We start from the raw sequence: 114,524 nt of genomic DNA on the forward strand, positions 1-114,524 counted from the left end.
GGCGCGCAGGCTGCGCGGGGCCGAGTTCTTGAGCGCCTTGTCCAGCTTGACCTTGAGGTCGGCGTCCATGGCCTTGGCCTGGGCCTCGGTGACCTCGTTCGGCTCGGCCGCGTGGTGGTCGTCCTTGGGCTTGGCCACACGGGCGTTGGCCGGGGCGCCGGCGACCTCGTCGGCGCAGACCTCGGCGGGGGTCTTGGCGGCGGCGGCGACCGTGGTGCCGGCCGAAAGCGGCGTAAGGGCAAGGGATCCGGCCAGAACCGCGGTTCCGAGCATACGGCGGCGGCGGAGGGGGGATATGCGGGCAAGAGCGCGCACGTGAACTCCTCGCAAAAAGTGGGGGTGGCGGAGAAAGACTCCTCAACTGGCGCGAAGCTTACGTGTGCATGTCATCAGGGCGTCAAGATCCTTGCGTAAAAGATTTGTTGCGGAAAACGCACGGGGGCGCCCGGATCGGCTCCGGACGCCCCCGTGGGACGCAAATTTGACGGTCTATCAGTTAAATGACCGCAAGTCTCAGCGCACCGGCTGGTACACCCGCTCCACCTTCTGGGTGCCGTTGAGCGTCCGGTACGAGCGGGACCAGGACGAGGTCGCCCCCGGCTTCCGCTTGTCCGAGATGACGTAGTAGTCCATCTGGGAGCGCTCGGCCGTCACGTCCAGTACGCCGTAGCCGTGGGAGTCCATGTCCAGCCACTTGACGTGCCAGTTGGCGGCCCGGACGGCCGACTCGGCGGCGAGCGAGGCCGTGTTCGCCGGCACGTGCAGGATGTCGTCGATGTTGTCGGAGGTCACCGAGGTCACCACGAACTCCGTCGCCGCCGTTCCGGATCCCGGGTAGGTGGCCATGTTGTGGGGGACCTCGTTCGCCCAGGCCATGTGGATGTCGCCGGTCAGGAACACGGTGTTCCGGACGTTGCGCTCCTTCAGGTGGGCGAGCAGCTCCTTGCGGTCGTCCGTGTAACCGTCCCACTGGTCCACGTTGGCCGCTATCCCGCCCTGCGGCAGGCCGAGCAGATCGGCGAGCGGACCCATCAGGTGCGCGGGCAGCGAGGCGAAGGCCACCGGCGAGATCATCACCGAGGTGCCGACCAGCTTCCAGGTGGCGGCCGAGCCGGCCAGGCCCGCCTTGAGCCAGTCCAGCTGGGCCCGCCCGGTGATGGTGCGCTCCGGGTCGTCCACCGAACCGCTGCCGGTCTTCACCTGCTGCGAGCGGAAGGAACGCAGGTCCAGCAGGTGCAGGTCGGCCAGGGTGCCGAAGCGCAGGCGCCGGTAGACCGTGCCGGCGATGGAGGCGCGCACCGGCATCCACTCGAAGTAGGCCTGCTTGGCGGCGGCCGCGCGGGCCGCCCACTCGCCCTCGGTGCCGGGGGTGTGGTTGTCGGCGCCGCCCGCCCAGGTGTCGTCGGCGAACTCGTGGTCGTCCCAGATGGCGACGACCGCGTGGGCCGCGTGCAGCGCCTGGAGGTCCGCGTCCGTCTTGTAGTTGCCGTGCCGGACCCGGTAGTCGGCGAGGGTGGTGATCTCGTGCCGGGGCTCGTGCTGCCGCACGACGTACTTCGCCTCCGGATAACCCCCCGTCTGGTACTCGTAGATGTAGTCGCCCAGGTGCAGGACCGCGTCCAAGTCGGTGCGGGCGGCCAGGTGGCGGTAGGCCGAGAAGTAGCCCGACTCCCAGTTGGCGCAGGAGACCACGCCGAACCGGATGCCGGGTGCGGTGGCCTCGTGGGCCGGGGTGGTGCGCGTGCGGCCGACCGGCGACACCGCGGTGCCCGCCGTGAACCGGTAGTAGTACGCCGTCTGCGGCCGGAGTCCCCGTACGTCGGCCTTGACGGTGTGGTCGGAGGAGGCGGAGGCGGTCACCGTGCCGGCGGCGACGATCCGGGAGAAGGCCTTGTCCTCGGCCACCTCCCAGCCGACGGCGGTGTCCTCGCCGAGACCCGAGCCGGGCACGGCCTCGGGGGAGGGGGTGACGCGGGTCCAGAGCAGGACCCCGTCGGGCAGCGGGTCGCCGGAGGCGACGCCGTGCAGGAACGCCGGAGCGCCCGTGGCCGCGTGGGCCGTCCCGCCGGTGAGCGCCAGCGGGGCGAGGGCGGCGGTGGCAGCGGCCGCGAGCACCACGGTGCGGCGGCGCGGCGAAGCCGCTGTGGAAAGGGGGAGTTGACTGGTCACGGATGATCATATTACTGACCGGTACGGCCACTCGAACACCCCTGGAACGGCAACGGCCGGACGAACTCCTGGAGTCCGTCCGGCCGTTGGCCGAGACCTTTCGGTGGGAAGCCGGATGAGCCGGCTCAGCCCTTCAGGGCCGCGTCGATCGCCGCGGTGAACGCCTCGGCCGTCTGCGGGGTCTCGATCTTCTTCCCGTCCATCCGCAGCGCGGGCGTCCCCTTCATGCCCGACTTGTCGAAGGTCTTCGACATCTCGATGGCCCACCGGTCGAAGGTGCCCTTCTCGACCGCGTCCTTGAACGCCGCGTTGCCCTTCAGGGCGGGCACCTGGTCGGCGATCTTGATCAGGTACGAGTCCTCGGCGAACTTGTCGTCCCGCTCCTCCGGGTGGTTCGCCTTCGCGTACAGCGCCGCCTTGTACTCCATGAACGCCTCGGGGCTGACGTCCAGCGCCGCGCCCAGCGCGCTCAGGGCGTTCTTCGAGCCCGAGCCGGGGACGGCGTTGTCGATGAAGGTGGCGCCGACGTACTGGAGCTTGAACTTGCCCGCGTCGACGTCCTTCTTGATCTGCTCGCCGACGGCCTGCTCGAACCCGGCGCAGGCCGGGCAGCGGGAGTCCTCGAACAGCTCCAGGGTCTTCTTCGCCTCCGGCTTGCCGATGACGACGGTGGTGCCGTTCTCGCCACTGCTGTTCTTCGGCTTGACCAGCTCGGCGGTCGCGGCCTTCTCCCAGGCGTCGGGCTTGGTCATCTGCATCACCGCGTAGCCGACACCGCCGGTCAGGGCCAGGCCCGCCAGCACCGCGCCGGCCACGACCGCCTGCCGGCGCGCCTTGGCCTTCTTCTCCTGGCGCTCGCGCTCCTGGCGCAGACGCTCGCGGGCCGCCGCCTTGTTGGCCTGGCTGTTGCGTGCACTCATGGTGGATCTCCGTGGATGTGAAAAGAGAGGGGTCCCCGGACCCGGTCCGGGGGGATGGGCTTCGTCAACCGGTTCAGGCGTGCGCGCCGAGCGGCACGCGGCCGGTTGCGGGAGGCCCGCGCCGTCCCACGGAATGCACGGGGAACCGCGTACGGGACCGGGCGCGCGGCGCACCCGCCCGTACGGTCCGCCCCACCGGAGCCGCGGCCCGCGCCCCCGCGGCCGCCGCCAGCCGGAGCGGCCGGAAGGCCACCGCCGCCACGCTGCGCAGCAGCCGGCCCAGTGCCCGCTCGCCCTGCCACAGCCACAGCGCGGCCAGCAGGCCCACCGTGACGTGGGCTCCGAGCAGCAGCCAGGGGGTCCACGGGCCGGGCGAGGCCAGGAGCACCGCCCAGGCGGTGGCGGGCCCGGCCGCCGCCCCGGCCAGCGGGCCGCCCACCGGGGTTCCGCCGCACAGCTCCTCCAGGCCCAGCGCGCGCAGCGGCCCGGCCACCGGCCCGCCGGCCGCTCCGTAGCAGAGGTGCTGGCCGGCGGTGAAGACGGTGTCGGCCGCCAGCTCCAGCGGCACCAGCAGCCCGGCGATCGGCCCGAGGCCCCGCTCGCGGCCGGCCAGCGCGTAGGCGATCGCGAACACGGCGGCGAAGGAGCCGAGCACCAGGGCGGGCGGCAGCGGGACCCGGGACATCAGGACGTGCGAGCCGGACGAGAGCAGCACGACGAGCGCGCTGAACAGCGCCGCCCGCAGCCCCCTGAGCCCCACACCCGAGATGTCCATCTCCGCGAGTCTGCCACGACTCCCTGTGAAACCCGCCCCCAGGTCCCAGCCGTCCCGGGCTGCCCCCCTCTTTCCGGTCAGGACGCGCGCGGCGCCAGCCGGCCGTTGCGGAAGAGGTCGACGAAGATCTGGTGGTCGGCCCGGGCCCGGGCCCCGTAGGCGTGCGCGAACTCGACCAGCAGCTCGCCGAAGCCCTCCTCGTCGGCGGCGATGGCCGCGTCGATGGCCCGCTCCGTGGAGAAGGGGACCAGCGACTGGCCGCTCTCGTCCGCGTCCGCCGCGGCGTGCATGGTGGCCGTCGCCCGGCCCAGGTCGGCGACCACGGCGGCGATCTCCTCCGGGTCGTCCAGGTCGGACCAGTCCAGGTCCACCGCGTACGGCGAGACCTCGGCGACCAGCTGCCCCGCCCCGTCGAGCTCCGTCCAGCCGAGCCAGGGGTCCGCGTGGGCCTGCAGCGCCCTCTGGGAGATCACCGTGCGGTGCCCCTCGTGCCGGAAGTACTCGCGGACCGCCCGGTCGGTCACGTGCCGGGACACCGCCGGCACCTGCGCCTGCTTGAGGTAGATCACGACGTCGTTCTCCAGGGCGTCGCTGTGGCCCTCCAGCAGGATGTTGTACGAGGGCAGCCCCGCCGAACCGATGCCGACGCCCCGGCGGCCGACGACGTCCTTGACGCGGTAGGAGTCGGGGCGGACCAGCGACTCCTCGGGCAGCGTCTCCAGGTAGCCGTCGAACGCGGCGAGCACCTTGTAGCGGGTGGCCGCGTCCAGCTCGACGGAGCCGCCGCCCGAGCTGAAGCGGCGCTCGTAGTCGCGGATCTCGGTCATCGAGTCCAGCAGCGCGAACCTGGTCCGGGCACGGGCCGATCGGAGGGCGCCGAGCAGCGGCCCCTCCGCGGTGTCCAGGGTGAAGGAGGGCACCTCCTCGTGCTTGGCGCCGGTGGCCAGCCGGTGGATCCGCTCGCGGTAGGCGGCGGCGTAGGTGCGCACCAGGCCGGTGATCTGCTCGTCGCTGAGCGCCTTGGCGTAGCCGATCAGGGCGACCGAGGCCGCGAACCGCTTGAGGTCCCAGGTGAAGGGCCCGACGTAGGCCTCGTCGAAGTCGTTGACGTTGAACACCAGCCGGCCGTTGGCGTCCATGTACGTGCCGAAGTTCTCGGCGTGCAGATCGCCGTGGATCCACACCCGGCCGGTCCGCTCGTCCAGGTACGGGCCGCCGTGCCGCTCGCGCTCCAGGTCGGCGTAGAACAGGCAGGCCGTCCCCCGGTAGAAGGCGAACGCGGAGGCCGCCATCTTCCGGAACTTGACCTGGAAGGCGGCGGGGTCGGACGCGATCAGCTCACCGAACGCGGTGGCGAACACGTCCAGGATCTGCTCGGCGCGCTGCTCGTTCGTCGTGTCGGGGACCGCCATGGCGGGTTCCTCCTGGTGGTGCTCGCTGGACCGGTTGCGGACGGGTGTCCTGGCTCTTGCAACGGGCGACGCCACCGGAGCGTGCCCGGTTCCCGCCAGCCGCTCCGGTCGCCCGGACCGACGTAGGATTCAGAGCTGCCCCCCTGTCCCCCTGCGCTCCGGAGCCACCCCGTGACCAAGACGCCGTTCACGCACCTGCACGTACACACCCAGTACTCGCTGCTGGACGGTGCCGCTCGGCTGAAGGACATGTTCAACGCGTGCAACGAGATGGGCATGACCCACATCGCCATGTCGGACCACGGCAACCTCCACGGGGCGTACGACTTCTTCCATTCCGCGCAGAAGGCCGGGGTCACCCCGATCATCGGGATCGAGGCGTACGTCGCCCCCGAGTCGCGGCGCAACAAGCGCAGGATCACCTGGGGCCAGCCGCACCAGAAGCGGGACGACGTCTCCGGTTCCGGCGGCTACACGCACAAGACGATCTGGGCGGCGAACGACACCGGGCTCCACAACCTCTTCCGTCTGTCCTCCGACGCCTACGCCGAGGGCTGGCTGACCAAGTGGCCCCGGATGGACAAGGAGACCATCGCCCAGTGGTCCGAGGGGCTCATCGCCTCCACCGGCTGCCCCTCCGGTGAGGTGCAGACCAGGCTCCGCCTCGGCCAGTTCGACGAGGCGATCAAGGCCGCCTCCGACTACAAGGACATCTTCGGCGAGGGCCGCTACTTCCTGGAGCTGATGGACCACGGCATCGAGATCGAGCGCCGGGTCCGCGACGGCCTGCTGGAGATCGGCAAGAAGCTCGGCATCCCGCCGCTGGTGACGAACGACTCGCACTACACGTACGCGCACGAGGCCGGCGCCCACGACGCCCTGCTCTGCATCCAGACCGGCAAGAACCTCTCGGACCCCGACCGCTTCCGGTTCGACGGCTCCGGCTACTACCTGAAGTCCACGGAGGAGATGTACGCCATCGACTCCTCGGACGCCTGGCAGGAGGGCTGCGCCAACACGCGGCTGGTGGCCGAGCAGGTCGACACCGAGGGCATGTTCAAGTTCCGGAACCTGATGCCGAAGTTCGACATCCCGGAGGGTTACACCGAGGTCACCTGGTTCCGCGAGGAGACGATGCGGGGGATGCACCGCCGCTTCCCCGGCGGGATCCCCGAGGACCGCATGAAGCAGGTCGAGTACGAGATGGACACGATCATCTCGATGGGCTTCCCCGGCTACTTCCTCGTGGTCGCCGACTTCATCATGTGGGCCAAGAACCAGGGCATCGCGGTGGGCCCCGGCCGCGGATCCGCGGCCGGCTCGATCGTCGCGTACGCGCTCGGCATCACCGACCTCGACCCGATCCCGCACGGCCTGATCTTCGAGCGGTTCCTGAACCCCGAGCGCGTGTCCATGCCCGATGTCGACATCGACTTCGACGAGCGCCGGCGCGTCGAGGTGATCAGGTACGTGACCGAGAAGTACGGCCAGGACAAGGTCGCCATGATCGGCACGTACGGCACCATCAAGGCCAAGAACGCGATCAAGGACTCCGCGCGCGTGCTGGGCTACCCGTACGCCATGGGCGACCGGCTCACCAAGGCCATGCCCGCCGACGTCCTCGGCAAGGGCATCCCGCTCTCCGGCATCCTCGACCCCTCGCACCCCCGCTACAGCGAGGCGGCGGAGATCCGCGGGATGTACGAGAACGAGCCGGACGTGAAGAAGGTCATCGACACCGCCCGCGGTGTGGAGGGCCTGGTCCGCCAGATGGGCGTGCACGCCGCCGGCGTGATCATGTCCAGCGAGAAGATCACCGACCACGTGCCGGTCTGGGTCCGGCACACCGACGGCGTCACCATCACCCAGTGGGACTACCCGAGCTGCGAGTCGCTCGGCCTGCTGAAGATGGACTTCCTGGGCCTGCGCAACCTCACGATCATGGACGACGCCGTCAAGATGGTGAAGGCCAACAAGGGGATCGACATCGACCTCCTGGCCCTCCCGCTCGACGACCCCAAGACCTTCGAACTGCTCCAGCGCGGTGACACCCTCGGCGTCTTCCAGTTCGACGGCGGCCCCATGCGGTCGCTGCTCCGGCTGATGAAGCCCGACAACTTCGAAGACATCTCCGCCGTGTCCGCCCTGTACCGGCCGGGCCCGATGGGCATGAACTCGCACACGAACTACGCCCTGCGCAAGAACAAGCAGCAGGAGATCACCCCGATCCACCCGGAGCTGGAGAAGCCCCTCGAAGAGGTGCTCGCGGTCACCTACGGCCTGATCGTCTACCAGGAGCAGGTGCAGAAGGCCGCCCAGATCATCGCCGGCTACTCGCTCGGCGAGGCCGACATCCTCCGCCGCGTGATGGGCAAGAAGAAGCCCGAGGAGCTGGCCAAGAACTTCACGATCTTCCAGGCCGGAGCCCGGAAGAACGGCTACAGCGACGAGGCCATCCAGGCCCTCTGGGACGTCCTGGTCCCCTTCGCCGGCTACGCCTTCAACAAGGCCCACTCCGCCGCGTACGGCTTGGTCTCGTACTGGACCGCCTACCTCAAGGCGAACTACCCGGCCGAGTACATGGCCGGCCTGCTCACCTCGGTCAAGGACGACAAGGACAAGTCCGCGATCTATCTGAACGAGTGCCGCCGCATGGGCATCAAGGTGCTCCCGCCCAACGTCAACGAGTCCGAGTCGAACTTCGCGGCCCAGGGCGACGACGTGATCCTCTTCGGCCTCACCGCCGTCCGCAACGTCGGCCAGAACGTCGTCGACTCGATCATCAAGACGCGGAAGTCGAAGGGCAAGTACTCCTCCTTCCCCGACTTCCTGGACAAGGTCGAGGCCGTGGTCTGCAACAAGCGGACCATCGAGTCGCTGATCAAGGCCGGCGCGTACGACGAGATGGGCCACACCCGCAAGGGTCTGGTCGCCCACCACGAGTCGATGATCGACAACGTGGTGGCCGTCAAGCGCAAGGAGGCCGAGGGACAGTTCGACCTGTTCGGCGGAATGGGCGAGGAGGACAGCGACCAGCCCGGCTTCGGCCTCGACGTCGAGTTCTCCGACGTGGAGTGGGAGAAGTCCTACCTGCTCGCCCAGGAGCGCGAGATGCTCGGCCTCTACGTCTCCGACCACCCCCTCTTCGGCCTGGAACACGTCCTCTCCGACAAGACCGACGCCGGGATCTCCCAGCTCACCGGCGGGGAGCACGCCGACGGCGCGGTCGTCACCATCGGCGGCATCATCTCCGGCCTCCAGCGGAAGATGACCAAGCAGGGCAACGCCTGGGCCATCGCCACCGTCGAGGACCTGGCCGGCTCCATCGAATGCATGTTCTTCCCAGCCACCTACCAGCTGGTCTCCACCCAGCTGGTCGAGGACACCGTGGTCTTCGTCAAGGGCCGGCTCGACAAGCGCGAGGACGTGCCCCGCCTGGTCGCCATGGAGCTGATGGTCCCCGACCTGTCCTCCGCCGGGACCAACGCGCCCGTGGTGCTGACCATCCCCACCGTGAAGGTCACCCCGCCCATGGTCACCCGGCTCGGCGAGATCCTCCGCCACCACAAGGGCAACACCGAGGTCCGGATCAAGCTCCAGGGCCCCCGCACCACCACCGTGCTCCGCCTGGACCGGCACCGGGTCCAGCCCGACCCCGCCCTCTTCGGCGACCTGAAGGTGCTCCTCGGCCCGTCCTGCCTGGCCGGCTAGCGGCACCGGATCCCGCGCCGACGCACGCGGCCGCCCCCGGCTCCTGCCGGGGGCGGCCTGCGTCACGCGGGGTGTGGGGCCTCAGTTGTGGCCGAACCTCTTCTCCTTGCGCTTGTGCGCCATGTCCATCGGGCTCGGGGCCGAGGAGGGGGAGTCGGAAGAGGTCTCCGCCGAGCTCTTCGTGTCGGCGCCCGAAGAACGGGTCTGCTGCTTCGCCGGCTGCTGGCGGTTCTTGTTCTTGGCCATGGTGAAGCCTCCTGAGAAGGTGTAGGGGCCAGGGCCGCCTTCACACTCACACACCTCCCGAAGCCGCGCATTTTGGATCATTACCGTGCGTGGCGGGGGGCGCGCCCGAGCCAACCCTTCCGATCCGCCACGCCGATGATCGAGTTCCGGCCGTCAACCCCCTTGTTCTCGGGCAGACTCGGGGGAAAGCCAGAGCTCTCCCGGAAGAGGGTGGAAAGCGTGGACCGCTGCGTCGTCCTGGTGGACGCCGGCTACCTGCTGGGCGCCGCCGCGAGCCTTCTCGCAGGGGAGCCCTCGCGCTCCCGCATCACCGTCGACCACGCCGCCCTCATCCAGGGCCTGCGCGAGCGCGCCGAGGCCGACACCGAACAGCCCCTGCTCCGGATCTACTGGTTCGACGGCGCACCCGACCGGGTGCCCCAGCCCGAACACCGGCGGCTGCGCGTCATGCCCCGGGTCACCGTCCGGCTCGGCGCCCTCACCCGCTCCGACGGGCGCTGGGCCCAGAAGGGCGTGGACGCCGCCATGCACGCCGAACTCACCGAACTGGCCAGGAACCGCGCCTGCTCCGACATCGTCCTCGTCACCGGCGACGGCGACCTCCTGCCCGGCCTGATGTCCGCCAAGGAACACGGCGTGGCCGTCCACCTGTGGGCCGTCCAGGCCGCCGACGGCGACTACAACCAGTCCGAGGACCTCGTCGCCGAAGCCGACGAGCGCCGCGTCCTCGACCGCGCCTGGATCACCCGGGCCGTCCGCGCCAAGGACCTCACCGGCCTCTGCTCCCCGCCCCCCGCTCCCCGGCCCGAGATCGCGGCCATCCTCTCCGCACCCCTGCCCGAGGCGGCCCTGGCCGAGGCCGCGCGCAACGGCACCGGCCCGGTGGGCGGCTCCGCCGGCCCCGCCGACGCGGCCGGCGGCCGCATCGGCACCGCCGGCCCGGTCGTGGGCCCCGTCGGCGCCGTACCCCGCGCCGAGGGCGGGCCCGGCGTACCCGTCGGACCCGGCACCTCGTCCGACCCCGCCGGTACGGCCGTCCCCGCGCCCGCCGCCGGCGGGTCCCGTACCGTCCCCACCCCCAAGGACCTGGCGGGGCTGCGCCCGGCCGCCGGCCCCGCGACCGCACCGGCAGGCCTGGCCCCCGGCCAGCCACCGGCCGGCAGCGCCCTGCGCTGGTCCTCCGACAAGGGCTGGATCGACCGGGCCGGCCCGCTCGGCGAACCCGCCGAGACGGCCTCCCTGCCCACCCTCGCCCAGCTCACCAGCGCCGAACAGCGCTGGGCCGACCGCGAGGAGGACATCACCACCGTCGGCGGCGACCCCTTCGAGGTCGGCCAGGTCTTCGCCCGCCGCTGGATGGAACGCCTCCCCGACAGCGTCCACCTGCAGAAACTCTCCACCATGTACCCCCGCATCCCGCACCGGATCGACGGGGAACTGCTCCGCTACGCGGCCCGCTTCGGCCTCCTCGCCCACAAGGACGACCAGATCGACGAACACGACCGGTACGCCATCCGGGCCGGCTTCTGGCGGGAGATCGACGTCCGCGCCGCGGCCGAGCACCAGCCCGCCCCGGCGACCCCGGGGCCGGGGGAGGACCGGTAACCCCGTAGGCTGCTCCCTCGTGAGAACGGGCACGGCAGACGCGGAGCACGGCACGGCGGACGCTACGGCCGGTGCCCCGGCCGACGCTGTCTGCGTCGTGCGCGACCTCGTGAAGACCTACCCCGCCGTCCGCGGGCGGCGCGGAGCACCCGCCCTGCCCGAGACCCGCGCCACCGACGGGATCTCCCTGGACGTCCGGCGCGGCGAGATCTTCGGCCTGCTCGGCCCCAACGGCGCGGGCAAGTCCACCCTCGTCCGCCAGCTGACCGGACTGATGCGCCCCGACTCCGGCAAGGTCACCCTGCTCGGCCACGACCTCGTCCGCCACCCCGACCGGGCGGCCCGGCTCCTCGCCTACCTGGGGCAGGAGTCCACCGCCCTGGACGAGCTGACGGTCTCCCTGGCCGCCGAGACCACCGGGCGGCTGCGCGGACTGACCGCGGCCGCGGCCCGCGCGGAACGCGACGCGGTCCTGGAGGAGCTGGACCTCACCGGGCTCGCCGGCCGCCCCCTGAAGAAGCTGTCCGGCGGACAGCGCCGGCTGGCCTGCCTCGCGGCGGCACTCGTCGGCGACCGGCCCGTGCTCGTGCTGGACGAGCCGACCACCGGCATGGACCCGGTGGCCCGGCGCGCCGTCTGGGCGGCCGTGGACCGGCGGCGGGCGCAGCGCGGCAGCACGGTCCTGCTGGTCACGCACAACGTCATCGAGGCCGAGACCGTCCTCGACCGGGTCGCCGTCCTCGACCAGGGCCGGGTCATCGCCTGCGACACCCCGGCCGGACTGAAGGCGCGGATCTCCGGCGAGGTCCGGCTGGAGCTGGTGTGGCGCGACCGGGCCCCGCTGGACGTGCCCGAGGTCGCGGCGCTCGCGCCGGCGGCCGAGGAGGCCGGACGCCGCTGGGTGCTGCGGCTGGGTCCCGAGGACGCGCGGGCCGCCGTGGCGGCGATCACCGGCGGACCGGCGTTCGCCGCGCTGGACGACTTCACGCTGGCCACGCCGAGCCTGGAGGACGTGTACCTGGCCCTGGGGGGCCGCACGAAGGGCCTGGTGAAGACATGAGCGAGCACGACTCGGGCACGCTGGCGGCGCCCGAACGGCCCGAACGGCCCGCACCGCCGACTCCGGCCGCGGTGGCCGCCACGGGCGCCCCGGGCGTGGCGGACGCGGCGGCCGTGACGCTGGCGCCCCGGGCGCGGCTGCTGCCGGCCCTGGCCGCCGTGTACCGCGCCCAGCTGTCGCGGGCCCGGGTGGCCCGGATCCCGCTGCTGTTCGTCGCCACGTTCCAGTCCGTCGGCATCATGATCCTCATGCGCGGGGTCGTCGACGGCGGCGGGGGCTCCGAGGCGCGGGCGGTCGTCGCCGGCTCCTCCGTGCTGGTCGTCGCCTTCGTCGCGCTCAACCTGCTGGCCCAGTACTTCGGCCAGCTCCGGGCCTCCGGCGGCCTCGACCACTACGCCACCCTGCCGGTGCCGCCGGCCTCCGTGGTGCTCGGCACGGCCGCCGCCTACGCCTCCTTCACCCTGCCGGGGACGCTGGTCACCGCCGTCTTCGGCTGCCTGCTGTTCGGGCTGCCGATGGGCGGGCTGTGGATCCTGGCCGCGGTGGTACCGCTCGCCGGGGCCGCGCTGGCCGGGCTCGGCGCGGCGCTGGGCCTGCTGGCGCCCCGCCAGGAACTGGCCACGCTGGCAGGCCAGCTCGGCATGTCCGCGGCGCTGCTGCTCGGCGTCCTGCCGCCGGAGCGGATGCCCGTGCCGATCGCCTGGGCGCGGGACCTGCTGCCCTCCACGTACGGCGTGGAGGCCTTCGCCCGCACCTTCGCGCCGCACCCCGACTGGGCCGCCGTCGGCGTCGACCTGGCGGTGTGCGCGGCGGTCGCCGTGGTCTCGCTGGCCGCGGCCACCTGGGCGTACCGCCGGGCAGCGGTCCGCTGAGGCCCGTCACCGTGCCACCTGGCACGATGAGGGGGTGACCGAAGCCGTGAGCCCACCGCCTGCCGCCGAACCGTACGAGCCGCCGCCGTCGCGCACCGACGTGCCCGAGCCGGGCGGCGACCACGACCGTGACCGCGACGGTGACCGCGTCACCGCGGCGGACGTCCGTGACGGCGCGGCCGTCACGCTGGCCGTCGGCGTGGCCGGGGTGGTGCTGGGGCTGCTGTGGGCATGGCTCGCGCCACGGGTCCAGTACGTGTCGAACGGGGAGGCGGTGTTCCTCCGGGACACCGAGAGCGAGGCCCGGATCGGCGCGGACGGCGTCTTCTTCCTGCTGTCGCTCGGGCTGGGCGTGCTCAGCGCGGCCGCGGTCTTCCTGTGGCGCCGGCGCGGCGGCGTGCCGCTGGTGGTCGGGCTGGCGATCGGCTCGGTCTTCGCGTCGCTGGTGGGGTGGCGGCTCGGCGTCTGGCTCGGGCCGACGCGGGACCTGGCGGCGGCGGCCGTGGCGGCGGGGAAGGGGGTGCCGTTCGCGGCGCCGCTCCAGCTGCTGGCGCACGGGGTGCTGCTGGTGTGGCCCATGGCCGCGGTGGCGGTCCACCTGGGCCTCACCGCCCTCTGGAGCCCCCGCGACCCGTCCCCCGAGGCCCCGCCCCACCCCTGACCACCGCGCGTCCCGCGCATCGCCGCCGCCCGGCACTTCCGGCCTTCGCCGGCGTTCGAGGCGCGGGGTGCTGGGCGGAGCCCCACGTGTCCGGGCGGAGCTCCGTCAGGCGCGGGCGATGGGGCTGAGCTTCGCGTTCGTCAGGGTCGCGAGGTCCGACGGGGCGAGTTCGACCTCCAGGCCCCGCCGCCCCGCGGAGACGCAGACCGTGGCGTGCCCGGACGCCGACGCGTCCAGCACCGTCCGCAGCCGCTTCCGCTGCCCCAGCGGCGAGATGCCGCCCAGCACGTACCCCGTGGTCCGCTCCGCCAGCGCCGGGTCCGCCATCGCCGCCCGCTTGCCGCCGACCGCCGCCGCGAGCGCCTTCAGGTCCAGGGACCCGGACACCGGGACCACCGCGACCGTCAGCACCCCGTCCACGTCCGCGACCAGGGTCTTGAAGACCCGGTCCGGGGACACCCCCATCGCCTCGGCGGCCTCCAGGCCGTACGAGGGGTGCGCCGGGTCGTGCTCGTACGCGTGCACCTGGTGCGGCACGCCCGCCGCCGCCACCGCGGTCAGGGCCGGCGTGCCCGCCGCCTGCTTCGTCCGCTTCGCCATCGGCAGCGCGCCCCCTCAGTTCGGGCTGGTCGGTGAGAACGTCAGGTCCACCGCCGGCAGCGACGGCAGGTGGCGGATGACCGCCGTCTCCGCCCGCAGCAGCTTCAGCTCCTCCGCGAGCCGCGTCGCCGTGTCCGGCGCCTGCAGCAGCCGCTGCTTCGCCGGGATGTCCAGCACCGCGGCCGCCGCGACCAGGTACGACACCACCGACGGCTCGTCCGGCAGCTCCGCCCCCGTCGTGGACACCGACCGTTCCCGCGCCCCGGCCAGCCGCTTCTGGTAGGCGCGGAACGCCCGCAGCACGCCCTCGGCCAGGGCGCCCGCGCCGTCCCCCGCGTCCTCGGGGAGTTCCTCAAGCTCGGCGACCAGGTAGGGCCCGGACGCGTCCACGGACAGCAGCCGCACCCGTGTGGTGCCGGTCGCCAGGACCTCGAAGCTGCCGTCCTCCCGCTCGCGGATCGTCGCCGCGTCCGCCACGCAGCCCACCCGGTGGAACGCCTGGATGGGGTCCGGGCCGAAACCGGCGGCCGGACCGCGTTCGGGCAGGGCCGTCTGGTCGGGCATCCCCGGTGCGGTCGCCGCCACCTCCCGGCCGTCGCGGATCGCGACGACCGCGAAGCGGCGCGGCTCGTCGTCACCCGCCTTCAGCAGCTCCCGCATCATGGCGCGATAACGCTCCTCGAAGACGTTCAGCGGCAGCACGAGTCCCGGGAAAAGCACCTGGTTCAGCGGGAAGAGGGGCAGGCGAACGGTGGTCACGAGGCACAGGGTAATGGCCGTGGGCCGGGACCGGTCACCCCCGCCGGAGCAGCCGGGACGCCCCGGCGGCGACCGTCGTCGCCAGGATCCACCCCAGCATGACGAGCACGGCCGCACCCCACTGCCAGCCGCCCTCCACCCTCCAGTGGCCCTGCTGGCCGAGATCCACCACCGGCAGCAGGAGGTCCAGCGCGTACAGGACCGCGTTCCACTGCGGCGACTCACCGGGCTTCACCGGCGGCGGGTCGTACCGCGAGAACAGCACCGCCCCGGCCGCCCACAGCACCAGCATCCACAGCGCCGCCCGGCCGGGCCGGTAGCCGTACGCCACCGTCCAGTCCTGGAGGTACCCCCACGCCCGCGCGGCGGGCGGCAGCGTGGCCCGGCGCCGCCGCTGCTTGGCCAGCAACACCTCCCGCGCGTCCGCGTCCTCACCGCTGGCGCGCAGTACGGCCGCCAGCCGCTCGTACGGCTCGGGGGAGTACTCGGGGGTGGCCGCGCGCACCCACTCCATCCGCCGGGCCAGCGGGAAGTGCCCGCGCGGCGCGAGGTTGCCGTAGACGAACCCCTCCATCGACAGCCGGCCGGGCCCGGGCCAGCTGGTGGACTGGTCGACCAGCTTGTCCACCCGGGCCCCCGACACCACCACCCGCCCCTGCTCGGGCCGCTCCCCGACGAACCGGAACTCGGGAGTCTGGATCCGCCGCAGCGACACCTCCTGGTCCTCCGCGAGCACGAACCGCGCCCCGTGGAAGTCCACCGCGTCCCCGAACCGGCCGTCGTCCAGGCGCAGCCCGCCCCGGCACTCGAAATGCTGCGCCCGGCCGCCCGCCACGGGCGTCTGCCCCGTCCCGTACGGGGGAGTGGACCCGCCGTCGACGCCCCGGTCCAGGGCGATCGCGGTCAGGTACAGCGTCCGCTCCACGGTCAGCTGCGGCGCGTTCAGCGCCCGCCGGCCCGCCGGGTTGACCAGCTTCGCCCCGCGCAGGCTCATCGACACGCCGATCTTGGCGCCCCGCAGGCTCACCTCCCCGTAGGCCTCCAACAGCTCCGCCTGGAAGTCCTGGGCGACGGACATGCCGTCGGCGGCGACCGCCCGACCCCTGCCGTCCGCCTGGACGACGGCCTGGCTGACCAGCAGGTCCGTGCCGATCTGCGCGTCCGTCAGCCGGATCCCCCGCGCCACCCGGCAGCGCGGCAGGTGCAGGTCGCCCTCGGTGTGCAGCCGGGCCGCGTCCAGCCTCGGTATCGCGCAGCTCACCATCCGCAGGGTCCCGACCCGGGCCTCGGCCAGCTGTATCTCGCGGTCGAAGCGGCAGGACTGCAGCTCCACGTACGGCTCGACGGTGCCCCCGCACAGGTCCAGCCGCCCCGTGATCCGCACCCCGCGCAGCTTCAGCGACGCCACCCGGCCCGGCACCGGCGGCGGCCCGTGCAGCAGCAGCGTCGACACCACCTCGGCGCGCACGCTCCGCTCCGGACCCCAGCCGCGGTTCCCGAACGGGTCGTCCTGCCGGGCGGCACGGCTGTTGAGGTCGCAGACGGCCCCCGTGCGGAACGCCTGCCACATCCGCCGTTCGGACGCCGTCAGGTCCTCCGGTTCCTCCTCGGCGCGCACCCCCGTCATCGCGGCCCCCCTCCGCCCGTCACTGCCTGTTCCCGCACGCTATCGGCCGGGTGTGACATCCGGGACGTGTATCAGCCAGTGATACGGGCGGACGGTGGTGGGAGACGGTCTGAGAGAATTGGGGCGTGATCTCTCGAATCGACCTGCGCGGCAACGCCCTCCCCGAGGGCGGCGCCCTGCGCGATCTGCTCCCCCGTGCCGAGTTCGACGTCGCAGCCGCCCTGGAGAAGGTCCGGCCGATCTGCGAGGACGTCCATCATCGGGGCACGGCGGCGCTGATCGAGTACGCGCAGAAGTTCGACGGCGTCACCCTGGAGCAGGTCCGGGTGCCCGCCGAGGCCCTGGAGAAGGCCCTCGCCGAGCTCGACCCGGACGTCCGCGCCGCCCTGGAGGAGTCGATCCGGCGGGCCCGCAAGGTGCACGCCGAGCAGCGCCGCGGCCAGCACACCACCCAGGTGGTCCCCGGCGGCACGGTCACCGAGAAGTGGGTGCCGGTCGAGCGCGTCGGCCTGTACGCGCCCGGCGGCCGCTCGGTGTACCCGTCGTCCGTGGTGATGAACGTGGTGCCGGCCCAGGAGGCGGGCGTGGAGTCCGTCGCGCTGGCGTCGCCGCCGCAGGCGGAGTTCGGGGGGCTGCCGCACCCGACCATCCTGGCCGCGTGCGCGCTGCTCGGCGTGGACGAGGTGTACGCGGCCGGCGGCGCCCAGGCCGTCGCAATGTTCGCGTACGGCACCGAGGAGTGCGCCCCCGCCAACATGGTGACCGGCCCCGGCAACATCTGGGTGGCCGCCGCCAAGCGCTACTTCACCGGGAAGATCGGCATCGACACCGAAGCCGGCCCGACGGAGATCGCGATCCTCGCGGACTCCACCGCCGACCCGGTGCACGTCGCCGCCGACCTCATCAGCCAGGCGGAGCACGACCCGCTGGCCGCCGCCGTCCTGGTCACCGACTCCGCGGAGCTGGCCGAGGCCGTCGAGCGCGAGCTGGAGACCCAGGTCGCCGCGTCCAAGCACGTCGAGGACCGGATCAAGCCCGCCCTGGCCGGCAAGCAGTCCGCGATCGTCCTGGTCGACGGCCTGGAGGACGGCCTGAAGGTGGTCGACGCGTACGGCGCCGAGCACCTGGAGGTCATGACCGCCGACGCCGCCGCGTGGGCCGCCCGGGTCCGCAACGCCGGCGCGATCTTCGTCGGTCCCTGGGCCCCCGTCTCCCTCGGCGACTACTGCGCCGGATCGAACCACGTGCTGCCCACCGGCGGCTGCGCCTGCCACTCCTCGGGCCTGTCCGTGCAGTCCTTCCTGCGCGGCATCCACATCGTCGACTACACGCGCGACGCCCTCGCCGAGGTCGCCCACCACGTCGTGACGCTGGCCGAGGCCGAGGACCTGCCCGCGCACGGCGCGGCCCTCAAGGCGCGCTTCGGATGGAAGGTCCCGTGAGCGACATGAGCACCGCCAGCACCGCCAGCACCACGAGTGGCACGCGCACCACGAGCGCCATCGGGATCGACGACCTGCCCATCCGCGACGAACTGCGCGGCAAGTCCCCGTACGGCGCCCCCCAGCTCGACGTGCCCGTCCAGCTGAACACCAACGAGAACCCGTACCCGCTCCCCGAGGAGCTCGTCCAGCGGATCGCCGAGCGCGTCGCCGAGGCCGCCCGCGGCCTCAACCGCTACCCCGACCGGGACGCGGTGGAGCTCCGCACCGGGCTGGCGGCCTACCTGACCCGCACCGGGAAGCACCCGGTCGGCAAGGAGAACGTCTGGGCCGCCAACGGCTCCAACGAGGTCCTCCAGCAGCTGCTTCAGGCCTTCGGCGGGCCCGGCCGCACCGCGATCGGCTTCGAGCCCTCGTACTCGATGCACGCCCTGATCGCCCGCGGCACCGGCACCGGCTGGATCTCCGGCCCGCGCCACGCCGACTTCACGATCGACGTGGCGGCGGCCGCGCAGGCCATCGCGGAGAACGCCCCCGACGTCGTCTTCGTCACCTCGCCCAACAACCCCACCGGCACGGCGGTCGAGGCCGGCACCGTCCTCGCCCTCTACGAGGCCGCCCAGGCGGCCAAGCCGTCCCTGGTCGTCGTCGACGAGGCCTACGTGGAGTTCTCCCACCGGGACTCCCTGCTGCCCCTCATCGAGGGCCGGCCCAACCTGGTGGTCTCCCGGACCATGTCCAAGGCCTTCGGCGCGGCCGGCCTGCGCCTGGGCTACCTGGCCGCGCACCCCGCGGTCGTGGACGCCGTACAGCTGGTGCGCCTGCCGTACCACCTGTCCGCCGTCACCCAGGCCACGGCGCTCGCCGCCCTGGAGCACACCGACACCCTGCTCGGCTACGTCGAGCAGCTCAAGGCCGAGCGGGACCGGCTGGTCACCGAACTGCGGGCGACCGGCTGCGAGGTCACCGAGTCCGACGCGAACTTCGTGCAGTTCGGCAGGTTCGAGGACTCCCACACCGCCTGGCAGAAGATCCTCGACCAGGGCGTCCTGGTCCGGGACAACGGCGTACCGGGCTGGCTGCGGGTCACCGCGGGCACCCCGGCGGAGAACGACGCGTTCCTGGAAGCGGTTCGCGCACTGAAGAAGGAGCAGCAGGCATGAGCCGCATCGGACGGGTGGAACGCACCACCAAGGAGACCTCGGTCGTCGTCGAGATAGACCTCGACGGCACCGGCAAGGTCGACGTGTCGACGGGCGTCGGCTTCTACGACCACATGCTCGACCAGCTCGGCCGCCACGGCCTGTTCGACCTCACCGTCAAGACCGACGGCGACCTGCACATCGACTCCCACCACACCATCGAGGACACCGCCCTCGCGCTGGGCGCCGCCTTCAAGCAGGCCCTCGGCGACAAGGTCGGCATCTACCGCTTCGGCAACTGCACCGTGCCCCTGGACGAGTCCCTCGCCCAGGTCACCGTCGACCTCTCCGGCCGCCCCTACCTCGTGCACACCGAGCCCGAGAACATGGCGCCGATGATCGGCCAGTACGACACCACCATGACCCGGCACATCCTGGAGTCCTTCGTGGCCCAGGCGCAGATCGCCCTGCACGTGCACGTCCCGTACGGCCGCAACGCCCACCACATCGTGGAATGCCAGTTCAAGGCCCTGGCCCGGGCCCTGCGCTACGCCTCCGAGCGCGACCCGCGCGCGGCCGGCATCCTGCCCTCCACGAAGGGCGCCCTCTGACGTGAACGGTCTGTCGACCATCCTGATCGTCGTCGGCCTCTTCCTGGCCGGCGGCGTCTACTCGTTCCAGAAGCAGCAGATGCCCAAGTCGGTCGTCGTGCTGCTCGCCATCGGCTCCGTGATGTGCCTGGTCGCCGGAGTCCTGCGGATCCAAGGAATCTGGGAATGAGCAAGAAGAACGTCGTCGTCCTCGACTACGGCTTCGGCAACGTCCGCTCCGCCGAGCGGGCGCTCGCCAGGGTCGGCGCGGACGTCGAGATCACCAACGACTACGACAAGGCCATGGACGCCGACGGCCTCCTGGTCCCCGGCGTCGGCGCCTTCTCCGCCTGCATGCAGGGGCTGAAGTCGGTCCGCGGCGACTGGATCATCGGCCGCCGGCTCTCCGGCGGCCGCCCCGTCATGGGCATCTGCGTCGGCATGCAGATCCTCTTCGAGCGCGGCATCGAGCACGGGGTGGAGACCGAGGGCCTGGACGAATGGCCCGGCACGGTCGAACCGCTGAAGGCCCCGGTCGTCCCCCACATGGGCTGGAACACCGTGGACGCCCCCGCCGACAGCCGGGCCTTCGCCGGGCTGGACGCCGACGCCCGCTTCTACTTCGTCCACTCCTACGCCGTGCGCGAGTGGACCCTCGAAGTCGGCAACCCGAACATCCGCGCCCCCAAGGTCACCTGGGCCACCCACGGCGAGCCCTTCGTCGCCGCCGTAGAGAACGCCGCCCTGTGGGCCACCCAGTTCCACCCGGAGAAGTCCGGCGACGCGGGCGCCCAGCTCCTCACCAACTGGATCGAGACCCTGTGATGGCGAACAAGCTCGAACTCCTCCCCGCGGTGGACGTCCGCGACGGCCAGGCGGTCCGCCTCGTGCACGGCGAGTCCGGCACGGAGACCTCGTACGGCTCCCCGCTCCAGGCGGCCCTCGCCTGGCAGGCCGCCGGCGCCGAGTGGCTGCACCTGGTCGACCTCGACGCCGCGTTCGGCACCGGCGACAACCGCGACCTCGTCGCCGAGATCACCCGCGCCATGGACATCAAGGTCGAGCTGTCCGGCGGCATCCGCGACGACGCCTCCCTGGCCAAGGCGCTGGCCACCGGCTGCACCCGGGTCAACCTGGGCACCGCCGCCCTGGAGACCCCCGAGTGGGTCGCCAAGGTCATCGCCGAGCACGGCGACAAGATCGCCGTCGGCCTCGACGTCGTCGGCACCACCCTCAAGGGCCGCGGCTGGACCAGCGAGGGCGGCGACCTCTACGAGACCCTGGCCCGGCTCGACTCCGAAGGCTGCGCCCGCTACGTGGTCACCGACATCGGCAAGGACGGCACGCTGACCGGCCCCAACCTGGAGCTGCTGAAGAACGTCTGCGCCGCCACCGACAAGCCGGTCGTCGCCTCCGGCGGCGTCTCCTCGCTGGACGACCTCCGCGCGCTGTCCGGCCTCGTCGCGGACGGCGTCGAGGGCGCGATCGTCGGCAAGGCGCTGTACGCCAAGGCGTTCACCCTCCAGGAGGCGCTGGAGGTGGTCTCCGCATGAGCGAGCGCGCGAACGAGGTCAGGCGCATCAGCTCCGGCGGCCCGTGGGAGGACGTGATCGGCTGCTCCCGCGCCGTCGAGCTCCCCAACGGCATGGTGCTGGTCTCCGGCTGCACCGCGGTGGTCGACGGGGCGGTGGCCTACGGCAACCCGTACGACCAGACCGTCAACGCGTTCGAGGTGGCGCTGAAGGCCCTGGCCCAGGTCGGCCTGGGCGCGGAGCACGTGGTCCGCACCCGCATGTACCTGACCCACGCGCGGGACGTCGACGAGGTGGGCCGCGCCCACAAGGAGCTCTTCGACACCGCCCGCCCGGCCACGACGATGGTCATCGTCGACGGCCTGGTCGACCCCAACCTCGTCGTCGAGGTCGAGGTCGAGGCCTACCGAGGAGGCACGGCATGACCCTGGCCGTACGCGTGATCCCCTGCCTGGACGTGGACAACGGCCGGGTGGTCAAGGGCGTCAACTTCCGGAACCTGCGCGACGCGGGCGACCCGGTCGAGATGGCCAAGCTGTACGACGCCGAGGGCGCCGACGAGCTGACCTTCCTCGACATCACGGCGTCCTCCGGCAACCGGGAGACCACCTACGACGTGGTGCGCCGCACCGCGGAGCAGGTCTTCATCCCGCTGACCGTGGGCGGCGGCGTCCGCACCGCCGACGACGTGGACCGCCTGCTCCGGGCCGGCGCGGACAAGGTCGGGGTCAACACGGCCGCGATCGCCCGCCCGGAACTGATCCGGGAGATCGCGGAGCGCTTCGGCCGCCAGGTCCTCGTCCTCTCGGTCGACGCCCGCCGGACCGCCTCCGGCACCTTCGAGGTCACCACGCACGGCGGCCGCAAGGGCACCGGCATCGACGCGGTCGAGTGGGCGCACCGGGCGGCGGAGCTCGGCGCGGGCGAGATCCTGCTCAACTCGATGGACGCGGACGGCACGAAGGACGGCTACGACATCGAGATGATCGCCGCCGTCCGCAAGCACGTCACCGTGCCGGTGATCGCCTCCGGCGGCGCCGGCAAGCTGGCGGACTTCCCGCCGGCGGTGGCGGCGGGGGCGGACGCGGTGCTGGCGGCGTCGGTCTTCCACTTCGGCGACCTCCGCATCGGCGAGGTCAAAACCGCCCTCCGCGACTCCGGCCACCCCGTCCGCTGACCCCCGCCCCGCCGGGCCGCGCACCAAGCCGGAGCGGCGTTTGAGCGGGCTCGGGCGGAGCCCCGGGCATCTGGCGGGGCCGGGGCCGCGCATCCAGCCCGAGCGGCGTTTGAGCGGGCACCGGCGGAGCTGTAGCTGCGCGGCCGGTGCTCCGCCCGGGCACACGGGGCTCCGCCCCGTACCCCGCGCCTCAATCGCCGGCGGGGCTGGGTTTCGCGCCCGGAGCCGGCCTGCGGGGCCGCGCTGCGCCGGGCCTTCCAGCCTGAGCGGCGATTGAGCGGGCCTGGGCGGAGCCCCGGGGCACCTGGCGGGGCCGCGCATCCAGCCCGAGCGGCGTTTGAGCGGGCCTCGGCGGAGCTGTAGCTGTGCGGTCGGTGCTCCGCCCGGGCACACGGGGCTCTGCCCCGTACCCCGCGCCTCAATCGCCGGCGGGGCTGGGTTTCCCGCCCGGAGCCGGCTCGCGGGGCCGCGCTGCGCCGGGCCTTCCAGCCTGAGCGGCGATTGAGCGGGCCTGGGCGGAGCCCCCGGGCACCTGGCGGGGCACCGGGCAGGCGGGGCCGGGCAGCCGGGGCCGGGCAGGCGGGGTGCCGGCGGGGGCCCCGGGCGGGCTGGGGTCAGATGCCGAGGTTCGCTGCCGTGAGGGCAGCCACCGCTTCGGCGGGCCCCTCCAGCTGAACCCCCGCCGACGCCTGCCGCCCGAAGCAGAACAGCGTCAGCTCCCCCGGCTCGCCCGTCACCGTCACCACCGGCGTCCCCTTGTGCGCGATCGCCGTCCGCCCGTCGGGTCGGCGCAGGACCAGTCCCACCGGCGAGCGCCGCCCGGTCAGCCGGGCCAGTTTCTCCAGGCGGAACCACAGCGCGTCGGAGAAGACCGGGTCCAGCTCCCGCGGCGTCCAGTCCGGCTGGGCCCGCCGCACGTCCTCCGCGTGGACGTAGAACTCCACCGCGTTCGCCGCCTCGTCGACCTGCTTCAGCGAGTACACCGAGAACTTCGGCGGCCCCGTCCGGATCAGCTGGATCAGCTCCTCGTACGGCTTGGCCGCGTACTCCGCCATCGCCTGGTCCAGCCGGCCCTTCAGCACGTTCAGCAGCAGGCCGCCCACCGCGTCCGGACGCCGCTCCCGCACGACGACATGGGCGGCCAGCTCACGACAGGTCCAGCCCTCGCAGAGGGTCGGCGCCTCCGGCCCGGCGGCCTCCAAGAGGTCCGCCAGCAGCAGTCGTTCACGCTTCGCATGGGTAGACATGCCGGCAAGCCTACGGCCGCGTCCGCCCCCGCACCCGCCCCCGGGCCCGCCCATCAGGCGGACAGCCGCCCGTACCGGCCGCCCGGGCGCGGCACAATGTCCCGCATGACCAGCACGCCCCGACCCGGCAACCTCGATCCGGCCATCGCCGCCCGCCTCAAGCGGTCCGCCGACGGCCTGGTGCCCGCCATCGCCCAGCAGTACGACACCGGTGAGGTGCTCATGCTCGGCTGGATGGACGACGAGGCCCTGCACCGCACCCTCACCACCGGCCGCTGCACCTACTGGTCCCGCAGCCGCCAGGAGTACTGGGTCAAGGGGGACACCTCCGGACACGTCCAGCACGTGAAGTCCGTGGCCCTCGACTGCGACGCCGACACCGTCCTCGTCAAGGTGGACCAGGTCGGCGCCGCCTGCCACACCGGCGCCCGGACCTGCTTCGACGCCGACGTTCTGCCGCTCTCGCACAGGTAAGGTCCCAGGCCATGGATCTCGAGACGTTCCGCAAGCTCGCCGCTGACCGGCGTGTCATCCCCGTCAGCCGCAAGCTGCTCGCCGACGGGGACACCCCCGTCGGGCTCTACCGGAAGCTGGCCGCCGAACGCCCGGGCACCTTCCTGCTGGAGTCCGCGGAGAACGGCCGCTCCTGGTCCCGCTACTCCTTCGTCGGCGTACGCTCCGACGCCACCCTCACCGTCCGCGACGGCCGGGCGCACTGGATCGGCACCCCTCCGGTCGGCGTGCCCACCGACGGCGACCCGCTGGAAGCCCTCCGCCGCACCGTCGAGACCCTCCACACCCCCCGCGACCTCGCCGCGGGCATGCCGCCCTTCACCGGCGGCATGGTCGGCTACCTCGGCTACGACATCGTCCGCCGCCTCGAACGCATCGGCGAGCACGCGCGGGACGACCTGCACCTCCCCGAGCTGACCATGCTGCTCACCTCCGACCTGGCGGTCATGGACCACTGGGACGGCACGGTCCTGCTCATCGCCAACGCCATCAACCACAACGACCTCGACACCGGTGTGGACGAGGCCTACGCCGACGCCGTGGCCCGGCTCGACGCCATGGAGGCGGACCTCGCCCGCCCCGCCCCCTACACCCCGACCCCGCTGCCCGCCTCCGAGCTGCCCGGGTTCACCGCCCTGTGGGGCGGCGAGAAGTACCAGGCGGCCGTCGAGGACATCAAGGAGCGGATCCGGGCCGGCGAGGCCTTCCAGGTGGTGCCCTCGCAGCGCTTCGAGACCCCGTGCGCGGCGAGCGCCCTCGACGTCTACCGGGTCCTGCGCGCCACCAACCCGTCGCCGTACATGTACCTCTTCCGGTTCGAGAACGGCTTCGACGTGGTCGGCTCCAGCCCGGAGGCCCTCGTCAAGGTCGAGGACGGCCGGGCCATGGTGCACCCCATCGCCGGCACCCGGCACCGTGGCGCCACCCCGCAGGAGGACCACGACCTCGCCGAGGAGCTCCTCGCCGACCCCAAGGAGCGCGCCGAGCACCTCATGCTCGTCGACCTCGGCCGCAACGACCTCGGCCGGGTGTGCGAACCGGGCTCCGTGGAGGTCGTCGACTTCATGTCGATCGAGCGCTACTCCCACGTGATGCACATCGTGTCCACGGTCACCGGGCGGGTCGCCGAGGGCAAGACCGCCTTCGACGTGCTCACCGCCTGCTTCCCGGCCGGCACCCTGTCCGGCGCGCCCAAGCCGCGCGCCATGCAGATCATCGAGGAGCTGGAACCCTCCCGCCGCGGCCTGTACGGCGGCTGCGTCGGCTACCTGGACTTCGCCGGGGACTCCGACACCGCCATCGCCATCCGCACCGCCCTCCTCCGCGACGGCACGGCGTACGTGCAGGCGGGGGCCGGCGTGGTGGCCGACTCGCGGCCCGCCGCGGAGGACGAGGAGTGCCGCAACAAGGCCGCCGCCGTGCTGCGGGCGGTGGGAGCGGCCAACCGCCTCCACTCCCGCTGAGGCCGTAGGGGATAGTGGGGTACGTGAGTGCCGTACCCCAGCCCCCCAGCGACGCCGGTCCCACCGCCGGGCCGGCCGTCGGACCCGACGCCGCGAAGCCCGCGTCCGCCCGTGCCGGCCGTCGCAGTGTCGCGGCCGCGCTGCTGCTCGGCGCCCTCGGCGCCACCGTCGTCCTGCTGGCCTCCGGCCGCACCTGGGCCCGCGGCACCACCGCGGTGGCCGGCGGCACGATGCCGCTGACCGCCGACGGCCGGGCCGTCACCGGGGTGCCCGCCGCCCTCGCCATCGTGGGCCTGGCCGCCCTGGTGGCCGTGTTCGCCGTACGCGGCAGGGGCCGGCTGGTGGTGTCCGGGCTGCTGGCGGCGAGCGGCCTGGGTGCCGCCGTGGCCGCGGTGGCCGGGGCCGCGGACCGCACGGCGCTGGCCGACCAGGCCGCCCGTACGACGGCCGACACCGCCGCCCAGGTCGCCGGCCTCACCCATACGGCCTGGCCGTACGTCACCGCCGCCGGCGCCGTGCTCATACTCGCCGCGGGGCTGCTCGCCCTGCGGTACGGACGGGCCTGGCCGGCCATGGGCGGCCGCTACGAGCGGGACGGCGGCCCCCGGGCCCCGCGGCGGGCCGCCGTGGACCCGGACCGGCCCGAGGACCTGTGGAAGGCGCTGGACCGGGGCGAGGACCCGACCCGCTGAAGACCGCCACCTCCGGGTGCGGAAGAATGTTTTCCGAGCGTTCGACACAGCACGTTCGACAGAGCAACGAGGAGCAACTCATGGCGGGCAGCAGCCACGGACACACCCCGGCCGCCTGGACCGGTGTCACCATCGCCTTCATCGGCTTCTGCGTCTCCGGCGCGTTCATGGTCCTGGCCAACCCGCTCGGGTTCTGGGCCGGCATGGTCGTCGTCGCGATCGGCGGCGTCGTCGGCATGGCGATGAAGGCCGCGGGCATGGGTGCGGCGAAGCCCGCGCACGACGACCTGGCCAAGGTCATCGCGGCCCGCTCCGCCTGACCGAAGCACCCGAGCGAGCGATCAAGGGCGCAGCCCCCACCCGGGCTGCGCCCTCCGCGTCGGCGCGAGCAGGCGCCCGGCCCCCCGGTGTGGGCAGGCGTGCCGCCCCGGTGTGGGCAGGCGTCCCGCAGGGCGTGGGGGTCCCCCGGACGGAGTCCGGGGGAGGGTGGGCGCACCGGGACACCCCCGCGCAGCGCTCGTCCCCCCGCCCAGCCGCACAAGGCCCGGCGCCGGGCCCCGCCCACGCCCAGCCGTGTCCCCGCCCCCCGCCCACCCCGGCCGGGCGAGAATCCAGCCATGGACGCACCACCGCCCCCGGCCGCACCCGCGCCGGGCCCACCGGCCCCGCCGCCCGCCACCCGCGCCCGCCGCCTCGCCGCGCCCCTGGCGACCGCCGCCGGAACCCTCGCCGCGTTCGCCTACGTAGCCGCCGTGGACCCCAACGAGCCCGGTCACTACCCCGTGTGCCCCCTGCTGCGGCTGACCGGCCTGCTCTGCCCCGGCTGCGGCGGACTCCGCAGCGCCCACGCGTTCGCCCACGGCGATCTCGCCGCCGCCCTCGGCGACAACGCCCTCGCGGTCGCCGGCTACTTCCTCTTCGCCGCCTTCCTGCTGCTGTGGCTGCTCCGCGCGTACCGCGGCCGGCCCGCCCCCCGCCCGGCCGCCGGCCCTCCGTACTGGTGGGCGGCGGGCGCGCTGGTACTCGCGTTCACGGTGTTCCGGAACCTGCCCGCGGGGGCCGCGCTGGCCCCCTGACCTCCGCCGGAAGCGGGACCCGCGGGTGTCCAGGTACTGGGACGGCGTCAACCGCGTGCGGAGCGCGAGGCCCGCTGCGGATACCATTTGAGTGCTGACCTTGAACGAACCAGCATGACCGACCCGGAAGGGGGCCGCTCGCGTGAGTGTGCTCGACGAGATCATCGAAGGGGTCCGCGAAGACCTTGCCGAACGGCAGGCTCGCGTCAGCCTCGACGAGCTCAAGGAGCGTGCCGCCAAGGCGCCCCAGGCCAAGGACGGCGTCGCGGCCCTGCGCGGCGACGGCGTCAAGGTGATCTGCGAGGTCAAGCGGTCCAGCCCCTCCAAGGGCGCGCTGGCCGCGATCGCCGACCCGGCGGGGCTCGCCGCGGACTACGAGGCGGGCGGTGCCGCGGTCATCTCCGTGCTCACCGAGCAGCGCCGCTTCGGCGGATCCCTCGCCGACCTGGAGGCCGTCCGCGCCCGCGTCGACGTCCCGATCCTGCGCAAGGACTTCATCGTCACCGCGTACCAGCTGTGGGAGGCGCGCGCCTACGGCGCCGACCTCGCCCTGCTGATCGTGGCGGCCCTGGAGCAGGAGGCCCTGGTCTCCCTCATCGAGCGCGCCGAGTCCATCGGGCTGACCCCGCTGGTCGAGGTCCACGACGAGGAAGAGGTCGAGCGGGCCGTCGCCGCCGGCGCCAAGATCATCGGCGTGAACGCGCGCAACCTGAAGGACCTCAAGGTGGACCGCTCCACCTTCGAGCGGGTCGCCCCCGAGATCCCGGCCGGCATCGTCAAGGTGGCCGAGTCCGGCATCCGCGGGCCCCACGACCTGATCGCCTACGCCAACGAGGGCGCCGACGCCGTGCTCGTCGGCGAGTCCCTGGTGACCGGCCGCGACCCGAAGGCCGCCGTCGCCGACCTCGTCGCCGCCGGCGCCCACCCCGCCCTCCGGCACGGCCGGAGCTGACGGACACGCCATGACCACCGCCCGCCCCGCCGCCGCCCGCACCCGGCCGAGCCCGCGCTCGGCCGCCGTGCCCGCGGCGTACGCGCCGCTGGCCCGCGGCTGCCGCCCGCGCGGCTGCCGGGCCCCCGCGCGCCGGGTGCACGGGCGGCGGGTCCGCTATGTGATCGGCTCCGAACCGGGCCAGGTCAACGGCATGCGATGGCGCCGCGGAGGCGCGCTGTAGGCACGCCGCGGCACGGCACGCGCATCCGCGCGGCACCGTGCGGCGCAGGCGTGCCGCCGGCCACCGCCGCGGGGCCACCCGGCCCCGCCCGCGGTACGGCCGCTCCGCCCGGCACCGGCCGCCCCCAGCGGGGCGCGCCCGGCGCGGGCCGAGGGCGCAATACGGTGAAACCAACCGTCGCTTCCACAGGAGTACTGGCCATGTCCAGCGAGTCCAGCGAGCAGTTCTTCGTTCCCGACCCCGAGGGGCGCGTGCCCGACGCCCGGGGCTATTTCGGCGACTTCGGCGGCAAGTTCATCCCGGAGGCCCTCGTGGCCGCCGTGGACGAGGTCGCCGTGGAGTACGACAAGGCCAAGGACGACCCGGCCTTCGCCACCGAGCTCAACGACCTGCTCGTCAACTACACGGGCCGCCCCAGCGCCCTCACCGAGGTGCCGCGGTTCGCCGAGCACGCGGGCGGCGCCCGGATCTTCCTCAAGCGCGAGGACCTGAACCACACCGGCTCCCACAAGATCAACAACGTGCTGGGCCAGGCGCTGCTCACCAAGCGCATGGGCAAGACCCGCGTCATCGCCGAGACCGGCGCCGGCCAGCACGGCGTGGCCACCGCCACCGCCTGCGCCCTCTTCGGCCTCGACTGCACCATCTACATGGGCGAGATCGACACTCAGCGGCAGGCCCTCAACGTGGCCCGCATGCGCATGCTGGGCGCCGAGGTCATCGCCGTGAAGTCCGGCTCCCGCACCCTGAAGGACGCGATCAACGAGGCGTTCCGCGACTGGGTCGCCAACGTCGACCGCACCCACTACCTGTTCGGCACGGTCGCCGGCCCGCACCCCTTCCCCGCCATGGTCCGCGACTTCCACCGGGTCATCGGCGTCGAGGCCCGCCGCCAGATCCTGGAGCGCGCCGGCCGCCTGCCCGACGCCGTCGCCGCCTGCGTCGGCGGCGGCTCCAACGCCATCGGCCTGTTCCACGCCTTCGTCCCGGACGCCGGCGTCCGCCTGGTCGGCTTCGAACCGGCCGGCCACGGTGTCGAGACCGGCGAGCACGCGGCCACCCTCACCGCCGGCGAGCCCGGCATCCTGCACGGCTCCCGCTCCTACGTCCTCCAGGACGAGGAGGGCCAGATCACCGAGCCGTACTCGATCTCCGCCGGCCTGGACTACCCCGGCATCGGCCCCGAGCACGCCTACCTGAAGGACAGCGGCCGCGGCGAGTACCGCGCCGTCACCGACGACGCGGCCATGCAGGCGCTGCGGCTGCTCTCCCGCACGGAGGGCATCATCCCGGCCATCGAGTCGGCGCACGCCCTCGCCGGCGCGATCGACCTCGGCCGGGAACTGGGCGGGGACGGGCTGCTGATCGTCAACCTCTCCGGCCGCGGGGACAAGGACATGGACACCGCCGCCCGCTACTTCGGGCTGTACGACGACAAGGCCGACGGGGAGTCGAAGTGACCACTGGCAACATCCAGCTGCTGAGCGACACCCTCGCCAAGGCCAGGTCGGAGGACCGGGCGGCCCTCGTCGCCTACCTCCCGGCCGGCTTCCCGACCGTGGACGGCGGCATCGAGGCGGTCAAGGCCGTCCTCGCCGGCGGCGCCGACGTCGTCGAGGTCGGCCTGCCGCACTCCGACCCGGTCCTCGACGGCCCGGTCATCCAGACCGCCGACGACATCGCGCTCCGGGGCGGCGTGAAGATCGCCGACGTGATGCGCACCGTGCGCGAGGCCCACGAGGCCACCGGGGCCCCGATCCTCGTCATGACCTACTGGAACCCCATCGACCGCTACGGCGTCGAGCGGTTCGCACAGGAGCTGGCAGCGGCCGGCGGTGCCGGCTGCATCCTGCCCGACCTGCCGGTCCAGGAGTCCGCGCTGTGGCGTGAGCACGCCGACAAGCACGGCCTGGCCACCGTGTTCGTGGTCGCCCCGTCCAGCAAGGACGAGCGGCTCGCCACCATCACCGGCGCCGGCAGCGGCTTCGTCTACGCCGCCTCGCTGATGGGCGTCACCGGCACCCGCGAGTCGGTCGGCGCGCAGGCCCAGGACCTGGTCGAACGCACCCGCCGGACCACCGACCTCCCGGTCTGCGTGGGCCTGGGCGTCTCCAACGCCGTACAGGCCAAGGAGGTCGCCGGCTTCGCCGACGGCGTCATCGTCGGCTCGGCCTTCGTGAAGCTGATGCTGGACGCGCCGGACCAGCAGGCCGGCCTGTCCGCCGTACGGGCGCTGGCGGGCGAGCTCGCGGAAGGCGTCCGCAGGGTTCCGTAACCCGATCGGGTGGAATGGACGGCGGGGAGGCACTGGGGTGCCTCCCCGCTTCGTTTGGCGGAACGTGAGCGAGAACAACGACGGTGCGAACCGCGAAGCGAATCGATCGGCCCGCGAACGGCTCCAGGCGGAGCGGGACCGGCAGAAAACCCGGGACAAGCGCCGGCGGACCGTCCTCGTGGCCGCCGCGGTCGCCGGTGTCCTCGGGCTGGCGGCCGTCGTCGGGGTGATCGCCGCCAACACCGGCAAGGACGGCGGCAAGTCCACCGCGGGTCCCGTCGTCGCGCCGTCCGGCGCGGTCGGCAAGGACGCCCTCGCCATCCAGACCGGGAAGGACTCCGCGAAGTCCACGCTCACGGTGTGGGAGGACTTCCGCTGCCCCGCCTGCAAGTCCTTCGAGGACGCCTACCGCACGACCATCCACGAGCTGGAGGCCAAGGGCCAGCTCAAGGTCGAGTACCACCTGGTCACGCTGATCGACAACAACATGGGCGGCAGCGGCTCCCTGAAGTCCGCCAACGCCGCCGCCTGCGCGCAGGACGCCGGCAAGTTCTCCGCGTACCACGACGTGCTCTTCGTCAACCAGCCCGAGGAGGTCGACGACGCCTACGGCAAGGACGCCCGGCTGCTTGAGCTGGCCGGCCAGGTCCCGGGCCTGGACACCCCCGCGTTCCGGGCGTGCGTGGCGGACGGCACGCACAACAGCTGGGTGGCCAAGTCGTACGACGCCTTCCGCGCGGGCAACTTCCGGGGCACCCCGACCGTGCAGCTGAACGGCCAGGACATCTTCGCCGACCAGGCCAACCCGCTGACCCCGCAGAAGCTGAAGGAGAAGGTCGAGGCGGCGGCGAAGGGCTGAGGGGAGCCGCCGGTCCGCGTGCCGGCAGGCGACGTTTTGATTTCGGCTTGCCGGGCGGGTTGCGGTCCGTACCGCCCGGCAAGGTAGCGTCGGTCCTGCCATGGACCTTGCTTACATCCCCAGCCCGTCGACCGGCGTGATCGAACTCGGCCCGATCCCGCTCCGCGGCTACGCGTTCTGCATCATCATCGGCGTCTTCCTCGCCGTCTGGATCGGCAACAAGCGCTGGATCGCGCGCGGCGGCAAGCCGGGGACGGTGGCCGACATCGCCGTCTGGGCCGTGCCGTTCGGCCTGGTCGGCGGCCGCCTCTACCACGTGATCACCGACTACCAGCTCTACTTCGGCGACGGCAGGAACTGGGTCGACGCCCTCAAGATCTGGCAGGGCGGCCTCGGCATCTGGGGCGCGATCGCCCTGGGCGCGGTCGGCGCGTGGATCGGCTGCCGCCGGCGCGGCATCCCGCTGCCCGCCTGGGCCGACGCCCTCGCCCCCGGCATCGCCCTGGCCCAGGCCTGCGGCCGCTGGGGCAACTGGTTCAACCAGGAGCTGTACGGCCGGCCGACGGACCTGCCGTGGGGCCTGGAGATCAGCGAGGGTCCGAACCGGGTCGCCGGCGTCTACCACCCGACCTTCCTCTACGAGTCGCTGTGGTGCGTCGGCGTCGCCCTCCTGGTGATCTGGGCCGACCGCCGCTTCCGCCTCGGCCACGGGCGGGCCTTCGCCCTGTACGTGGCGGGCTACTGCGCGGGCCGCGGCTGGATCGAGTACATGCGGGTGGACGAGGCCCACCACGTGCTCGGGCTCCGCCTGAACGTGTGGACGTCCATCGTGGTGTTCGTCCTGGCCGTGGTGTACTTCGTCCTCTCGGCGAAGCTCAGGCCCGGGCGGGAGAGCGTGGTGGAACCGGGCGCCACGGCCCCGTCGGCCACCGCGGCCGACCCGGCCACCGCGGCCGACCCGGCCACCGCGGCCGACCCGGCCACCGCGGCCGAGTCCGCCGCGGCCGAGTCCGCCCCTGCGCCGTCGGACACCGCGGGCGGGGACGCCGAGGCCCCTGGGGCCACGGAAGCCGCCGCGGAGCCCGCGGACACCAAGGCCGCCGCCGGCGGGGACGCGAAGCCCGAGGCCAAGAAACTCTGACCGCGGCGGGGTCCGCGCCCCCCAGCGGAGCGCTGGCTCCGCCGGGGCCCGCTCAATCGCCGCTCGGGCTTGAAGCGCGGCCCGGCTCCGCCATGTGTCCGGGGGCTTCGCCCGGCCCCGCTCAAGCGCCGCTCGGGCTGGGATGGTCCGGCGTGGTGTGGCCCTGCGGGCCGGCTCCGGGGGCACTTCCAGCCCCTCCGGCGTTTGAGGAGCGGGGTTCGGGGCGGAGCCCCGTGTGTTCGGGCGGAGCGTTGGCTGCGCGGCTGTGGCTTCGCCCGGCCCCGCTCAAGCGCCGCTCGGGCTTGGAGTGCGGCCCGGCTCCGCCATGTGTCCCGGGGCTTCGCCCGGGCCCCGCTCAAGCGCCGCTGGGGCTGTTGCGGGGGCACATCCAGCCTCGCCGGCGTTTGAGGCGGGGGGTATGGGGCGGGGCCCCGTGGGGTCGGGCTGGGCCCGGGCGAGGACAGGGCGGGCTTCGCGGGTCAGGCGCGGTGGTGGAGGGAGAGGGTGCGGTGGGCGGCCGCCACGACCGCCGGGTCGACCAGGCGGCCGTCGGGCAGCGCCACCGCCCCCGGTGTGCGCCGCGCCGCCGAGATCACCTCCTCCGCCGCCGACACCTCCTCCGGCCTCGGCAGGTACGCCCGTTCGATCACCGGCAGCTGCCGGGGGTGGATCGCCGCCCGCCCCAGGAACCCCATCCCCCGCCCCCGCTCGCACGACGCGGCCAGCGCCTCCACGTCGCGGATGTCCGGGAACACCGACTGCGCGGGCGGCGCCAGCCCCGCCGCGCGGGCCGCGACCACCACCCGGGACCGGGGCCAGTCCAGGCCGGTGTCCGCGGACACGCCCAGGTCCGCCCGCAGGTCCGCCTCGCCCAGGGCCAGCCCCCGCAGCGCCTGGTGCGACCGGGCGATCTCGTACGCCCGCTCCACCCCCAGCGCCGACTCCAGCAGCGCGTACAGCGCGACCCCGCCCGTCCGCTCCGCCACGCGCGTGATCTGCTCCGGGGACGACACCTTCGGCAGCCGCAGCCCCGCCAGCCCGTGCAACCCCGCAAGCGCGGTCAGGTCCGCGCCCGCCCAGGGCGACTCCAGTGCGTTGATCCGCACGTGCACCGGCACCGGCGGCCGCGCCGTCAGCAGCTCCGCGGTCGCGGCCCGCGCGTACTCCTTCCTGGAGGCCGGCACCGCGTCCTCCAGGTCCACGATCACCGCGTCCGCTCCGGCGCGCAGCGCCTTCGCCACCACCTCCGGGCGGTCCCCGGGCGCGTACAGCCAGGTGAGGATCACAGCGCCCCCTCCTCCCGCAGGCCGGCGATCTCCGCCGGCGACAGGCCGAGTTCGGTCAGGACGGCGTTGGTGTCCGCGCCGTGCGGGCGGCCCGCCCAGCGGATGCCGCCGGGCGTCTCCGACAACCGGAAGAGGACGTTCTGCATCCGCAGCGGCCCCAGCTCCGGGTCGTCGACCTCGGTGACGCTGTCCAGCGCCGCGAACTGCGGGTCCGCCATCACGTCCCGTACGTCGTACACCAGCGCCACCGCCGCCTCCGCCCGCTCGAACGCCTCGAGCACCTCGTCCGCCTTGTGCCGGGCGATCCACGAGCCGACCGCCTCGTCGAGGACCGGCGCGTGCGCGGCCCGCCCCGAGCCGGTCCCGAACCACGGCTCACCGGCCAGTTCCGGCCGCCCCACCAGCCGCACCACCCGCTCGGCGACCGACTGCGCCGACGTGGACACCGCCAGCCAGCGGCCGTCCGCGGAGCGGTAGGTGTTGCGGGGCGCGTTGTTCGCCGACCGGTTCCCGGTGCGCGGCTGCACGTAGCCGAGCTGGTCGTACCAGAGCGGCTGCGGCCCGAGGACCGTGAGGATCGGCTCGATGATGGCCAGGTCGACCACCTGGCCGCGGCCGGTCCGCTCCCGGCCGGCCAGCGCCGTCATCACCGCGTACGCGGCGGTCAGCGCGGCGATCGAGTCGGCCAGGCCGAACGGCGGCAGGGTGGGCGGCCCGTCCGGCTCCCCGGTCGCCGCGGCGAAGCCGCTCATCGCCTCCGCGAGGGTGCCGAAGCCGGGCCGGCGGGCGTACGGCCCGAACTGGCCGAACCCGGTCACCCGCGCCAGCACCAGCCGCGGATTGACGGCCGACAGCTCCGGCCAGCCCAGGCCCCACCTCTCCAGCGTGCCCGGGCGGAAGTTCTCGATCACCACGTCGGCCCCGGCGGCCAGGCGCAGCAGGGTGTCCCGGCCGCCCGGCGTGGACAGGTCCAGGGTCATGGTCCGCTTGTTGCGGCCGAGCAGCTTCCACCACAGGCCGACGCCGTCCTTGGCCGGGCCGTGGCCCCGCGACGGGTCCGGCCGCCCGGGATGCTCGACCTTGACCACGTCCGCGCCGAAGTCGCCGAGCAGGGTCGCGGCCAGCGGCCCGGCGAACAGCGTGGCCAGGTCCAGTACCCGCAGCCCCCGCAGGGGTCCGGCCCCGCCGTCCGTCACGCCCCGCTCCGCTCCGCGAGGAACGCGTCGATCTGGGCCCGGACCGGCATCGAGTCCTGGGCGCCGGGCCGCAGTACGGACAGCGCGGCCGCCGCCGAGGCCCACTCCAGCGCCTGCGGTACGGGCCGGCCCTCGCCCAGCGCGGTGGCGAGCGCCCCGGCGAACGTGTCCCCGGCGGCGGTGGTGTCCACCGCCCGTACCGGCGGCGCCGGGACCGTCAGGGGCTCCCGCGCGCCGCGCGCCGCGTACAGGGCGCCGGCCGCGCCCAGGGTGACGACCACCTCCGGCACCTGCTGCAGCAGGGCCTCGGCCGCCTGCCGCGGGTCGGTGAGCCCGGTGAGCGCCGCCGCCTCGTGCTCGTTGGGGACGAGCAGGTCGGTCACGGCCAGCAGCTCCGGGGGCAGCGGCTGGGCGGGGGCGGGCGTCAGGACCGTCCGTACGCCGTGTTCGCGAGCGGCCCGGGCGCCGGCGAGCACGGCGTCCATCGGCACCTCAAGCTGGAGCAGCAGCGCACGGGCGGCGGCGATCCGCTGCTCGTCACCGGGCTCCAGGCCGGTCACCCGGGCGTTCGCGCCGGGGATCACGATGATCGAGTTGCCGCCTTCGTCGTCCACGGTGATGTGGGCGGTGCCGCTGGCGCCCTCGACGGTGCGCAGGCCCTCCGTGCCGACGCCGGCCGTGCGCAGGGCGGCGCGCAGCCGGGTGCCGAACTCGTCGGTGCCCACCGCGCCGATCATCGTCACCGACGCGCCGGCCCGGGCGGCGGCGACGGCCTGGTTGGCGCCCTTGCCGCCGGGAACGGTGCGGAAGTCGCGGCCGGTCACGGTCTCGCCGAGCCGGGGGGCCTTCGGGACGTAGGCGACGAGGTCCATGTTGGTACTGCCGAGCACGGCGATGGCCGTCATGAGCGGAGTGCCTCCTGTGCGGTGAGTTGGGCGAGGGTGTCGAAGCCGATGCCGTCGAAGCCGGCGACGGTGGTGGCGAGGCGGTTCTTCAGCGGGGCGGTCCAGCGGTCGGGGAGCTTGCCGGGGGAGCCGGCCAGCAGGCCGGCGATGCTGCCGGCGGTGGCCCCGTTGGAGTCGGTGTCCCAGCCGCCGGACACGGCCAGGCAGACGGAGCGGGTGAAGTCGCCGTCGGCGTGGGTGAGGGCGGCGGCGATCACGGCGGCGTTGGGGACGGCGTGCACCCAGTGGTAGTGGCCGTAGCGGTGGTGCAGCTCGTCCACGACCCGGTCGAAGGCGTCGGAGCCGTCGGAGCCGTCGGAGTCGTCGGAGTCGTCCGAGCCATCGGAGCTTCCGGGGCCGCCCGGGCTTCCGGGGGTGGGGTGCCGGGCGGCCGTGTCGATGCCGTCACGCACCGCGGCGGCGAGCCGCGACCCTTCCGGTACGGCGGCCAGGCCGGCGCGGAGGCACTGGTGCACGTCGGCGGTGCCGGAGGCCGCGGCGGCGATCGCCGCCGCCGCGAACCGGGCGGCGAACACGCCGTTCCCGGTGTGGCTGAGCGCCGCGTCCCGGCCGGCCTGCTCGGCGGCGCGGGCGGGCTCGCCGGGGTTGGTCCAGCCGTGCACGTCGGCACGGATGAGGGCGCCGATCCACTCGCGGAAGGGATTGCGGTGGGAGGCGGTCAGCGGGGGCTCCAGCCCGAGGAGGAGGTTGCGGTAGGCGATCCGCTCGGCGGTGAACGTCCGGCCGGCGGGCAGCTCGTCCAGCCAGACGCGGGCGACGTCGGCGGTGGTGAAGTGCTTGCCGTGGCGCTGGAGCAGGAGGAGGTTGAGGAGGGGGTAGTTGAGGTCGTCGTCCTCGGGCATGCCGTCGATGTTCTCGGCGAGGGAGGTGGGGGCGGAGCGGCGGTTCCACGGGTGTGCGGCGAGGAGGGCGGCGGGGACGCCGCGGGCGGTGAACCAGTCGTCCAGGGGCCAGTTGCCGGCGGCGCGGGCGAGGGCGCGGATGGCGGGCAGCGGCAGCTTCTCGACGGGCTTCCCGAGCAGGCACCCGATGGCTCGCCCCAGCCATCCGGCTTCGAGCCGCGCCTCCAGTCCTTCCGCGGCGGCGGGGCGCCTCGCGGCGCCCGGGCCGTCCGCGGCGGCGGGCCTCTCCGCGGCGCCGGGCCGGCCTGCCGCACCCGGGCCCTCCTCGGTCCCGGCCGTCCACGGCCCCGGGTGGCGTGCCGGACCGGCGGTGGCGGGCCCTGCGGGCGGCGTCCCCACCCCGCCCCTTCCCGAAACCGGGGCCGGCGCCCCGGACCCCGGACACGGGGCCGGTCCGTGCGTGGCCGGGTGTCCGTTCGTGGGGGTTGTTCGCGCAGTTCCCCGCGCCCCTGGCGGGGGTTCGGTCTTGCCGGGGTGCGGGGCTGGTGCCCCGGATTCCGGGTACGGGGCCGGCCTGTCGGTGGTCGGGTGCCCGTTGGTGGGGGTTGACCGCGCGGTTCCCCGCGCCCCTGGCGGGGGCTCGGTCTTGCCGGGGTGCGGGGCTGGTGTCCCGGATTCCGGGTACGGGGCCGGCCTGTTGGTGGTGGGGTGTCCGTTGGTGGGGGTTGACCGCGCGGTTCCCCGCGCCCCCGGCGGGGGGAGCGGGGCCGTCGCCCCGGAATGCGGGGTGGGGGGCGGCTGCGGGTCCGCGGTGGTGGGGAGGGCGGCCAGTTCGTCCAGGAGGCGTTCTGCTAGGGCGCGTAGGTGGGGGGAGACGGGACGGGGGCTCGCCCCGGCCATGGGCGGGGCGGGGTGGCCGCCCGCGGCGGTCCAGGCGTGGAGCTGCGCGGCGGGGTTCCGCCCGTCCTCGGCGGCCTGTCGCAGCTCGTGCCCGACGAGGTCCTCCGGCTGCACCCAGGTCAGCCGGACCGCGTCCGCGTCCGCGTCGGCGTCCGTGCCGGCGGTCACCGCGGCTCCGTCAGCGCCGCGAACGCGGCCTCGTGCGCGCGACGGCGCCGGACGTCCCGGGCGTGCACTTCCCGCGCCACGGCCGCGACCTCCGCCGCCGGCGCGTGCAGGTCGAGCCGGCTCGCCTCCGCGACCTCCTTCGCCCAGGCGTCCGGCACCGCCGCCGCCCCGCCGAGCGCGCCCGCCAGCGCCCCCGCCATGGTGGCGATCGAGTCGCAGTCCCGCCCGTAGTTGACCGCGCCGAGCACCGCGTCGCGGTACTCGCCGTCGGCCACCAGCAGCATGCCGAGGGCGACCGGCAGTTCCTCGATCGAGTGCAGACGGGACGGCCGTCGGGCGCCCAGCGACGGCGCGCGGTAGTCCGGCCCGACCGGGTCGAACGGGGCCACCGCCGCCCGCAGCGGCTCCAGCGCCGACTCGAAGTCCCGGTGCGCCAGGGCCGCTTCGCGCACCGCCGCGATCGCCGCCCGGGTGCCGTCCTTCGCGAGGGACAGCGCCGCGTCCACCACCGACGCGGCCGTCGCGCCGGGCACGAACGCCGCGGCCACCGCCGCCGCGAACACCCCCGCCGCCTCCCGCCCGTACGAGGACTGGTGCGCCCCGGCGATGTCCAGCGCCTCCTCGTACGCGCCGCGCGGATCACCCGCGTTGACGATCCCGACCGGCGCCATGTACATCGCCGCACCGCAGTTGACGATGTTCCCGCTGCCCGCCTCGCGCGGATCCACGTGCCCGTAGTGCAACCGCGTCACCAGCCACTTCTCCGCCAGGAAGATCCGCTGCAGGGGGAGCGCCTCGGCTTCGAGCTCGGGGATCCAGCGGGGCGTGCCCATCAGGTCGGGGACCAGGTGGTCGGCGATGGCGTGCGCGTCGAGGTGGTCGCGGACCGTCCCGTAGACCCGTACCAGCGCGTGCGTCATCAGGGTGTCGTCGGTGACGTGCCCGTCGCCCTTGTGGTACGGGGCGATGGGCCGCGCGGTCCGCCAATCCTCGTACCAGGGGCCGACGATGCCCCGCACCCGCCCGCCGTGCCGCTGCACGATCTGCTCCGGGGTCCAGCCCTCGACCGGGCCGCCGAGCGCGTCGCCGACGGCGGCGCCGATCAGGCAGCCGGCGGCCCTGTCCTCCAACGTGGCCAGCGAGGTCGTCGTCATGTCCGCATGATTCCTTGTTTCTCGGGGGGTTTGGGGGAGGTGAGTTCGGTACGCGCCAACAGCGCGGCGAGCTCCACCAGGTCGGTGCCGGCCAGCCGCGGGAGCGCGCACCCGGACAGGGTGCGGCAGGCGTCCCGCCAGGCGGCCGGGACGGAGTCGCCCCCGCCGAGGGCGCCGGTGAGCGCGCCGGCCAGGGCGGGGGCGGAGTCGGCCACGCGGGAGAGGCAGGCGGCGGCGGGCACCGCCTCCGCGGCGCGGCCGCGGGCGGCGGTGGCCAGGGCGAGGGCGACGGGCACCGTCTCGGCGGCGGCGATGCCGTAGCTGTAGACGTGGTCGACGATCTCGTGTTCCAGGGCCGGGACCAGGCCGAACGCCCCCTCGGTGGCGGCGCGCGCCAGCTTGACGGCGTGCCGGGCGTTGCGGCCGATCTCGGTGGTGCCGGGGAGTTCCCGCAGGGCCTCGTCGACGGCCTCGTCGACGTCCGCCCCTGCGAGCGCGGCGGCGACCGCGGCGGCGGTGGCACGGGCGCCGTGCACCCCGTCGCCGTCCTGGGTGTAGCGGGCGTCGAACTCGGCGAGGTCGGCGGCCGCGGCGGGGTCGCCGGGGTGGACGACGGCGAGCACGGCGGCGCGGACGCAGGCGGCGTCGTCGAAGTAGTGCGGGTTGTCGTGGCCGGTGGCGGGCGGGCGCAGGCCGGCGGCCAGGTTGCCGAGACCGGCCCGTACGGAGATCCGGGCGCGCAGGGGCAGTACGGCGGACTCCACCTCGGGGGCGCGTTCGGCGGCCGCGGCGACCTCGCTGGCCAGGGCGTTCCAGGCGAGGTCGATGGCGGCGCGCATGCGGCGCGACCGGGAGAGGTCGCTGAGCAGCACACCCGCGGCGGTGAGCACCGACTCGGCGGCGAACGCGGCCCATTCGGCGTCGTCGGAGGGCCCGAGGAGGAGCGGCTCGGGGGGCTGGTTGAGGGCGATGGGGACGGGGAGGGTGGTGGTGGCGTTCTGCTCGGCGAAGGTGTCGAGCTCGCGGGTGAGCCGGCGGGTCCACTCGGGCATGCGGATGGCGCGGTGCCGGGCGGCGGGCCAGCCGGCGGCGTCCCCGGCGGCCAGTCCGAGCAGCAGCCCCTCGATCCGCCGGGGCCCTGCCGCGCCGGCCCCGGCAGCCCCGCTCGGCGCGGGGCCGGGACCGGGTCGGGCGGTGGCGGTCGCCCGGCCGCCGGTCCGGCGCGGTTCGGGGGGTGGCGGGGCGGCGTCGGGCTGCCGGCCGGGGGAGGCCGCGGCGGGCGCGGCCCGGCGTCGGGGGGCCGCTTCTGGGGCGGGGGCGCGGTCCCGCCGGGGTGCCGCCCCACCCGTGCAGGCGCCCTCCGGCCCGCCTGCCGGCCTGACGGCCGGCCCCTCCACCAGCGCGACCACCGATCCACTGGCAGTCCCGCCTACCAACCCGCCCGTCAAGCCGTCCACCAACCCGCCCGCCGGTCCGGTCGGTAGTCCGGCCCCAAGCCCGGCCACTGGCCCGGGCGCAGATCCGGCCCCTGGCCCGTCCACCGGCCCGTCCACCGGCCCGTCCACCGGCCCCTCCGCCGGCCCCTCCGCCGGTCGGGCCGCCGGTCCGGTCGGTAGTCCGTCGGGCAGCCCGGCCGCCGGCCCCGCCCCCGGTCCTTCCGTCAGTGCGGTCCCGGGTCCGGTTGCCGGCGCGCCCACCGGTACGGGCAGCAGCCCGTCAGGGGACCCCGCTGCCCGTCCGTGCGCCGCGCCCGCCGGTACGTCCAGCAGCCCGTCCGCACCCGGGGTGCCGCGTTCGGCGGGTCCGGGGCCCGGCCGGGGCTCGGCCGGGGGCGGCTGGGGGTCCGTCGGGGACTGGAGGGGTTCCGTCGGGGCGTTCGGGGGGGTCACCGGGGGGATCCCGATTCGGGGGTGAGGAGGTCCGCGATGTCCAGGACGTGGTAGCCGCGCATCGAGGGGAGGCAGCTGCCGCGGACCGGGCCGATGGCCGAGGCCCAGTCGTGGGGGACCGCGGCGGTGCCGGACAGGGCTCCCGCGAGGGCGCCGGCCACGGCGGCCGTGGTATCGGCGTCGCGGCCCATGTTGACCGCGGTGAGGACGGAGGACCGGAAGTCGCCCGAGGCGGCCGCGAACGCGCCGAAGGCCAGGCCCACCGCCTCGGGAGCCAGGTCGGTCCACGGGTAGCCGCCGATGACCACCGCCGAGCGGACCGCCCGTTCGCCGCGCGGCGCGGCGGTCACCGCCCGGCGCAGGGAGCGGGCCGTCCACGAGTCGGACGGGATGACCGAGAGGGCGGCGGAGACGACGGAGGCGGGGGAGCCGCCGGCCATGGCGGCGGCGACCCCGGCGGCCACCGCCTGGCCGCCGTAGATGCCCTCGCCCTCGTGGCTGACCGTGCCGTCAATCGCGACCAGCCGTGCCGCCTCGGCGGGCCGGCCGGCCGCGAAGACCCCGAACGGCGCGGCGCGCATCGCCAGGCCGTCGGACCAGGCGTGCCGGTGCTGGGCGGAGATGGGTGCGGCCAGTCCGCGGCGGAGGTTCTCCAGCGTGCCGCGCTCGCTGAAGCCGGCGCCCCGGAAGGGGCCCTCGTCGAGGTCCGCGATCCAGTGGTGCCAGGCGCGTTCGACGTGCGCGACGGTCAGCGCGCTGCCGTGGCGGGCGAGCAACAGGCCCGAGAAGATCGCGTATTCGGTGTCGTCCGTCCCGGCGGGGTCCTCCCGCACGAACCCCTCGATCCGGCCCCATCGCGAACGGATCTCCGACGGCTTCATGTTCTCCGCGGGGGCACCGAGCGCGTCACCCACCGCGAGGCCCAGAAGGGCGCCCCTGGCCCGTTCGAGGAGGACCTGCGGATCGCAAGCAATCAGCTCCATGGCGCGCCTCTCCGACGTGTTGGGACCCATCATGGGCCCTTGGGGGATTTGTGCCATGGCATGTCGTTTGTCGGTTGCCGCGAAACGCCCCTCGGGGTCGCCCGTCACCCGGTCGCCGAACCGCAAAACCGCAGGTAAGTACGGCCTTCCTTGCTGGCGGCGGCCAGAAATCGCGCGTAGTTTCGAGGTGTTCAGGGGGGCCGGACGGCCCGCATCGGGGCCGCGCGTTATGCGCGGTTCGTCCGCATGCCCGCGTCCGGTCGGCGGTACGGGCGGTACCGGCGGTACCGGCAGTACCCGCAGTACGGAAGGGAAGGGAGCAGACCATGTCCATCATCACCACCGACGCGCCGCTCCACGAGGCGCACCGCGACAACCACACCCACCGCGACGTCAACGGCGGATGGCTGCGGCCCGCGGTCTTCGGGGCGATGGACGGACTGGTCTCCAACCTCGCGCTGATGACCGGCGTGGCGGGCGGCGCGGTCGCGCCGCAGACGGTCGTGATCACCGGCCTGGCCGGCCTGGCCGCCGGAGCCTTCTCCATGGCGGCGGGCGAGTACACCTCCGTCGCCTCGCAGCGCGAGCTCGTCCTCGCCGAACTCGACGTGGAGCGGCAGCAGTTGCGCAGGCACCCGGTGGGCGAGATGGAGGAGCTCGCCGAGCTCTACGTCTCCCGCGGGGTGGAGCCGGCGCTGGCCCGCGAGGTCGCCATGCAGCTGTCCCGGGACCCCGAGCAGGCGCTGGAGATACACGCCCGCGAGGAGCTGGGCATCGACCCGGACGACCTGCCCTCGCCGATGGTGGCGGCCGTGTCCTCGTTCGGCTCCTTCGCGGTGGGCGCGCTGGTGCCCGTACTGCCCTACCTGCTCGGGGCCACCGCGCTGTGGCCGGCCGTGCTGCTGGCACTGGCCGGGCTCTTCCTGTGCGGCGCCGTGGTCGCCAAGGTCACCGCCGCCTCCTGGCTGCGCAGCGGCCTGCGGCAGCTGCTGCTGGGTGGCGCGGCGGCTGGTGTGACGTACATCCTGGGAAGCTGGATCGGGTCGGCCCTAGGCTGACCCCCGGCGGAGTGAGAGACTATGCAGCACCTGACATAACCAGTCCGCTTCCCGGTGGTTTCGGTTCTGTTTCCGCCGGGCATGACAGGGGGGCGCTCCGGGCAACGATGCCCGCCCCGCGTCGGGACCTCCGCCCCGTGACCATCAGCGAAGGTTCCCTTTCTTTCTGCCTCGTGCGGTGTCCGCATGGTGAAACGCGATATCCGGTTCGCGGGATAACCGTCATCATGTAACCTGCACGAAATTTCGCAGAGGGCCAACGTCGTCCCTCGGCTATGCACATATGCCACGACGACGACGGGAGAGCCGATGCGTTCCGCATCCACGCACTCCGCGACCGGCCCGAGCACCACCGCCTGGTCGCCCATGGACGGTCGCCCCGCCCAGCAGGGCATGTACGACCCGCGCAACGAGAAGGACGCCTGCGGCGTCGGCTTCGTGGCGAACCTCACCGGCGAGGCGACCCACACCCTCGTCGAGCAGGCACTGACCGTCCTGCGGAACCTCGAACACCGCGGCGCCACCGGATCCGAGCCCGACTCGGGTGACGGCGCCGGCATCCTCTCCCAGGTCCCCGACGCCTTCCTCCGCGAGGTCGCCGGATTCGAGCTCCCCGAGGCCGGCGCCTACGCCGTCGGCATCGCCTTCCTCCCCGCCGACGGCACCGCACAGGCCGTCGCCGTGGAGCAGATCGAGGTCATCGCCGCCGCGGAGGGCCTGACCGTCCTCGGCTGGCGCGAGGTCCCCGTCACCCCGGACCTGCTCGGCAACGGCGCCCGCGCCACCATGCCGGCGTTCCGGCAGGTCTTCGTCGCCGACGGCGAGAACTCCGGCATCGCGCTGGACCGCAAGGCGTTCGTGCTGCGCAAGCGCGCCGAGCGCGAGGCCGGCACCTACTTCCCGTCGCTGTCCTCCCGGACCATCGTCTACAAGGGCATGCTCACCACCGGGCAGCTGGAGCCGTTCTTCCCGGACCTCTCCGACCGCCGCTTCGCCTCGGCCGTCGCCCTGGTCCACTCCCGGTTCTCCACCAACACCTTCCCGAGCTGGCCGCTGGCCCACCCGTACCGGTTCGTCGCCCACAACGGCGAGATCAACACGGTCAAGGGCAACCGGAACTGGATGACCGCCCGCGAGTCCATGCTGGCCTCGGACGTCTTCGGCGAGGGCGCCCTCGACCGGATCTTCCCGATCTGCACCCCGGACGCCTCCGACTCGGCCTCCTTCGACGAGGTCCTGGAGCTCCTGCACCTCGGCGGCCGCTCGCTGCCCCACAGCGTGCTGATGATGATCCCGGAGGCGTGGGAGAACCACACCTCCATGGACCCGGCCCGCCGCGCCTTCTACCAGTACCACTCCACGATGATGGAGCCCTGGGACGGCCCGGCCTGCGTCACCTTCACCGACGGCACCCAGGTCGGCGCGGTCCTCGACCGCAACGGCCTGCGCCCCGGCCGCTACTGGGTCACCGACGACGGCCTCGTCGTCCTCGGCTCCGAGGTCGGCGTCCTCGACATCGACCCGGCCAAGGTCGTCCGCAAGGGCCGCCTCCAGCCCGGCAGGATGTTCCTCGTCGACACCGCCCAGAAGCGGATCATCGAGGACGACGAGATCAAGGCCGAGCTGGCCGCCGCCGCCCCCTACGCGGAGTGGCTGGAGGCCGGCGAGATCGAGCTCACCGACCTGCCCGAGCGCGAGCACATCGTGCACACCCACGCCTCGGTCACCCGCCGCCAGCAGACCTTCGGCTACACCGAGGAAGAGCTCCGCGTCATCCTCGCCCCGATGGCCCGCGCCGGCGCCGAGCCGATCGGCTCCATGGGCACCGACTCGCCCATCGCCGCCCTCTCCGAGCGCCCCCGGCTGCTCTTCGACTACTTCACCCAGCTCTTCGCGCAGGTCACCAACCCGCCGCTGGACGCCATCCGCGAGGAGCTCGTCACCTCGCTGCTGTCCTCCCTGGGCCCCGAGGGCAACCTGCTCGACCCGACCGCCGCGTCGTGCCGCAGCGTCACCCTGCCCTTCCCGGTGATCGACAACGACGAGCTGGCCAAGCTCATCCACATCAACGCCGACGGCGACATGCCGGGCATGAAGGCCGCGACCCTGTCCGGCCTGTACCGGGTGTCCGGCGGGGCCGAGGCCCTCGCCGCCCGGATCGAGGAGATCCGCGCCGAGGCCGACGCCGCCATCGAGAACGGCGCCCGCCTGATCGTCCTCTCCGACCGCCACTCGGACGCCGAGCACGCCCCGATCCCGTCGCTGCTGCTCACCTCCGCCGTGCACCACCACCTCATCGCCACCAAGCAGCGCACCCAGGTGGGCCTGCTGGTCGAGGCCGGCGACGTCCGCGAGGTCCACCACGTGGCCCTCCTCATCGGCTACGGCGCCGCCGCCGTCAACCCGTACCTGGCCATGGAGTCGGTCGAGGACCTGCTGCGCGCCGGCACCTTCCTCTCCGGCCTGGAGCCCGAGCAGGCCATCAAGAACCTGATCTACGCCCTCGGCAAGGGCGTCCTGAAGGTGATGTCCAAGATGGGCATCTCCACCGTCGCCTCCTACCGCGGCGCCCAGGTCTTCGAGGCCGTCGGCCTCGACGAGGAGTTCGTCGCCACCTACTTCAGCGGCACCGCCACCAAGATCGGCGGCGCCGGCCTGGAGGTCGTCGCCAAGGAGGTGGCCGCCCGCCACGCCAAGGCGTACCCCGCCTCCGGGATCGCCCCGGCGCACCGCGCGCTGGAGATCGGCGGCGAGTACCAGTGGCGCCGCGAGGGCGAGCCGCACCTGTTCGACCCGGAGACGGTCTTCCGCCTCCAGCACGCCACCCGCAACCGCCGGTACGACATCTTCAAGAAGTACACCGACCGGGTGAACGAGCAGTCCGAGCGGCTGATGACGCTCCGCGGTCTGTTCGGCCTCAGGAGCGACCGCCCCTCGATCCCGCTGGACGAGGTCGAGCCGGTCTCCGAGATCGTGAAGCGGTTCTCCACCGGCGCCATGTCGTACGGCTCCATCTCCAAGGAGGCGCACGAGACCCTCGCCATCGCCATGAACCAGCTGGGCGGCAAGTCCAACACCGGTGAGGGCGGCGAGGACCCGGAGCGCCTGTACGACCCGGCGCGCCGGTCCAGCATCAAGCAGGTGGCCTCCGGCCGCTTCGGCGTGACCTCCGAGTACCTGGTCAACGCGGACGACATCCAGATCAAGATGGCCCAGGGCGCCAAGCCCGGCGAAGGCGGCCAGCTGCCCGGCCACAAGGTGTACCCGTGGGTCGCCAAGACCCGGCACTCCACCCCGGGCGTCGGCCTGATCTCCCCGCCGCCGCACCACGACATCTACTCCATCGAGGACCTCGCCCAGCTCATCCACGACCTCAAGAACGCCAACCCGGCGGCCCGCATCCACGTGAAGCTGGTCTCCGAGGTCGGCGTCGGCACGGTCGCCGCGGGCGTCTCCAAGGCCCACGCGGACGTGGTCCTGATCTCCGGCCACGACGGCGGTACGGGCGCCTCCCCGCTCACCTCGCTGAAGCACGCGGGCGGCCCCTGGGAGCTCGGCCTCGCCGAGACCCAGCAGACCCTGCTGCTCAACGGCCTGCGCGACCGGATCGTCGTGCAGACCGACGGCCAGCTCAAGACCGGCCGCGACGTGGTCATCGCCGCGCTGCTCGGCGCCGAGGAGTTCGGCTTCGCGACCGCGCCGCTCGTCGTCTCCGGCTGCGTCATGATGCGCGTCTGCCACCTGGACACCTGCCCGGTCGGCATCGCCACCCAGAACCCGGTCCTGCGCGACCGGTTCTCCGGCAAGGCCGAGTTCGTCGTGAACTTCTTCGAGTTCATCGCCGAGGAGGTCCGCGAGCTCCTCGCCGAGCTGGGCTTCCGCACCCTGGAAGAGGCCGTCGGCCACGCCGAGCTCCTCGACACCAGCAAGGCCGTCACCCACTGGAAGGCGCAGGGCCTGGACCTGGAGCCGCTGTTCCACGTGCCGGACCTGCCGGAGGGCGCCGTCCGCCACGCCCTGGTCCCGCAGGACCACGGCCTGGAGAAGGCCCTCGACAACGAGCTGATCGAGCTCGCCGCCGACGCGCTGGCCGCCGCCACCGCCGAGGAGGCCCAGCCGGTCCGCGCCCGGGTCGCGATCCGGAACATCAACCGGACCGTCGGCACCATGCTCGGCCACGAGGTCACCAAGAAGTTCGGCGGTGCGGGCCTGCCCGACGACACCATCGACCTGACCTTCACGGGCAGCGCCGGCCAGTCCTTCGGAGCCTTCCTCCCCAAGGGAGTCACGCTCCGCCTGGAGGGCGACGCCAACGACTACGTCGGCAAGGGCCTCTCCGGCGGCCGGATCGTGGTCCGCCCGGACCGCGGCGCCGACCACCTGGCCGAGTACTCGGTCATCGCCGGCAACACCATCGGCTACGGCGCCACCGGCGGCGAGATGTTCCTCCGCGGCCGCACCGGCGAGCGCTTCTGCGTCCGCAACTCCGGTGCGCTGGTCGTGTCCGAGGGCGTGGGCGACCACGGCTGCGAGTACATGACCGGTGGCACGGCCGTCGTCCTCGGCGAGACGGGGCGCAACTTCGCGGCCGGCATGTCCGGCGGTGTCGCCTACGTCATCGACCTGGACGAGGACAACGTCAACGCCGGGAACCTCGAAGCCGTCGAGGCGCCGTCCGACGAGGACAAGCAGTGGCTGCACGACGTGGTGCGCCGCCACGAGGAGGAGACCGGGTCCACCGTGGCCGCGAAGCTCCTCGCTGACTGGTCCGTCTCGGCGGCCCGCTTCAGCAAGATCATCCCCACCACGTACAAGGCAGTGCTCGCCGCCAAGGACGCCGCTGAGCGGGCCGGACTCTCCGAGTCCGAGACCACCGAGAAGATGATGGAGGCGGCGACCAATGGCTGACCCGAAGGGCTTCCTCACCACCCCCCGCGAGACCGCCTGCTCCCGTCCCGTGGCCGAGCGCCTGAAGGACTGGAACGAGGTCTACGTCCCCGGCTCCCTGCTGCCGATCATCAGCAAGCAGGCCGGCCGCTGCATGGACTGCGGCATCCCGTTCTGTCACAACGGCTGCCCGCTGGGGAACCTGATCCCCGAGTGGAACGACTTCGCCTACCGGGACGACTGGGCGGCGGCGTCGGAGCGGCTGCACGCGACGAACAACTTCCCGGAGTTCACCGGGCGGCTGTGCCCGGCCCCCTGCGAGTCGGCGTGCGTGCTCGGCATCAACCAGCCGGCCGTCACCATCAAGAACGTCGAGGTCTCGATCATCGACAAGGCCTGGGACAACGGTGACGTCGTCCCGCAGGCCCCCGAGCGCCTCTCCGGCAAGACGGTCGCCGTGATCGGCTCCGGCCCGGCCGGCCTGGCCGCGGCCCAGCAGCTCACCCGGGCCGGCCACACCGTGGTCGTGTACGAGCGCGCCGACCGCATCGGCGGTCTGCTCCGCTACGGCATCCCCGAGTTCAAGATGGAGAAGGTGCACATCAACCGGCGCATCGAGCAGATGCGCGCGGAGGGCACCAAGTTCCGCACCGGCATCGAGGTCGGCCGCGACATCACCGCCACCGACCTGCGCAAGCGGTTCGACGCGGTGGTCGTCGCGGCGGGCGCCACCGTCTCCCGCGACCTGCCGGTCCCCGGCCGCGAGCTGGGGGGCATCCACTTCGCGATGGAGTACCTGCCGCTCGCCAACAAGGTCCAGGAGGGCGACTTCCTGGCCCCGCCGATCACCGCCGAGGGCAAGCACGTCGTCGTCATCGGCGGCGGCGACACCGGCGCCGACTGCGTGGGCACCGCCCACCGCCAGGGCGCCCTGTCGGTCACCCAGCTGGAGATCATGCCCCGCCCGAACGAGGAGCGGAACGCGGTCTCCCAGCCCTGGCCGACCTTCCCGATGCTGTACAAGGTCACCTCGGCCCACGAGGAGGGCGGCGAGCGGATCTACTCCGTCTCCACCACCCACTTCGAGGGCGACGAGGACGGCAACGTCCAGGCCCTGCACCTGGTCGAGGTCGAGTTCGTGGACGGCAAGCTGACCCAGAAGCCGGGCACCGAGCGGGCCATCCCGGCCCAGCTGGTCACCCTGGCCATGGGCTTCACCGGCACCGACCGCTCCAACGGCCTGGTCGAGCAGTTCGGGGTGGAGCTGGACGAGCGTGGCAACATCGCGCGCGACGCCTCGTACGCGACCAGCGCGGACGGCGTGTTCGTCGCCGGCGACGCCGGCCGCGGCCAGTCGCTGATCGTGTGGGCCATCGCGGAGGGCCGCTCGGCCGCCCGCGGCGTGGACCGCTACCTGACCGGCTCCAGCACCCTGCCCTACCCGGTCAAGCCCACGGACCGCGCGCTCGCGGTCTGACGCACACCCGCGGTACCCCGGGGCCTCCCGCCCCGGACCCCTCATACGGTCCGTACAACGGCGTACGGAAACCCCGACACGGCGCCCGCCACGTCCCCGACCAGGACCGGCGGGCGCCGTGGCGTTCCCGGAGACGGGTGGGACCGCTGCCCGAGCCGCCGCTACTCGGGGCCGAACTCGTACTGGAGCTCGTACAGGTGACCGGCCTTCACCATCACGGTGACCTCGACCGGCGTCCCGTCCTCCTCGTACACCGTCCGCAGGGTGCGCAGCACGGGGAGCTCGCCGGGCAGCCGGAGGGCGGCGTACTGCTCCTGCGTGGCGGTCCGGGCGGAGACCCGGTCCACGCTGAGCCGGGGCGGGTGGCCGAGCGAGCTCAGCAGGGTCGGCGTCCCGCCCCGGATCCGGCGGGGCTCCGCCAGCGGTGTGCCCTCCGCGATCTCCACCGGGTAGTAGGAGCAGACGAGCTCGGCCGGTTCGTCGTCCACGCTGATCAGCTGGCGGCGGAGCACCGCGTCGCCGCCCTCCGCGATGTTGAGCGCGGCCGCCACGTCACCACTCACCCGGGTCCGCCCCACGCCGAGCAGGGTGCTGCGCGCCGCCCGGGCCCGCGCCCGCCCCGCCGCCCCGGCGAGCCAGGGGAACGGGGTTCCGGGGGCGGCCGGTTCCAGTGACCCCGCGGGCCGTACGGTGTGCCGCCGGGTCCCGCGCACGGTGACCGCCGATCCGGCGCGGCCCACGACCAGGCCCTCCGCCTTGAGGAGCGCGAGCGCCTTCTGGACGGTGGCGCTGGAGGCCCCGAAGCGTTCCTTGAGCCGGTTCGTGGACGGCAGGGCGGAGCCGGGGGCGAGCTCCCCGCTCATGATCTCGTCCCGCAGGTCGGCGGCGACGCGCGCGTGCAGCGGCCTCGGGTCCGGGGCCGGTTGCGGGGACTTCGGGGGCGGGGGCGGGGCCGGGGGCGTCAAGGCGGTCACCCGATCCCGATCTCGTAGCGCAGCTGCTGCCGCGCAGCGGGCATCAGCATCACGTCCGCCTGGACGGGCCGCCCGGCCGCGTCGTACGTGACCCGGGCGACCCGCAGGACCGGTTCGCCTTCACCTGTGCGCAGCCGGTCGCGTTCGCCGGGGTCGGGCATGCGGGCCGTGACGTGCTCGGTGGCGCGGACGCCGGCGTGGCCGAGGGAGGCGAGCACCGACACCGCGCCGCCGCGGATCCTCGCCGTGCCGGCGAGCGGGGTCCCGGCGGCGATGTCGTACGGGTAGTAGGAGTCGGTCAGCTCGTGCGGTTCGCCGTCGAGTTCGATCAGCCGCCGCCGTGCCACCACCGGCTCACCCGCCACGAGGCCCAGCAGCGCGGCGACTTCCCGCGACGCGGGTTCCTCGCCCGCGTGGAGGACGCGCTGGCCGCCCTTGCGGCCGAGCGCCGCGGCCTCGGCGGTCCAGGCGTCGGTGTCGCCGGCCGCGCGCGGCACCAGATAGGGCGTCGAGGTGCTCGTCCATCGGTTGTCGGTCATCCACGTCTCCCGTACGGCGGCCCGGCGTTGGCATCCCACGTTATGCGACGGGCTTCGGTGCCGGGGCGGGCCCGCGACCTGCAAATCTTGCTGCATTTCGCGAACAGCGCTACGGTCTGCGAGTCCCTGGACACCCAGCGTGAAGGTGGTGGCCCGCCCATGTCGTCCGTCCGGCAGCAGCGCTTCCCGCGTGCTCGTCCCTCCGTCGCCGCCGCGCGCTGGTTCGCGGGGGACGCCTTCGCCGGGTGGGGCATACGGGAGCGGTGGTTCGAGATGCGGCTGTGCGCGTCCGAGCTTGCGGCGAACGCGGTGCTCCACGGCGCCCCGCCCGGCCGGGACTTCCAGGTGCGCCTCACCCGCGAGCCGCACCGCCTCCTGATCGAGGTCCGCGACAGCGGCCCGGGCCTCCCGGTGCTCCAGTGCCCCGCCCCGGACGCGCCCGCCGGCCGGGGCCTGTGGCTGGTGCGCGCGGTCGCCGACGGCTTCGGCGTGCTGGACGAGCCGGTCGGCAAGACGGTGTGGGCGGCCTTCGCGGTGTGAGCGGCCCGGCCCGGCCGCGGCACCCGCCGCGGCCGGGCCGGGTCGGTGGGGTCAGCCGATGCCGAAGTGGACGTACTGGGGTTCCGTGTTCCGGCGGTCGGTGCCGCCCTGGAGCGTGTAGCCGGAGGCCACCCACTCGGAGGTGTCGGGGTGGTGGCGCCGGCAGGTCAGGTAGTCGCCCCACTTGCCCGGGGCGGGGCCGTGGGTGCCGGCTCGCGCCGTCTTCAGGCGCCACTCGGCACCGTCGCGGAAGCCGACGACGTGGGAGGGGTGCCGCGGGCCGCCGCCGGTCATCAGCGACACTCCCACGACGCCCGCGGAGTTCGGGCAGGCCGCGGGATAGGCGTAAGCGGACTCCTCGTTCCAGATGTCCGGCTCCTCCACCAGCAGCTGGGTGGTGACGTCGACCACGGCGCCCTTGACGTAAGGCACGGGCCGGCCGGACTTGGGCCCGGCGGTCCACAGGAAGCCCGCGCGGGTGCCACCGATCCAGCCGCCGGTGATCCGCGAGTCGACGGGACGCCCCAGCCAGTTCGAGCCGTCGGGCCCGGGGGAGTTGTACGGTCCGGCGGCCCAGGAGCCGACCTGGACGTCGAAGGAGCCCACGGTGGGGGAGTCGTCCGGCCAGCCGTGGACCCGTAGCGTCCGCCCCGCGTTGTGGGAGGCGAAGAACATGCGGTCCGTGGCGCCCTGCGTGAGGCGCAGGGAACCGTTGCGGGTGGTCGTCCACCACTGGTGCGTCAGCTGGTCCCCCATGCTCAGCATGTCGAGGGGCAGTTTGAACGCCACCGCCCGCCGCCAGTCGTCCCGGTGGTCGAAGACGTTGAACGTGACGTACAGGTGGTTGGAGCTGCACGCGGCGTCGGGGTAGTCGAACCACAGGTTCGTCCAGGCCGGGTCGAGGTCGGTCGGGGCGATGTCCCACCACTGCCAGGTGGTCGGGGTCGCGCCGGGGGCGACGGCGATCCGGAAGACGTTGTTCCCACCCGGGACCGCCGCGTACTGGAGGATCCACATCCAGACGTCCCGGCTGGGTTCGTAGAGGACGATCTGGTCGCAGCAGAAGCCGTCGGCGGCCGGCGGCAGGGCGGTGAAGGGGTCCACCTGGGTCCAGTCCTTGCCGTCGTTCAGGCTGCTGCTGGCGAACCAGTTGCCGGTGACGAAGACGGTGCCGTCGGACGTCGCGACGGTGGTCTCGTTGATGGTGCTCGTCCGCAGTCCCGTGGCCGAGTCGCCGAGTCCGATGTTCCTGATCAGGTTGACGTTCGCCATGACTGCTGCGCTCACTCTTCGGGGACCGTCTCGGGTACCTGGTCCGGCGTGGGGCCCATCGCCTTGCGCCGGCGTGCGGTGAACCTCCTCTCGCGTGCGTCGAGCTGTTCGTCCGTCGGAGTCTCCGCGCGCCGCCGCGCCGCGGGGGACCCGTCGGACCCGTCGGCCTCTTCGAGCGGTGCCGGCTCCCCGGAGCCGGACAGTGACCGGGCCGCTCCGGCGTGGGCGACCGAGGCGTCCGACGCCTCGTACTCGGGGCCGGTGCCGCTGTTCGCGTTCGGCATGGCATCCCCTCGGTGTGCTGGCGGGGTGTGGGCGAAAGGCCCTGACCGGTCTGCCGCAACAGGGTCAATTTCATTACGCATCTCTGCGCGGATTCCGTCAAATGCCTGGTTTGATGGGCGTTTCAACTCTTTCCGCGGTTGCTCCTTCCGGCTTCAACCGCCGGACGGCAACAAGGGGACGGCATCGCTCGCAGCCCCTTACAGCCCGGCCACCAGGCGGCCGGTGTAGCCCAGCATCACGGTCCAGAAGAGGCCCGTGTACCCGCGCTCCCCGATGCTGCTGTTGAACCGCCGCCCCAGGAAGGTGGCGCCGAACATCACCGGAAGGCAGACGACGGCCACGACGTAGTCGGAGCCGCCCAGCAGCGCCGCGTCCGTCCACACCGCGGTCTTCGTGACGTCCCCGACCAGCGAGGCCAGCGACAGGGCGCCGACCAGGTGGAAGCGGTCCAGCTCCAGGCCCCGGAACGCCAGACCCTTCAGCGGGCCGGACGTCCCGCTGAAACCGGACGTCGCACCGGCCGCGAGGGCCATGACCGGGGCACCCGCCCGCCGGAAGCGGGTCAGGGCCGGCGATTCGAGCAGGAAGGCGGCGGCGAAGCCGACGATGACCGCGACCGTCACCGCACGCTCGGGCGCTGACACCAGCAACCGCGCGCCCACGAAGGTGCCCACGGCTATCAACGCGATGATCACCGCCGCCTTCCGGTACGGCAGCGTCCTGCGGTACGCGAACACCTTCACCAGGTTGTTCATGGCGAGCAGCAGGGCTGCCATGGCCACCCCGGACTTGGTGCCGAGCAGCAGGGCGAGGGTGGGCACCAGGATCAGGCTGCCTCCGAACCCCGCCGAGGCGGAGAGCGTGAAGGCGGCGAACACCGCCGCGAACACGACCGGGAGGAGATAGGGCTCCATCGGAGCTCCTCGGTTCACACGGGGCCCTGACACCACCACCATCGTGCGGCCGGGCGCGGACCGCAAAAGGGGCGCGGCGCCACCCGGCCGGCCACCCCGTGCCGGGGTGCCGGGCCGGGCGGCGCGCGCCGGCGGTCAGCCGCCCAGTACCGCGGCCGCGACCTGGGCCGGGACCGGGGACAGGCCCGAGGGGCGGGCGGTGAAGGTGCCGCGGCCCTGGGTGCGGCCGCGCAGGGCGGACGCGTAGCCGAACAGTTCGGCCAGCGGCACGACCGCGCTCACCACCGCCGTGCCGGAGCGGCTGGTGGAGCCGGAGACCCGGCCGCGCCGGGCCCCGAGGTCACCGAGGACCCCGCCCACCAGGTCCTCCGGCACGGTCACCGTGACCTCCGCGACCGGCTCCAGGAGCTCGACGGTGCTCGCGCGGAGCGCCTCCCGCAGGCCGAAGCGGCCCGCCGCCCGGAACGCCATCTCCGAGGAGTCCTTGGCGTGGGTGGCGCCGTCGGTCAGCGTCACCCGCAGCCCCGTCACCGGGTGGCCGCCCAGCGGGCCGTCCGCCAGGGCGTCCCGGCAGCCGGCCTCCACCGCGCGGACGAACTCCTGCGGCACCGCGCCGCCGGTGACCGCCGAAGCGAACACGAAGCCGTCGCCCTCCTCTCCGCTGAGCGGTTCCACGTCGAGCACGACGTGCGCGAACTGGCCCGCTCCGCCGTCCTGTTTGACGTGGCGGTGGACGAAGCCGGTGACCCCGCGGACCACCGTCTCCCGGTACGAGACCCGGGGGCGGCCGACCGTCACCTCCACCCCGCGGTCGCGACGGATCTTCTCCACCGCCACCTCCAGGTGCAGCTCGCCCATGCCCGACAGCACGGTCTGGCCCGTCTCCGGATCGGTCCGCACGACCAGTGAGGGGTCCTCCTCCACCAGCCGGGCCAGGGCCGCCGCCAGTCGCCCGGTGTCGGTGCCGCGCCGTGCCTCGACCGCCACCGTCACCACCGGCTCGGCCGTAGACGGCGGTTCGAGGACCAGCGGCGCCCACGGCGCGCACAGCGTCGTCCCGGCCCGTGCGGCCTTCAGCCCCACCACGGCGACGATGTCACCGGCGGTCGCCTCCTCCCGTTCCTCGTGCCGGTCGGCCTGCACCCGCAGGATCCGGCCGATCCGCTCGGTACGCCCGGTCGCCGCGTCCAGTACGGTGCCGCCCTTGCGGACGGTGCCCGCGTACACGCGGACGAAGGTCAGTCGTCCGGTCGGCGTCGCCGTCACCTTGAACGCCAGCGCGGTGAACGGCGCCGCCGGGTCGGCGGGCCGCTCCTGCCCGGTGCCGTCCAGCGTCCCGCGTACGGGCGGCAGGTCGCCCGGTGCCGGCAGGTACGCGACGACCGCGTCCAGCAGCGGTTCCACGCCCCGGTTCCGGTACGCGGAACCGCACAGCACCACCACGCCGTCCCCGGACAGGGTCAGGTCGCGCAGGGCCGCCGCCAGCGCCTCACCGGTCAGGGTGCCGGTCGCGCAGTACTCCTCCAGCGCCGTCGGGTGGAGTTCGGCCACCGTCTCCGCCAGCGCCCGGCGGCGGTCCTCCGCCTCCGCCCGCAGGCCGTCCGGAACCGGCCCCTCCGTGTACCGGCCGGAGCCGTCGGGCCACAGCAGGGCCCGCATGCGGACCAGGTCCACCACGCCGGTGAAGCCGTCCTCCCGCCCGACGGGCAGCTGGACCACCAGCGGGACGACGCCCAGCCGCTCCCGGATCGACGCCACCGCGGCGTCGAGGTCGGCGCCCGCCCGGTCCAGCTTGTTGACGAACGCGATCCGCGGGACGCCGTGCCGGTCGGCCTGCCGCCACACCGACTCGCTCTGCGGCTCGACCCCGGCGACGGCGTCGAAGACGGCGACCGCCCCGTCCAGCACGCGCAGCGAGCGTTCGACCTCGTCGGCGAAGTCGACGTGGCCGGGGGTGTCGATCAGGTTGACGCGGTGGCCGTCCCAGGCGCAGCTGACGGCGGCGGCGAAGATGGTGATGCCCCGGTCGCGTTCCTGGGAGTCGAAGTCGGTGACGGTGGTGCCGTCGTGGACCTCGCCGCGCTTGTGGATGGTGCCGGTCGCGTACAGGATCCGCTCGGTGACGGTGGTCTTTCCGGCGTCGACGTGCGCCAGGATGCCCAGGTTGCGGACGGCGGAGAGGGGTGCGTGGACGTGCGTGTGCATGGCCGGGGGCCTTTCGGAGGACGCGTGCGTGGAAGGAAGGGCAGCGCGATTCCCCGGACGGACGGAGCCGGCGGTACGTGTGGATGCGGCTCAGGGGTGCGTCACGGGCACACGGTGCCGGCCGCGCAGCCGGCACCGTGCGCACGAGGACACCCGGATCACGTCGTAGCGGGCCGGGGAAGCGAAGGCGGCGGTGCGGACACGGCACACGACACTGCTCCCCTCTCGACTCGGACGCTCCGACGGCGCGCCGCATCCGATGTGGCGGCGCGCACGTCGGTGAGTGTAGGGACCGGCGGACACCGGGGGCACGGCATTTTCTCCGCGTGGCCGGACGGGCGGCCGGCGGCCGTCGAGCGCCCCGGTCGACGTGGGGTTGACGGAGGTTCAGCCGGCCGGGGTGTCGCCCAGTGACTCCAGCAGCGTGCGCAGGGCGTCGCCGGTCGCGGCGGCGTCCTCGCGGGGGAGCGCCGACAACAGGCGGGCCAGGTTGTCGAAATGGGCGACGATCAGCCGGTCGGTGAGCTCGTGGCCGTGCGGCGTGAGGCGGATGCGGACCTGGCGCCGGTCGCCGGCGTCACGCACCCGCTCCACCAGCCCCTTGGCCTCCATCCGGTCGACGCGGTTGGTGATGGCGCCCGAGGTGACCATGGCCGTCCTGAGGAAGGCGCCGGCCGTCAGCTCGTAGGGCGGGCCGGAGCGGCGCAGGCTGGTCAGCACGTCGAACTCGCTGATCTCCAGCTCGTGTTCGGCGAGGAACGACTTGAGCTCGCGCTCCACGATCCGGTTGAGCCGCTGGATCCGGCCCACCAGCTGGACGGGCCACAACTCCTCCGCGAGATCGGGGCGTTCGGCCGTCCACTGGCCGACGATCGCGTCGATCGCGTCACTCACCCGGGTCAGTCCCTTCAACGTAGACCTTCTCAACGTTAAGAGACTTGACGCCGGGGAGGTCTTTCGGTTTTTATCTCAACGTTGAGATTATCAAAGCTGAGGTTTCTGGACCAGGGGGCCCGCCACATGCAACTCACCGAACGCACCCGCCACACCCGCCACACCCGACCCGCCGCCCCGCGCGCCGCCGGGCCCGCGACGCGCCAGGTCCCGGCCCTGTGGCCCGCCCTGCTCGCCGCCCCGGCCGCCGCCGGGGCCAACGCGCCGGTCCTGATCCTCCCCGACATCGCCGCCTCCTGGGGGGCCGGCACCGCCACCGCCGCCTGGTTCGTCCAGGCCTTCGCCTGGGGCATGGCCGTCGGAACCCCCCTGGCCGCCGGCCTGGTCCGGTTGCGCGGCCCACGCCCCGCCCTGCGGACCAGCGCCGCGCTGGTCCTCGCCGGCACCCTCGCCCTCCTCGCCTCGCCGTGGCTGCCGCTGGCCCTCGCGGGCCGGGTCGCCCAGGCGCTCGGCGCGGCCGGGCTGATCGCCGTGGCCATGGGGCTGGCCGGCAGCGCGCGCCGGATGGGGGCCATCACCGCCGGGTTCGGGGTGCTCGGCGCCACCGGGCCGCTGCTCGGCTCCTGGATCGGCGGAACCACCTCCTGGCGGGTCGCGCTCGCGGTGTCCCTGGTCGCGCTCGCCGCCGTACCGGTGGTCGACCGCCACGCCGCCGCCGGACGGCCCGACCCCGGCGCCCGGTTCGACGCGCGCGGCGCCGCCCTGCTCCTCGCCCTCGTCACCGCCCTCGTCGTGGTCCCCCGCCACCCCCTGCCCGCGCTCGCCGCCGCCGTACCGCTGGGCGTCCTGCTCGCCCTCCACGTCCGGGCCCGCTCCGCCGGGTTCGTCCCGGTCGCCGTGCTGCGCGCCCCCGGGTTCCTCCCCTCCGCGCTGCTCGCCTGCGCCCTGTCCACCTCCTACTTCACCCTCCTGTTCGCCGTACCGCACTGGCTCGGGGAGCGCACCGACTGGTCCGCCACGGCCATCGGCACCGGCCAGCTGCTCGCCCTGCTCCTCGGTTCCGCGCTGTCCTGGGTGCTGGCCGCGGCCTCCCTGCGGCTGGGGCACCGCCGGGTGCTCGCCGTCCTGGCCGGCGCCGGAGTGCTGGCCCCGCTGACCGCCCTCACCGCACCGTGGGCGGCGCTGCTCCTCCCGGTCGCCGCCCTGGCCGTCTTCGCCACCACCGGCGGCAACGCCACCCTCTCGGTGCGGGCCGCCGGCGGCGTCGGCGCCGCCCATCGGCCCGCCGCCCTCGGCCTGTTCACCCTCTGCTACCAGCTCGGCGGTGCATTCGGCCCGGCCCTGGCCGCGGTCCTGCTCTACTCCTGAGGGCAGCCCGTCTGACGCGCGGGTACGCGCCTCACTCGTGCGGGTGAGGCGCGGACCGGGCCCGGGCGGAGCCCGCCCTTCCCTGGTGGGCGGCCCGACCGGCGGGGCGGCCGACCGCCCCGCGGGCACCCGGCCGGTACCGCCGTACGGACCACCACCGCGCTCCCTCGCCGCCATGGAGGGGGCGCGCGTTCTGGTACCCAGTGACGCATGATCACTCGGATTCTGCTGGGCTCCCTGCTCGGAGCCGCCTCCCTGGTGACGGCCGCCGCGGTGCCCGCGACCGGGGACCACGGACGCACCGTCGGCTACGAGGGGATGCGGCTGACCGTCCCCGACCACTGGCGGGTCGTCGACCTCGACCGGAACCCGGCCACCTGCCTCCGGCTCGACGTCCCCACCCTCTACCTCGGGCGCGCGGGCGACCAGGCCGCCTGCGCCGGCCGTCCCGCCGCCACCCGCGCCGACACCCTGCACCTGGAGCCGCTCGCCGGCGCCCCGGAACGGGCCGACGTCCCCACCGTCGAGGTACCCGTCGGCACCGCCGTACCGGGCACCTCCCCGGGCCCCGCCGACGGCAGCCACGAGGTCCGCTACGTCCTGCGGCAGGCCGGAGTCGTCGCCACCGCCTCGTACGCCGACACCCCCGCGGCCGTCCGCGGCGTGATGGAACGCGCCACCACCACCGGGGCCGTGCGGCCCGGCACCCGCCCGGCGACCCCCGCGGCGGCCGGCGTCGTCCGCACCCAGCCGCCCTACCGCGGCGAGGGGTTCGACGCCTGCACCGCCCCCGCCCAGAGCACCATGGACACCTGGTGGGAGCACTCCCCGTTCGGCGCCGTCGGCGTCTACATCGGCGGCCCCGCACGGGCCTGCGCCCAGCCCCGGCTGACCGCCGACTGGGTACGCGAACAGGCCCGTACGGGCTGGCACCTGATGCCGATCTGGGTCGGCCCGCAGCCCTGGCGCGGCGGATCCGCGACCGCCCTGTCCACCTCCGCCGACACCGCCCGGGAGCAGGGGCGGACCGCCGCCGACGGCGCGGTCGCGGCCGCCCGGCGGCTGGGGCTGGCCGAAGGCACCGTCCTCTACAACGACCTGGAGCACTACTCCGACCGCGCCACCTGGGACGCCCCGGTGGTGTCCTACCTGCTGGCCTGGACCGAGCGGCTGCACGAACTGCGCTACCGCTCCGGGGTCTACGCCTCGGCGAGCTCCGGGGTGAAGGCGCTCAGCCGGTTCCACGACCGGGCCCCCGCGTCCATGCCGGACGTCCTGTGGGCCGCCGCGTGGAACAGGCAGGCGAGCGTCACCGACGCGGACATGGGACTGCCGGCCGGAACCGCCCAGTGGACCGGCGGGCGCCGGGCCCACCAGTTCCGGGGAGACCACGACGCGACCTACGGCGGGCTCACGCTGAACATCGACCGCAACTGGCTGGACGTCTCCGTGACCGCCGCCCCGACCGCCCCGGAGCCGGAGGACGACGACGTGGAGCCCGCCGAGGACGAGGAGGACGACGCCGAGACCGACACCGGCTCCGGGGCGGGCTCCCTGGCCACCGCACCGGGCCGCACCGCCTCCTGAGCCCGGCCGGCGGCCCGCCCCCGGGGCCTCACGCCGGGGGCGGGGACGCCACCTCGCGGGCCGGCTCGTCGTCGTCGCCCCGGCGGAAGGTGTGCAGTCCCTTCGCCGGGGTCCACGTCCGGATCACCAGCTCGTCCCGGTCCACGTCGATCCGCATGACCTCCGTCAGCTCCGCGCGGAACAGGTGGAAGGGGTGCTCGGTACCCGTCTCCTCGGCGAACCGGTGCTGCTCCGGGGGATCCACGACCTCGATCGCCCGTCCGGAGACCCGCACGTCACCGTCCGGCATCATCTCGTCCGCGCCCGGGTTCGCGTGCAGCGAGAACCGCGGGTCGCGCCGGAGGTCGAGGGCCTTCATGGAACCTGCCATCATGCCGAGCCACAGCTCACCGCCGCGGAACTCCGTGTTCAACCCGCTCACCCGCGGCGAGCCGTCCTTCCGCAGGGTGGCCAGCACGTGGTGCTTGTACAGGCCGAACCGCTCGCGCACCTGCTCCGCGAACTCCGGTTCCGCCTTCTCGAACGCTGCCCAGTTGTTCGTGGTCATACCCCCCATCAAAGCGCCCGCAGGAGCCGGCGCCGGCCCCGGCACGCCCCCCCGGGCCACTTCCCCCTCACGGACATGACTGCTAGGAGTACGACTGTCCGGAACACCGGCGGCGGGAGGGGCGGGCCGTGACCGCGCTCGACGGCAAGGTAGTGATGATCACCGGCGCGGGACGCGGCCAGGGTGCCGCGGAGGCCCGGCTGTGCGCCCGGGCCGGGGCGAGGGTCGTCCTGACGGACGTACGGGAGGACGAGGGCCGGGCGGTCGCGGCGGAGCTGGGCGGACGGGGGATCTTCGTCCGCCACGACGTCCGCGACCCGGACGCCTGGACGTCCGCGGTCCGGGCCGCCGTGGACACGTACGGGACGGTCTCGGCGCTGGTCAACAACGCGGCGCTGTGGCGCACCGCGCACGTGGAACGCCAGAGCCTGGAGGGCTTCGAGGAGCTCCTCCGGGTCAACCTGCTCGGCGCCTTCCTCGGGATCCGGGCGGTCGCGCCGGTGATGCGGGCGGCCGGCGGCGGCTCGGTGGTCAACATCTCCTCCACCGCGGGACTCGTCGGCATACCCGGCCACGCCGCCTACGGCTCCACGAAGTTCGCGCTGCGCGGGCTGACGCGCTCGGCGGCGCTCGACCTCGGCCCGGACCGGATCCGGGTCAACTCCGTCCACCCGGGGGCCGTCGACACGCCGATGGTCGCGGAGGCCGTGGCGGGACGGGACTGGTCGCACCTGGCGCTGGGCAGGATGGGGCGGCCGGAGGAGGTGGCCCCGCTGGTGGTCTTCCTGTGCTCGGACGCCTCCGCGTACATGACGGGCGCGGAGTTCACCGTGGACGGCGGGATGACGGCGGCATGACGGCGAGGCGCAGCTCCACGGCGTAGTGCTCCTCGACCTCGCCGGACGGGAACCGGGCCGTGAGCAGGGCGCGTTCGGCAGCGAGGAACTCCTCCCCGGCGGCGCCGGCCGTCAGGAACAGCGAGTGCGTGGACAGTTTCGCGAGGTGGACGTCGAGGGGGACGCGGCGGGACCAGTGCAGGGTGCGGTCGGTGAAGCGGGCGGCGGGGCCTTCGGCGCCGGTGCCCCGCACACGGTGGTCGGCGGTGTACCAGCCCTCGCCGAACCGGTCCCGGATCCGGGCGTCCTGCTCGGCGATCCAGGGGACGGCGACGTCGGGCTCGTTCCAGAACAGGGCGAGTGCGCCGCCGGGGCGCAGGACCCGGGCGGCCTCGGGGACGGATCGGGCGGGGTCGGTCCAGTGGAACGACTGGGCGTAGGTGACCAGGTCGAGGGAGGCGGTGGCGAGGGGGAGGCGGTTGCCGTCGCCGCGGACGAGGGGGACGTCGGGGAGGCGGCGGCGGAACTCGGCGGCCATGCCGTCGCCGGGCTCCACCGCGACGACGCGGGCGCCGCGGTCGCGCAGACCGGCGGTGGCGAGGCCGGTGCCGGCGCCGACGTCCGCGGTGCGGGCGCCGCGGAGGGGGCGGCCGGCGAGCGTCTCGACCGCGTCGAAGAGGGCGGCGGGGTAGGCGGGACGGTGGGCGCCGTAGCGCTGGGCGGCCCGGCTGAACGAACGCGCCCGCGCCTCACTGAACTCGACCATGCCCGACCCCTACCCGGCCCGGCCCCCCACAACGCCCGGCCTCCAGCTCCTCCGCCCCGGCCCCCGCGCCTGCCGCGCCCGTCAAGCCCGAGCGGCGTTCGAGCGGGCCCGGCGGGGGTGCCGGGTGGCGGGCCGGTTCCGCCCGGGCTCCTGGGACTCCGCCCCAGCCCCCGCGCCTCAATCGCCGGCGGGGCTGGATTGGGCGGGCCTTTCAAGCCCGAGCGGCGTTTGAGCGGGTCCGGCGGGGGTGCCGGGCAACGGGCCGGTTCCGCCCGGGCTCCTGGGGCTCTGCCCCAGACCCCGCGCCTCAATCGCCGGCGGGGCTGGGTGGGGCTGGCCTCGACCGCCCGGCGGGGCGGGTGTGCCGCCCCCTGACCGCCGGCGCAGCCTGGTGGGGCGGGCCTTTGGAGCCCGAGCGGCGTTTGAGCGGGTCCGGCGGGGGTGCCGGGCAACGGACCGGTTCCGCCCGGGCTCCTGGGGCTCTGCCCCAGACCCCGCGCCTCAATCGCCGGCGGGGCTGGGTGTGGCGCGGCTCAGCCGCCGGCGGGGCTGGGTGTGGCGCGCCTCAGCGGCCGGCGGGGCTGGGTGGGGCTGGCCTCGACCGCCCGGCGGGGCGGTGTGCCGCCCCTCTGCTGCCGGCGCAGCCGGGTAGGGCGGGGCTTTCGAGCCCGAGCGGCGATTGAGCGGGGTCCGGCGGAGCCGCCGGTCCGCGGCCCGGGCTAGGGGCGGGGATTCGGGGCTCGAGCGCCGCCGGCCGGGCAGGGCGCCGGGTGCGGTACCGACGCCGGGTCACCGCGGGGTCGGCAGGATCTCGGCGCGGCACGTCGCCGGGGTGCCCCACGCGTCGCGCAGGGGCCGGGACTTGCGCAGCCAGAGGGAGAGGTCCAGCTCCTCCGTGTAGCCCACCGCCCCGTGCACCTGCAGCGCCGCCCCCGCCGCGGCATACGCCGCCTCGCCCGCCGCCAGCTTCGCCATCGCCGTGTCCGCACGGCCCAGCGTCAGGGCGGCCGCCGTGTCCCCGCGGCCCGGCCGCGGTGTCGCCGCCGTGTCCCCGCGGCCCAGCGGCAGCGCCCCCGCGTCCCCGCGGCCCAGCGGCAGCGGCCCCGCGTCCCCGCGGCCCAGCGGCAGCGCCGCCGCCCACAGCAGCGGCTTCGCGAATTCCAGGCCCAGCAGTACGTCGGCCAGACGGTGCTTGACCGCCTGGAAAGCGCCGATCGGCGTCCCGAACTGCTCGCGCTGCCCCGCGTAGGCCACCGTCCGTGCCAGCAGGGCCTCGCCCACCCCCACGCACTGCGCGGCCGTCAGCAGCCGTGCCCACCGCAGCGCCGTCCCGGCCGCCGCCCGCACCGCCGCCCCGGAGGCCAGCAGTTCGCCGCCCGGGGGCAGCACCGACAGCTGGCGTGCCGGGTCGGTGGACCGGAACGACTCCCCGGGCGGGGGAGCCAGCCGCAGTTCGTCCGCCGACACCGCGAAGCGGTACCCCGCCACCGCCGCGTCCAGCGCGTACGGCCCGCCCCCGGGCAGGGTCAGCGTGGCCGGCGCCTCGCCCCCCGTCAGCGCCGGCAGGAACCGCTTCGCCGGCGCCTCGTCCCCCAGCTCGGACAGCAGCACCACGGCCACCGCCGTCTCCACCAGCGGCCCCGGCATCGCCGCGCGCCCCAGCTCGACGAACGCGGCGGCCAGTTCCACCGGCAGCGGGCCGAGGCCGTCGTACGCCTCCGCCGCCGCCAGCGCGAACAGGCCGGTGCCGGCCAGCCGCCGCCACACCGCCAGACCCGGCGCCGGGTCCCCCGCCGCCCACGCCCGCGCCGCCGCCGGTACCTCCGCCGCGGCCAGCAGGGACCGTACCGTCGACGCGTAGGCGGACTGTTCCCCGGTCAGCAGGAAGCGCATCAGCGGCGGCCCTTCGGAAGGCCGAGCAGCCGCTCGGCGATGATGTCGCGCTGGATCTCGTTGGTCCCGGCGTAGACCGGCCCGGCGAGCGAGAACAGCCACGGCTCCGCCCACGGCCCGTCCGCGCGTTCGGCGTCCGGACCGAGCAGGTCCAACGCCGTCTCGTGCAGGGCGATGTCGTACTCCGACCAGAACACCTTGTTCAGGCTGGACTCCGCGCCGATCGACTCCCCGGCCGCGAACCGCGAGGCGTTCGCCCAGGTGAACAGCTCGTACGCGCGCGCCCCCACCACCGCGTCCGCGACCCGGTCGCGCAGCGCCGTGTCGGACGGGTCCGCGGCGGCCCGCCACAGCCGGGTCAGCCGGCCGGCCGCCGCCAGGAACCGCCCGGGGGAGCGGAGGGTCAGCCCCCGCTCGTTGCCCGTGGTGGACATGGCGATCCGCCAGCCCTGCCCCGGCTCGCCGATCACGTCCTCGTCCGGTACGAAGACCCCGTCAAGGAACAGCTCCGCGAACGCCGGCTTGCCGTCCAGCCGCCCGATGGGACGGACCGTCACACCGGGCGCCCGCAGGTCGAACATCAGGTACGTCAGCCCCTGGTGCGGCTTCGCGGCGTCCGGGTCCGTCCGGAAGATGCCGAACGCCCGGTCGGCGAACGCGGCCCGCGACGACCAGGTCTTCTGGCCGGACAGCAGCCAGCCGCCGTCCGTGCGCACCGCCCTCGACCGGAGCGAGGCCAGGTCCGAGCCGGCCTCCGGCTCCGACCACGCCTGCGCCCAGACCACCTCGCCGCTCGCCATGGCGGGCAGCACCCGGGCCCGCTGCTCCGCCGTGCCGTGGTCGAACAGGGTGGGGGCGAGCAGGCTGATGCCGTTCTGCGACACCCGGCCCGGCGCGCCCGCCGCGTAGTACTCCTCCTCGAACAGCAGCCAGCCGAAGATGTCGGCGGCCCGGCCGCCGAACTCCTCGGGCCAGGACACCACCGACCAGCGCCCGGCGTGCAGTTCGGCCTCCCACTCGCGGTGCGCGGCGAAGCCCTCGGCCGTCTCCAGCGACGGCAGGGGGGCGGGCGGGACGTGCTCGGCCAGCCACTGCCGGGCCTCGGAGCGGAGGGCCTCGGCCTCCGCGGTGTGCGTCAGGTCCACCGGGTTCTCGCCTCCTTCCCTAACAAGTGTTTGGTAGGCTAACGTACCGTCATGAGCACCGTCGAGGAGTCGGGCAACGGAAGCGGAAGCCGAAGCAGAGGCGGAGGCGGAGGCGGCACGGCGGGCCGGCCCGGGCCGCCCGCGTACGTCCCGCCGCACGGCCTGCTGCGCGGCCGGACAGCCGTCGTCACCGCGGCCGCCGGCGCCGGCATCGGCGGCGCCACCGCCCGACGCTTCCTGGAGGAAGGCGCCCGCATCACCATCGGCGACGCCCACGCCCGCCGCCTGAAGGAGACCGAACAGGCCCTCGCCGCCGAGTTCGGAGCCGACCGCGTCACCTCCCTGCCCTGCGACGTCACCGACGAGGAACAGGTCCGCGCCCTCTTCGCCCACGCCGAACGGGCCCACGGCGGCCTGGACATCGTCGTCAACAACGCCGGGCTCGGCGGCACCGCCGCCCTCGTCGACATGACCGACGAACAGTGGTCCAGGGTCCTCGACGTCACCCTGAACGGAACCTTCCGCTGCACCCGGGCCGCCCTGCGCTCCTTCCGGGCCGCCGGCCGCGGCGGGGTCGTCGTCAACAACGCCTCCGTGATCGGCTGGCGCGCCCAGACCGGCCAGGCCCACTACGCCGCCGCCAAGGCCGGGGTGATGGCCCTGACCCGCTGCGCGGCCCTGGAGGCCGCCGAGTTCGGCGTACGCGTCAACGCGGTCGCGCCCAGCCTCGCCATGCACCCCCACCTGGCCAAGGTCACCAGCCAGGACCTCCTCGACGAACTGACCTCCCGCGAGGCCTTCGGCCGGTACGCCGAACCCTGGGAGATCGCCAACGTCATCGTCTTCCTCGCCGGCGACTACTCCTCCTACATGACCGGGGAGACCGTCTCGGTCAGCAGTCAGCGCGCGTAGCCGGTGGGCCCAGAATGGACACGTGTCAACGAACAAGAAGAAGCCGCAGGTGACGGCCACGCCGGAGCGCCGTCGCGAACTCCTCGGCACCGCGGCCGAGGTGTTCGCCGCCCAGGGCTACAACGCCACCACCGTCCGCAAGATCGCCGACGCGGCCGGCATGCTCGCCGGAAGCCTCTACTACCACTTCGATTCCAAGGAATCGATGCTCGACGAGATCCTCTCCGCCTTCCTGAACGAGCTGTGGGAGGGCTACGACGCCGTCCTCGCCGCCGGCCTCGGCCCCCGCGAGACCATCGAGGCGCTCGTCACCGAGTCCTTCCGCGAGATCGACCGGCACCGGGCCGCCGTGGCCATCTACCAGAAGGAGGCCCGCACCCTCTCCTCCCAGCCCCGCTTCCACTACCTCTCCGACTCCCAGGTGAAGTTCGAGAAGGCGTGGCTCGGGACGCTGGAGCGGGGGGTCGCCGCCGAGGTCTTCCGCGCGGACCTGGACATCCGCCTGACGTACCGGTTCGTCCGCGACACCGTGTGGGTCGCCGCGTCCTGGTACCGGCCGGGCGGGCAGCACAGCCCCGAGGAGATCGCCCGCCAGTACCTGTCGATGGTGCTGGACGGGATCGCCGTACGCACGTAACCCACGAAGGAGCGTTCCGTCATGCCCGAGGCCTACATAGTCGAAGCCGTACGCACGCCGGTCGGGCGGCGCAGGGGCGGCCTGGGCGGGGTCCACCCCGCCGACCTCGGCGCGCACGTGCTGCGGGCCCTGGTCGAACGCTCCGGGATCGATCCGGCGGCCGTGGAGGACGTCGTCTTCGGCTGCCTGGACACGGTGGGGCCGCAGGCCGGGGACATCGCCCGGACGGCGTGGCTGGCGGCGGGGCTGCCGGAGGAGGTGCCGGGCGTGACCGTGGACCGGCAGTGCGGCTCCTCCCAACAGGCGGTCCACTTCGCGGCGCAGGCGGTGATGTCCGGCACGGCGGACCTGGTGGTCGCCGGCGGCACCCAGAACATGACGATGATCCCGATCGCCTTCGCCTCCCGGCAGGCCGCGGAACCCCTCGGCCTCACCGAGGGCCCGTACCTCGGGTCGGCCGGGTGGCGGGCCCGGTACGGGGACGCGCCGGTGAACCAGTTCCACGGCGCCGAGCTGATCGCCGCGAAGTGGGGCATCTCCCGGCGGGACATGGAGGAGTTCGCGCTGCGCTCCCACCAGCGGGCGGTGCGGGCGATCGACGAGGGCCGCTTCGCACGCGAGACCGTGCCGTACGGGGAGGTCGGGGTGGACGAGGGGCCGCGGCGCGACACCACGCTGGAGAAGATGGCGGCCCTCGCGCCGGTGGTGGAGGGGGGCACGATCACGGCGGCGGTGTCCTCGCAGGTGTCCGACGGGGCGGCGGCGATGCTGCTGGCCTCGGAGCGGGCGGTGCGGGAGCACGGGCTGCGGCCGCGGGCCCGCGTCCACCACCTCTCGGTGCGGGGCGAGGACCCGATCCGCATGCTGTCCGCGCCCATCCCGGCCACGGCGCACGCCCTGAAGAAGACGGGCCTGAGCCTGGACGACATCGACCTGGTGGAGATCAACGAGGCGTTCGCGCCGGTGGTGCTGGCCTGGCTGAAGGAGACGGGCGCGGACCCGGAGCGGGTCAACGTCAACGGCGGCGCGATCGCGCTGGGGCATCCGCTGGGGGCGACGGGGGTGAGGCTGATGACGACGTTGCTGCACGAGCTGGAACGGACGGGTGGGCGGTACGGGCTCCAGACCATGTGCGAGGGCGGCGGCCAGGCGAACGTGACGATCCTCGAACGCGTCTAGCCCCACCGGAGCGGCCCGGCGGGGGCTCCGCCCAGGCATGTGGGGCGCTGCCCCACCCCCCGCGCCTCAATCGCCGGCGGGGCTGATCCGGCCCGGCGGGGCGCTGCCGCGCGACCGGGTCCCGGCGGGGCATCTCAAGCCCGAGCGGCGTTTGAGCGGGTCCGACGGGGGCTCCGCCCGGGCATGTGGGGCTCCGCCCCACCCCCGCGCCTCGATCGCCGGCGAGGCTGGTGGTGCCGGCGGCGCTGAATGGGCCGGCGGGGCGCGATGCGCGGGGCCGGGTGAGATCCGCGCATGCTAGCGTGGCGTCTCATATGACCAGCTCCAGCCCCATACCTGCCGCCCGCCGCCCCGCCCGCCGCCGGGGATCCTCCGCCCAGGGCGCCGGGGGGCGCCCCAAGAAGAGCGCAGCTCCCGCGGCGCGGCCGCAGGAGTTCACGATGCCCGAGTCGCTGACTCCCGCGCTGCCGCCCGTCGCCGCGTTCGAGGACCTCGACATGCCCGGGGCGTTGCTGAAGACCCTCGCCGAGCAGGGCGTCACCGAGCCGTTCCCGATCCAGGCCGCCACCCTGCCGAACTCCCTCGCGGGCCGCGACCTCCTCGGCCGTGGCCGCACCGGTTCCGGCAAGACCCTGGCCTTCGGACTCGCGCTGCTCGCCCGTACGGCCGGCCGCCGGGCCGAGCCCAAGGCGCCGCTCGCGCTGGTCCTCGTACCGACCAGGGAGCTCGCGCAGCAGGTCACGGACGCGCTCACCCCGTACGCGCGGGCGCTGCGGCTGCGCGTCGCCACCGTCGTCGGCGGCATGTCGATCAACCGGCAGGCGGCCGCCCTGAGGCAGGGCGCCGAGGTGTGCGTGGCCACGCCCGGCCGGCTCGCCGACCTGATCGACCGCGGGGACGTCACCCTGGAGCGCGTGGCGGTCACCGTCCTCGACGAGGCCGACCAGATGTGCGACATGGGCTTCCTGCCGCAGGTCACCCGCCTGCTCAAGCAGGTCGAGGAGGGCGGCCAGCGGCTGCTGTTCTCCGCGACGCTCGACAAGAACATCGACAAGCTGGTCAAGCAGTTCCTGACCGACCCGGTCACCCATTCGGTGGACCCGTCGGCGGGCGCCGTGGCCACCATGGAGCACCACGTCCTGTACGTCCTGGACGAGACCGACAAGAAGGCCGTCGCCACGCGCATCGCCGCCCGCGACGGCCGGGTCATCCTCTTCCTGGACACCAAGCGGTCGGTCGACCGGATGGTCAAGAAGCTGCTGGCCAGCGGCGTCCGGGCGTCCGGGCTGCACGGCGGGCGCTCGCAGCCCCAGCGCAACCGCACCCTCGACTGGTTCAAGACCGGCGAGGTCACCGCGCTGGTCGCCACCAACGTCGCCGCCCGCGGCATCCACATCGACGACCTCGACCTGGTCGTCAACGTGGACCCGCCCACCGACCACAAGGACTACCTGCACCGGGGCGGGCGCACCGCCCGGGCCGGCGAGTCCGGCAGCGTGGTCACGCTGGTCCTGCCGGACCAGAAGCGGGACATGACCCGGCTGATGGCCGACGCGGGGATCCGGCCGAACACGGCGCAGATCAAGTCCTCGGACGAGGAGCTGACCCGGCTGACCGGAGCGCGCGAGCCCTCCGGCGTCCCGGTGGTGCTGGAGGTGCCGCAGCCGGCGCAGGCGAAGACGCAGCCGAAGACGCAGCAGAGGACGTCGCCGAAGGCGTCCAGGTCGTCCGGCGCCGCCGGGGGCGGCGGGGCCGCCAAGGGCGGGGCGTCCCGCTCGCGCCGTCGCGGCCGGGGCTCCGGTACGGGTACCGGCGCCGCTGCCGGCACCGGCAAGGCCGCCGGCGGCGAGGGCTCCGCGTCGGCCACCGCTCCCCGGGCCCGGTCCGGTGGCGCGGCCGCGGCCTCCACGCGGAGCCGCGTCGGGTCCCGCCGCCGGGGCCCCGGCGCCTGACCCGGCACCGCACACCCGCGCCACGCGCACCACGCGTACCACGGCCGCCGCCCGCATCCGGGCGGCGGCCGTCGGCACATCCGGCATACCGGAAATATGATGAGCGGATGGATGCGGCTCGGAGCGGTCCGTGAACCGGCGCCGCCACCCGGGCAGTGCGGAGCTCCTCAGTACCCTCGGGCGGCTCACCGCCCAGGCGCGGGAAGGCGCGGAGCTGCACCACGCCCGGCTGGAGCTGGCCGAGGCGCTGCAACGCGAGATGCTGCCGGCGGCCCTGCCGGTCGTGCCAGGACTGCGGACCGCCGCCCGCTACGCGCCCGCCCGCGACGGCCTGGACATCGGCGGCGACTGGTACGACGGCTTCCGGCTCCCGGGCGGTGCCCTCGCCTTCTCCATCGGCGACGTGCAGGGCCACGACGTGGAGGCCGCCGCCTTCATGGGACAGGTCCGCATCTGCCTCCGCGCGGTCGCCGCGGTGGTCTCCGACCCCGGCGAGGTGCTGCGCCGGGCCAACGACGTCCTGCTCGCCATGGACTGCCGGCTCTTCGCCACCTGCACCCTGCTCCGCGTCGACCCCCGCACCGGCGAGGTGGAGAGCGCACGCGCCGGGCACGTCCCCACCGTCTGGGCCACCACCGACGGCCGGTACGGCGTCTCCTCGGACGAGGGAGGCCTCCCCCTGGGCATGATGCCCGGCACCCGGTACCCGGTGACCCGGCACCGGCCGACCGGCGCCGGAGCCCTCGTCCTGCTGACCGACGGCGTGGTCGAAGGGCCCCGCTTCCCCATCGAGACCGGCCTGGCCCGCGTCCTCGACGTCGTCCGCCGCGCCCCGGACGCCGACCCCGACGCGCTGGCCGCCGAGATCATGCGGGTCGCCGACTCCACCGGCCACGCCGACGACGCGGCCGTCCTGGTCCTCCGCCACGACCCACCGGCACCCGCCCCCGCACCCGCAACCCCCGCCTAGCGCGTGTCGCGGTCCGCCCCGCCCCGCCGCCTGTTGTCTGATGCTGGGGTGCCCCCCGCGCGATGGCGAACCCTCACCCTGACCCTGCTCCAGGTACTCGCCGTGGCCGCCGCCTACTACGTGGGCGGGCGGATCGGCCTCGTCCAGCGCGTGGTCGTCGACGGGGCGATGGTCACGCCGCTGTGGCCGCCCACCGGCATCGCCCTCGCCTGCCTGCTCTGGCTGGGCCCCAAGGTCTCGTCCGGCATCGCCCTCGGCACCTACCTGGCCATCGAGCGGATCAGCAGTTTCGACCTGCCCGACCTCGGCATCGTCGCGGGCAACACCCTGGCCCCGCTCTGCGCCTACCTCATGCTCCGCCGGGTGGACTTCCACCTCGAGCTGGACCGGCTGCGGGACGGCCTCGCCCTGGTCTTCCTCGGCGGACTGCTGCCCATGCTGATCAGCGCGACAGCGGGCACCGCCACGCTCGTCCTCACCGGCGACCTCACCGTCCCCGCCGCCCTGCCCGTATGGGCCGCCTGGTGGGCCGGCGACGCCATGGGCGTGCTCGTCGTGACCCCCCTGCTGCTCGTGCTCCGCCGGGCCCGGATGCCCGATGACCCGGTCCGGGTGGGCGAGGCGATGGCCCTCGGCGTGGTCACCGTCGTCGTCACCCTGGTCGCCACCCGCAGCAGCCTGTCCCTGCTCTTCTTCGTCTTCCCCCTGCTGATCTGGGCGGCCGTACGGTTCCAGCTCGCCGGGAGCGCACCCTGCACCCTGTTCGTCTCGGTCATGACGATCTCGGCAGCCATCGACCGGGCCGGCCCCTTCGCCGACCGCACCCTGCTGGAGATCATGGTCAACCTGCAGGCCCTCAACGGGGCCGCCGCCCTGACCGGCCTGCTGCTGGCCGCGCTCGTCACCGAGCAGAACGACATCCGGGAACGGATCGAGCTGGCCTGCGAGGAGCTGGCCGAGGTGGTGGAGCGGCTCGGTCCCCGCAAGCCGGCCGACTGAGGCCGGCAGGCTTGGGACGGGAGCCGGCCGACGCCGGCGGCCGGCCCCCGTCACCGCCGGCGGCCCCCGTCACCGCCGGCGGTCAGCGGTCAGCGGTCAGCGGACCAGCTTCCTCTGGAGCTGCGCCAGGGTGCCCAGGTCCAGCCCCAGCCCACGCGTCAGGTACCCGTAGAAGTCCCCGTAGTCCGCCGCGAGCTGGGCCGTCGCCGCGTCCAGGTAGTCCTGCCGGACCTCCTGCAGCGGGATCAGCAGGTCCGGGTTCTGCATCCGGCCCGACTGCTTCAGCCCCTCCCGCAGCCTCGCGTCGTACGCGGCCCGGAAGGTGTTCGAGGCCAGGTAGTCCTGCTCCGCGCTGCCCCGCGGCACGGCCAGCGCGCGCAGCAGCACGTAGCCCAGCCACCCCGTGCGGTCCTTGCCCGAGGTGCAGTGGAACAGCAGCGGGCCCTGCGAGCCGTTCGCGATGTCCCGCAGCGTCGCCCCGAACTGCGCCCGGTTCTCCGCGCTGGTCACGAACGTGCGGTAGATGTCGCGCATGTACGCCTCGGCGCGGCCGCCGCCGAGCATCTGCTCCTGTCTGACCGGGTCCCCGCTGGCTATGGCGCCGACCAGCGTCCCGTACAGACCGAGGTCGCTGACCGGGCGGGAGGTGGCGGCGAGCCCGGGCGGCAGCCGGTCGGCGCCGCCGTACTGGAGCTCCATCGGGATCCGGAAGTCCACGACCTTCGTGAGGCCCAGGCCGGAGACGGTGGCGATGTCCGCCTCGGTCAGCTTGCTCAGCGCGTCGGAGCGGTAGACCAGTCCGTGACGGACCTTCCCGCCCGTGTAGGTGAGGTAGCCGCCCAGGTCACGCACGTTGACGGCGCCCTGGAGGGGGATCTGGCGGATCGTTCCAGCCGACGACGGACGCACGGCGTGCGCGGAGGCGACGGCGGAGGCGGCGGCCGCCGCCGGGGGCTGCGCGGCGTACGCGGGGGCGGGAAGGGTTGCGATGGCCAGCGCGGACAGCACGGTCGCGGTCGCCAGGCGGATTCGGGCACGGCTCATCATTGCGACTCCTCGCGGAGGGGAGGGTTCACCCTGGTGGTGGCAGGGCGCCGAGCGAGTGCAGTACTTCGTGTGCCTCGGCCATCACGCGGCCGACGAGCTCCGCACACGAGGGAAGGTCCTCGATGACGCCCGCGACCTGGCCGGATGCCATGACGCCGAGGTCCGTACGCCCCTCGACCATGGACGCCTTCAGGAGCATGGGGGTGTTGGCGGCGAGCAGCACCTGGCTCCAGGACAGGTCCTTGCCGTGCTTCATCGCCAGCCCGTCCCGGACCATCCGCGACCAGGACAGGCCGGAGATCCGCCGGAACCCGGCCGCGTGCCGCACGGCCCGGGCCAGGGCCCGTGCGCGGCCCGCCCGCTCCAGCGAGTCGACGAGCTCGCTGCGCAGCATCCGGTGCGGCAGCCCGTCGACGGCGGTGGTGACGGTGACGTCCTTCACCCCGGCCGCCAGGTACCGGGCCTTGACCGCGTCCGGCACCGTGGAGTCGGAGGTCAGCAGGAAGCGGGTGCCCATCGCGACGCCGGCGGCCCCGTAGCAGAGGGCGGCGGCGAGACCCCGCCCGTCGTGGAAGCCGCCCGCCGCGACCACCGGGATGTCCACCGCGTCCACGACCTGGGGCAGCAGGACGGTGGTCGCCACGTCCCCGGTGTGGCCGCCGCCCTCCCCGCCCTGCACGATCACCGCGTCCGCACCCCAGGCGGCGACCTTCTCGGCGTGCCGGCGGGCCCCGATCGAGGGCACCACCACCACACCGGCCTCCTTCAGCTCGGCGATCAGCTCCCGGGACGGGGCGAGCGCGAACGACGCGACCCGCACCCCCTCCTCGACGATCAGCCGCACCCGGTCGCCGGCGTCCCCGGCGTCCGCCCGCAGGTTGACCCCGAAGGGGGCGTCCGTACGCGACTTGACCTCGCGGACCGCCGCGCGCAGCTGGTCCACGGTCATCGTGGCGGAGGCCAGGATCCCCAGTGCGCCGGCGTTCGCGGTGGCCGACACCAGGCGCGGCCCGGCCACCCAGCCCATGCCGGTCTGCACGATGGGGTACCGCACGCCGGTCAGCTTGGTCAGGGCCGTCTCCAGCACGGCCATCAGGACCGCACCTCCCGATCCCGCAGCCCGCGCGGATCGAGCACCTCACGGATCAGCCGGAGTTCCTCCTGGTCCGGCTCGCGGGTACGGGGCACCCCCTCCGGGACGGCCAGCTCGAACCCGGTGGCCGCCCGGACCTCGTCCAGGGCGACACCGGGATGCAGGGACACCAGCCGCATCCGGCGGTCCGGGGTGGCGAAGTCGAACACGCCGAGGTCGGAGACCACCCGCCCGAGCCGGTGGTAGCGGGTCGCGGCCGGCCCGGCCGCGGCCGCCCGGTCATGGCCCACCCCGCTGACCATGTCCACCCGCTCCACGAACACCCGGGTGGAGTGCCGCGGCACCCAGTAGCTGACCGGGTTGTTGAGGGTGTTGACGGGGGCACCGCGCACCCCGAGCAGCTGGCGGTCGGGCCGCTCCCAGTCCCCGATGCAGGAGATGTTCTGGTTGCCGTAGCGGTCGATCTGGCTGGCGCCCATCATGACGTGCCGCCGCCCGCCGGTGACCATGGCCAGGTGCCGCCGGTACGGGAGCCAGCCCTCCACGGAGCCGTCCGGCGCGAGCAGCATGGCCTCGCCGTCGGTGAGCAGCAGGTCGGGGGAGAAGGTGTGCCTGGCCAGCCGGGCGCCGATCGAGGGGATCAGGCCCATCGGGCTGGCCAGGACCTCCCCGTCGCCGCGCCAGGCCTCGGCGCAGGCGATCACGCAGTACTCGGCCCGGGTGGCCGCCGCCGGTCCGGTCGTCGCTTCCCGCGTGCTCACTGCTGCTCCTTGTGCCAGGCCCGGACGGCCGACTGGTAGTCGTGTTCGCCCGCGCCGGACAGGAAGCGGGCGGAGAACTCGGGCCAGGGGGTGGTGGCGTACAACTTCTGGAAGGGCTCGTCCCGGCCGTAGTCGGGGGCGCAGGAGGTGAAGTGGGCGCCGTTCGGACTCTCCACGACGCCGGTGACGGAGTGCCGGCTGACCAGCAGGGACTGCGGCGGCCCGGACCGGGTGAGTTCGGCGGGCTCGACGACGGCCTCGCAGGAGAGGTACGCGGAGTCGGCGGCTTCGCAGAACAGGTCGTCGAAGTACGGGTCGGGGCCCAGGTACTGGCCGTTGCCGAACCGGTCGGCCCGGTTGAGGTGGACCAGGGCGGCGTCCATGCGCAGGGCGGGGACGGCGACGAACTCCTCGCCGTCGTCGTAGGGCGAGCGCACGGTCCGCAGCCGCGGGTTGACCCGCATGACGTCGGAGCCGAGGCCGGCCCGGACGGGCAGGAACGGGAGCCGGTTGGCGGCGGCGTGCAGTCCCCACATGAACATGGCCTCGTCGAGCTCGGTCAGTTCGATGGCCCCGCCCTCCCGGGCGGCCCGGAAGTGCGGCTCCAGCGGGATGGAGTCGAGGGTGGCGAAGGGGGCGACGAGCCTGCGGATCCGGCCGGCGGCGGCGAGCACACCGACGTCCGGGCCGCCGTACGAGACCACGGTCAGGTCGGTGACGTCCGACCTGAGCAGGGCCCGGACCAGGGCCATGGGCTTCCGGCGGGACCCCCAGCCGCCGATGCCGAGGGTCATGCCGCTGCGCAGCCGGCCGGCCACCTCGTCGGGGGTCATCAGCTTGTCGCGCCTGGTCGTCATCGGTCCTCTCCCGCCTTCCCGAAGGTGTCACGGACCCGGTCGGCGACGCCGCTGAGGTTGGCCTCGAAGGTGAAGCCCTGCTCGAAGCGGTAGCTGCGGCGCACGTCCACGGGGTCGATGCCGTTGATGGCGGCCTTGGCCAGGCGGAGCAGGTAGCCGTCCTTGCGGGCGATCTCGCGGGCCAGGTCGAGGGCGGCGTCCTCCAGTTCGCCGGCCGGCACCACCCGCCAGACCGAACCGTGGGCGTGCAGCTCGGCGGCGGTGGCGGTGCGGGAGGTGTAGTACAGCGCCCGCATCAGGTGCTGGGGGACGAGCCGGGCCAGGTGGGTGGCGGCGCCGAGGGCACCCCGGTCGAGTTCCGGCAGGCCGAAGACGGCGTCCTCGGCGGCGACGATCGCGTCCGCGTTGCCCACCAGGCCGATGCCGCCGCCCAGGCAGAAGCCCCGTACGGCCGCGACCACCGGGACCTCGCACTCGTACACGGCGGCGAAGGCCTCGAAGCAGCCCCGGTTGGCGCCGATCAGGGCCTGGTGGCCGCTGTCGCGCTGCATCTCCTTGATGTCCACGCCGGCGTTGAAGCCGCGGCCGCCGGCCGCCAGGACGACGCACCTCGTCCCGGGGTCGCGTCCGGCGGCGCGCAGGGCGTCGGCGAGCTCGTACCAGCCCTTCACGGGCAGGGCGTTGACGGGTGGGAAGTCGACCGTGACCAGTGCGATGCCCTTGTCGGGGCTGGAGGTGGAGACACCCATGAGCGGATCAGCTACCTTTCCACCAAACATTTGTTAGGTGAGGAAGGTAGCAGCCCATGGAGCTGGACGGGAGGGTCGTCGTCGTCACCGGCGGCACCCGGGGCGTCGGTGCCGGGATCGCCCGGGCGTTCCTCGCGGCCGGCGCGCGGGTCGTCGTCTGCGCGCGCCGGCCGCCGGACCGGCCGGTGGCGGAAGGCGGCCGCACCGCCGACCACCACCCGGTCGACCTGCGCGACGGGGACGCCGTACGGGAGCTCTTCGACACGGTCGCGCGGCAGTACGGGCGGCTCGACTGCCTGGTCAACAACGCGGGCGGCACCCCGTACCGGCCGCTGGACGAGGGCGGTCCCGAACGGCACGCCCGCGTCCTGGAGCTGAACCTGCTGGCCCCGATGACGGCCTCGCTCGCCGCCCACCCACACCTGCGGGCGGCCCGCGGGTCGGTGGTGATGGTCGGCAGCGTCAGCGGCACCCGGCCCTCGCCGGGCACGGCGGCCTACGGGGCGGCCAAGGCGGGACTGGAGAACCTGGCCCGCTCGATGGCCGTGGAATGGGCGCCCGAAGTGCGGGTCAACACGCTGGTCCTCGGCATGGTGCGCACCGAACTCGCGCACCTGCACTACGGCGACGGGGCGGGGATCGCGGCGGTCGGCGCCACCGTCCCGCTGGGCCGGCTCGCCGAGCCGGCGGACGTGGGGGCGGCGGCGGTCTTCCTCGCCTCGGACCGGGCGGGATACGTCAGCGGGGCGAGCCTGCTGGTGCACGGGGGCGGCGAACGTCCGGCGTTCCTGGACGCGGCAACGGCCAACAAGGAGGCGTGACATGGCGGGACTGTGCGAGGGCCGCGTGGCGGTGGTGACCGGGGCGGGGCGAGGGCTGGGCCGCGCCCACGCGCTCGCGTTCGCGGCGGAGGGCGCGCGGGTCGTGGTCAACGACCTGGGCGTGGGACTGGACGGGTCGGCCGGCAGGTCCACCTCACCGGCGGAGGAGGTGGTGGCGGAGATCCGGGCCGCCGGCGGCGAGGCGGTGGCCCACGGCGGCGACATCGCCTCCGGCGGGGGAGCGGCCACGCTGGTGGCGTGCGCGCTGGACACGTACGGCCGGCTGGACACGCTGGTCAACAACGCGGGTTTCCTGCGGGACCGGATGCTGGTCAACCTGGAGGAGGACGACTGGGATGCGGTGATGCGGGTCCACCTCAAGGGGCACTTCCTGCCGCTGAAGCACGCGGCGGCCTGGTGGCGGGCGGAGTCGAAGGCCGGCCGGGAGGTCGCGGCGCGGGTGGTCAACACGTCCTCGGGCGCGGGCCTGCTCGGTTCGGTCGGTCAGGGCAACTACAGCGCGGCCAAGGCCGGGATCCTGGGGCTGACGCTGGTGGCCGCCGCCGAACTGGGTCGGTACGGGATCCAGGTCAACGCGATCGCCCCGGCGGCCCGGACCCGGATGACGGAACGCACCTTCGCCGGCGCGATGGCCGCCCCAGCGGCCGGCGGCTTCGACGCGATGGCCCCGGAGAACGTGTCCCCCCTGGTGGTCTGGCTCGGCTCGGCGGCGTCGGCGGGGGTGACGGGCCGGGTCTTCGAGGTGGAGGGCGGCCGGATCACGGTGATGGACGGCTGGCGGCCGGGCCCGACGGCGACGCGCGAGTCCCGCTGGACCCCCGCGGAGGCCGGCGAAGCCGCGGCCGAACTCCTCACCACCGCGCGGGCCCCCCTCCCCTCGTACGGCACGTAGCCCGCCCTGCGGTCCGGCAGCACCTGCCCGGGCGGAGCTCCCGTCCGGTCTCCTCGGGCGCCGCTCCCGCTTCGGAGGCCGCACTCGGCGGAGCCACGGGCCCGGGGCCGTTCGGGGGTCGGGGCGGGGGAGGGGGTTCGGGTGGGGAACGGGCGGGTAAGAACCCCCCATCGCACGAGTTGCGGATCGGGCCCGGCCCCTCGCCAGGGGGCCGGGCCCGAACCGTGTCAGGACAGCTTGCCGTCGTAGTCCGGCAGCTTGAACGTCCGCTCCGCGTGCCCGCCCACCAGATCGCCCGGCTTGTTCCCGATGTTCGCGATGATCGTGTAGCCCCGCGCCTCGATCTCCGCCCGCTTCGCCGTCTTGTACGTGCTGACCTCGTGGAACAGGTCCGGCAGGTCCCGCACGTACAGCCCCGTCACCGGGTACCCCACGGCCTTCAGGTTGTGCTCGGTGAGCGAGTGGATGATCCCGGGCCGGGCCGTCACGAAGAACACCGCGACACCCCGCTCGTGCGCGTACCGGACGAGGTCCCGGACCTCGGAGATGGCCGGGGTCGGGTACGTCCAGAACCAGTGGAAGTCCGTCTCCAGCGACGAGTTGTCGATGTCGAGGACGATCGCGGGCTTCTCGCCGGCCGGCGAGTTCCCGATCCGCTGCTCGACGTACGGGCGGGCCTGGCCGATCACGGCGGCGACGTCGCGCTTCCAGGTGCCGTAGTCGATGCCGAGGATGGCGGCGTTGCCGCCGGGCGCCCAACTCGTGGACGCGGTGACGGCGGCCGGAGCTGCCGCCGGCGCGGCGGTCGCCGGGGACGCGGGGACGAGCATCAGCGCGGCGGCGGCCGCGGCGGTACCGGTGGCGGTGGCGAGCCTGCGGAAGTGGCGCATGTGGGGGCGCTCCTCGAAGTGGGGATTGGCATGTACGCGCCCAGAATCGGCTGGGAACCACCCCTTGTCTACTGGTCGGTAGGAAACTTCTCGCATCCGTCAGGTGAATCACCGTCGATCTTGTCGCAGGCGGCCCACCCGACCCCCGGGTCTCTCGCGGACCGGCCTGTGCCCCGCAAATCCCCTTCCCCGGCCGCAAGTTGGCCGGAAACCCGTTCTTGCGGCGCCCGCCGCCCAGGGTGTGACATGAACCCGTCATTCACCCGATGACATGCACACGCAAGGCCCAACCCCCCACGAAAGGCAGCGTGTCCACCATGTCCCGTACCCGTTCCGTCCGGCGCGCCCTCGCCACCGGCGCCGTCGCCCTCGCCGCCGTGAGCCTCCAGCCGGCCGGCGCCAGCGCCGCCCCCGCCCCCGTGCCCACCCCCATCGTCGGCGGAGTCCGCGCCGCCCAGGGCGAGTTCCCCTGGATGGTCCGCCTCTCCATGGGCTGCGGCGGCACCCTCCTCACCCAGCAGGTCGTCCTCACCGCCGCCCACTGCGTCGGCGCGTCCGGCAACAACACCTCCATCACCGCCACCGCCGGAGTCGTCGACCTCAACAGCTCCAGCGCCATCAAGGTCAGGTCCACCAAGATCTACCGCGCCCCCGGCTACAACGGCTCCGGCAAGGACTGGGCCCTGATCAAGCTCGCCCAGCCGATCAACCTGCCCACCCTCAAGATCGCCGAGACCAAGCAGTACGACAACGGCACCTTCACCGTCGCCGGCTGGGGCGCCACCCGCGAGGGCGGCGGCCAGCAGCGCTACCTGATGAAGGCCAACGTGCCGTTCGTCTCCGACGCCGACTGCCAGGCCGCCTACAGCGGCGACATCATCCCGAACGAGGAGATCTGCGCCGGCCGGCTCGACGTCGGCGGCGTCGACACCTGTCAGGGCGACTCCGGCGGCCCCATGTTCCGCCGAGACGACACCGGCGCCTGGATCCAGGTCGGCATCACCAGCTGGGGCATCGGCTGCGCCCGCCCCGACTACCCCGGCGTCTACACCGAGGTCTCCACCTTCGCCAGCGCGATCAAGAGCGCCGCCGCGACGCTCTGACCGACCCCGCCCCACTCGTCCTTCCGGCCGGTCCTGGACCGACCGGAAGGACGAGGTACCACCCGCCGCGACTCCCCGGCCTCGAAGACACCCGGCGGCCCGACCGGCCCGCCCCGGCGAACGGCCCGCACTGCGGTTGCGGACCACCCCGCACCCCGGTCCCATGGTGGGGAACGCCCGGGCCTCGCCGGGCGGGACGCACGGGCAGCGGACAGCATCATCGACGGCGGCGACAGTGGGGCAGGCAGCGCATGACGATCAGCGTGGTCATCGCGGACGACCAGGACATGGTCAGGACCGGCTTCCGGATGATCCTGGAGAGCCAGCCCGACATGGAGGTGGTCGCCGACGTCGTCGACGGCGAGGCCGCCCTCGCCGCCGTGGAGCAGCACCGGCCGGACGTCCTCCTCCTCGACATCCGGATGCCCCGGATGGACGGCCTGGAGGTCACCCGCCGGCTCGCCGGCCACCCCACCTCGCCCCGCATCGTCATCGTCACCACCTTCGACCTCGACGAATACGTCCACGCGGCACTCCACGGCGGAGCCTCCGGCTTCCTCCTCAAGGACGCCAGCCCCGCCATGCTCGTCGAAGCCGTCCGCGCCGCCGCGGTCGGCGACTCCCTGGTCTCCCCGGCCATCACCGTCCGCCTGCTCCGCGAGATGGCCCCCCGCACCACCGCGGCCGGAGCCGCCCGGCGCCCCGCCGAACCCCTCACGGAACGCGAACGGGACGTCGTGCGCTGCCTCGCCCGCGGCCTGACCAACGCCGAGATCGCCGCCGAGCTCTACGTCTCCCTCTCCACCGTCAAGACCCACCTCGCCAACGTCCAGGCCAAGCTCGACGCCCGCAACCGCGTCGAGATCGCCGCCTGGGCCTGGGAAAGCGGCCTCGCCGCCACCGCCCCCTGACCCCCGTGAGCCCCCTCAGCCGGTGGGCCCGCCACCACCCCCGCGCCGCCGGCCTCGCCCGCCTCGCCCTCACCGTCGTCCTGCTCGGCCTGGTCACCTTCGAAGGCATCGCCCTCGCCCGCCAGCCGACCTTCCCGCACGCCGTCGTCTGGTGCTCCGGCGTACTCGTCTGCCTCAGCGCCGCCCCCTGGCCCCGCCTGCCGCTCGTCGGCCGCGCCACCTTCGCCGCCGTCGTCACCTGGACGGCCACCCTCACCCTCATCCTCACCAACCTCCCCATCGCCGTCTGGGGCATCGGCGAGGCCATCGCCCTGCTCGTCCTCCTCTCCGGCGTACTGCTGCACGCCCCCGCCCGCACCGCCGCCGTCCTCGGCCCCGCCCTGGGCCTGGGCTGCACGGCCGTGCCCGTCCGCGACGTCGACCCCGGTCGGTTCACCCTCCTCTTCTCCGTCCTCGCCGTCGTCGTCGGCGCCTACTCCCTGCTCCTGCGCCTCCAGGCCGTCCAACGCGACCGCGAGGTGCGCGCCGTACGCACCGCCGAACGCCTGGAACTCGCCCGCGAACTCCACGACCTCGTCGCCCACCACGTCACCGGCATCGTCGTCGAGGCCCGCGCCGCCCGCTTCACCCGCGCCCACACCGAACCCGAACGCGCCGACGCCGTCCTCGCCCGCATCGCGACCGCCGGCGACGAAGCCCTCGGCTCCATGCGCCGCCTCGTCAAGGTCCTCCGCGAGGACGACGCCCCGACCACCCCCGTCGCCGGACTCCGCCAGATCCGCGACCTCACCGAACGGTTCTCGGCCACCGGCCCGCCCGTCGTCCTCCACGTCGAACCCGGCCTGGAGGACCGCGTCCCCGCCGACGTCGCCGCCACCGCCCACCGCATCGTCCTCGAAGCCCTCACCAACGTCGCCAAACACGCCTCCACCGCCACCGCCGTCCGCGTCGGCCTGCGCAGCGTCCCCACCGGCCTCGAACTCCGCGTCGCCGACGACGGCGGCCGCCCCGCCCGCCTCTCCGAAGCGGCCCGGGGAGGCGGCTACGGCCTGGCCGGCATGACCGAACGCGCCGAGGCCCTCGGCGGCACCCTCACCGCCGCCCCCACCCCCGAAGGCGGCTGGCTGGTCACCGCCCTCCTCCCCCTCTGACCCCCCCCACCTGCCCTCCCCCAACCCCCGACCGCCCCCACGACCCCGACCACCAGCGGCCACCTGCCCTCCCTCTCCCCCGGCCGGCCGAAAGCCCACGCCGCCGCAACACCACGCCGCCGGGGGACCGTGCCGGACGACCGCGCCGCCGGACCACCGCGCCGCCGGGGGACGGGGGCGGAGGGCTGGGGTGTCCGGGACGTAAAGCGTGATTTGCGGCGCGACCCCCGCCCCACCGCCAAGCCCCTCGCGGGCGCCGTAAATCATGCAGTCCCGGACACCCCTGCCCGGGGGCCCCGGGGGCCCCGGCGCCCCCCCCCCCCCCCCCCCCCCCGCCCCCCCCCCCCCCCCCCCCCCCCCCCCCCCCCCCCCCCCCGGCCCCCGGCCCCCCGGCCCCGCCGGCCCCGCCGGCCCCCGCTTCAGCCCGGGCCCCGCCCCACCCCACCCCGCCCCACAACGCCCCACACGCCCCGTCTCACCCTCCGACCGCCCCCGGACCCGCCCACCCCCCGCCACGTAAGCTCGTCCACCATGAACACCAGCGACATCGACGAGAACATCACCGCCGAACTGGCCCGCCTCCGGGACAGCATCGACAACATCGACGCGGCCGTGGTCCACATGCTCGCCGAACGCTTCAAGTGCACCCAGCAGGTCGGCCACCTCAAGGCCAAGCACCACCTGCCGCCCGCCGACCCGGCCCGCGAGGCCAGCCAGATCGCCCGCCTCCGCCAGCTCGCCGAGAACGCCAAGCTCGACCCCGCCTTCGCCGAGAAGCTCCTCAACTTCATCATCGCCGAGGTCATCCGCCACCACGAGACGATCGCCGCCGGCGAAGAGTGACCCCCTGGGGCGAAACCGCCTGGTGAGGCAGCATGACCCCATGCCCGTTCTCACGCGCGACGAAGCGCAGACCCGCGCCACGCTCCTCGACGTCCACCGCTACACGGTCACCCTCGACCTCACCGGCGACGACACCACGTTCGACTCGACCACCGTCATCCGCTTCACCACCCGCGCGGCGGCCGACACCTTCGTCGAACTGAAACCCGAGGAGCTCCGCGCCGCCACCCTCGACGGCCACCCCCTCGACCCGGCGACCCTCACCGACAACCGCCTCCCGCTCACCGGCCTCACCGAAGGCCCCCACGAGCTGCGCGTCGAGACCCGCATGCGCTACTCGCGCACCGGCGAGGGCATGCACCGCTTCACCGACCCCGCCGACGGCCGCACCTACGTCTACACCCAGATGTTCATGGACGACGTCCAGCGCGTCTTCGCCGCCTTCGACCAGCCCGACCTCAAGGCCGTCTTCGAGTTCGAGGTCACCGCCCCCGCCGACTGGACCGTCCTCGCCAACGGCATCGCCGAACGCACCGGCACCCGCGACACCGACGGCGCAGACGGCACCGGCCCCGGCACCGACGGCGCAGACGGCACCGGCCCCGGCACCGACGGCACGGACCCCACCGGCCCCGGCACCGACGGCACGGCCACCCACGGAACCGGCGCCGCCACCTGGCGCACCGCCCCCACCCCCGTCATCTCCACCTACCTCGCCGCCGTAGCCGCAGGCCCCTGGCACTCCCTGACCACCGAGCACGCCGGCCTGCCCTTCGGCATCCACTGCCGGCAGTCCCTCGCCCCCCACATGGACGCCGACGCAGACGAGATCCTCACCATCACCAAGGCCTGCTTCGACCGGTACCAGGAGAAGTTCACCGAGCCCTACCCGTTCGACTCCTACGACCAGGCCTTCGTCCCCGAATTCAACGCGGGCGCCATGGAGAACCCCGGCCTCGTCACCTTCCGCGACGAGTTCATCTACCGCTCCGCCGTCACCGACACCGAACGCCAGACCCGCGCCATGGTCATCTCCCACGAGATGGCCCACATGTGGTTCGGCGACCTCGTCACCCTCCGCTGGTGGGACGACATCTGGCTGAACGAGTCCTTCGCCGAGTACATGGGCTACCAGACCGCCGCCGAAGCCACCCGCTTCAGCGACACCTGGACCGAGTTCGGCGTGACCCGCAAGGCCTGGGGGTACGACGCCGACCAGCGGCCCTCCACCCACCCCGTCGCCCCCGACCCCGACGGCGTCCCCGACACCGCCTCCGCCCTCCTGAACTTCGACGGCATCTCCTACGCCAAGGGCGCCTCCGCCCTCCGCCAGCTCGTCGCCTGGCTCGGCGAGAAGGACTTCCTGGCCGGCATCAACACCCACTTCGCCCGCCACAAGTTCGCCAACGCCTCCCTCGCCGACTTCGTCGACTCCCTCGCCGCGAACACCGACCGGGACGTCCACGCCTGGGCCGACACCTGGCTCCGCACCACCGGCACCGACACCCTCACCCCCCGGCTCGAGGAAAGCCCCGGCGGCTGGACCCTCACCGTCGACCGCAACGGCAGCCGCCCGCACCACATCGTCGCCGGCCTCTACGACCGCACCCACGACGGCGCACTGGAACTACGCGACCGCATCCCCCTCGACGTCCCCACCGACGAGGTGCTCTCCGTCGCCGGGCCCCGCCCCGCCCTCCTGCTCCTCAACGACGGCGACCTCACCTACGCCAAGGTCCGCCTCGACCCCGCCTCCCGGGAAGCCGCCGCCGAAGGCCTCTCCCGCATCCCCTCACCCCTCACCCGCGCCGTCGTCTGGAACTCCCTCCGCGACATGGTCCGCGACGGCGAACTCGACCCCGACGCCTACCTGCGCACCGTCCACGCCCACCTCACGGACGAGACCGACCTCGCCATCGTCCAGGGCGTCCTCGGCTTCGCCCGCACCCAGGTTGCCGACCGCTACGTACCGGCCCAGGACCGCCCGGCCGCCCTCAACCTGATCACCTCCGTGGCCCGCGCGCTGATCCGCCGCACCGAGGACGGCTCCGCGCCCGGCCTGCGCCTCGCCGCCGTACGCGCGCTGATCGACAACGCCACCCAGCCCGACGCCATCGCCGCCTGGCTCGCCGACGGCACCGTCGCGGGCGGCCCCGAACTCGACCCCGAACTGCGCTGGCGCATCCTCACCCGGCTCGCCGTCCTCGGAGCCGCCGGGGAACCCGAGATCGCCGCCGCCCTCGAAGCCGACCCCAGTGCCACCGGCCGGGAAGGCGCCGCCCGCTGCCGAGCGGCCCTCCCCGACGCCGGAGCCAAGGAGGCCGCCTGGCAGCGCATGTTCTCCGACGACTCCCTCTCCAACTACCTGTTCACCGCCACCGCCCAGGGCTTCTGGCAGCCGGAGCAGACCGACCTGACCCAGCCCTACGTCGCCCGCTTCTACACCGACGCCGTCGCCCTCGCCGACCGCCGCGGACCCGCCATCGGCGAAGCCGCCGGCCGCCACGCGTTCCCCGCCTACGCCATCGACGAGGACAACCTCGCCCTCGGCCGCACCACCCTGGAGAACGCCGACATCCTCCCGCTCTTCCGCCGCAAGCTGGTCGACCAGCTGGACGACCTCTCCCGGGCGGTGAGCGTCCGCACCCGCTGACCCCAGCCACTGACCGCCCGCACGCCGACCGCCCCGCACGCCGCCCGGCCCCCACCCGCCCCCCGCAAGAGGGGGAACTGGCCGGAACCGGCGGTTACCCGCACCGGGGTCCGATCGTTGGGCTGACCGGGTGGCGACCCCCGCCACCCGGTCACGCCCCGAGGACCCCATGCCCGCGCAGCCCGCCCCCGCCCCCGCCCCCCTCCCCCCGCTCGCCGGCGGCGAACCGGGCCCCGACGCCCTGCGCCCCCTCCTCGACGCGGTGCTCACCGCCCTCCACGCGGGAGCGAAGGACCGCGGCGGCCCCCTCCCCGCCGGCGGCCCCGCCGACGTCACCGCACGGCTCCGCGACGCCCTCGGCACCCCCCTCCCCGAACACGGCACCGGCGCGGGCGAAGCCCTCACCACCCTCGTCCACGCCCTCGCCGCCGGCAGCGCCGACCCCGCCCACCCCCACTGCGCGGCCCACCTCCACACCCCGCCCCTCGCCGTCGCGGCCGCCGCCGACCTCGCCGCCTCCGCCCTCAACCCCTCACTCGACTCCTGGGACCAGGCCCCCGCCGCCTCCGCCCTCGAAACCCTCCTCACCCGCGCCCTCGCCGCCGAACTCCACCCCGGCCACCCCCACCCCGACGCCGTCCTCACCACCGGCGGCACCGAAGCCAACCAGCTCGCCCTCCTCCTCGCCCGCGAACGCCACGGCCCCGCCCTCACCGTCATCCACGGAGCCAACGCCCACCACTCCGTACCCCGGTCCGCCTGGCTCCTCGGCCTCCCCCCGGCCACCGCACTCCCCACCCCCGGCGGAACCCTCGACCCCGCCACCCTCGACGAGGCCCTCACCCGCATCCCCGGCCCCGCCCTCGTCACCGCCACCGCCGGCACCACCGACGCCGGCCTCGTCGACCCCCTCCCCGCCCTCGCCGACGTATGCGACCGGCACGGCGCCGACCTCCACGTCGACGCCGCCTACGGCGGCCTCCTCGCCCTCAGCGCCGACCCCCGTCACCGCGCCCTCCTCAACGGCCTCGACCGCGGCCGCTCCCTCACCCTCGACCTCCACAAACTCGGCTGGCAGCCGGTCGCCGCCGGCCTCCTCGCCGTACCCGACACCACCCTCCTCGCCCCCCTCGCCCACCAGGCCGACTACCTCAACGCCCCCGACGACACCGAAGCCGGCCTGCCCGACCTCCTCGGCCGCTCCCTGCGCACCACCCGCCGCGCGGACGCCCTCAAGATCGCCGTCACGCTCCGCGCCCTCGGCCGCGACGGCCTCACCCGGCTCCTCACCCACACCCTGGAAGCCGCCCGGCACCTCGCCGCACTCCTCGAAGCCCACCCCCGCTTCGAACTCCACGCCCCACCGGCCCTCAGCACCGTCCTCTTCCGCCCCACCGGCACCCCCGACGAGGACCTCGCCACCCTCCGCCGCACCCTCCTCCACAACGGCCACGCCGTCCTCGGCCGGACCACCGCGGACGGACGGCTCTGGCTCAAGGCCACCCTCCTCAACCCCCACACCACCCCAGGAGACCTGGACGCCCTCGTACAGCTCCTCCTCGGCACCACGGAAGGCACGTGACCGATGACCGCCGCCCAACCCGATACCCCCCACGACCTCGTCGGAGTCGGCATCGGCCCCGCCAACCTCTCCCTCGCCGCCCTCGCCGACGGCCTGCGCCGCCCCGGGCGCACCGGAGCGGCCCCCACCACCGCCTTCTACGACCAGCGCCGCGACTTCCGCTGGCACCCCGGACTCCTCATCGACGGAGCCACCCTCCAGGTGCCCTTCCTCGCCGACCTGGTCACCCTCGCCGACCCCGCCAGCCCCTGGACCTTCCTCAACTACCTCAAGGACCGGGAACGGCTCTTCCCCTTCTACTTCGCCGAGCGCTTCCACATCCAGCGCGCCGAATACGACGCCTACTGCCGCTGGGTCGCCGACAGCCTCCCCGGACTCCACTTCGGCCACCAGGTCGACGCCGTCCGCTGGAACCCCGAACACGACCTCTTCGAAGTCGACTTCACCCAGCTCGACGCCGACGGGGAAGCCGAAGCACTCGGCCGCACCCACACCCGCAACCTCGCCCTCGGCATCGGCACCGCCCCCTTCGTCCCCGAACCCCTCCGCCCCCTCGCCGACGCCCCCACCGTCCCCGTCATCCACTCGGCCGACTACCTCGACAACCGCGAACGCGTCCTCGCCGCCGGACACGTCACCGTCATCGGCTCCGGCCAGTCCGGCGCCGAAGTCTTCCTCGACCTCCTCCGCGCCCGCCCCACCGGACGCGAACGCCTCACCTGGCTCGCCCGGACCGCCTCCTTCGCCCCCATGGAGTACTCCAAGCTCGGCCTGGAACACTTCACCCCCGACTACACCCGCTACTTCCACGCCCTCCCGGAAACCGTCCGCGACCGCCTCGTCCCCGCCCAGTGGCAACTCCACAAGGGCATCGACACCGACACCATCGCCGCCATCCACGCCGAGCTCTACCGCCGCACCCTCGACGGCGGCTGGCCCGACGTCGTCCTCACCCCCGGAGTCAACGTCCGCACCGCCGGCCGCGTCGCCACCACCAAGGTCGAACTCCACCTCGAACACACCGAGCAGGGCACCCGCTCACGCCTCACCACCGACGCCGTCATCCTCGCCACCGGCTACCAGGAACGCCCCCTCACCCGCCTCCTCGCCGGACTCGACCCCTACATCCGCAAGGACTCCGCCGGCCGCCCCCGCATCGACGACCACTACCGCATGGTCCTCGACCCCTCCGTCACCGGCTCCGTCTACGTCCAGAACGCCGAACGCCACACCCACGGCGTCGGCGCCCCCGACCTCGGCCTCATCGCCTGGCGCAGCGCCACCATCCTCAACGCGCTCACCGGCGAGACCCCCTACCCCCAGCCCACCCGCACCGCCTTCACCACCTTCGGCCTCGACCAGCGGGAGCAGCACCCCCGGCCCGCGGCCGGCGACCTGCTCCCACTCGTCGAACACCTCTGAACGCCGACCGCTAGAACACCGGGACCCCGGCGCGGGTCAGCCGCCAGTCCACCGAGGCGAACCGCGCCGGATCCACCGTCCCCGCCGCCTTCACCCACTGGATGATCGTGTTGCGTATCTCGTCCGAGTTCGCCCACAGCTGCCGCGCCCCCGCCACGTGCGGGAACGCCCCACCACCGGACGCCCGGTAGTTGTTCACCGCCAGCACGAACCGCGCCGCCGGATCCACCGGCTCACCCCGGAACGACAGACCGGTGATCCGCGACCCCACCGGACGCGCGATGTCGATCTCGTACGCCAGCCCGTACACCGCGTCGTAGTTGTAGTCCGGCACACCCTCCGCGTTCGTCAGCCTCGCCGGGTCCACCGGAGCACCGGGCGCCGTCTGCACGAAGTACCTCGCCGAGAACTCCAGGTAGTCCTTCACCTGGGCACCCGTCAGCAGCCGCGCCTCCAGCGTGTTCTCGAACGGGTACAGCCCCGCCGCGTCCCGGATCGTCACCTGCCCCGCCGGGATCGCCGCCGACCGCGAGAAGCACGAAGCCTGCGACAGCACCGGCAGCGCCGCCCACTCCGTCCCCACCAGCGCCGCCCGCACCGTCTCCGCCTGCACGTGGTTGATCAGGTCGATCACCGGCACGTCCTTCACCGGCCCCTCGGCCGACGACATCGCCGCCGTCGACGTGCCGATCACCTGGTTCACGTACGCGACCACCTTGCGGTGCTCGTCCTGAAGCAGCCGCGTGATGCGCGGGTCCTCCTCCACCGTGTTCGAGTTCAGCACGCTCGCCGACACCGAGGACACCGACCAGCGGCCCTTCACCCACGTCAGCTCGAAGTCGAACAGCGTCAGCCGCTGACCCCACTTCAGCGGCTCCGACAGCACCACGTCCCTGCCGGTCACCTCGTTCCGCACCCGGTACTCGGGGATCTCCGTGTGCGCGTGCCCCACCAGGACCGCGTCGATCCCCGGCACCTGCTCCGCCACCAGAGCCGCCGCGTTCTCCACGTACGGCAACTGGTCCCCGTACGACGACGTCCCGCTCGAACCCGAATGGGCCGACACGATCACCACGTCCGCCCCCATCGACCGCAGCCGCGGCACGTACTTCGCCGCCTGCTCCTCCAGCCCCGGGAACGTCATCCTCCCCTGCACGTGCGCCCTGTCCCAGATCGCGATCCCCGGGTTCGTCAGCCCCAGCACCGCCACCTTCACGTCCCGCCCGCACGGCGTCCGCAGCCGGTGCATGCTGTACGGCGGGAACGCCGGCCGCAACGACCGCGCGTCCAGCGCGTTCGCCCCCAGCAACGGGAAGTCGCACTGCTCCTCGAACTTCCGCAGCACCTCGATCCCGTAGTTGAACTCGTGGTTCCCCAGCGCCGCCGCGTCGTACCCGATCGCGTTCATCGCCTGCGCCATCGGGTGCACCGGCCCCCGCCGCGCCGTGATCGGGTCCACCTTCGCGTAGTAGTACGACAGCTGCGTCCCCTGGATCGTGTCACCCGCGTCGATCAGCAGGGTGTTCCCCCGGCCGCGCTCCGCCCGCACCCGCTCCACCAGCGTCGAGATCTTCGCCAGACCCACGTCGTTGTGCGCCTTGTCGTCGAACTCCCGGTCCGTGAAGTAGTCCCAGTTGAAGACGTTCCCGTGCAGATCGGTCGTCCCCATCACCGTGAACGCGTACGTCCGCGGCCGCGCCCCGCGCCCCGGCTCCGCGGCGGCCGCCGCCGGAGCGGCCCCCGTCCCGGCCAGCGCCACGGCCGCCCCCGTCACGGCCGAACTCCCCAGGAACTTCCTGCGGTCGAAACCCATACCCAACTCCCTCATGAGGCCTCATCAACATCAGCGTGCGTTGCACAACGCGCGTAGATTCTGCCCCCGAACGGGCGACGGTGCGAGAGTGGCCCCATGACCCAGGAAGCGGCACACCAGCCCTACGGAACCCCCGAAGTGCCCCGCGTCGCCGTCCGCGGCGAGGCGCACCTCGAAGTCGACCCCGAGATCGCCCGCATCGGCATCACCGTCAACGCCCGCGGCACCGACCGCCGCACCGCCCTCGAAGACCTCACCCGCCGCAACAACACCGTCCTCGACCTCCTCAAGAGCTACGGCGAACCCGTCGAGAAGATCGAGACCGGCGCCTTCTCCATCACCCCCGAACTCACCCGCCACGGCCGCGGCGAACGCGTCCGCGCCTACCACGGCCGCGTCCACATCACCGCCGAACTCAACGACTTCACCGCACTCGGCGAACTCACCACCCGCCTCGCCGACCTCGAACTCACCCGCGTCGACGGCCCCTGGTGGGCCCTGCGCCCCGACTCGCCGGCCCACGGCCGGGCCCGCCGCCAAGCCGTACTCGAAGCCGTACAGCGCGCCCGGGAGTACGCCGAAGCCCTCGGCGCCGACCTCGCCGCCCTCATCGAACTCGCCGACCTCGGCGCCGACAACGCCGTCCCCGTCGCCATGGCAGCCCCCGGCGGCGCCATGCGCGCCATGGCCTTCGGCGCCGCCGAGGACACCGCCCCGCCCCTCGACCTCGAACCCCAGCGCCAGACCGTCCACGCCCAGGTCAACGCCCGCTTCACGATGACCCCGCCACGACTGTAGAACCCGGCGTTCCGGGGGTGCTCATCCGAGCACCCCCTCGCCCATTCAACAATTGTCAACAACCTTTTCCCCAAAGGTGGTTGAGTGGACATCAGGAGCCCATTCGCTACTGCCTGGTAGGGCATACGCTCGCCCCATGCGCCGAGCGAAAATCGTATGCACCCTGGGGCCCGCCACCGACTCGTACGACCAGATCGAAGCCCTGGTCCAAGCCGGAATGGACATCGCCCGCCTCAACCTCAGCCACGGCACCTACGCCGAACACGAGGAGCGCTACCAGCGCGTACGAAAGGCCTCCGACGAGACCGGCCGCAGCGTCGGCATCCTCGCCGATCTTCAAGGCCCGAAGATCCGCCTCGGCCGATTCCGCGAAGGCCCCGTACTACTCGAACGCGGCGACACCTTCACCATCACCACCGAAGACCACCAGGGCGACCGCCACACCTGCGGCACCACCTACCAGGGCCTCGCCGCCGACGTCACCCCCGGCGAACGCATCCTCGTCGACGACGGCCGCGTCACCCTCGAAGTCACCTCCGTCGACGGCCCCCACGTCCACACCACCGTCATCGAAGGCGGCATGGTCTCCGACCACAAGGGCCTCAACCTCCCCGGCGTCGCCGTCTCCGTCCCCGCCCTCTCCGACAAGGACGTCGAAGACCTCCGCTGGGCCCTCCGCACCGGCGCCGACGTCATCGCCCTCTCCTTCGTCCGCAACGCCGCCGACATCAAGGACGTCCACCGCATCATGGACGAGGAGGGCCGCCGCCTCCCCGTCATCGCCAAGATCGAGAAGCCCCAGGCCGTCGACAACATCGACGAGATCGTCGCCGCCTTCGACGGCATCATGGTCGCCCGCGGCGACCTCGGCGTCGAAATGCCCCTGGAACAGGTCCCGATCGTCCAGAAGCGCGCCATCAAACTCGCCAAGCGCAACGCCAAGCCGGTCATCGTCGCCACCCAGATGCTCGACTCGATGATCGACAACAGCCGGCCCACCCGCGCCGAGGCCTCCGACGTCGCCAACGCCGTCATCGACGGCACCGACGCAGTCATGCTCTCCGGCGAGACCAGCGTCGGCACCTACCCCGTCGAGACCGTCCGCACCATGGCCCGCATCGTCGAGGCCGCCGAAGAGGACATCCTCGCCAAGGGCCTCCCGCCCCTCACCGAACGCAACAAGCCCCGCACCCAGGGCGGAGCCGTCGCCCGCGCCGCCGCCGAGATGGGCGACTTCCTCGGCGCCAAGTTCCTCGTCGCCTTCACCCAGAGCGGCGACACCGTCCGCCGCCTCTCCCGCTACCGCTCCCCGATCCCCCTCCTCGCCTTCACCCCCGACCCGGCCACCCGCTCCCAGCTCAACCTCACCTGGGGCGTCGAGACCTTCCTCGGCCCGCACGTGGACTCCACGGACGCGATGGTCGCCCAGGTGGACGAGGAACTCCTCCGCATCGGCCGCTGCGTCCCCGGCGACGTGGTCGTCATCACCGCCGGCTCCCCGCCCGGCGTCGCCGGCACCACGAACCTGGTCCGCATCCACCACATCGGCGACCCGGACCACTGACCGGCCCCGGCCCGGCCCCGAGGTCAGTACTTGGGGCCGACGTGGGCGTCCATCAGCGCGACGGACGCCCGTCGGGCGACCGAGATGTTGTAGGCGTTCGTCTGCTTCCACTCGACGCCGAGTCGGTCGAGGGTGTCGGTGAAGAGGCGAAGGATGTCGCCGGAGTGGTTGGTGAAGAAGTAGCGCGGATATTCGTAGCGCTTGCCCGTGCGGACGGTCCAGTTGGTGATCCGGCACCCGTCGGAATGGATCAGGCCACGGATGAATTCCCAGGGATGGGCATCGACGATCGCCTGCTGCCAGGGTTCGAGTGTGATGCGCCGCTCGTGCTTCTTGCCCGGCCCGTGCTGAGGAAACAGGCAGACCCAGTGCCGGGTGTACGACTTCACCTCGATGCATCCATTCCTCTGGACGCGGCTGACGCTCGGCAAGGCCATGACGCTTTTCATGGCCTGCCCAGCGGCGTCTACCAGTCCGGCCCAGGAGGCGGTGCAGAAGATCGATAAGTGGTGCTGCTTCGGCTTGGAGACGATGTGCCCGTCACCGAGATAGAGGCCGAGTAGGTACGCGTAAGCGGCGGAGTCAAGTTCGCGGCCCAGGCATCGAGGGCAGTCCGTGGGTCGCTCGTACGTGATGCCCCGAAGCTTTCGGTCTTGGTGCAACCACCAGCCGACGGTACCGCGCGGCACGTTGAGCTGCTCGGCTACGGCCCGGTTGGTCAGGCCTTGCCTCAGGAGGTGGAGCGCGTGCTCGCGCGTGGACGGTGCGTGTTCCATGCCCACGAGCCTCGGTGTCTTTCGCCCGCTTGGCGGATCTTCGAAGAAACGTTCACCGCGACGAGTGAAGATCGCCATTCATGTTGGCGACCTTGGAATTGAAGGAGAAGTACCCCGGGTCGGATTCGAACCGACGCTGTATGGGTTTTGAATCCATGGCCTCTACCGCTGGGCTACCGGGGCCCCTTCGAAACGAAGGATACCTAACACCCTCCGTGCATCAAACATACAGGAGCTAGGTAGTCTCGTGGGAGCAGTACTGCCCCGCCCCAAGGAGCCAACCGTGACCGCCGAGCACGAGTCGACGCCCACGCCCGACGCCGACCAGTCGCACGTTCCCCCGCTGACGACGCGGGTCGTCATCGCCGAGGACGAGGCGCTCATCCGGCTCGACCTCAAGGAGATGCTGGAGGAGGAGGGCTACTCCGTGGTCGGGGAGGCCGGGGACGGGCAGACGGCCGTGGAGCTGGCGCGCGAGCACAAGCCGGACCTGGTGATCCTCGACGTGAAGATGCCCGTGCTCGACGGCATCTCCGCGGCGGAGAAGATCGCGGGGGAGTCGATCGCGCCGGTGCTGATGCTGACCGCCTTCTCGCAGCGGGACCTGGTGGAGCGCGCCCGGGACGCCGGGGCCATGGCGTACCTGGTGAAGCCGTTCAGCAAGAGCGACGTGGTGCCGGCCATCGAGATGGCGGTGTCGCGGTTCTCGGAGCTGAAGGCGCTGGAGAAGGAGGTCGCCGACCTCGCCCAGCGGCTGGAGACGCGCAAGCTGGTGGACCGGGCGAAGAGCGTGCTGCAGACGCAGTACGGGCTGTCGGAGCCGGCGGCGTTCCGGTGGATCCAGAAGACGTCGATGGACCGGCGGATGTCGATGCAGCAGGTGGCGGAGGCGGTCATCGAGGACGCCGAGGAGAAGAAGAACGCGGCGAAGCAGTAGCGCGCAGCGGAAGCGAACGGCAGAAGGGCCCGCCTCCCCCGAGGGAGGCGGGCCCTTCCGTGTGCGTGGCGGGGGTCAGTCCTCGCCGAGGTAGGCCTTGCGGACGTCCTCGTTGACGAGGAGGTCGCGGCCGGGGCCGGTCAGGACGACCTTGCCGATCTCCATGACGTGGCCCTGGTCGGCCAGGGAGAGTGCGGCCTGGGCGTTCTGCTCGACCAGGAGGATGGTCGTGCCCTGGGCCTTGAGCTCGCTGATGGTGGCCATGATCTTCTGCATCATGAGCGGGGAGAGGCCCATGGAGGGCTCGTCGAGCATGAGCAGCTTGGGCTGGGACATGAGGGCCCGGCCCATGGCGAGCATCTGCTGCTCGCCGCCCGAGAGGGTGCCGGCGGCCTGCTTGCGGCGTTCGCCCAGGATGGGGAAGAGGTCGTAGGCGCGCTGGACGTCCTTCGCGATGCCTTCCTTGTCCTTGCGGAGGAAGGCGCCGAGGAGGAGGTTGTCCTCGATCGTCATGCGCGGGAAGATGTGCCGCCCCTCGGGGGAGTGGGCGAGTCCCAGCGAGACGATGTTGTGGGCGGGGACCTTCTTGAGGGACCGGCCCTGGAACTTGATCTGGCCGCCCTTGGGCTTGATGAGGCCGGAGAGGGTGCGCAGGGTGGTGGTCTTGCCGGCGCCGTTGGTGCCGATGAGGGTGACGATCTGGCCCTCTTCGACGCTGAAGGAGATTCCCTTGACGGCTTCGATCTTGCCGTAGGCGACGCGGAGGTCCTCGACCTCCAGGAGTGCGGTCACTTGGCCTCTCCGTCCTTGCTGGTGGTGCTGTCGGCCTCGGTGGCCGGCTCCGCGTCCTCGTCCGGGTCGGACTCCGGGTCGGACTCCGGGTCGGACTCCGGGGCGGTGTCCGCGTCCGGGGCCGGCTCCGCGTCGGCGTCGGCGTCCGTGTCGGCGTCCGTGGCGGCGATGGCCTCGGCGGCTTCGATCTCGGCGGCCTCGACCTCGGCGACCTCCTCGGCGCCGGGGGCGCCTTCGAAGGGCTCGCCGAGGTAGGCGGCGATGACGCGCTCGTCGCTCTGGACCTCGGCGGCGGTGCCCTCGATGAGCTTCTCGCCTTGGACGAGGCAGGCCACGCGGTCGCAGAGGTTGAAGATGAAGCGCATGTCGTGCTCGATGACGAGGACGGCGATGCCCTTGTCCCGGATGGCGAAGATGAGTTCTTCGGTGGCCCGGGTTTCCTGGGGGTTCATGCCGGCGGTGGGCTCGTCCAGGAGGATCAGGCCGGGGTCGCTGGCGAGGGCCCGGGCGATCTCCAGCTTGCGCTGCTCGCCGTAGGGGAGGTTGCGGGAGAGGTGGTCGGCCTTGTGGGCCAGCCCGATGAACTCCAGGAGTTCCATGGCCCGCTCGCGGCTGGCGGCTTCCTCCTTGTGGAAGCCGGGCAGGCGCAGCATGGCGGACCAGAGGCCCTCCTTGGTGCGGGTGTGGCGTCCGACGAGGACGTTCTCCAGGACCGTCATGTTGTTGAAGAGACGGATGTTCTGGAAGGTGCGGGCGATGCCGGCCGCGGTGACCTTGAAGGACTTGGGCGGCAGGACGGTGCCCTTGTAGCGGACCTCGCCCTCGGTGGGGATGTAGAGGCCGGTGAGGCAGTTGAAGAACGTGGTCTTGCCGGCGCCGTTGGGGCCGATGAGGCCGACGATCTCGCCGCTGTTGACGGTGAGGTCGACGTTCTTGACGGCGGTGAGGCCGCCGAACCGCATGGTGACGCCACGAGCGTCCAGGACGGTCTCCGCCGGTGCGGCGGTGGTGGTGGTCGTCATGGGTCAGGCCCCTGTCTTGCCGAGGACTGTGGGCGCTTCCAGGTCCTTGTGGAGTTCGAGCTGGTTGCGCCGGTTGGGGATGAGGCCTTCGGGGCGCAGGCGCATCAGGATGACGAGCGCGATGCCGAAGGCGAGGAGCTGGAACTCGCCGAGGGACTGGAGCTTGTTGGGGAGCAGGAAGAGGAGTGCTCCGCCGACGAGCGGTCCGGAGATGGTGCCCATTCCGCCGAGGACGACGGCGGCGAGGAGGAAGGCGGAGTTCGGCGGGACGGCGTTGGCGAACACGTACTGGTCGGGGGTGACCGTGTAGTTGACGTGTGCCTGTACGGCTCCGGCGAAGCCGGCGAGGGTGGCGCCGAGGGCGAAGGCGATGAGCTTGACGCGGAAGCCGTTGATGCCCATGGCTTCGGCGGCGGTCTCGTCCTCGCGGATGGCGACCCAGGCGCGGCCGATGCGGGATTCGGCGCTCCGGCGGAAGACCAGGACCACCAGGAGGGTGATCAGGAGCATCAGCAGGAAGTAGTTGGCGAAGCGGCCGATGGTGAATCCGGCGATGGTGTGGGCGGCGCCGAAGTCGAACCCGAAGAGGTTGATGTTGGGGATGCCGGCGATGCCGTTGGGGCCGTTGGTGATGTCCGGGCCGGAGACACCGTCGAGGTTGTTCATCGAGATGCGGAAGATCTCTCCGAAGCCGAGGGTGACGATGGCCAGGTAGTCGCCGCGGAGGCGGAGGGTCGGGGCGCCGATGAGAACGCCGAAGACCATGGAGGCGACGGCTCCGATGAGGAGGGCCGCCCAGAAGGGCATGTGGACGCCGAACGGCGAGTTCGGGGAGCCGGAGACCAGGGCCGCGGTGTAGGCGCCGACGCCGAGGAAGGCGACGTATCCGAGGTCGAGGAGGCCGGTGAGGCCGACGACGATGTTCAGGCCGAGGGCGACGGTGGCGAAGATGAGGATGTTGACGCCGAGGGTCGCGTACTGGTCGTCGGTCTGGGTGAGGGGGAAGGCGGCGGCTGCGGCGAAGGCGCCGACGAGGGCGACGTTGCGGTGCTTGGCGGTGAGCGCGGTGAAGCGGGCCACCAGGCCGGCCTTGCTGAGGGCGCCGAAGCCGAAGCCGGCGGTGATCAGGAAGCCGATGAAGAGTTCCTGGTACGGCGTGGTGATGCCGTAGGTGAAGACGCCGAGGGCGAGGGCCAGGACGGCGGCGATGATCAGGATCTCGACGGAGCCGGGGAGGGCGCGGGCCGGGGCCGGGGTGCCTGCGGAGAAGGCGGCCTTGACGGTGGTCCAGCGGTTGCCGGCGTCGTGCTTGAACGTGTCCCAGGCGCCGTCGTCGGGGTCGGCTCCTTCGAGCGCGGGGCGCTTGAAGGGGAGCGCGAGGGCGCCGAGGAGGGCGATGAGGGTGGTGAGGGCGACGACGGCGCCGCCGGGCTCGAGGTCGACGAGGGCGCCGAGCTTCAGGATGATCGCGAGGTCGGTGTACCAGGCGGTCGCGAAGGCGGCGAGGGCGGCGAGCTTGATGGCGGCGTCGGCGCCGGCGGGGGCGAGCCAGCCGAGGCCCTTGACGCCGTAGGAGGCGAGGCCGAAGAGGGCGGTGAGGGCGCCGCCGACGAGGACGAGCCACTGCAGGCCGCCGGGGTAGCCGTAGACGGTGAGGTCACCGGGGAAGGCTGCGGTCCAGGTCCAGGAGAGGAAGCAGGAGGCGACGGTGAGGAGGCCGCCGGCGGTGGCGAGGGCGCGGCCGGTCTTCTCGGGGATGCCGATGAAGCCCTTCTCCCGGTCCTCGGTGGTGTCGTTCTTCGCGGTGTCCGCGGTGATGGTCGTCATGGTTCTCACGCCCTGTCCGCAACGCGCTCGCCCAGCAGGCCCTGTGGCCGGAAGAGGAGTACGAGGATGAGGAGGACGAACGCCCAGGTGTTGCCCCAGGACTGTCCGCCGAGCTGCTGCATGCCGGGGATCTCGTCGATGTAGACGGTGGTGAGGGTCTCGGCGAGGCCGAGGACCAGGCCGCCGATCATGGCGCCGTAGATGTTCCCGATGCCGCCGAGGACGGCGGCGGTGAAGGCCTTGAGGCCGAGGATGAAGCCCATGCGGTAGTTGACTTCGCCGTACTTGAGGCCGTACGCGACGGCTCCGACGGCGGCGAAGGCGGCGCCGAGGGCGAAGGCGACCGTGATGATGCGGTCGGTGTTGATGCCCATCAGCTTGGCGGTGTCGGGGTCCTGCGCGGTGGCCTGCATGCCGCGGCCGGTGCGGGTCTTCTTGACGAAGAAGCCGAGGAACGCCATGGAGACGGGGGCGGCGATCAGCAGGAAGAGGTCACCGGTCTGGATGGTGATGTTGCCGATGTGGAAGGGGCCGCCGGGGATGTGCGGGAAGACGAGGGAGGACCGCGCGTCGGGGTACCAGGCCCATACGGCCTGCTGGAGGACGATGGAGAGGCCGATGGCGGTGATGAGCGGCGCGAGCCGGGGGGCGTTGCGCAGGGGCCGGTAGGCGAAGCGTTCGGCGCCGACGGCTATGAGGGTGGCGACGATGATGGCGCCTATGAGCATGAGGGGCAGGGCGACCCACATGGTGGTGCCGGTGGGGAGCATCAGCCAGACCGTGAGGGCTCCGAACCCACCGGTCATGAAGATCTCGCCGTGGGCGAAGTTGATGAGCTGGACGATGCCATAGACCATCGTGTAGCCGATGGCGACGAGCCCGTACATGGATCCCAGTAGCAGGCCGTTGACCAGCTGTTGCGGCAGTTCGTGCACCGCAGTCCTCCGAGTCTTTCGACGGATGTGACACCGCGCGGGGCGCTTGGTGGTGCGCGCCCCGCGCGGCAGGTGTGGGTGGGTGCCGGCCCGGTCAGTGGGCCGGCGGGAGGTGGGTCAGCCGCCGTAGGTGCCGGACTCGACCGACTTCCACTCGGTGCCCTCGACCTTGTAGACGGTCAGCTGCTTGTTGGTGGCGTCGCCGAACTCGTCGAAGGAGACCTTGCCGGTCACGCCCTCGAAGGAGACGTTCTGGACGGCTTCCAGGACCTTGGCGCGGGCGCCCTCGGGGAGCTTGCCGCCGTTGCCCTCGACGACCTTCTTGACGGCCTCGATGACGGCCCAGGCGGAGTCGTAGGAGTAGCCGCCGTAGGCAGCGAACGGGTCCTTGTAGCCGGCCTTGGTGTAGTTGGCGATGAACTCCTTGGCCGAGGGGAGGGTCTCGACCGGGGCGCCGACGGAGGTGGCGAGGTCGCCGGCGGACTTGGCGCCGGCCAGCTCGACGTACTTCTTGTCGTAGATGCCGTCGCCGCCGACGAGCGGGATGTTGGCGCCGGTGTCCTTGATCTGCTTGCTGAGCGGGCCGGCCGCGGGGTACTCGCCGCCGTAGTAGACGACGTCGGCGCCGGAGTTCTTGACCTCGGTCACGATGGCCGAGAAGTCCTTGGACTCGGGGTCGATGTGGCCCTCGCCGGCGACCTGGCCGCCGAGCTTGGTGAACTCGCCCTTGAAGGTCCCGGCGAGGCCGGCGCCGTAGGTCTTCTTGTCATCGATGATGAAGACCTTCTTCTTGCCCGCCTTGTTGTAGAGGTACTGCGCCGCGAACGGGCCCTGGATGGCGTCCGTGGTGGCGGTGCGGAAGTAGCTCTTGTAGGTGCGGACCTTGGTGCCCTCGGCCCACTTGGGGCCCTGGGTCAGCGAGGGGCTGGTGTTGGCCGGGGAGATCTGGGCCAGCTTGGCGTCGTCGAAGACCTTCTGCATGGCCTCGGAGACGGAGGAGTTCAGCGGGCCGACGACGCCGAGGACGTCCTTGTTGGCGACGAGCTTGGTGGCGTTCTGCTGGCCGGAGGAGGCCTGCGCCTGGTCGTCGAGGGCCTCGACCTTGAAGGTCACGCCGGGGACGTACTTCTTCTCGTTCGCCGTCTTGGCGGCGAGGTCGGCCGAGTTCTTGATGCCCAGGCCGAGGGCGGAGAGGTCACCGGTCAGCGGGGCGTCGACACCGATGACGACCGTGACGTCGCCGGCGTTGCCGCCGGCCTTGTTGCCCTCGTCGCGCGATCCACAGGCGGAGAGCGTGAGGGCTCCCGCGGCGAGCGCGGCGGTCACGGCAATGAGCTTACGTTGACGCACGATCAGTCCTTTCCAGGCACGGCGTCCCCCCTGGGACGCACCGAGTCGAACGCGGGAGACCGAACTGAAAGGAATCCGGTGGTCGCGGTGACTGGCCGTGACTCTAGGCCGCGGACCGGAGGATATGGAGGGCTCAGGCCAATGATGTGACGCTCTTGTTATGCCACGCCGTAATACATAGCGAACTGTGGGGGCGGAACGGGCGAATTCCGGGCGGTTCGTCGTGTCTGCATGCTGAGACGGTGCAGGAGTGTCAGGTGGTTTGAGTGCTGACTCCCCAGGACTGTAGCGGGCTTTGCTCATGACCCCGGCTGACCGGCTTGATCTCGTTCTGCGGGACAGGCCCTGCTCAGGGCGACGGAAAGATCCATCGCATATCGGTCACCGAGGATGTAAGTGTGGGGCTCTTTCGTGAATCCATTACTGAGGGTTACCTCCAAAAGTGGGAATCGAGAATTCCGTGCCACATGCACGCAATCGACCACCTGAATGTCCACGGTCACGTCCTGTGCCTCCCCGGCCGCCACCGCGACCGGCAGTGACGGCCGGACCGACATGCGCAGGGCGCGCGAGGGCTGGGTGATCCGCTCGACGCTCACCCTCGGCCCGGCGGAGGTGCGGATACGGACGGTGAAGGAGAACGCGGAGCCCGCCGGAGCCGGCCGCACCGGATCGCCGTAGCTGAACGACACCAGCTGGGAGGGGGCCGGCGGCGGCATCGGGTGCGACTTCGGCGCCGGCCCGGGCCGGGCGGCCCAGTACAGGCCGCCCGCCGCGCAGGCGACGACCAGCAGGGCGGCGGCCGCCCGGGCCCGGCGGCCGTGCAGGGGTGGCGGCAGGGCCGGGCGGGGGAGCGGCGGCGGCCGCTCGGCGGTGCCCTCCCCGGCTTCGACGGGGCCAATGCCGCTCACGTCCAGGGACCGCCGGTCGGATCGCCGGAGCGGTGGCGTTCGGCGCAGCGCAGCCCGGCGTCGCGGGCGGCCCGCTCGCGGGCGGCGGCGGGGCCGTGGGTCCGTTCGGTGGCGCGGGCGGTGGCGACGACCTCGCGCAGGATGTCGTACTGACCCCCCGACAGTCCCATGGCCTGGTAGTCGAGTTGGCCCTGCGGGCCGCCGTCGAGGAGCACGGTGGCCCAGTGCGTGATCAGGGCGGTGCACACCTCGCGCGGGGCGGTGGGGCGCGGGGCGGAGGTGCCGGCCTCCGGGGGCCCCGTGCGGCCGGAGGAGGGTCGTGGGGCGGCGTCGCCGGAGGTGTCCGCGCAGCCGGTCAGGGGCACGGCGAGGAGCGCCGCCGCGCATGCCGTGCGGACGGCCGTCCGGCCGAGCCGCGGTACCGGTTGCGTACCCATGCGGGAACGCTAGACCGGCACCGGCCCGGTGACAACGGTCAGGCGCCGGCGGGCTGTTGGCCGTCCGCGTCGCGCAGCAGGCAGGTCAGGCGCGCGGTGCAGACGCGCTTGTCCTGTTCGTCGGTGACGACGATCTCGTACGTGGCCGTGGAGCGGCCCCGGTGGACCGGCGTGGCGGTGCCGGTGACCAGGCCGGAGCGCACGCCCCGGTGGTGGGTGCAGTTGAGGTCGACCCCGACGGCGATCTTCGTGTGGCCGCCGTGCAGCATGGCGCCGACCGAGCCGAGGGTCTCGGCCAGTACCGCGGAGGCGCCGCCGTGCAGCAGCCCGTACGGCTGGGTGTTGCCCTCCACCGGCATGGTGCCCACGACGCGGTCGGCGGCGGCCTCCAGGATGCGGATGTCCATCCGCTCGCCGAGGTGGCCGGCCGAGAACAACGAGGGCAGGTCAATGCCCAGGGCTGCGTACTCGTCGAGGACCTCCTGCGGGAACTTCACCGCGTGCTGCTCGCCCATGGGGCCGTCTCCGATCTCTGTGGAGTCAACGTTCGTTAACAGACACTTCCTATCAGCCTACTGAGCGGGCGCTTACCGGGGGGTGGGTTCGAACCGGACGATCACGGACTTGCTGGCCGGGGTGTTGCTCACGTCCGCCGTCGAGTCCAGCGGGACCAGCACGTTCGTCTCCGGGTAGTAGGCGGCCGCACAGCCGCGGGCGGTCGGGTAGTGCACCACCCGGAAGCCGGGCGCCCGCCGCTCCACCCCGTCCTTCCACTCGCTCACCAGGTCGGTGTACGCGCCGTCGGCCAGGCCCAGCTCGGCCGCGTCGGCCGGGTGCACCAGCACCACGCGGCGCCCGCCGGTGATGCCCCGGTAGCGGTCGTCGAGCCCGTAGATCGTGGTGTTGTACTGGTCGTGGCTGCGCAGGGTCTGCAGCAGCAGCCGGCCCTCCGGCACCCTCGGGTACTCCACCGGCGCGGCCGTGAAGTTCGCCTTGCCGGTCTTCGTCGGGAAGCGGCGCTCGTCGCGAGGGGCGTGCGGCAGGGTGAACCCGCCGGGCCGGGCGACGCGGGCGTTGAAGTCCTCGAAGCCGGGCACGACCCGGGCGATCCGGTCCCGGACGGCGGCGTAGTCCCGCTCGAACTCCTCCCACGGGGTCCGCGACGCCGCACCCAGCACGGCCCGCGCCATCCGCGCCACGATGGCCGGCTCGGACAGCAGGTGCGGGGAGGCAGGCGGGAGGTTGCCGCGCGAGGCGTGCACCATCCCCATCGAGTCCTCGACGGTCACGAACTGCCTGCCGGAGGCCTGGACGTCCCGGTCGCTGCGGCCCAGGGTGGGCAGGATCAGCGCGCGCCGGCCGGTGACCGCGTGCGAGCGGTTGAGCTTGGTCGACACGTGCACGGTCAGCGCGGCCCGGCGCACCGCGGCCTCGGTGACCTCCGTGTCGGGGGTGGCGCCGACGAAGTTGCCGCCCATGGCGAAGAGGACCTTGGCCCGGCCGTCGCGCAGCGCCTCGATGGCCCGGACCACGTCGTAGCCGTGGTGCCGGGGCGAGGTGATCTCGAACTCCCTGTCCAGGGCGTCGAGGAAGGCGGGAGCCGGACGCTCGAAGATCCCCATGGTGCGGTCGCCCTGCACGTTGGAGTGGCCGCGGACCGGGCATACGCCCGCACCCGGGCGGCCGATCGCGCCGCGCAGCAGCAGCAGGTTGACCACCTCGCGGATGGTGGCGACCGCGTGCTTGTGCTGGGTCAGGCCCATCGCCCAGCAGACGATGGTCCGCTCCGAGGCGACGACCATCGCCAGGGCCCGCTCGATGTCGGCGCGGTCCAGGCCGGTCGCGGTGAGGGTCTCCTCCCAGTCGGCCGACTTCGCGGCGGCCGCGAACTCCTCGTACCCGTGGGTGTGCTCCCGGACGAACTCCTCGTCGACCGCGCCCGCCTCGATGACCAGCTTGTTCAGCAGGCGGAAGAGGGCCTGGTCGCCGCCGATGCGGATCTGCAGGAAGAGGTCGTTGAGCGGGGTGCCGCGCAGCATGCCGAGCGGGGTCTGCGGGTTCTTGAACCGCTCCATGCCGGCCTCGGGCAGCGGGTTCACCGAGATGATCTTCGCGCCGGACGCCTTGGCCCGCTCCAGCGCCGACAGCATGCGGGGGTGGTTGGTGCCCGGGTTCTGCCCGGCGACGATGATCAGGTCGGCCCGGTGCAGGTCCTCCAGCAGCACGCTGCCCTTGCCGATGCCGATCGTCTCCGTCAGCGCCGAGCCGGAGGACTCGTGGCACATGTTGGAGCAGTCCGGCAGGTTGTTGGTGCCGAACTCGCGGGCGAACAGCTGGAACAGGAACGCCGCCTCGTTGCTGGTGCGTCCCGAGGTGTAGAAGAGGGCCTCGTCGGGGGAGTCCAGCGCCGCCAGCTCCTCCGCGATGATCGCGAACGCCCGCTCCCAGGACACCGCCTCGTACCGGTCGGCGCCCTCCGGCAGGTACACCGGCTGCGTGATCCGGCCCTGCTGGCCCAGCCAGTACCCGGAGCGGCCGGCCAGCTCGGACACCGGGTGCGCGGCGAAGAACTCCGGGGTGACCCGGCGCAGCGTCGCCTCCTCCGCCACCGCCTTGGCGCCGTTCTCGCAGAACTCGGCGGCGTGCCGCTCCTCGCCCTCCGGCCAGGCGCAGCCGGGACAGTCGAACCCGTCCTTCTGGTTGACCTTGAGCAGGGTGCGGGCGGTCCGGGCCAGCCCCATCTGCTCGCGCGCGATGCGCAGGGTGTGCCCGATGGCGGGAAGGCCGGCCGCGGCGTGCTTGGGGGGCGCGACCTGCGGCGCGTCCTGGACCGGATCACCTGCGGGCGGCTTGGTCGCCATGGCGCTCCCCTTCGAGCGGTACGTGCGTGTGCGGCGGGCGGTGCCCACTCCGATCCTTTCACGTCCGTGCCGGACGGTCGCCGGGACCGGGGCGCCGGAATTGTCGGCGGGGCGGCCTAGGATCGGTGGCGTGGCAGAGACAGCATCGAAGAAGACCGAAGACAAGAACGCAGCCGACCGCCCCCGCCTGATGCTCATGGACGGGCACTCCCTGGCGTACCGGGCGTTCTTCGCGCTGCCCGCGGAGAACTTCACCACCGCGACGGGGCAGCCGACCAACGCCATCTACGGCTTCGCGTCGATGCTGGCGAACACGCTGCGCGACGAGGCGCCCACGCACTTCGCGGTGGCGTTCGACGTGTCGCGCAAGACGTGGCGCTCCCAGGAGTTCCCCGAGTACAAGGCGAACCGCTCCAAGACCCCCGACGAGTTCAAGGGGCAGGTCGAGCTGATCGGCGAGCTGCTGGACGCGATGGGCGTGCCCCGGTTCGCCGTCGACGGCTACGAGGCCGACGACGTGATCGCCACCCTGGCCACCCAGGCCGAGGCCCTGGGCTACGAGGTGCTGATCGTCACCGGCGACCGGGACTCCTTCCAGCTGGTCTCCGAGCACACCACCGTCCTCTACCCGACCAAGGGCGTCTCCGAGCTCACCCGCTTCACCCCGGAGAAGGTCCAGGAGAAGTACGGGCTCACCCCCGACCAGTACCCGGACTTCGCCGCCCTGCGCGGCGACCCCTCCGACAACCTGCCCGGCATCCCCGGCGTCGGCGAGAAGACCGCCGCGAAGTGGATCAACCAGTTCGGATCCTTCGCCGAGCTGGTCGAGCGGGTCGAGGAGGTCAAGGGCAAGGCCGGGCAGAACCTCCGCGACCACCTCGAAGCGGTCAAGATGAACCGCGTCCTGACCGAGATGGTCAAGGACGTCGAGCTGGGCCGGGGCCCCGCCGACCTGGTCCGCGCCCCCTACGACCGCAAGGCCGTCACCGGCGTCCTGGACGTCCTGGAGATCCGCAACGCCTCCCTGCGGGAGCGGCTCCTCGCCGTCGACCCCGGCGCCGAGCAGGCCGCCGTGGCGCCGCCCGCGCCCGCCGTCGCACTCGACGGCTCCGTGCTGGGCGCCGGCGAACTCGCCCCCTGGCTGGCGGACCACGCCGGACAGGTCCTCGGCGTGGTCACCGTCGACAGCTGGGCGCTGGGCGCCGGCAACGTTAGCGAGATCGCGCTGGCCGCCGCCGGAGGCGCCGCCGCCTGGTTCCGGCCCTCCGACCTGGACGAGACCGACGAGCGGGCCCTCACCGCCTGGCTCGCCGACGCCGCCCGCCCCAAGGTCGTCCACAACGCCAAGAACCTCTGGCGGGTCCTGCCCGAGCACGGCTGGCCCGCCCTCGCCGGGGTCACCATGGACACCGCCCTGGCCGCCTACCTGGTCAAGCCGGGACGCCGCTCCTTCGCGCTGGACGCGCTGTCCGTGGAGTACCTCGGGCGCGAGCTCGCCCCCGCGGCCGCCGACGGCCAGCTCGCCTTCGGGATGGACGACACCGCCGAGGCCGAGGCGCTGATGGCGCAGGCCCGCGCCGTACTGGACCTCGGCGAGGCCTTCACCGGCAAGCTGGAGGAGGTCGGCGCCACCGCCCTGCTGCACGACATGGAGCTGCCCACCTCCGAGCTGCTGGCCCGGATGGAGCGCTACGGCATCGCCGCCGACCGGGAACACCTGGAGGCCATGGAGCAGCAGTTCGCCGGGGCCGTCCAGCAGGCCGTCAAGGAGGCGCACGCCGCGGTCGGGCACGAGTTCAACCTCGGCTCGCCCAAGCAGCTCCAGGAAGTCTTCTTCGGAGAGCTGGACCTGCCCAAGACCAAGAAGACCAAGACCGGCTACACCACCGACGCCGACGCCCTGGCCTGGCTGGCCACCCAGACCGACCACGAACTGCCGGTGATCATGCTCCGGCACCGGGAGCAGGCCCGGCTGCGCTCCACCGTCGAAGGCCTGGTCAAGACCATCGCCGCGGACGGCCGGGTGCACACCACCTTCAGCCAGACCGTCGCCGCCACCGGCCGGCTGTCCTCCACCGACCCCAACCTGCAGAACGTGCCGGTGCGCACCGACGAGGGCCGGGCCATCCGCCGCGGCTTCGTCGTCGGCGAGGGCTTCGAGTCGCTGATGACCGCCGACTACAGCCAGATCGAACTGCGCGTCATGGCCCACCTCTCCGAGGACGAGGGCCTGATCGAGGCGTTCACCTCCGGCGAGGACCTGCACACCACCGTCGCCTCCCAGGTGTTCGCGGTGGAGCGGTCCGGCGTGGACGCCGAGATGCGCCGCAAGATCAAGGCCATGTCCTACGGCCTGGCCTACGGCCTGTCCGCGTTCGGCCTCTCCCAGCAGCTCGGCATCGAGCCCGCCGAGGCCCGGGGCCTGATGGAGACCTACTTCGAGCGGTTCGGCGGCGTCCGCGACTACCTGCGCCGCGTCGTCGACGAGGCCCGCGCCACCGGCTACACGGCGACCGTCTTCGGCCGCCGCCGCTACCTGCCCGACCTCAACAGCGACAACCGCCAGCGCCGGGAGGCCGCCGAGCGGATGGCGCTGAACGCCCCGATCCAGGGCACCGCCGCCGACATCGTCAAGGTCGCCATGCTCCGCGTGGACGCGGCCCTGGCCGAGGCCGGGCTGACCTCCCGGATGCTGCTCCAGGTCCACGACGAGATCGTGCTGGAGATCGCCCCCGGGGAACGCGACCGGGTCGAGGAGCTGGTCCGCCGCGAGATGGCCGCCGCCGTCGACCTGCGCGCCCCGCTGGACGTGTCCGTGGGCGTCGGCCCGGACTGGGAGTCCGCCGCGCACTGACCCGCCGGCGCCGCCGCACGCCCCCGGACGCCCGTCCCTACCGAACGCCGGTGGGGGCGGGCGTCCCCGTGCGGCGCCGCCGCCGCAGCCGGATCCGCGTCCGGATCCGCAGCAGTACGGAGTACAGGACGAGCCCGCCGATCAGGCCGGCGCCGGCACCGAAGCAGATCGTCGGGACGATGTCGACGGGCGTGTGCACCCGGTCGAAGTACGTGAAGAAGCGCGCCACCCGCAGCGCGGTCCCGACGGCCACGCACCCGCCGATCAGCGCGACCGCCCCCCACCGCTCGCCCCGGCCCAGCGGCGGCACGCCCGGCGGCACCGCCGGGGTCGCGGGGAGCCGGCGCCACGCCGACCCCAGGAACCAGAGGAGCGCCCCCGCCGCTAGCAGCGAACTGCCGTACTGCAGATAGGTGTAGAGCGGGAAGCCGCCGTAGTCGTCGGACAGCCACGGCCAGGTGTTCGTCCCGTACCGGTCCAGGTGCGTGAACGCGTCCCACACCACGTGCGTGGACGCACCCACCACCGCCGACACGTACAGCCGGCCCGCCGTAGCCGGCAGGCTCCGTCCCCGCAGGTCCTCACCGCGCAGCAGCGCGTACGCCCGGCCCCGGCGGGCGGCGGGCAGCAGCGCCACGAGCGGCTCCCGCAGCAGCAGCCAGCAGCCGACCAGGGCGGCCGTGACCAGCACGTCGACCGTCAGCACGCCGACGGGGGAGTGGGTGACCGAGCCGAAGCGCATCGCACCGGGCACCAGGCCCGCCGTGAAGTAGGTCATGTCCGGGGCGAAGGACCCGAGGACCAGGCCCGAGGCGAGGAACGGGCCGCGGCCCCGGCCGTCCCGCCGGACGCCCGGGAGCACGGCGGCGGCATGGCTGAGAGTGAACGGCATCGAACCTCTTTCCCACTTGACGGACCGGGCCAGTATGCGGGTCGGCCGCCGAGTCGTGGAAAAACGGTGAACGCCCAGGCCAGAACGTTTCCTCTGTCGCCTTGTTGACATAAAGTCGCGCGGACGCCGACGGGGAGGGGTTCGTCAGATGACCAGGACGGCTCGGTACGGACGCGGTCGTGGACGCGGACGCGGGATGCTCAGGGGCGGGATCGCCGCCGTGGTCTCGGCGCTGGTGGCGGCGGCGGTCACGGCGTCGCAGGCCCCGCCGGGCCCCGGCGACCGGATACGGGCGGCCGGCGCGGGCGGCCCCGGGCCCGTGACGGCCCCGCCCACGCCGGCCGGCACCGGCGGCGACTCCGCGTACTTCACCGAACTCCCGCCACTCATCAGCCCCGAGCCCCCGGCCGTGGTGCACGAGGACGCGCCGGCACCCGCACCCACGGCCGGCGCCACCCCGGCACCCGCGCCCGCACCGGGCACCGCGGTGCCCGCGTCGCGCGGTGCCCGGGGCATACCGGCGAGCGTCCTCGCCGCCTACCAGCGGGCGGAACGCACGGTCGCCGCGGACGACGCCCGCTGCGGCCTGCGCTGGCAACTCCTCGCCGCGATCGGCAAGGTGGAGTCCGGCCAGGCCCGCGGCGGCCGCGTCGACACGACGGGCACCACCCTCACGCCGATCCTCGGGCCCGTCCTCAACGGCGTCGGGTTCGCCAACATCCGCGACACGGACGGCGGGGCGTACGACGGCGACCGGGTGTACGACCGGGCCGTCGGCCCCATGCAGTTCATCCCGTCCACCTGGGCGGCGTGGGGCCAGGACGCGGACGGCGACGGCCGCCGCAACCCGAACAACATCCACGACGCGGCACTCGCGGCGGGGCGCTACCTGTGCGCGGGCAGCCGCGACCTGCGGGACGGCGGAGACCTGGACCGGGCGGTCCTGTCCTACAACCACTCCACGGCGTACCTGGCCACGGTCAAGTCCTGGTTCGCCTTCTACACCCAGGGCACCCACCCGACCCCCCACACCCCACCCCCACCGAACCCGACGCCTCCGCCGAAGCCCCCGACCAAGCCGAAGCCAACGCCGACGCCGCCGAAGCCAAAGCCGACGCCTCCGCCGAAGCCGACGCCGACGCCGACCCCGACCCCGACCCCGCCGAAGCCCACCCCCACGCCGACCCCGCCGAAGCCCACCCCCACGCCGACCCCGCCGAAGCCGACCCCCACGCCCAAGCCGACGCCGACCCCGACCCCGACGCCCAAGCCGACGCCTCCGGCGAAGCCGAGTCCCACGCCCACGCCGCCGAAGCCCACCCCGAGTCCGAGCTCCACGCCCACCACGCCGAAGCCCAAGCCGCCTGCGGCCCCCAGCCCCACGGCGACGCCGTTGGCAACGGCCCCGCCGCCGCGCGAGGGCTCGGCCTCCCCGACGGCGAAGCCCTAGCCGCCCCCAGGCGCTCGGCCCCGCCTCCCGCTCAATCGCCGCTCGGGCTGCATGGCGCGGCCCGGCTGCGCCAGGTGCCCCTGGGGCTCTGCCCGGCCCCGCTCAATCGCCGCTCGGGCTGGATTGGCCCGGCGGGGGTGTGGTCCTGCGGGCCGGTTCCGGGGGGCACTTCCAGCCCCTCCGGCGTTTGAGGAGCGGGGTGCGGGGCGGAGCCCCGTGTGGTCGGGCGGAGCGTTGGTCGCGCGGATTGGCTCCGCCGGGGCTCGCTCAATCGCCGCTCGGGCTGGATTGGCCCGGCGGGGGTGTGGTCCTGCGGGCCGGTTCCGGGGGGCACTTCCAGCCCCTCCGGCGTTTGAGGAGCGGGGTATGGGGCGGAGCCCCGTGTGGTCGGGCGGAGCGTTGGTCGTGCGGCTCTGGCTCCGCCGGGGCTCGCTCAATCGCCGCTCGGGCTGGAGTGGTCCGGCGGGGGTGTGGTCCTGCGGGCCGGTTCCGGGGGGCGCTTCCAGCCCCTCCGGCGTTTGAGGAGCGGGGTATGGGGCGGAGCCCCGTGTGGTCGGGCGGAGCGCCGGCTGCGCGACCTCGCTCCGCCCGGGCGGGGCTGTCGCGGCGGTTCTCATCTTCCGCCCGCGTTGCTACCGTGCCCGCCCTGACGCCCCATCAGACCCCCGGAGGCCCCCGCATGCGCGCACTGCTCGCCGCCGCCCTCGGGCTCGCCGCCGCGCTGGCCCTCGTGCTCACCGTCACCGCGGTGGGCGCGCCGGAGGGCAGCACCTCGCCCAAGCCCCTGCTCACCACCGCGCCCGCCGCGCCCGGAAAGTAGAGGAGGCGCACCGTGCGACGCAGAGCCAGCCTCGTCCTCCTCGCCCTCGCGGTGTTCTGCACCGCCCTCGCGCCCCTGCTCCGCTGGTACGCCTACCCCCGCCTCGCCAAGATCCCGCCGGGCCAGTACCAGGAGGTCGTGCTGGAGGCCAGGGACGCCACGTTGCTCGACTACTTCGGCGGCATGCAGCCCAAGAAGGTCGACAAGGTGACCATCGTCCAGACCCTCAAGGGCAACGTGGAGGCCTCACGCGAGATCGAGGCGAGCGCCGGCAAGGACGTCGTCGTCTGGGACGCCCTCTCCCATGTCGCCGGCCCCGACGGGAAGATGGTCTCCCAGATCCCCGAGCGCTACATCTTCGACGCCCACACCCAGGAGCCGGTCCACGCCACCGGCGAGATGGTCGACGGCGACCCGGTCAGGCGCGAGGGCATCGAGTTCAAGTTCCCCTTCTTCACCGAGCCCCGCGACTACCTCTACTTCGACGCCCAGACCCGCACCTCCGCCCCCATCCACTACGTGGGCCCGCGGAAGTTCCGCGGCATGGACGTCTACTACTTCGAGCAGACCGTCCCCTGGACCAAGGTCCCCATGCCCAAGAAGATGCCGATCGAGGGCATCGACCCGGCGACCATCGAGGCCACCACCGGCACCACCCTCTGGTACACCGCCAAGCGCATGTTCTGGGTCGACCCCGTCACCGGCGCCCCGGTCAACGGCGAGCAGGTGATGGAACAGGAGATGCGCGGCGGGATCGCCGCCGGCGGCGAGGGCGGCAAGCTCACCGCCTTCGCCGGGCACGTGAAGATGCGCGAGGACTACGTCCGCCACACCGTCGAGCTGGTCTCCGCCAACCGCGCCAAGGTGCTCGCCCTGCACACCCACGGACCCGTGGGACTCGGTGCCGCCGGCCTGGCCCTGTTCGCGCTGGCGCTGTGGCTGGAGGCGCGCGGCCGCCGTTCCCCGGAGCTCAGCCCCGCCTGAGCCGGGCGTTGGTGTACCGCGTCGGCTCGGCGGCCGCCGGGTCCTCCGGCCACGGGTGCTTCGGATAGCGGCCGCGCAGCTCGGCCCGTACGGACCGGTAGCCGTCGCGCCAGAAGGAGGCGAGGTCGGCGGTCACCGCGGCGGGCCGCCCGGCGGGGGACAGCAGGTGCACGAGCACCGGCACGCCGGCCACCCGCGGCGTCTCGGCCAGCCCGAACATCTCCTGCAGCTTCACGGCGAGTACGGGCTGCTCCGCGGCGTAGTCCACCCGGATCCGGGAACCGGACGGCACCTCGATCCGCTCGGGGGCGAGCTCGTCGAGCCGGGCCGCCTCACCGGTGGCCCAGGGGAGCAGCCTGGCCAGCGCCTGCCCGGCGTCGATCCGGGCCAGGTCCGCGCGGCGCCGGGCCCGGGACAGCTCGGGCTCCAGCCATTGTGCGGCCCGCTCCAGCAGGGCCCCTTCGCGCACGTCGGGCCAGTCGCCGCCCAGCGCACGGTGCAGGAACCCGAGCCGGGCCCGGAGCGCCTCCGCGTCCGCGGTCCAGCGGAGCAGGCCGAGGCCGTCCTGTCGGAGCCCGTCCAGCAGGGCGGTGCGCACCGCCTCCGCCCCCGGAGCGCGCAGCGGGCGCACGGTCAGCTCGATCGCGCCGAGGCGCTCGACCTCGCGGGCGACGACGTCACCGTCCCGCCAGTGCACCTCCTCCCGCGCGGTCGCCAGGTGCCCGGCCGCCGCAAGGGCGGTCGCCCCGTCGATCACGGCGGCGAGCCGGATCCGGGCCGAGGCGGAGTGGGCGGCCCGGTCGGCGACGGCCACGGCCAGCCAGGGGCTGTTCCGCAGCCCCGACCCGTCGCCCAGACCGGCCCCCGTGCCGTTGGCCATGAGGTACGCCCCCGCCGAGCGGGCCCTGGCCACGCGCTCGGGGAACGCCAGCGCCACGACGAGCCCGGCGACCGCGTCCTCGCCCGGGGCCCCGCCCCCGCTCCGCGCCTCCGGGGCGGGCGAGCCGGCGGAGGAGTCCCGCCCCGCGGTGCCCGGCGCCGCCGCCAGCGCCCGGCGCAGGCGGGCGGCTTCGGCCCGCCAGCGCCCCGCGTACGCGTCGCCGCCCCGCCGCGCGGCCCGCCAGGCCGCGACCAGGTCGTCCCCGTACTCCCTCGGCGGTTCCTCGCTCAGCAGCGCGACCACCTCCGCGGTGGCTGCCCCCGCTGGTCCGTCCAGCAGCGCCCGGGCCAGCCGCGGATGCAGCCCGAGGCGGGACATCCGTACGCCCCGCGGTGTGGCAGCGCCCGTGTCCGGATCGACCGCGCCCACCGCGAGCAGCACCTCCCGGGCCGCCGCCATCGCCCCGGCCGGGGGCTGGTCCAGCAGTTCGAGCGGGGCGTCGAGCGAGCTCCAGCAGGCCTTCTGCAGGGCGAACGCGGTGAGGTCGGCCTGCCGGATCTCGGGGGAGGGGAACGCCGGCAGCCGGTCGTGCTCGGCCTCCGCCCAGCAGCGGTAGACCGTGCCGGGCGCCTCACGCCCGGCCCGCCCCGCCCGCTGCCGGGCCGCCGCGCGGGAGGCCCGTACGGTCGTCAGCGCGCCGAGGCCCCGCGCGTGGTCGGTTCGCGGTTCCCGCGCCAGACCCGCGTCCACCACCACCCGTACGCCCGGCACGGTCAGCGAGGACTCCGCCACCGCCGTCGCGAGGATCACCCGTCGCCGTCCGGAGCCGCCGGCCAGGACGGCGTCCTGCACGGCCGCCGGCGCCCGGCCGTGGATCTGCAGCACCTCCGCGTCGACACCGGCCAGCATCCCGGCCACCCGGGCGGCCTCCCCGACCCCCGGCAGGAACACCAGCAGGTCCCCGGCCCGCTCGGCCAGCGCCCGCCGCACCACCGCGGCCACGTGGTCCAGCAGCGCCGGATCCACCCGCATGCCGTGCGGCGGCCGGACCGGCCGGACCGGGGGCGCCCACACCACCTCCACCGGGTGCGAGACGCCGGGCGCCTCCACCACCGGGGCGTCGCCGAGCAGCCGCGACCATCCGGCCGCGTCGGTGGTCGCGGACGCCGCGACCAGCCGCAGCTCCGGGCGGAGCACCGCCCGTACGTCGAGCAGGAAGGCCGCCGCGGTGTCCGCGTCCAGATGCCGCTCGTGGCACTCGTCGAGCACCACCACGTCGGTGCCGGCGAGCTCCTGGTCCCGTTGGAGCCGCTGGAGCAGGACGCCGGTGGTGACCACCTCCACCGCGCAGTCCGGCCCGACCACGCGCTCCCCGCGCACCGAGAAGCCCACCGCCCCGCCGACGGACTCGCCCAGCAGCCAGGCCATCCGCCGGGCCGCCGCCCGGGCCGCGATCCGCCGCGGTTCGGCGACCACCACGCGGCGGCGCGGGCCGCCGCCGACCAGCCCGGCGAGGACCAGCGGCACCAGGGTGGTCTTGCCGGTGCCGGGCGGGGCGCACAGCACCGCGGTGCCGTGCTCGTCCAGCGCCCGGGCGAGGGCGGGCAGGGCCGCGCGTACGGGCAGGGCGTCCAGGGCGGCGGTACGGATCAAGGCGGGCTCCCTCAGTCCCTCTCGCACACGAAGATCGCCGTGCCCGGGATCAGGTTGCCGCGCAGCGGGGACCACCCGCCCCACTCCTGGCTGTTCCAGGCGGGCCACTCCGGCTCCACCAGGTCGAGCAGCCGGAACCCGCCGGCGACCACGTCCCGGACCCGGTCGCCGACCGTCCGGTGGTGCTCCACGTACACGGCCCGCCCCCGCTC

The 114,524-nt window shown here is 73.6% G+C and carries 101 protein-coding genes and 1 tRNA gene (2 of these 102 running past the window's edge); 54 read left to right on the top strand and 48 right to left on the bottom strand.

Features of this window, described 5'->3' with window-relative positions; all coding sequences use genetic code 11:
- From ACFY61_RS01220 to ACFY61_RS01240, 5 genes are all read right to left on the bottom strand, one after another.
- Positions 1-273 carry the start of a M43 family zinc metalloprotease gene (locus tag ACFY61_RS01220; protein ID WP_389465283.1) on the bottom strand. 687 nt of this gene lie to the left of the window's left edge, so only the first 273 of its 960 coding nucleotides appear in the window; it begins with the start codon at positions 271-273; its stop codon lies beyond the left edge, outside the window.
- A gap of 240 nt (positions 274-513) precedes the next feature.
- Entirely contained in the window at positions 514-2,169 is a 1,656-nt protein-coding gene (locus ACFY61_RS01225; protein ID WP_389465286.1) for an alkaline phosphatase D family protein, read from the bottom strand.
- Between the two features lie 125 nt (positions 2,170-2,294).
- A complete protein-coding gene (locus ACFY61_RS01230) occupies positions 2,295-3,089 on the bottom strand; it encodes a DsbA family protein (protein WP_389465289.1) in 795 nt (264 codons plus the stop codon).
- A 73-nt stretch (positions 3,090-3,162) separates the two neighbouring features.
- A complete protein-coding gene (locus tag ACFY61_RS01235) occupies positions 3,163-3,864 on the bottom strand; it encodes a hypothetical protein (protein ID WP_389465292.1) in 702 nt (233 codons plus the stop codon).
- Positions 3,865-3,941: 77 nt separating this feature from the next.
- Positions 3,942-5,276, bottom strand: a complete 1,335-nt coding sequence (locus tag ACFY61_RS01240; RefSeq protein WP_389465295.1) for a DUF2252 domain-containing protein — start codon at positions 5,274-5,276, stop codon at positions 3,942-3,944.
- Between the two features lie 171 nt (positions 5,277-5,447).
- On the opposite strand from ACFY61_RS01240, the gene dnaE reads away from it, so the two are divergent.
- Entirely contained in the window at positions 5,448-8,987 is a 3,540-nt protein-coding gene (dnaE, locus tag ACFY61_RS01245; RefSeq protein WP_389465298.1) for a DNA polymerase III subunit alpha, read from the top strand.
- A gap of 81 nt (positions 8,988-9,068) precedes the next feature.
- On the opposite strand, the gene ACFY61_RS01250 is transcribed toward dnaE, so the two are convergent.
- A complete protein-coding gene (locus ACFY61_RS01250; protein WP_389465300.1) occupies positions 9,069-9,233 on the bottom strand; it encodes a hypothetical protein in 165 nt (54 codons plus the stop codon).
- 210 nt (positions 9,234-9,443) lie between these two features.
- On the opposite strand from ACFY61_RS01250, the gene ACFY61_RS01255 reads away from it, so the two are divergent.
- The 4 genes from ACFY61_RS01255 to ACFY61_RS01270 are packed head-to-tail and all read left to right on the top strand — an operon-like array spanning position 9,444 to position 13,431.
- The gene (locus ACFY61_RS01255; RefSeq protein ID WP_389465303.1) at positions 9,444-10,838 is read left to right on the top strand and encodes an NYN domain-containing protein; all 1,395 of its coding nucleotides are present in this window, start codon (positions 9,444-9,446) and stop codon (positions 10,836-10,838) included.
- Positions 10,839-10,857: 19 nt separating this feature from the next.
- Positions 10,858-11,898, top strand: a complete 1,041-nt coding sequence (locus ACFY61_RS01260) for an ABC transporter ATP-binding protein (RefSeq protein ID WP_389465305.1) — start codon at positions 10,858-10,860, stop codon at positions 11,896-11,898.
- A complete protein-coding gene (locus ACFY61_RS01265; protein WP_389465308.1) occupies positions 11,895-12,770 on the top strand; it encodes an ABC transporter permease in 876 nt (291 codons plus the stop codon). Before ACFY61_RS01260 ends, ACFY61_RS01265 begins: the two co-directional genes overlap by 4 nt.
- 34 nt (positions 12,771-12,804) lie before the next feature.
- Positions 12,805-13,431 (top strand): hypothetical protein, encoded by a 627-nt coding sequence (locus ACFY61_RS01270; RefSeq protein ID WP_389465310.1) that lies wholly within the window; start codon positions 12,805-12,807, stop codon positions 13,429-13,431.
- Between the two features lie 105 nt (positions 13,432-13,536).
- On the opposite strand, the gene ybaK is transcribed toward ACFY61_RS01270, so the two are convergent.
- The 3 genes from ybaK to ACFY61_RS01285 are packed head-to-tail and all read right to left on the bottom strand — an operon-like array spanning position 13,537 to position 16,417.
- Positions 13,537-14,031 (bottom strand): Cys-tRNA(Pro) deacylase, encoded by a 495-nt coding sequence (gene ybaK, locus ACFY61_RS01275; RefSeq protein WP_389465313.1) that lies wholly within the window; start codon positions 14,029-14,031, stop codon positions 13,537-13,539.
- 15 nt (positions 14,032-14,046) lie between these two features.
- Positions 14,047-14,790: an LON peptidase substrate-binding domain-containing protein gene (locus tag ACFY61_RS01280; RefSeq protein WP_389465316.1), complete on the bottom strand. Its 744-nt coding sequence runs from the start codon at positions 14,788-14,790 to the stop codon at positions 14,047-14,049.
- Positions 14,791-14,824: 34 nt separating this feature from the next.
- Entirely contained in the window at positions 14,825-16,417 is a 1,593-nt protein-coding gene (locus ACFY61_RS01285) for an oxidoreductase (RefSeq protein WP_389465319.1), read from the bottom strand.
- A gap of 125 nt (positions 16,418-16,542) precedes the next feature.
- On the opposite strand from ACFY61_RS01285, the gene hisD reads away from it, so the two are divergent.
- From hisD to hisF, 8 genes are read left to right on the top strand one after another with little or no spacing between them, the layout of a single operon-like run.
- The gene (gene hisD, locus ACFY61_RS01290; RefSeq protein ID WP_389465322.1) at positions 16,543-17,859 is read left to right on the top strand and encodes a histidinol dehydrogenase; all 1,317 of its coding nucleotides are present in this window, start codon (positions 16,543-16,545) and stop codon (positions 17,857-17,859) included.
- Between the two features lie 5 nt (positions 17,860-17,864).
- Complete coding sequence (locus tag ACFY61_RS01295; protein ID WP_389465914.1) at positions 17,865-19,022, top strand: histidinol-phosphate transaminase; 1,158 nt, start codon at positions 17,865-17,867, stop codon at positions 19,020-19,022.
- Complete coding sequence (gene hisB, locus ACFY61_RS01300) at positions 19,019-19,612, top strand: imidazoleglycerol-phosphate dehydratase HisB (protein WP_389465325.1); 594 nt, start codon at positions 19,019-19,021, stop codon at positions 19,610-19,612. Before ACFY61_RS01295 ends, hisB begins: the two co-directional genes overlap by 4 nt.
- Before the next feature lies 1 nt (position 19,613).
- Positions 19,614-19,781, top strand: coding sequence for a hypothetical protein (locus ACFY61_RS01305; RefSeq protein ID WP_389465328.1), 168 nt, complete (start codon positions 19,614-19,616; stop codon positions 19,779-19,781).
- The gene (hisH, locus tag ACFY61_RS01310; protein ID WP_389465330.1) at positions 19,778-20,416 is read left to right on the top strand and encodes an imidazole glycerol phosphate synthase subunit HisH; all 639 of its coding nucleotides are present in this window, start codon (positions 19,778-19,780) and stop codon (positions 20,414-20,416) included. The genes ACFY61_RS01305 and hisH overlap by 4 nt, the downstream gene beginning before the upstream one ends.
- Positions 20,416-21,144 carry a bifunctional 1-(5-phosphoribosyl)-5-((5-phosphoribosylamino)methylideneamino)imidazole-4-carboxamide isomerase/phosphoribosylanthranilate isomerase PriA gene (priA, locus tag ACFY61_RS01315; RefSeq protein ID WP_389465332.1) on the top strand — a complete coding sequence of 243 codons (729 nt, stop codon included), beginning with the start codon at positions 20,416-20,418 and terminating at the stop codon, positions 21,142-21,144. The genes hisH and priA overlap by 1 nt, the downstream gene beginning before the upstream one ends.
- Positions 21,141-21,548 carry a RidA family protein gene (locus ACFY61_RS01320; RefSeq protein WP_389465335.1) on the top strand — a complete coding sequence of 136 codons (408 nt, stop codon included), beginning with the start codon at positions 21,141-21,143 and terminating at the stop codon, positions 21,546-21,548. The genes priA and ACFY61_RS01320 overlap by 4 nt, the downstream gene beginning before the upstream one ends.
- On the top strand, positions 21,545-22,300 hold the full coding sequence (gene hisF, locus ACFY61_RS01325; protein ID WP_389465339.1) for an imidazole glycerol phosphate synthase subunit HisF: 756 nt from the start codon (positions 21,545-21,547) through the stop codon (positions 22,298-22,300). Before ACFY61_RS01320 ends, hisF begins: the two co-directional genes overlap by 4 nt.
- 614 nt (positions 22,301-22,914) lie before the next feature.
- On the opposite strand, the gene ACFY61_RS01330 is transcribed toward hisF, so the two are convergent.
- Positions 22,915-23,547, bottom strand: coding sequence for a TIGR03085 family metal-binding protein (locus tag ACFY61_RS01330; protein WP_389465342.1), 633 nt, complete (start codon positions 23,545-23,547; stop codon positions 22,915-22,917).
- Between the two features lie 105 nt (positions 23,548-23,652).
- Between ACFY61_RS01330 and hisI the strand changes: the two genes are divergently transcribed.
- The 11 genes from hisI (at position 23,653) to lgt (ending at position 32,741) form a co-directional block, all read left to right on the top strand.
- The gene (hisI, locus tag ACFY61_RS01335) at positions 23,653-24,021 is read left to right on the top strand and encodes a phosphoribosyl-AMP cyclohydrolase (RefSeq protein ID WP_389465344.1); all 369 of its coding nucleotides are present in this window, start codon (positions 23,653-23,655) and stop codon (positions 24,019-24,021) included.
- An 11-nt stretch (positions 24,022-24,032) separates the two neighbouring features.
- Positions 24,033-25,523 carry an anthranilate synthase component I gene (locus ACFY61_RS01340; RefSeq protein WP_389465346.1) on the top strand — a complete coding sequence of 497 codons (1,491 nt, stop codon included), beginning with the start codon at positions 24,033-24,035 and terminating at the stop codon, positions 25,521-25,523.
- Between the two features lie 14 nt (positions 25,524-25,537).
- Complete coding sequence (locus ACFY61_RS01345; RefSeq protein WP_389465347.1) at positions 25,538-26,215, top strand: TIGR02234 family membrane protein; 678 nt, start codon at positions 25,538-25,540, stop codon at positions 26,213-26,215.
- Between the two features lie 80 nt (positions 26,216-26,295).
- Positions 26,296-26,535 carry an HGxxPAAW family protein gene (locus tag ACFY61_RS01350; protein ID WP_389465350.1) on the top strand — a complete coding sequence of 80 codons (240 nt, stop codon included), beginning with the start codon at positions 26,296-26,298 and terminating at the stop codon, positions 26,533-26,535.
- A 297-nt stretch (positions 26,536-26,832) separates the two neighbouring features.
- On the top strand, positions 26,833-27,291 hold the full coding sequence (locus tag ACFY61_RS01355; protein WP_389465352.1) for a DUF2752 domain-containing protein: 459 nt from the start codon (positions 26,833-26,835) through the stop codon (positions 27,289-27,291).
- Between the two features lie 142 nt (positions 27,292-27,433).
- Complete coding sequence (gene trpC / locus ACFY61_RS01360; RefSeq protein WP_389465355.1) at positions 27,434-28,243, top strand: indole-3-glycerol phosphate synthase TrpC; 810 nt, start codon at positions 27,434-27,436, stop codon at positions 28,241-28,243.
- Between the two features lie 10 nt (positions 28,244-28,253).
- Positions 28,254-28,466, top strand: a complete 213-nt coding sequence (trpM, locus tag ACFY61_RS01365; RefSeq protein WP_389465358.1) for a tryptophan biosynthesis modulator TrpM — start codon at positions 28,254-28,256, stop codon at positions 28,464-28,466.
- 200 nt (positions 28,467-28,666) lie between these two features.
- Positions 28,667-29,926: a tryptophan synthase subunit beta gene (gene trpB, locus ACFY61_RS01370; RefSeq protein WP_389465360.1), complete on the top strand. Its 1,260-nt coding sequence runs from the start codon at positions 28,667-28,669 to the stop codon at positions 29,924-29,926.
- Entirely contained in the window at positions 29,923-30,741 is an 819-nt protein-coding gene (gene trpA, locus ACFY61_RS01375; RefSeq protein ID WP_389465362.1) for a tryptophan synthase subunit alpha, read from the top strand. The genes trpB and trpA overlap by 4 nt, the downstream gene beginning before the upstream one ends.
- A gap of 64 nt (positions 30,742-30,805) precedes the next feature.
- Positions 30,806-31,600, top strand: a complete 795-nt coding sequence (locus tag ACFY61_RS01380; RefSeq protein ID WP_389465364.1) for a DsbA family protein — start codon at positions 30,806-30,808, stop codon at positions 31,598-31,600.
- Between the two features lie 100 nt (positions 31,601-31,700).
- A complete protein-coding gene (gene lgt, locus ACFY61_RS01385; RefSeq protein WP_389465367.1) occupies positions 31,701-32,741 on the top strand; it encodes a prolipoprotein diacylglyceryl transferase in 1,041 nt (346 codons plus the stop codon).
- Between the two features lie 479 nt (positions 32,742-33,220).
- On the opposite strand, the gene ACFY61_RS01390 is transcribed toward lgt, so the two are convergent.
- From ACFY61_RS01390 to ACFY61_RS01420, 7 genes are all read right to left on the bottom strand, one after another.
- Positions 33,221-34,027: an HpcH/HpaI aldolase/citrate lyase family protein gene (locus ACFY61_RS01390; RefSeq protein ID WP_389465370.1), complete on the bottom strand. Its 807-nt coding sequence runs from the start codon at positions 34,025-34,027 to the stop codon at positions 33,221-33,223.
- A complete protein-coding gene (locus ACFY61_RS01395) occupies positions 34,024-35,223 on the bottom strand; it encodes a CaiB/BaiF CoA transferase family protein (protein WP_389465372.1) in 1,200 nt (399 codons plus the stop codon). The genes ACFY61_RS01390 and ACFY61_RS01395 overlap by 4 nt, the downstream gene beginning before the upstream one ends.
- Positions 35,220-36,128, bottom strand: coding sequence for a ribokinase (rbsK, locus tag ACFY61_RS01400; protein ID WP_389465375.1), 909 nt, complete (start codon positions 36,126-36,128; stop codon positions 35,220-35,222). The genes ACFY61_RS01395 and rbsK overlap by 4 nt, the downstream gene beginning before the upstream one ends.
- Positions 36,125-37,429 carry an ADP-ribosylglycohydrolase family protein gene (locus ACFY61_RS01405; protein WP_389465377.1) on the bottom strand — a complete coding sequence of 435 codons (1,305 nt, stop codon included), beginning with the start codon at positions 37,427-37,429 and terminating at the stop codon, positions 36,125-36,127. Before ACFY61_RS01405 ends, rbsK begins: the two co-directional genes overlap by 4 nt.
- 665 nt (positions 37,430-38,094) lie before the next feature.
- On the bottom strand, positions 38,095-39,252 hold the full coding sequence (locus ACFY61_RS01410; RefSeq protein WP_389465380.1) for an ADP-ribosylglycohydrolase family protein: 1,158 nt from the start codon (positions 39,250-39,252) through the stop codon (positions 38,095-38,097).
- Entirely contained in the window at positions 39,249-40,661 is a 1,413-nt protein-coding gene (locus ACFY61_RS01415) for an ADP-ribosylglycohydrolase family protein (protein ID WP_389465383.1), read from the bottom strand. The genes ACFY61_RS01410 and ACFY61_RS01415 overlap by 4 nt, the downstream gene beginning before the upstream one ends.
- Positions 40,662-41,137: 476 nt before the next feature.
- On the bottom strand, positions 41,138-42,124 hold the full coding sequence (locus ACFY61_RS01420) for an ADP-ribosylglycohydrolase family protein (protein WP_389465386.1): 987 nt from the start codon (positions 42,122-42,124) through the stop codon (positions 41,138-41,140).
- Between the two features lie 326 nt (positions 42,125-42,450).
- Here ACFY61_RS01420 and ACFY61_RS01425 point away from each other — a divergent pair, with 326 nt between their 5' ends.
- From ACFY61_RS01425 to ACFY61_RS01435, 3 genes are all read left to right on the top strand, one after another.
- A complete protein-coding gene (locus tag ACFY61_RS01425) occupies positions 42,451-43,182 on the top strand; it encodes a VIT1/CCC1 transporter family protein (protein ID WP_389465388.1) in 732 nt (243 codons plus the stop codon).
- A 366-nt stretch (positions 43,183-43,548) separates the two neighbouring features.
- Complete coding sequence (gene gltB / locus ACFY61_RS01430) at positions 43,549-48,090, top strand: glutamate synthase large subunit (RefSeq protein WP_389465916.1); 4,542 nt, start codon at positions 43,549-43,551, stop codon at positions 48,088-48,090.
- On the top strand, positions 48,083-49,546 hold the full coding sequence (locus ACFY61_RS01435) for a glutamate synthase subunit beta (protein WP_389465391.1): 1,464 nt from the start codon (positions 48,083-48,085) through the stop codon (positions 49,544-49,546). The genes gltB and ACFY61_RS01435 overlap by 8 nt, the downstream gene beginning before the upstream one ends.
- A 161-nt stretch (positions 49,547-49,707) precedes the next feature.
- Here the strand turns inward: ACFY61_RS01435 and ACFY61_RS01440 are convergent, their stop codons facing one another.
- Complete coding sequence (locus ACFY61_RS01440) at positions 49,708-50,520, bottom strand: GntR family transcriptional regulator (protein ID WP_389465394.1); 813 nt, start codon at positions 50,518-50,520, stop codon at positions 49,708-49,710.
- Entirely contained in the window at positions 50,517-51,059 is a 543-nt protein-coding gene (locus tag ACFY61_RS01445; protein WP_389465396.1) for a GntR family transcriptional regulator, read from the bottom strand. Before ACFY61_RS01445 ends, ACFY61_RS01440 begins: the two co-directional genes overlap by 4 nt.
- A 159-nt stretch (positions 51,060-51,218) precedes the next feature.
- Between ACFY61_RS01445 and ACFY61_RS01450 the strand changes: the two genes are divergently transcribed.
- Entirely contained in the window at positions 51,219-51,599 is a 381-nt protein-coding gene (locus tag ACFY61_RS01450; protein WP_389465399.1) for an ATP-binding protein, read from the top strand.
- 51 nt (positions 51,600-51,650) lie between these two features.
- On the opposite strand, the gene ACFY61_RS01455 is transcribed toward ACFY61_RS01450, so the two are convergent.
- The 5 genes from ACFY61_RS01455 to ACFY61_RS01475 form a co-directional block, all read right to left on the bottom strand.
- The gene (locus tag ACFY61_RS01455) at positions 51,651-52,886 is read right to left on the bottom strand and encodes a hypothetical protein (protein WP_389465402.1); all 1,236 of its coding nucleotides are present in this window, start codon (positions 52,884-52,886) and stop codon (positions 51,651-51,653) included.
- A complete protein-coding gene (locus ACFY61_RS01460; protein WP_389465404.1) occupies positions 52,883-53,155 on the bottom strand; it encodes a hypothetical protein in 273 nt (90 codons plus the stop codon). Before ACFY61_RS01460 ends, ACFY61_RS01455 begins: the two co-directional genes overlap by 4 nt.
- Positions 53,156-53,353: 198 nt before the next feature.
- Complete coding sequence (locus tag ACFY61_RS01465; protein ID WP_389465407.1) at positions 53,354-54,070, bottom strand: TSUP family transporter; 717 nt, start codon at positions 54,068-54,070, stop codon at positions 53,354-53,356.
- A 135-nt stretch (positions 54,071-54,205) separates the two neighbouring features.
- Positions 54,206-56,275: an elongation factor G gene (gene fusA / locus ACFY61_RS01470; protein ID WP_389465409.1), complete on the bottom strand. Its 2,070-nt coding sequence runs from the start codon at positions 56,273-56,275 to the stop codon at positions 54,206-54,208.
- A gap of 387 nt (positions 56,276-56,662) precedes the next feature.
- On the bottom strand, positions 56,663-57,169 hold the full coding sequence (locus ACFY61_RS01475) for a MarR family winged helix-turn-helix transcriptional regulator (RefSeq protein WP_389465412.1): 507 nt from the start codon (positions 57,167-57,169) through the stop codon (positions 56,663-56,665).
- 126 nt (positions 57,170-57,295) lie between these two features.
- Here ACFY61_RS01475 and ACFY61_RS01480 point away from each other — a divergent pair, with 126 nt between their 5' ends.
- Positions 57,296-58,537, top strand: coding sequence for an MFS transporter (locus ACFY61_RS01480; protein WP_389465414.1), 1,242 nt, complete (start codon positions 57,296-57,298; stop codon positions 58,535-58,537).
- A gap of 210 nt (positions 58,538-58,747) precedes the next feature.
- Positions 58,748-60,124, top strand: coding sequence for a DUF1906 domain-containing protein (locus ACFY61_RS01485; protein ID WP_389465416.1), 1,377 nt, complete (start codon positions 58,748-58,750; stop codon positions 60,122-60,124).
- A gap of 28 nt (positions 60,125-60,152) precedes the next feature.
- Here ACFY61_RS01485 and ACFY61_RS01490 read toward each other — a convergent pair whose 3' ends face one another.
- Positions 60,153-60,671, bottom strand: a complete 519-nt coding sequence (locus tag ACFY61_RS01490) for a pyridoxamine 5'-phosphate oxidase family protein (protein ID WP_389465417.1) — start codon at positions 60,669-60,671, stop codon at positions 60,153-60,155.
- Between the two features lie 128 nt (positions 60,672-60,799).
- Here ACFY61_RS01490 and ACFY61_RS01495 point away from each other — a divergent pair, with 128 nt between their 5' ends.
- Positions 60,800-61,528, top strand: a complete 729-nt coding sequence (locus ACFY61_RS01495; protein ID WP_389465419.1) for an SDR family NAD(P)-dependent oxidoreductase — start codon at positions 60,800-60,802, stop codon at positions 61,526-61,528.
- On the opposite strand, the gene ACFY61_RS01500 is transcribed toward ACFY61_RS01495, so the two are convergent.
- From ACFY61_RS01500 to ACFY61_RS01510, 3 genes are all read right to left on the bottom strand, one after another.
- Positions 61,497-62,273, bottom strand: coding sequence for a class I SAM-dependent methyltransferase (locus ACFY61_RS01500; RefSeq protein ID WP_389465422.1), 777 nt, complete (start codon positions 62,271-62,273; stop codon positions 61,497-61,499). The two genes, ACFY61_RS01495 and ACFY61_RS01500, sit on opposite strands and share 32 nt — an antisense overlap.
- A 789-nt stretch (positions 62,274-63,062) precedes the next feature.
- A complete protein-coding gene (locus ACFY61_RS01505; RefSeq protein WP_389465424.1) occupies positions 63,063-64,166 on the bottom strand; it encodes an acyl-CoA dehydrogenase family protein in 1,104 nt (367 codons plus the stop codon).
- Complete coding sequence (locus ACFY61_RS01510) at positions 64,166-65,311, bottom strand: acyl-CoA dehydrogenase family protein (protein ID WP_389465427.1); 1,146 nt, start codon at positions 65,309-65,311, stop codon at positions 64,166-64,168. Before ACFY61_RS01510 ends, ACFY61_RS01505 begins: the two co-directional genes overlap by 1 nt.
- Positions 65,312-65,362: 51 nt before the next feature.
- On the opposite strand from ACFY61_RS01510, the gene ACFY61_RS01515 reads away from it, so the two are divergent.
- The 6 genes from ACFY61_RS01515 to ACFY61_RS01540 all read left to right on the top strand — a co-directional run bounded on the left by ACFY61_RS01515 (position 65,363) and on the right by ACFY61_RS01540 (position 71,960).
- Positions 65,363-66,223: an SDR family oxidoreductase gene (locus tag ACFY61_RS01515; protein ID WP_389465429.1), complete on the top strand. Its 861-nt coding sequence runs from the start codon at positions 65,363-65,365 to the stop codon at positions 66,221-66,223.
- Positions 66,224-66,245: 22 nt separating this feature from the next.
- Positions 66,246-66,860, top strand: a complete 615-nt coding sequence (locus ACFY61_RS01520) for a TetR/AcrR family transcriptional regulator (protein ID WP_389465432.1) — start codon at positions 66,246-66,248, stop codon at positions 66,858-66,860.
- A gap of 21 nt (positions 66,861-66,881) precedes the next feature.
- Positions 66,882-68,039 carry an acetyl-CoA C-acetyltransferase gene (locus ACFY61_RS01525; protein ID WP_389465433.1) on the top strand — a complete coding sequence of 386 codons (1,158 nt, stop codon included), beginning with the start codon at positions 66,882-66,884 and terminating at the stop codon, positions 68,037-68,039.
- A gap of 314 nt (positions 68,040-68,353) precedes the next feature.
- Entirely contained in the window at positions 68,354-69,991 is a 1,638-nt protein-coding gene (locus ACFY61_RS01530) for a DEAD/DEAH box helicase (RefSeq protein ID WP_389465436.1), read from the top strand.
- A 130-nt stretch (positions 69,992-70,121) separates the two neighbouring features.
- Positions 70,122-70,961, top strand: a complete 840-nt coding sequence (locus ACFY61_RS01535; RefSeq protein WP_389465437.1) for a PP2C family protein-serine/threonine phosphatase — start codon at positions 70,122-70,124, stop codon at positions 70,959-70,961.
- A gap of 48 nt (positions 70,962-71,009) precedes the next feature.
- Positions 71,010-71,960, top strand: coding sequence for an MASE1 domain-containing protein (locus ACFY61_RS01540; RefSeq protein WP_389465440.1), 951 nt, complete (start codon positions 71,010-71,012; stop codon positions 71,958-71,960).
- Positions 71,961-72,056: 96 nt separating this feature from the next.
- Here ACFY61_RS01540 and ACFY61_RS01545 read toward each other — a convergent pair whose 3' ends face one another.
- From ACFY61_RS01545 to ACFY61_RS01565, 5 genes are read right to left on the bottom strand one after another with little or no spacing between them, the layout of a single operon-like run.
- Positions 72,057-73,004 (bottom strand): tyrosine-protein phosphatase, encoded by a 948-nt coding sequence (locus tag ACFY61_RS01545; RefSeq protein WP_389465442.1) that lies wholly within the window; start codon positions 73,002-73,004, stop codon positions 72,057-72,059.
- A 28-nt stretch (positions 73,005-73,032) separates the two neighbouring features.
- The gene (locus ACFY61_RS01550) at positions 73,033-74,091 is read right to left on the bottom strand and encodes an NAD(P)H-dependent flavin oxidoreductase (RefSeq protein WP_389465918.1); all 1,059 of its coding nucleotides are present in this window, start codon (positions 74,089-74,091) and stop codon (positions 73,033-73,035) included.
- Between the two features lie 8 nt (positions 74,092-74,099).
- Positions 74,100-74,861 carry a CoA-transferase subunit beta gene (locus tag ACFY61_RS01555; RefSeq protein WP_389465445.1) on the bottom strand — a complete coding sequence of 254 codons (762 nt, stop codon included), beginning with the start codon at positions 74,859-74,861 and terminating at the stop codon, positions 74,100-74,102.
- Positions 74,858-75,718, bottom strand: coding sequence for a CoA transferase subunit A (locus ACFY61_RS01560; RefSeq protein ID WP_389465448.1), 861 nt, complete (start codon positions 75,716-75,718; stop codon positions 74,858-74,860). Before ACFY61_RS01560 ends, ACFY61_RS01555 begins: the two co-directional genes overlap by 4 nt.
- The gene (locus tag ACFY61_RS01565; protein WP_389465450.1) at positions 75,715-76,467 is read right to left on the bottom strand and encodes an enoyl-CoA hydratase family protein; all 753 of its coding nucleotides are present in this window, start codon (positions 76,465-76,467) and stop codon (positions 75,715-75,717) included. Before ACFY61_RS01565 ends, ACFY61_RS01560 begins: the two co-directional genes overlap by 4 nt.
- A 56-nt stretch (positions 76,468-76,523) precedes the next feature.
- Between ACFY61_RS01565 and ACFY61_RS01570 the strand changes: the two genes are divergently transcribed.
- Both ACFY61_RS01570 and ACFY61_RS01575 read left to right on the top strand, forming a co-directional pair.
- Positions 76,524-77,288, top strand: coding sequence for an SDR family oxidoreductase (locus ACFY61_RS01570; RefSeq protein WP_389465453.1), 765 nt, complete (start codon positions 76,524-76,526; stop codon positions 77,286-77,288).
- Between the two features lies 1 nt (position 77,289).
- Positions 77,290-78,201: an SDR family oxidoreductase gene (locus ACFY61_RS01575; protein WP_389465456.1), complete on the top strand. Its 912-nt coding sequence runs from the start codon at positions 77,290-77,292 to the stop codon at positions 78,199-78,201.
- A 227-nt stretch (positions 78,202-78,428) separates the two neighbouring features.
- On the opposite strand, the gene ACFY61_RS01580 is transcribed toward ACFY61_RS01575, so the two are convergent.
- On the bottom strand, positions 78,429-79,091 hold the full coding sequence (locus tag ACFY61_RS01580) for an HAD family acid phosphatase (protein ID WP_389465458.1): 663 nt from the start codon (positions 79,089-79,091) through the stop codon (positions 78,429-78,431).
- Between the two features lie 317 nt (positions 79,092-79,408).
- On the opposite strand from ACFY61_RS01580, the gene ACFY61_RS01585 reads away from it, so the two are divergent.
- From ACFY61_RS01585 to ACFY61_RS01615, 7 genes are all read left to right on the top strand, one after another.
- Positions 79,409-80,194 (top strand): serine protease, encoded by a 786-nt coding sequence (locus ACFY61_RS01585; protein ID WP_389465460.1) that lies wholly within the window; start codon positions 79,409-79,411, stop codon positions 80,192-80,194.
- 251 nt (positions 80,195-80,445) lie between these two features.
- Positions 80,446-81,105, top strand: a complete 660-nt coding sequence (locus ACFY61_RS01590) for a response regulator (RefSeq protein WP_389465462.1) — start codon at positions 80,446-80,448, stop codon at positions 81,103-81,105.
- Positions 81,106-81,110: 5 nt separating this feature from the next.
- A complete protein-coding gene (locus tag ACFY61_RS01595) occupies positions 81,111-82,256 on the top strand; it encodes a sensor histidine kinase (protein WP_389465464.1) in 1,146 nt (381 codons plus the stop codon).
- A gap of 531 nt (positions 82,257-82,787) precedes the next feature.
- Positions 82,788-83,099, top strand: coding sequence for a chorismate mutase (locus ACFY61_RS01600; RefSeq protein WP_389465466.1), 312 nt, complete (start codon positions 82,788-82,790; stop codon positions 83,097-83,099).
- A gap of 40 nt (positions 83,100-83,139) precedes the next feature.
- On the top strand, positions 83,140-85,752 hold the full coding sequence (gene pepN, locus ACFY61_RS01605; RefSeq protein WP_389465467.1) for an aminopeptidase N: 2,613 nt from the start codon (positions 83,140-83,142) through the stop codon (positions 85,750-85,752).
- 169 nt (positions 85,753-85,921) lie between these two features.
- The gene (locus ACFY61_RS01610) at positions 85,922-87,334 is read left to right on the top strand and encodes a pyridoxal phosphate-dependent decarboxylase family protein (protein WP_389465469.1); all 1,413 of its coding nucleotides are present in this window, start codon (positions 85,922-85,924) and stop codon (positions 87,332-87,334) included.
- 3 nt (positions 87,335-87,337) lie between these two features.
- Positions 87,338-88,756 (top strand): lysine N(6)-hydroxylase/L-ornithine N(5)-oxygenase family protein, encoded by a 1,419-nt coding sequence (locus ACFY61_RS01615; protein WP_389465471.1) that lies wholly within the window; start codon positions 87,338-87,340, stop codon positions 88,754-88,756.
- A 10-nt stretch (positions 88,757-88,766) separates the two neighbouring features.
- On the opposite strand, the gene ACFY61_RS01620 is transcribed toward ACFY61_RS01615, so the two are convergent.
- Positions 88,767-90,569 carry a bifunctional metallophosphatase/5'-nucleotidase gene (locus ACFY61_RS01620; RefSeq protein ID WP_389465920.1) on the bottom strand — a complete coding sequence of 601 codons (1,803 nt, stop codon included), beginning with the start codon at positions 90,567-90,569 and terminating at the stop codon, positions 88,767-88,769.
- 96 nt (positions 90,570-90,665) lie between these two features.
- On the opposite strand from ACFY61_RS01620, the gene ACFY61_RS01625 reads away from it, so the two are divergent.
- On the top strand, positions 90,666-91,367 hold the full coding sequence (locus tag ACFY61_RS01625; RefSeq protein WP_389465474.1) for an SIMPL domain-containing protein: 702 nt from the start codon (positions 90,666-90,668) through the stop codon (positions 91,365-91,367).
- Between the two features lie 136 nt (positions 91,368-91,503).
- Entirely contained in the window at positions 91,504-92,931 is a 1,428-nt protein-coding gene (pyk, locus tag ACFY61_RS01630; protein WP_389465477.1) for a pyruvate kinase, read from the top strand.
- A gap of 23 nt (positions 92,932-92,954) precedes the next feature.
- Here pyk and ACFY61_RS01635 read toward each other — a convergent pair whose 3' ends face one another.
- Positions 92,955-93,707 (bottom strand): helix-turn-helix domain-containing protein, encoded by a 753-nt coding sequence (locus ACFY61_RS01635; RefSeq protein WP_389465923.1) that lies wholly within the window; start codon positions 93,705-93,707, stop codon positions 92,955-92,957.
- A 110-nt stretch (positions 93,708-93,817) separates the two neighbouring features.
- Positions 93,818-93,890, bottom strand: a tRNA-Leu gene (locus tag ACFY61_RS01640).
- Positions 93,891-93,990: 100 nt separating this feature from the next.
- Between ACFY61_RS01640 and ACFY61_RS01645 the strand changes: the two genes are divergently transcribed.
- Positions 93,991-94,644, top strand: coding sequence for an ANTAR domain-containing response regulator (locus tag ACFY61_RS01645; RefSeq protein ID WP_389465480.1), 654 nt, complete (start codon positions 93,991-93,993; stop codon positions 94,642-94,644).
- Between the two features lie 75 nt (positions 94,645-94,719).
- Here the strand turns inward: ACFY61_RS01645 and ACFY61_RS01650 are convergent, their stop codons facing one another.
- The 5 genes from ACFY61_RS01650 to ACFY61_RS01670 form a co-directional block, all read right to left on the bottom strand.
- Positions 94,720-95,436, bottom strand: coding sequence for an ABC transporter ATP-binding protein (locus ACFY61_RS01650; protein ID WP_389465483.1), 717 nt, complete (start codon positions 95,434-95,436; stop codon positions 94,720-94,722).
- The gene (locus tag ACFY61_RS01655) at positions 95,433-96,458 is read right to left on the bottom strand and encodes an ATP-binding cassette domain-containing protein (protein WP_389465486.1); all 1,026 of its coding nucleotides are present in this window, start codon (positions 96,456-96,458) and stop codon (positions 95,433-95,435) included. The genes ACFY61_RS01650 and ACFY61_RS01655 overlap by 4 nt, the downstream gene beginning before the upstream one ends.
- 3 nt (positions 96,459-96,461) lie before the next feature.
- Complete coding sequence (locus ACFY61_RS01660) at positions 96,462-98,285, bottom strand: branched-chain amino acid ABC transporter permease (protein WP_389465489.1); 1,824 nt, start codon at positions 98,283-98,285, stop codon at positions 96,462-96,464.
- A 5-nt stretch (positions 98,286-98,290) separates the two neighbouring features.
- Complete coding sequence (locus ACFY61_RS01665; protein WP_389465492.1) at positions 98,291-99,220, bottom strand: branched-chain amino acid ABC transporter permease; 930 nt, start codon at positions 99,218-99,220, stop codon at positions 98,291-98,293.
- 117 nt (positions 99,221-99,337) lie between these two features.
- Entirely contained in the window at positions 99,338-100,570 is a 1,233-nt protein-coding gene (locus ACFY61_RS01670; protein WP_389465495.1) for a branched-chain amino acid ABC transporter substrate-binding protein, read from the bottom strand.
- A gap of 489 nt (positions 100,571-101,059) precedes the next feature.
- Between ACFY61_RS01670 and ACFY61_RS01675 the strand changes: the two genes are divergently transcribed.
- A complete protein-coding gene (locus tag ACFY61_RS01675) occupies positions 101,060-101,251 on the top strand; it encodes a hypothetical protein (protein ID WP_389465497.1) in 192 nt (63 codons plus the stop codon).
- 226 nt (positions 101,252-101,477) lie between these two features.
- Here ACFY61_RS01675 and ACFY61_RS01680 read toward each other — a convergent pair whose 3' ends face one another.
- From ACFY61_RS01680 to ACFY61_RS01690, 3 genes are all read right to left on the bottom strand, one after another.
- Positions 101,478-101,918 carry a hypothetical protein gene (locus tag ACFY61_RS01680; RefSeq protein WP_389465500.1) on the bottom strand — a complete coding sequence of 147 codons (441 nt, stop codon included), beginning with the start codon at positions 101,916-101,918 and terminating at the stop codon, positions 101,478-101,480.
- A 38-nt stretch (positions 101,919-101,956) separates the two neighbouring features.
- Positions 101,957-102,433, bottom strand: coding sequence for a PaaI family thioesterase (locus tag ACFY61_RS01685; protein ID WP_389465503.1), 477 nt, complete (start codon positions 102,431-102,433; stop codon positions 101,957-101,959).
- A gap of 72 nt (positions 102,434-102,505) precedes the next feature.
- Positions 102,506-104,779, bottom strand: a complete 2,274-nt coding sequence (locus ACFY61_RS01690; protein ID WP_389465505.1) for an FdhF/YdeP family oxidoreductase — start codon at positions 104,777-104,779, stop codon at positions 102,506-102,508.
- Between the two features lie 130 nt (positions 104,780-104,909).
- Between ACFY61_RS01690 and polA the strand changes: the two genes are divergently transcribed.
- Positions 104,910-107,633 carry a DNA polymerase I gene (polA, locus tag ACFY61_RS01695; RefSeq protein WP_389465508.1) on the top strand — a complete coding sequence of 908 codons (2,724 nt, stop codon included), beginning with the start codon at positions 104,910-104,912 and terminating at the stop codon, positions 107,631-107,633.
- A gap of 37 nt (positions 107,634-107,670) precedes the next feature.
- Here the strand turns inward: polA and ACFY61_RS01700 are convergent, their stop codons facing one another.
- Positions 107,671-108,525 carry a DUF4184 family protein gene (locus ACFY61_RS01700; protein WP_389465511.1) on the bottom strand — a complete coding sequence of 285 codons (855 nt, stop codon included), beginning with the start codon at positions 108,523-108,525 and terminating at the stop codon, positions 107,671-107,673.
- 196 nt (positions 108,526-108,721) lie between these two features.
- Between ACFY61_RS01700 and ACFY61_RS01705 the strand changes: the two genes are divergently transcribed.
- The 3 genes from ACFY61_RS01705 (at position 108,722) to ACFY61_RS01715 (ending at position 111,779) form a co-directional block, all read left to right on the top strand.
- Positions 108,722-109,975, top strand: coding sequence for a lytic transglycosylase domain-containing protein (locus ACFY61_RS01705; RefSeq protein WP_389465514.1), 1,254 nt, complete (start codon positions 108,722-108,724; stop codon positions 109,973-109,975).
- Positions 109,976-110,654: 679 nt separating this feature from the next.
- Positions 110,655-110,795: an SPW_0924 family protein gene (locus ACFY61_RS01710; RefSeq protein ID WP_389465517.1), complete on the top strand. Its 141-nt coding sequence runs from the start codon at positions 110,655-110,657 to the stop codon at positions 110,793-110,795.
- Positions 110,796-110,807: 12 nt separating this feature from the next.
- Positions 110,808-111,779, top strand: a complete 972-nt coding sequence (locus tag ACFY61_RS01715; RefSeq protein WP_389465519.1) for a DUF3068 domain-containing protein — start codon at positions 110,808-110,810, stop codon at positions 111,777-111,779.
- Here ACFY61_RS01715 and hrpB read toward each other — a convergent pair.
- Together hrpB and ACFY61_RS01725 are read right to left on the bottom strand one after the other, a co-directional pair.
- Positions 111,766-114,312 carry an ATP-dependent helicase HrpB gene (gene hrpB / locus ACFY61_RS01720; RefSeq protein WP_389465522.1) on the bottom strand — a complete coding sequence of 849 codons (2,547 nt, stop codon included), beginning with the start codon at positions 114,310-114,312 and terminating at the stop codon, positions 111,766-111,768. The two genes, ACFY61_RS01715 and hrpB, sit on opposite strands and share 14 nt — an antisense overlap.
- A gap of 11 nt (positions 114,313-114,323) precedes the next feature.
- On the bottom strand, positions 114,324-114,524 hold the 3' portion of the coding sequence (locus ACFY61_RS01725) for a class I SAM-dependent methyltransferase (protein ID WP_389465525.1). Its footprint extends 639 nt past the window's final position; the window shows 201 of its 840 coding nt (coding positions 640-840); its start codon lies beyond the right edge, outside the window — the gene reads right to left on this strand; it ends in the stop codon at positions 114,324-114,326.

It is taken from the genome of Streptomyces sp. NPDC012888, assembly GCF_042900645.1.
Classification (GTDB): domain Bacteria; phylum Actinomycetota; class Actinomycetes; order Streptomycetales; family Streptomycetaceae; genus Streptomyces.

What these genes read in the sequence shown, in the direction of transcription:
- ACFY61_RS01230 (WP_389465289.1), bottom strand. Translation starts at nt 3,089, where the DNA reads ATGAGTGCACGCAACAGCCAGGCCAACAAGGCGGCGGCCCGCGAGCGT.
- ACFY61_RS01235 (WP_389465292.1), bottom strand. Translation starts at nt 3,864, where the DNA reads ATGGACATCTCGGGTGTGGGGCTCAGGGGGCTGCGGGCGGCGCTGTTC.
- ACFY61_RS01240 (WP_389465295.1), bottom strand. Translation starts at nt 5,276, where the DNA reads ATGGCGGTCCCCGACACGACGAACGAGCAGCGCGCCGAGCAGATCCTG.
- ACFY61_RS01250 (WP_389465300.1), bottom strand. Translation starts at nt 9,233, where the DNA reads ATGGCCAAGAACAAGAACCGCCAGCAGCCGGCGAAGCAGCAGACCCGT.
- ACFY61_RS01265 (WP_389465308.1), top strand. Translation starts at nt 11,895, where the DNA reads ATGAGCGAGCACGACTCGGGCACGCTGGCGGCGCCCGAACGGCCCGAA.
- ybaK (WP_389465313.1), bottom strand. Translation starts at nt 14,031, where the DNA reads ATGGCGAAGCGGACGAAGCAGGCGGCGGGCACGCCGGCCCTGACCGCG.
- ACFY61_RS01285 (WP_389465319.1), bottom strand. Translation starts at nt 16,417, where the DNA reads ATGACGGGGGTGCGCGCCGAGGAGGAACCGGAGGACCTGACGGCGTCC.
- ACFY61_RS01295 (WP_389465914.1), top strand. Translation starts at nt 17,865, where the DNA reads ATGAGCACCGCCAGCACCGCCAGCACCACGAGTGGCACGCGCACCACG.
- hisB (WP_389465325.1), top strand. Translation starts at nt 19,019, where the DNA reads ATGAGCCGCATCGGACGGGTGGAACGCACCACCAAGGAGACCTCGGTC.
- hisH (WP_389465330.1), top strand. Translation starts at nt 19,778, where the DNA reads ATGAGCAAGAAGAACGTCGTCGTCCTCGACTACGGCTTCGGCAACGTC.
- priA (WP_389465332.1), top strand. Translation starts at nt 20,416, where the DNA reads ATGGCGAACAAGCTCGAACTCCTCCCCGCGGTGGACGTCCGCGACGGC.
- ACFY61_RS01320 (WP_389465335.1), top strand. Translation starts at nt 21,141, where the DNA reads ATGAGCGAGCGCGCGAACGAGGTCAGGCGCATCAGCTCCGGCGGCCCG.
- hisF (WP_389465339.1), top strand. Translation starts at nt 21,545, where the DNA reads ATGACCCTGGCCGTACGCGTGATCCCCTGCCTGGACGTGGACAACGGC.
- ACFY61_RS01330 (WP_389465342.1), bottom strand. Translation starts at nt 23,547, where the DNA reads ATGTCTACCCATGCGAAGCGTGAACGACTGCTGCTGGCGGACCTCTTG.
- hisI (WP_389465344.1), top strand. Translation starts at nt 23,653, where the DNA reads ATGACCAGCACGCCCCGACCCGGCAACCTCGATCCGGCCATCGCCGCC.
- ACFY61_RS01340 (WP_389465346.1), top strand. Translation starts at nt 24,033, where the DNA reads ATGGATCTCGAGACGTTCCGCAAGCTCGCCGCTGACCGGCGTGTCATC.
- ACFY61_RS01350 (WP_389465350.1), top strand. Translation starts at nt 26,296, where the DNA reads ATGGCGGGCAGCAGCCACGGACACACCCCGGCCGCCTGGACCGGTGTC.
- ACFY61_RS01355 (WP_389465352.1), top strand. Translation starts at nt 26,833, where the DNA reads ATGGACGCACCACCGCCCCCGGCCGCACCCGCGCCGGGCCCACCGGCC.
- trpM (WP_389465358.1), top strand. Translation starts at nt 28,254, where the DNA reads ATGACCACCGCCCGCCCCGCCGCCGCCCGCACCCGGCCGAGCCCGCGC.
- trpB (WP_389465360.1), top strand. Translation starts at nt 28,667, where the DNA reads ATGTCCAGCGAGTCCAGCGAGCAGTTCTTCGTTCCCGACCCCGAGGGG.
- lgt (WP_389465367.1), top strand. Translation starts at nt 31,701, where the DNA reads ATGGACCTTGCTTACATCCCCAGCCCGTCGACCGGCGTGATCGAACTC.
- rbsK (WP_389465375.1), bottom strand. Translation starts at nt 36,128, where the DNA reads ATGACGGCCATCGCCGTGCTCGGCAGTACCAACATGGACCTCGTCGCC.
- ACFY61_RS01410 (WP_389465380.1), bottom strand. Translation starts at nt 39,252, where the DNA reads ATGACGACGACCTCGCTGGCCACGTTGGAGGACAGGGCCGCCGGCTGC.
- ACFY61_RS01420 (WP_389465386.1), bottom strand. Translation starts at nt 42,124, where the DNA reads ATGGAGCTGATTGCTTGCGATCCGCAGGTCCTCCTCGAACGGGCCAGG.
- ACFY61_RS01425 (WP_389465388.1), top strand. Translation starts at nt 42,451, where the DNA reads ATGTCCATCATCACCACCGACGCGCCGCTCCACGAGGCGCACCGCGAC.
- gltB (WP_389465916.1), top strand. Translation starts at nt 43,549, where the DNA reads ATGGACGGTCGCCCCGCCCAGCAGGGCATGTACGACCCGCGCAACGAG.
- ACFY61_RS01435 (WP_389465391.1), top strand. Translation starts at nt 48,083, where the DNA reads ATGGCTGACCCGAAGGGCTTCCTCACCACCCCCCGCGAGACCGCCTGC.
- ACFY61_RS01445 (WP_389465396.1), bottom strand. Translation starts at nt 51,059, where the DNA reads ATGACCGACAACCGATGGACGAGCACCTCGACGCCCTATCTGGTGCCG.
- ACFY61_RS01450 (WP_389465399.1), top strand. Translation starts at nt 51,219, where the DNA reads ATGTCGTCCGTCCGGCAGCAGCGCTTCCCGCGTGCTCGTCCCTCCGTC.
- ACFY61_RS01460 (WP_389465404.1), bottom strand. Translation starts at nt 53,155, where the DNA reads ATGCCGAACGCGAACAGCGGCACCGGCCCCGAGTACGAGGCGTCGGAC.
- ACFY61_RS01465 (WP_389465407.1), bottom strand. Translation starts at nt 54,070, where the DNA reads ATGGAGCCCTATCTCCTCCCGGTCGTGTTCGCGGCGGTGTTCGCCGCC.
- fusA (WP_389465409.1), bottom strand. Translation starts at nt 56,275, where the DNA reads ATGCACACGCACGTCCACGCACCCCTCTCCGCCGTCCGCAACCTGGGC.
- ACFY61_RS01480 (WP_389465414.1), top strand. Translation starts at nt 57,296, where the DNA reads ATGCAACTCACCGAACGCACCCGCCACACCCGCCACACCCGACCCGCC.
- ACFY61_RS01485 (WP_389465416.1), top strand. Translation starts at nt 58,748, where the DNA reads ATGATCACTCGGATTCTGCTGGGCTCCCTGCTCGGAGCCGCCTCCCTG.
- ACFY61_RS01490 (WP_389465417.1), bottom strand. Translation starts at nt 60,671, where the DNA reads ATGACCACGAACAACTGGGCAGCGTTCGAGAAGGCGGAACCGGAGTTC.
- ACFY61_RS01500 (WP_389465422.1), bottom strand. Translation starts at nt 62,273, where the DNA reads ATGGTCGAGTTCAGTGAGGCGCGGGCGCGTTCGTTCAGCCGGGCCGCC.
- ACFY61_RS01505 (WP_389465424.1), bottom strand. Translation starts at nt 64,166, where the DNA reads ATGCGCTTCCTGCTGACCGGGGAACAGTCCGCCTACGCGTCGACGGTA.
- ACFY61_RS01515 (WP_389465429.1), top strand. Translation starts at nt 65,363, where the DNA reads ATGAGCACCGTCGAGGAGTCGGGCAACGGAAGCGGAAGCCGAAGCAGA.
- ACFY61_RS01525 (WP_389465433.1), top strand. Translation starts at nt 66,882, where the DNA reads ATGCCCGAGGCCTACATAGTCGAAGCCGTACGCACGCCGGTCGGGCGG.
- ACFY61_RS01530 (WP_389465436.1), top strand. Translation starts at nt 68,354, where the DNA reads ATGACCAGCTCCAGCCCCATACCTGCCGCCCGCCGCCCCGCCCGCCGC.
- ACFY61_RS01545 (WP_389465442.1), bottom strand. Translation starts at nt 73,004, where the DNA reads ATGAGCCGTGCCCGAATCCGCCTGGCGACCGCGACCGTGCTGTCCGCG.
- ACFY61_RS01560 (WP_389465448.1), bottom strand. Translation starts at nt 75,718, where the DNA reads ATGACGACCAGGCGCGACAAGCTGATGACCCCCGACGAGGTGGCCGGC.
- ACFY61_RS01565 (WP_389465450.1), bottom strand. Translation starts at nt 76,467, where the DNA reads ATGGGTGTCTCCACCTCCAGCCCCGACAAGGGCATCGCACTGGTCACG.
- ACFY61_RS01570 (WP_389465453.1), top strand. Translation starts at nt 76,524, where the DNA reads ATGGAGCTGGACGGGAGGGTCGTCGTCGTCACCGGCGGCACCCGGGGC.
- ACFY61_RS01575 (WP_389465456.1), top strand. Translation starts at nt 77,290, where the DNA reads ATGGCGGGACTGTGCGAGGGCCGCGTGGCGGTGGTGACCGGGGCGGGG.
- ACFY61_RS01580 (WP_389465458.1), bottom strand. Translation starts at nt 79,091, where the DNA reads ATGCGCCACTTCCGCAGGCTCGCCACCGCCACCGGTACCGCCGCGGCC.
- ACFY61_RS01585 (WP_389465460.1), top strand. Translation starts at nt 79,409, where the DNA reads ATGTCCCGTACCCGTTCCGTCCGGCGCGCCCTCGCCACCGGCGCCGTC.
- ACFY61_RS01590 (WP_389465462.1), top strand. Translation starts at nt 80,446, where the DNA reads ATGACGATCAGCGTGGTCATCGCGGACGACCAGGACATGGTCAGGACC.
- ACFY61_RS01600 (WP_389465466.1), top strand. Translation starts at nt 82,788, where the DNA reads ATGAACACCAGCGACATCGACGAGAACATCACCGCCGAACTGGCCCGC.
- pepN (WP_389465467.1), top strand. Translation starts at nt 83,140, where the DNA reads ATGCCCGTTCTCACGCGCGACGAAGCGCAGACCCGCGCCACGCTCCTC.
- ACFY61_RS01610 (WP_389465469.1), top strand. Translation starts at nt 85,922, where the DNA reads ATGCCCGCGCAGCCCGCCCCCGCCCCCGCCCCCCTCCCCCCGCTCGCC.
- ACFY61_RS01615 (WP_389465471.1), top strand. Translation starts at nt 87,338, where the DNA reads ATGACCGCCGCCCAACCCGATACCCCCCACGACCTCGTCGGAGTCGGC.
- ACFY61_RS01620 (WP_389465920.1), bottom strand. Translation starts at nt 90,569, where the DNA reads ATGGGTTTCGACCGCAGGAAGTTCCTGGGGAGTTCGGCCGTGACGGGG.
- ACFY61_RS01625 (WP_389465474.1), top strand. Translation starts at nt 90,666, where the DNA reads ATGACCCAGGAAGCGGCACACCAGCCCTACGGAACCCCCGAAGTGCCC.
- pyk (WP_389465477.1), top strand. Translation starts at nt 91,504, where the DNA reads ATGCGCCGAGCGAAAATCGTATGCACCCTGGGGCCCGCCACCGACTCG.
- ACFY61_RS01635 (WP_389465923.1), bottom strand. Translation starts at nt 93,707, where the DNA reads ATGGAACACGCACCGTCCACGCGCGAGCACGCGCTCCACCTCCTGAGG.
- ACFY61_RS01655 (WP_389465486.1), bottom strand. Translation starts at nt 96,458, where the DNA reads ATGACGACCACCACCACCGCCGCACCGGCGGAGACCGTCCTGGACGCT.
- ACFY61_RS01660 (WP_389465489.1), bottom strand. Translation starts at nt 98,285, where the DNA reads ATGACGACCATCACCGCGGACACCGCGAAGAACGACACCACCGAGGAC.
- ACFY61_RS01675 (WP_389465497.1), top strand. Translation starts at nt 101,060, where the DNA reads ATGTCCACGGTCACGTCCTGTGCCTCCCCGGCCGCCACCGCGACCGGC.
- ACFY61_RS01680 (WP_389465500.1), bottom strand. Translation starts at nt 101,918, where the DNA reads ATGGGTACGCAACCGGTACCGCGGCTCGGCCGGACGGCCGTCCGCACG.
- ACFY61_RS01685 (WP_389465503.1), bottom strand. Translation starts at nt 102,433, where the DNA reads ATGGGCGAGCAGCACGCGGTGAAGTTCCCGCAGGAGGTCCTCGACGAG.
- ACFY61_RS01690 (WP_389465505.1), bottom strand. Translation starts at nt 104,779, where the DNA reads ATGGCGACCAAGCCGCCCGCAGGTGATCCGGTCCAGGACGCGCCGCAG.
- ACFY61_RS01700 (WP_389465511.1), bottom strand. Translation starts at nt 108,525, where the DNA reads ATGCCGTTCACTCTCAGCCATGCCGCCGCCGTGCTCCCGGGCGTCCGG.
- ACFY61_RS01705 (WP_389465514.1), top strand. Translation starts at nt 108,722, where the DNA reads ATGCTCAGGGGCGGGATCGCCGCCGTGGTCTCGGCGCTGGTGGCGGCG.
- ACFY61_RS01710 (WP_389465517.1), top strand. Translation starts at nt 110,655, where the DNA reads ATGCGCGCACTGCTCGCCGCCGCCCTCGGGCTCGCCGCCGCGCTGGCC.